A 106,825-nucleotide genomic window follows, 5' to 3' on the forward strand; every position below is an offset into this window, starting at 1 on the left:
CAAAGGATCCCGCCGCAGATCAATGTCACGAGACGGTTCTTCCATTTATGAGGCATTGCAATATCCTGAGTCGTCCACGTAGATACCGACGAGCGCCACTTCTGGATACTTGGAGAATCGGAGTCTGACGCACGCGTCCCGTCCTGCGGCCTCGGTGACCGCGTCCATGAGGCGGAAGCCATAGACCAGCATGACGGCTATGCATCCCAGGCCCACCGGCCACGCCGGCGCCAGATAACCACAGATCGCGACGGCCAAGCCCGTGGGGCCGCCGACTGCCAGGTTGACGTTGCGAGCCAGCCATTTCACCTGTGACTTGGTCAAATATAGCGAGCAGGTCCATGTGCTGCAGTTGTATTCAGCCGCCACGGGTCGCACTCCGGGAGTTGCCGGGGGTGCCTCGGTGGCGGGAGGCTGTTCTTCGCCTGGCGCGGGCTGAGGCTCCGCGGGTGGTTCATTGCCTGGGAGAACGGGTTCGGGCGCGCCGGGGACGGGAACGATCGGAGTGCCGTTGTAGGCCGGCGGGGCGGGGGGAATGTATGCACCACCGTTAGGGCCGCCGTTGCCGGACTGGCCGGGCAGAAGAGTGGGTGCGGGGGCGGTGGGCGCCGGAGCTGTCGAGGGCACCCCGGGATTCTGAGGTGGCGGCGGTGGCGGTGGTGGGCAGGACACTCCTGGTGAGGGGATGCAGAACGGTGGCTGCGCCAGGGCGGGAGCTGTTGTCATCGCATGCAACGACGCCGCGGCCATCGCGGTGACGAGCACGGCTGCTGTCGACATCGCCGACCATCTATGACTGGACCGAGATCCCTCCCTGAGCGGCGAGTGCCGGGCGGGTAGAGGTCCGTCATCAAGGGTGCCCGTATGTACTGTCATCGGTGACAGAGTCCTTTCCTCGTCATATCCCGTCGCCGCGGCGAGGGCTGGTAACGGAAGTGCGGGACAGCTACATTTGGCGCGAAATTTATTGCGGTAAGTCGGTTTTCAGAACCATTGCGGCTCCCCGTACACCGTGACCGTGTCGTCGCGGTTGGCGGTGGAGACGGTGAGCGAGGCTATCGATCGCATCGCAACCTGACCCATGCATGAATCCACGTGCAGTGCAACATCTTTCATCGCGAGGTCTGCGGTCGCGGCGGCCATCGGCTTGGATCCGAGTGCGACGGTGGTGATGGTGCCCGGGCGCAGGGTGACCTGAATACTGGGCGTGATCCCGGCGTTGAGACCGGCGTTGCCGCCGAGGGTTCCGGCCGGGTACTGGGAGGCTGTGCCCTGACCAAGGACGCCGAGGTTGGCGCCGAGGGTGCCGCTGAGCCCGGCGGTCAGGCCTGGGCTCACATCTGTGTTACAGCCAATCATCAACCCGACCGAGATCACGCCAGACCGGATCGGGGTGTGGCCCTTGCCGTTGATCGCGCCGTTGGCGGTGACCGAGACGAACGCTTCGCGGGAGAACGCGGCGGCGTTCAACGGTGGCCATCGATCGAGGTTCTCCTCGGTCTTGCCGATCGAAATCTCCCACCCGTCAGGGGTTTCCAGCGACCGGAACTTGTCAACGTTCGGGTCCGCGACGCCGACACCAGCGGTGAACACACCCAACAGCAGCACGACCACGGCCGGACACACCGTGCCAACGACCGGCGCGATGCCACGTCCACGTGGGGACACCCACGCCTCCCTTTCCACGCTTCATCTACCCGCGAGCCGATCCACCCACGGCAAAACCTCGGCAAACATAGCGGGCGATAGGCTGTGACCAGCGGTTTCGCCGATTCGACACGCCGGGTGAACGCGGATCCCCATGCCGGACGGCTGCCGATCTCCCTCCGGTTACGCGCTTGCACGACACGGACACGGCCGGGCCCGACCTGCGCACTCGGCGCCGTCTCTGGCGCTACTGTTCCGGCCTGGCCGCACATGCACGCCTCCCCACCGCGGCCCGTGCGGGCGGTTGCACCGATCACGGTGTCCTACACCGGCGGCCCCCGTAGTGCACGTCTCCTTTGATGGAATGCTGCCGGACGGCAAGACCGCGGACATCACTGTCCGGCAGCACCATCGGGGCCTTTGGGCGCGTGGTTGCCTATCCGCTGAGGGCGAGCCGGGAGCTCATGTTGAGCTTGACCTCGCCGTAGGGCAGTACGTGTGACCAGAACAGTGGAGTCAGGCCGCGTTCGTCCTCGGCGGTGAGCTCGACCGGGCAGTCGGGGTCGTCGAGGATGTCCTGGATCATAAAGACGTTGACGTAGACGAGCGCGGCTTGGCAGATCCGCAGGCACAGCACCGACAGCTCCTGTTCGTCACGCCTGTTGGACGCGATCTCGGCGGTCTTGCCGTAGTAGATGACCGAGTTCGCGCCGTTCCAGGACTCGACCACGTTCAGGCCGCTGTTGATCTCCCGCTGCAGTTCGCGACTGCGCAGGTAGCGGCATAGGAAGATGGTCTTCTGGACCCGGCCGAGTTCGATCATCGCCTGGTAGGTGGGGTGGGCGGCGTTGGCCTTCATAAACCGGCGCAGGATCGCCTCGGTGGAGGCGGTGCGGGTGCGGATCGCGGTGGCGTACTTCATCATCTGGTCGTACTGCTGGGCGATCAACTCCCACCGGATCGGTCGGGTCATGGCCGGTTTCAGCCCCGGCCACAGGTCGCCTTCTCCAGCGGCGGGCCGGTAGAGCTTGCATTTGTTGATGCGTTTGATCCGCGGCAGCAGATCGAATCCCAGGAGCTTGGTGACGCCGAATCCGATTTCGGATTGGCCGTGGGTATCGACATAGGAGGCTTCCACGTCCATGTCGGTGCCGTGGTGCATCGCGCCCTCGACCATGGCATGGACTTCGGAGGCCGAGCAGTTGAGCAGCTGGGAGTGGATGACCACCGAACCGTTGCGCTCGACACTCCAGTAGATGAGCACGCCGCGGCGGCCGTAGCGGGAGTGGTGCTCGGTGAAGATGTTCTGGTCGTAGGCCCCGAAATGTGTTGAGTCGCTGGCGATGGCGGTCGACGATTCGCCCCAGATCGAGGGTTTTCGGGCGGCGAAGGTGGCGTTGGCGATCTCGATCGCGATCCGCCGCGCTGCTTCGGCGTTGAGGTAGCGGCGGCGGGTGTAGCGGATGTCGTCTTCGCTGTGGCGGTCGGTGCCGCCGGCCACCGCCTTGATTCCGGTGTTGGTGCCATAGGCATAGATCGCCAGCAGAAGCCGTTCGGCCAGAACTACTTCGGGCAGATTGCCGCGGTCGGCAACCGAGGTGACCGTGCGCAGGCATCCGGTGCGCAGCACCGCTTCCTTGAGCATATCGATCAGCGGCACCACGCCCCACCGGGTTCCTACCTGGGCCTTCAGTTTCCGCAGATTGCGGGGTTCGGCGACGGGCGGCAGCGGTGCCAGTTTGATCGCACCGCGCTTGCGCTCCTTGATCTCCAACCAGGGACAGTGCGGCATGGCGGAGTGCAAGGCATCCAGTTCGGCGCGCATCTCGGTCCGGAGCCCGGTGATGAATTCGGTCGGGTCCAGGGGTTTGCCCAGCTTCTCGTAGTGCTCGATGCGGCGTTCCTCGAAGTCGACCGGCAGATCCTCGGCCGGGTTACGCCACTTCTCCGCACCCACGACCCAGATTTCCTTGCACCGCAGTTGATCCCGCAACGCCTGGAACGTCGCGATCTCATACACCATCCGCACCACCCGCCGGGTGCCGTGCTGGTCGTTCTGATACACCAGGTCCGCCCAGTCCCCGGACACACCTCGATGCACCGGCACCTCGTCGGCCGCCGGGTAGTAGCGCAGGCTCGTGCCCGCATACCGCCCGATCAGCTCGAGCGCGTCCAGCACCGGCCGATGGGTGGTGTTGTTGCTGTGGAACTCGAGCACCGACAGCAGCTTGATCAGCCCAGCCCGGTAGTGGTTGGTGTACGAGGAGCGCAGTGTGGCCTTCACGGTGCGCTGATAGGTCGGGCCCGAGGACTTGAACTCGGCCACCAGATCTCGCAACACGCCTTGCGGTGCGACTGGGAACACCGTGTCGCGCACCAATTCGTCGCCCGCGTCGACGGTAGCCTCGGCGACCTTGAACAGCAGATTCTCCTTACCTGTCACCCGTTTGAATTCCTTGATCAGCTCGTTGGTGACCCGGACCTCTGCGCGGGCATTGATCCGGTGCACCGTGGAATTGAGCAACTCGACCAGAGTGTCGGTGATCTCCCGGCAACGGCAGAACAGCAACGCCGCCAGCAGGGTCAGCTGCGTCTCGAGTGGATGATCACGCAGGTGGCTCGGCGATTCCACCGACGCGCGTCCGCGCCAGCCGGTCACGATCTTCGGCCCGATATCGGCGAATACATCAGCCGGAACCCCCATCGCGCGAACCGCTTCCAGCTTGGCGATCTCAGTGAGCATCGTGTTCAAGCTGACGTTGCCCGGATCCGACCGGATCGCCGCCAGCACCGCGCGCCCATCCTCCGTGTCACTCTCCGAGCTCTCCTCGTCGCCACTGCCGACAGGCGCGATCAGCGCCAACAGCCGAGCCCGGACCGGCTCCGGTAACCGGCCGCTGACCTGCGCAAACAGCAACTCTTCACCCCGGTGCAGTGCTGAGCGCAGCATCCGCTCGATCCGCCCGGCTGTGGGAGGCTCCACCTTCATCTCGCGCAGGCGCGCCAACAGGTGCTCACGCACCCGTTCGCCGCTGCGCTCACGCTGACTGATGTTCTCGACCAGCCATGCCACGGTCTCGTCGGCGTCGGTCGCGCTGCATTCCCGAAATCCCAGGGACTCCCGGATCTGGGCCCGGTGTGCCTTGCTGGTTCGGCCGGTGAAGTCGTAGAACGCGATCTCGGTCCGCTCCACACCCACCTGGCGTGCGATGTAATCGACCGCGGTGTCAGGGATTTCGGCCCGTCCGCGCGGAAACCGACCGCGCTCGGTATAGAACCGCAGCATCAGCCCGAATCCGAGCTTGGCCGCACCCCGCTTCGTCGCGACCAATTCCGGTTCCTTGCCCAGCAGCGTCCACCGGTCGATCAGCTCGTCCTGGTCCAGCTCCCTCATCACGCGCCGCAACCTACGCCCGCACCGACCAGCACCAACCCGCTTTTACAAGGGCTTCATGTACCAGGTGACACGATTCTTACCGGAACCCCGACATCTGGGCAGCAGAACTCGCCGCAGTGTCGGAGAGGGGAGGCCAGTAGCCCCGCGGTATCAGCGACTCGCGCATCTCATTCGGAAGTCGGTCCGGGTGGGGGGAGCTCCGGCCTGGACAGCAGCTACCCGCAGCGCGCGAACTCGCCACGCTTCTCGGCGTCAGTGTCACGACAGTCGTCAACGCCTACAGTGCACTGACGATTGTGCGCGACGGCCAGAATGTCGCAGATGCGCTGAAATCCTCGAGCATCAACCACAGACGGATTCTTCCGTATCACTGCTCGCACAGGTCAGACTTCCTCCGAGTGTCATGATCACGGACTTCCCCCCGCGTCGGCGTGGGTTTGAGCCGAGAGGCCCGGCTACCCATCTAAGATCACGTGACGAATCTATCGCTGTCAGGGTTTCACCAGACGGAGTCGCATCGGCTGTCCCTATACCATTTGCCCTCTTCGCGGACTAGCACGCATTTGCAGGAGTCTGCTCGCACATTCGGAAGGGGTCGCTATAACGAAACCCCGCGTTGTAGCTGGATCTTCGAATTGAAGACCTACTCTGACCTCCGATAACGTTCCCTTATCGGCGGTCAGAACCTCTTACTCAGCTCAACGACTCAAACCCTTTTCGTTTCGTTTGTTTCGTTCTACTTCACACGAAACAAACGAAACGAAAAGGGAACGGGTGCACGATCCAGCCCTTACCGCGACATCGTGTTCGGGGCTGCTACATGTACCGGCACCGACGACGACGTGCGCAACTGCCTCGGCGTCCCGAGGTTGGCGACCTGAAGGAAACGCTCGCTAATGGCATTCTGGATCCGTTTGCGACGCAACAGGGTTCGGTTCGATTTCGCCGAGTAGGCGCGGAGCGATCACGACCTCCGGGGTTTGCTGCACAGTGGTCGCCTTCCAGGCGTCGCACAACCGCCTGCGCCAACAGCGGTGGCAGCAGTGGCGAGTCGTTGGATTGGCCGTGGCCAGCACCGCCAAGCCCCCGGCCGTCGGCGTCGGTGGCCAGGTGGATCCTGGTGGTCAATCCCCTCGAGAACGCCCGATCACGTGATCGGCGGGAACACAGCCACTCACCTTCTCGTCGGCTGCACCCGGCAGCGTGCTGGCACCCGCACGATCGTCGAGCCAACCGAGACCTGGGTGGCAGTTCGACAGTTCAGATGGGCGGTCGAATCGCTGTGGGAGTGGGGTTCCTTCGACTGAGCCGGATGTGAAGAAGGATTCGAAGCTCTTCGGCCATCCTGCGCTAGAACCCCTTCGCGACGGATTCTTTTGAGAATCCCTCGATGAAAAGGCAGGGAGAGAAGGCCGAGCGCATTCGAAGCAGGGCCTTTGATGCTCACGGATCCAGTCTCGACAGATCATGTGTGTGCATCGCAAGACTTCCAGTCCAGCGTTCGGCCTGGGCGCGGAGCAGCATCTGGTCGTCGCGCTAAGTCTCATAGAGTCGCGCCGCAGGGTCATCGTCGCGTCCAACCCGGAAAGACTGTCAACTCCGGGAGAATCCCACGGGAAGCGACATCGGACGAAGGAATCTCTCGGCGCACCTCACCGTGACGCCGTTGAGTAGCTAACACCGTCATTTGACGGATGCCACGAGGGTCTCGCCCGATCCAGACTTCATTCAGGCGATCGCACCTGCTCAGCACCGATCGCCCCATCGGGCCGCCGACGCGGGGACCCCTTCGATCTCGTGGGCGAGACGCAGAGCAATCGGCACGCTGTACTCGCTGCTGAGCATTAGGAGGAGCAAATGAAATCGATTCGGGCCGCGCGGAACTCGTCCCGGTATGGGCTGCGCGCCGTGATTACTGGACTGGCGGCCATCGGTTTGACGGCAGTTATAGCGAGTCCGGCCTCAGCGACGCCCGCGGAGGGCGTCACCGGCACGGTTCTCGGCCAGATCAGCATTGGCGGCACCGACTATATTCTCCGCGAAATCACCATTGCACCAGGCGGATCCACGGGCTGGCATTACCACGACGGCCCTGTCTACGGAACGGTGCGCAGCGGCGTTCTGTCTCACTATCACTCCGATTGCACGCCCGACGGCGTCTACCATGCGGGCGAATCCTTGGCTGAGGCCCCCAGCGCCAGTTACATACACATCGGTCGCAATCTGGGATCCGAGCCCCTGGTGCTGGACGTGCTGTACGTCCTGCCCTCCCACAGCCCGCTGTCGGAGGATGTACCAGCCCCCACGTGCGCTTGATCAGAAGAGTCGCGGCGGCTCGGTGAACCTTCACAGCTCGTTTGCGGTCGCAAGATCGACTGGTCGTCGCGCGACGGTGGCCACAAGCTGCGATCGGCGAAGAAGGACCGTTCCCTGACCATGCTCGGCGAGCTGGCTACTCGGGTCGCTTAGAAAATGCGTTCGCCATCAGTTCAAGGACATCGTCATCGATCCACCCCTTGGCGAGCGGAATCCAGCAGTGCTCCCATACGAGTCGGTGTGCTACGACATCCGGGCATAGCCAGATGGCGATCAGCCGGAGTTTCAGGACCAGGATGTCGAACGTGATCTGCTTGGCCCCCAATCCATCGCAGATCTTTCGGAGCAGCGATCGCACCGCATGCTCGAGCACTTCGTCCGCGAGGTGCTGTTGGTCATCCCGTTGAGCGCGGCTCGGGCCTGGCGCAGTCCTGCCGTTAGGTGTTGCACCCCAATCGGTTTGGCGAGAGGCGCGGAATCGCTTCCACACTTCGTCGACCAGCCAATCAATAGCGCGATCCCGGAGCTTCTCGATGGCTCCTTCGGCCTCCTCGAGCGTCAGTACCAAGGCGCCGAGGACATCGCACCAGAAGTGGTCGGCGAGTCTGCGGTGTTGCGTCTTGCCTTGGAGCGTCCCGAGCATTTCGTCGGCCACCTCGGCGATCTGCCCGGCGAGGAACTTCGCTTCGAGCAATGCTGCTGGATTGTCGGCCAGCCACCGGACTGCGTCGTCGTCGGCAAGGCCGCGCGCAGCAGCGCGACCCATCTGGTTGGTGAATTTCGGTCGGCGATTAGCAGCCTCATTGCTCAAAGGGTCTGTAACGACCGTCTTCCACATTGTGCGTGCATCGCCAGCGCGCTGGCTTGCGACCCGCTCGTACCGCTGCACGTCCGCGGCACCGAGATCGCCGAACCCGATCGGCCGCTTCGGTGCTGGAAGGAGGGCATATGCCCAGTTCACGCGGCCCAAACCGTGGTTCGCTCCGCCGCATCCGCAGACGCACCCCTGCTTGTCGGCTATGCAACCCGCCTTGCCACTTCAGAATATCTGAGTTCGAAAGGCCACCAGCCTATTTCGGGTCTTCCGGCTGTCGTAAGGGATCCACTGCGGCTCAGCGGGGGCACAGCCGGCCAACCTACGATTTGGTCCATTCGTGATGGCGTTCTCGGGCTGTGGTGAGGAGCTGTTCGCGGAGTTGGTGCCGGGACCGTCCTCTGGTTTTGACGGCGTGGCAGTTGGGGCACAGGGCGATCATCTGGATCGGGTGGTCGCGACCACCCGTGGCGATATCGGCGATGTGGTCGACTTCGAGTACCGGGAGTCCGCAGTCGGTGACATCGGGCGCTCGGTTTCCGCAGCTGGGGTTTTCGCATTCCCCTTCGCTACGCAGGATGACCGCGCGTCGGGCGGCTGCGAGCCGGATCGGGTCGTGACTGGTTGTGGCCCTACGCTTTCCGTGGGTGGTCGATTCCATTGCTGAAACTGCGTCGACCAGGTCCTGGTAGACACGGTGAGGATCGGAAGAAGCGCTGGCAACGGAGGCCTCGGCGCCTGGTGGCGCGTCTGCGGCGATGAAGACACCATCCAGACCAACGTCGGCGATCAGGGAGGCGTGATCGATATCGTCGAAGAATTTGTCGACGACGGCAGCGATCACCTTGACCCTGGCGACACCGCTGGCGTGGAGCAACCGGTAGATGGATTCGGGAAGCCCGTTAGTTGGTTGTCGTTCCTCGAACCAGCGGCACAGGTCGGCGTCGCCGTGGGCGGATGGCACCGGATCGGTGGTGTCGAGGGTCCATAGACCCGCCTGACAGAGTGCGGCGATCGGATAATCGGGACGCGGATCGGACCGCTCGCCGTCTCTGCGGTACTGCGTCAGCAGCGATCCGAGCTCAGGCACAGGTCTGGTCCCAGCTCGTGAGCCGTGCTCCGCCGTGTTGCGCACGGCCGATAGCCCACAGCAGGACTACGCCTTGTTTGAGCATTGTCGCTTCCGGTGAGATTCTCGATCTGGCCGATAGCCCAAGTCCAGACAAGTCGGACGGAGCTGACTGGGCCCCGATGGCGGGTCCACCGGCTATGTGAGTTGTAGCTGTTGCTCGAACTCGGTCGGTGACCATTGCTGCCGGAATGCTTGCGGGGTAAGGAATCCCAGCGATCCGTGTGGCCGGTAACTGTTGTACTCGATGCGCCAGTCCTCGGCAAGGACCTGCGCTTCGGTCAGCGAATGAAACACCTCGCAAGCGAGGAATTCGTCACGGAAACGTCCGTTGAACGATTCACAGATCCCGTTCTGCCAGGGTGATCCCGGGTCGATGAAAGAGGCGTCGACGCCGGTGAACCGGCACCAGTCGGCCATCGCGTGCGCGGTCATCTCGGTGCCGTTGTCCATGCGGATATGCCTGGGTCTTCGACCTGTGTTGGCGATTATCTCGTCGAGGACGTCGACGAGCTGATCGGCGGTGCACGATCGGAAGGCCCTGGTGGCCAACGCTTCTCGCGTGAACTCGTCGACTATGTTGAGAAACCGGACCTGGCGGCCGTCGACGGTGACGTCGACTTGGAAGTCCAGTGCCCACATCTGATCCGGGAACGATGCCTTCATGCGTTGATTTCGCCCCGGCCCGATGCGGCGTTTCTTACGCACCCGGCTCGGTCTTTTCAATCCCTCCTCACGCCAGAGCCGTTGCGTCCGTTTATGGTTGGTGACCACGCCCTCGCCGCGGCACAGCGCATGGGCCTTGCGCCAGCCCCACCGCGGATGCTTGCGCGAGATCGCGCGCAACCGCGCCCGCAGCGCCCGCTCGATCTCGGCGACGGCCGGCGGTCGGCGTTGCACCGACCGCGACTGCCCAGCCACCCGGCAGGCACGCCGCTGCGACACCCGGAATCGTTGCTGCAGAACCACGACGGCCCTGCGGCGCCGGTCCGGGTTCAGTAGTTTCCCCGGTTCAGTTCCTTGAGCATGTCGATGTCGAGGGCCTGCTCGGCGACCATCTTCTTCAACCGCGCGTTCTCGCGTTCGAGCTCTTTGAGCCGTTTGGCGTCATCGGATTTCATGCCGCCGTACTGGGACTGCCAGCGATGCCAGGAGGCCTCGGAGATCTCGAGGTGTTTACACACCTCCTCGATCGAGAACTTCTCACCGAGCAGCTTCTCGCCCTCGCGGAGCTTGCGGATGATCTGCTCGGGGGTGTGTCGTCGTCGCGCCATGTCGTGATCTCGTCCTCCTGCACCCATTCTGGTGCATCAGAACTCTCACAACCGCTGGACCTGCTCAAAGGGCTCCAGTCAGAGCTGCGCCGAACAACTCGTCTGGCGGGCACAGACGGTGTCAGCCGCTGCGCAGTCGGGTCCGACAACACCAACAGAAACTGCACCCTCGTCGTCTATCGCCCGTGAGCGCCCACGTTCCAGGCGGCGGATGCTATGTAGCTGAATCCGGTTGATACGCCAGATCTTCGATAACCTCGGCGCCGGGCAGTCGCGTGAGCAGCGACCCCGGAAGGAGCAGCTTCGATCGCCTCAGGCCGGACCCGATGACAGCCACCTCGATAGTGGAAACACGACTGTCGACCAGGAGCCGCCACGATGTGGGCAGTCCGATCGGGGTGATACCGCCGAATTCCATGCCGCTCTCGCCGACGGCCCGATCCATCGGCATGAACGACGGGCGCCGGACGTCGAGGGTCTGCTTGACGATCTTGTTGACGTCGACTCGGGTGTCCGAACGGACCACGCAGGCTGCCACGCGTTCTTCGCCATCGCGTTTGCCCGCCACGAGAACGCAGTTCGCGCCCGCCGTCAGCGGCAGTGAGAATGCCTCCATCATCGCGGCGGTGTCGGCCAAAGACGGATCGATCTCGACAACGGCGAGGTGCTCGGCCTGCGGCCAAGCCGAAACCGCCTCGGCCACCGGGGGGGCCAGTAGATCCAGATGCTGGACGGCCGGCAATGACACCAGGCCATCGATCGTCGGCAGGCTCATGCGCTGATTCCTTTCGCGGTGACCACCGCTGGTAGCGGTGGGTATGAACTAAAGGTGTGACATGCATGAAGTTGCTGATGGAAGTCTCAGTGAAGCCTCGCCAAACCATACAGTGATGAAAAGTCTCTAGGGACTTCCGCTGGTGCGGGGGTAGGCCGCCACCAGAGTCAGCCCGCCCGCTCTTTCGCTTCACCTGGTAGCGAAATCTGCGACAACTCAACCGAACTCGGGGGCAGTTCCACGTCCTTGAGGCCCCAGTAGGCGTGGCGGGACGGGGTCATGCCGCACCCGGTGAGCTGGCCTGCCGGAACCGACTTCTTGCGGAGCACTTTCCGTACTCCCTTACTATCACGCGTCGAGCCTTTGGACCTTCCCAATCATGGGAGTCGAGGACTCACGTTGCGGCCGTGTCGGATTCGGTGAAGGCACGAACGCTCGTGCGAGCAATCCTGCGGCTTCGGAGGATCGCTAGACCAGGGGGAGATGGCAGACACCGGGTGCAGCCAAAATGACCGCGGCGATGGCCGCTGCGGCAGTGGTGACGATCGATCGAGGGGCCCAGGCACTGCTGAGGTTACCGACCAGCACGCCACCCACGGCACCAAGGTCATCGTTGCCACCAAACACGAAGGCGTGGTGTTTGACCTTGGCCACGATGCCGTGATCGCTTGGACCGCAGAGTATTACGGGCAGGCGGTCGAACAGATCGCCGGGAAGGCCGGCACGTCGATGACGAGGTACTGCGCACATTTCGCCTCAGCACGGCGAGAACATCAACTTCTTGGGCGCCGTCGAGGTCGACATCGACGCCGAACTCGGGCCGACCGGGGACCGGGTCAATGCGGGTCCGTGACACCCCATTTCTGATCAATGTTCGGGCGAGTCAGCTAGACCAGTATCACGTCTGGGTCGAGCCGCGTCATCGTGTGGGTGTCAACGAGTTGACTTCCATAGGACCGGCTGGATGGGGAGCGTTGCCGCCTATGGGGACAGCGGTCTCAGGCCATGCACTTAACTGTGGTTAGCGAAATGACGAACGCTGACCATGGAGTTGCGCCTCGTGAGCTGGTTGAACGACGATCTCATCAAATCTGTCGTAGCGATCTGGGGAGATCATCACCTCGACGTACTACCACCGGGACAGGTGTATCTTGGTCTGTCCGCGCCGACTCGCGAGTTCCTCACTACCGTGGGTCTGCCCACGGTGGAGGTCGGTAGTTTCACACCGCTGCCGGTCGGCGGTGTCCTCGGCTCCAAGTATGTGGGAGACCGGGAATACGTCCCGGTGATCAACGATGTTTGCGGAGACCTCCGTTTCGCCGTTGAGGTGCGCAGCGATCGCGTGTTTTGCCTCTTCGACAATTCGACCGAGGTGTACCTGGCCAACTCGAACCTTGGGCTGTTCGTCATGTTCGTCGGCAGGTTCTACCGAGAGTTGTGGGAGCTGGCCGAACCCAACGAGGAGAACTTGAGCTCGGCCGTGGGCTCGATCGTCGAGGGTCTGATGGCCTTCGACCCGCTCGCGCTGGATCGCGACGCCTGGTGGACGACATTTTTGGCCCAGGCATTGGAGATATGACCTTCCCAAAGTCGAAGACACGGGCTTCCTCGATTTCGAACCCGCGCCGCGGCAGGTGGCGCTCACCCCAGGTCGGAGGCCGCCGAATATGTCAAGGTTGCCGTGTACGCTTCAATGTCGACCTGTCGGGGGTTGAATGACGCTGCGCTTCAAGCGAATCGGTTACGGGCGGGTCTCCACCCGCGAAAAGCAGCCCTCAGCCAAAGTACTACGACGCGTTCACCGCAGGCGGCTGCGAACAGATCTTCATCGACAGGGCCTCCGGCAGGCTCGCCCCGCGGTCCGAGCTGACCACGGCGCTGCTGATCGCCAACCGGCCCCAAGGCCAGCTGGTGGTGACCAAGCTCGGTCGGCTGGGCGGACAGACATTCGAAACACCGACTCCCCGCCGGCTACTCGATTCGTCGATGGAGACGATCGCCTCCGATAATCCTTCGCTGGGCGTCTGGTCGCGCAAGCTCGTAGACGCGGCTGCACACCCGACACGACAATCGAAGTCACTGCCAGAGGGTGGGGGCACCGGGATCACCGAGGCATCAATCGAGCCGGTTCTGCGGATGGCTCACACGGATGCCTTGGCGTGCGGCTGGCAGCCTGCACTGTGTCGTCGGCTGCGTGTCGTCGGCTGATGCAGTGAATGTGTTGTTGCCAGCATCGGGAAGTGATACTGGCCGAGTCGGGTGATACTTCAGCGGTGAGCATCATTGTCGAGTTTTTCATCGCACCAGACGACCATGCTGCGGCCAGTGTGGTGGACGAAGGCCCTGACGGTGTGTTTCCCACCATGACCTGCGGTAACTTCCTTGCCGATATCGCCGTCACCGACTGGGAATCGATCTTGCTCGGCACTGACGCCGACGGTGCGAGCTCCGGCGGACCGCGGGTCGTTGCCATGCCCGATCTGGATTCGATCTTGCAAGTCTTCGCACTTTCCCCTCAACTCCAGACGGCGTTGGCCGATATCGATCGCGACGCGGTCGACACGGTCGCGCACCAGTGGATCGCCGAGTACGGTCAGAAATATCTGGGATTCGAGCCGGACAAGGCGTCCGAGATCCTGTGGGAGCTCACCGCGATGGCACGATCCGCAAACACACAGAAGCAGTCGCTCTACTGTTGGATAGGCTGACCCAGCCCTGATTCCGAATATCAGAGTCGATGATCGGTTGGCTCTCTTGAGTTTACACCCGCACCCGAACTCTCGGCGATGGCCACCTTGAGCCAGAGCACGTGGGTGGTCTTGTGCGACAAGGGAAACGGACTGACAGGGCTCGACTGATGGGTGTCTCCGTCTGTGGGAATGCTCTCGCCAGCTGCCGGCGAGCCGCACCGATACCGTCACGTGGTGGGAGAGTGCAGTACCGAGCAGGTATGCCGGATAGTTGAGTCAAATGTTGGGCTCGCGATCGAATTCTTTGACTTGTCAGACGTGATCGATGTTGGGCTGAGCAGGGAATCTCTCCAACGGGTTGAGGATGTGATCGAGCGGATACGCGCCGCACCAGGATGGGATCCCGAACCGGAAGTAGTTGCAGATCTCGCGTTACTGGTCGGCTCGTTGCTGGGAGAGTGCGTCGCCGTCGACGCCGTCGGCCAGTGGAGCCTCCGTGATAGCGGTGTGCTCGGCGTGGAACTGCCGAATGGGGAGTTTTTCGATCCGTTTCACGTGGCGCAGAAGGCAATACGCCAAGGTGTCGAGCATGGCGAGTCGATCGTGCGTTTCCACTGTGTGATGGTCGATCGTGGTTAGCGCCATTCGGGTCGCTCAGTGAATTGGTGGATCATGCAATTTGACCGACCTGGCTACCACGACCACCGCTGCACTCCGATCGTGCCCCTAGGTAGGAAATGACACGGGACACGATCCGCCACAGATGACAACGACCCCGCCGAGGCGCGACCTTTACAGGCCCTGACCATGAGCGGCGGCTAGGAGCCTGTGAGGGCTCCGCGCAGTGCACCTATGAGTGCATTGCTGAGAATCGATCCGCCTGTGCCGGAGCCGAAGTTGATCGAAGGGCCGGTGAACGACGAACCGCCGGTGGAGGATCCGGTGGTTGACGATCCTCCACTCGAGGATCCAGTCTGTGTTGAGTCGGTGGAGTTCGGGTTGGTTGGGGTGTCGCTCGGTGACGTCGTTGTACCGTCACCGGTGGGAGTGATCACAGGTACGTCAGCGGTAGCGGAGGTCGCCGGCAAGACGAGGGCGCCGACGGTTGCACCGGCGAGAATTCCCTTGCGGATCAGGTTCATTTTGATCATCGATAGGCCACCTTTATTGCATGTTCTGGTCTCGACATCGGGCGAGTCCGACTGTCGGCGTCTGCTTTTTCCAGCTCGATCTGTAGGTGTCACCACCGAGAGCACTGGCATGCCAACGAGGCGGCCAGCCGCTTCGGCGATCGCACTGCTCGCCGAAGCTTGACAGATACCGGAAAGATCAAGCTTCCCAACCCTGGGAAGACATCTCGGTGACTGGCACGACGGCCATCTGCAAATAAGCCTCAATCCGGCAACCATTCCCATCAATGGGAAGACCCGGGGTTTCAATCGCGACATATCATTTGGCCCGGATACATAGGATTGGATTGTGATGGAAGGCGCGCACTATGAAAACTGTCCGTAGTCTGGCTGCAATTTTCTTGGCCGGCTCAGCATTCTCGCTGATTCCCATGGGGGCTGCGCACGCTGCTTCAGCGGGCGATGCAGCACAAATATGCGGCTCAGGCTACTGGCCAATCGATCAGGTGACCCTGGCCGGCGCCGTCATTTATCTCTCGTATGACGGAGGAACCGACTGTGTGGTAACGATGAAAACCGCGTTTGTCGGGCAGCTGACGAAAACCGAGGCAGCCGTCAAGCTTGCGGGAACAAGCAGCGGAAAGAACGACACAGGCCAATACTATCAGTACGCCGGTCCGGTTCGTCTCTACGCACCGCATCAGTGCATTCAGTGGGGTGGAGCAGCATTGAATCCGGACGGGAGTATGGGAGGGGCATTGAGCCCCGCATCACATTGCGGATAGCAGCAACACTTATTTATTAGACGCCATAAACGATCACATCTGCGAATATCAGCAAGTCCAGTACACACCCGCCCCGGCTCCGAAACCCCGAGGCCGACTGACGAGCGGCTGCTGAAGATGAAAATGACGTGGTAACGACGTTACCGCGGCCGCGTCAGCTCCGCCCGCAACATCGCCAGGCAGGGGAGTACTGGAATTTGGTACGTCCACCACGTCTTCGGACACGAGCTGTCGAAGAATCAATTGCGCGGCGCGATCCGGTTACAGGTCAAGTCGACTGCTCCGGCGCCGCTGAAGCCTCGGCGATGAGCCTGTGTTCGCGTACAGTAGTTTCTGAAGGTCGTGTTCGGACATCCCTCCCCAGATTCCGTACGACTGTTTAGTAGCCAGCGCGTATGCGCGGCACTGATCCATTACCGGACACCGGTTGCAAATCTGCTTTGCACGACGTTCTCGGGCCACTCGAGCCCGGCCACGTTCGCCGTCAGGATGGAAGAACACCGCTGAATCCATACCTCGACAGGAACCGAACGATTGCCATGGTTCGTCATCTATCGTGGGATCGGCACTCCTGACCGTGGGCATGGACGCTCCTTGGAAACAATCAATTCATCTGAGGATAGAAGATCCCCATATTTGAGAACTCGCCCGAGGCGAACCGTGCGCCACACGTCACCCGCAGGACGTGAGGGCGTATTCGGAGCTTAACGCGAACGGTCAGCTCGGGGGACTGCCGTCGTAAGCCTGAGGTGTGCAACGAATCTACGCCGAGTTCACATCCTGGCAGGTTATGGACCATATCCCTGGCACGCGATGCTCGCCCGTGTGCCCCCCACCGACACTCTGCAGACTCGCGTGCTGTATTCCCACTGTCGGGAAGCGAGAGATTCTGCACCAGAATATCGCAATCGACCCGGCCACCAGGATATCCGGAGATGGATCATGGGCATCCCGGCGGCGGATGGAGCTGCGACGGGATGCCTCGAACAGCTCCCTCCAATGTCCAGCGCTCGATAACCATCGATTTGGAGGTCTACAAGTTGTCCGAAGTTGAGTTGGACCCACCCGCCTTAGAACGGCGGGAAACAGTCCTCCGGTCGATTGCGTTGAGTAGCCGTCAACTGCCGATCGGTCGCCATCCGATACGAAGACCACGCGTAGGGCATATAGAATTTTTGAACTGTTTGCCGCTGTCCTGGGGGCTGGGGAGAATTGGAAGTCATCTTCGGTTGCAGCTGACCGTCGCTTCCCCGGACCGCTTGAGCGAATCATTGGTCACAGGTCAGCTCGATATCAGCCCGATCAGCGCCTTCGAGTTTCTCCGACATGCCAGCGATCTGATCGCTCTATCCGGAATCGCGATAGGTTGTGATGGTCCGGTCATGTCCTGCCTCATCATCAGCACAGTCCCCTTGGAAGATCTGGGTGGTGCCACGGTCGCGCTCGGGAGTACCAGCCGCACATCGGTTCAGTTGGCCAGGCTTCTGCTCCGCGATGTTATCGGCGTCTCCTGCCACTACGTGACGTGGGCACCGGATCTGGAATCAATGCTGCGTGTCGGTTCGGCCGCGGTGATCATCGGCGATAGCGCGTTGAGGGCAGCCGACGCAGCGATTCGCCGGGGGTACTTCGTCTATGATCTGGGCCAGATGTGGCGAGATTGGACAGGGCTTCCCTTCGTCTTCGCCGTTTTCGCGGTACGGCGGTCATATCTGGATTGCAATGCCGAAATTGTTGACTCGGTCCATAATGACCTACTTGCCGCCCGTGATCTGGCGCTCGCGGAAATCGACGAGATCTGCCGCGAGGTAGCGATGTGGGACGCAGTGGACGAGACTACACTTCGGCAGTATTACACGTCGGCACTCGACTTCTCGTTCGATCAGCGACAACGTCAGGGTCTCATCGAGTTTGCTCATCGTGTCGCCGGCGCCGAGGCCGGCTTCGCGGCCGATCTGCCGTTCGATGTAGTCGAATCTGCGCTGCCGGAACCAACTGACCTGCGCTAGCTCCAGACTGGACGAAGCATGTCCGTCCGCCAAGGTCAGCCGCAGCACAGGAGATCGTCAATTGATCGCCCGCACTAGATTGCCAGCAGTGGCAATAGCGAGGCCGCTGCGCGCAAGTAGTTTGTAGAGGTCGCGGGTGGGATCTGATCCCATCTGCGTTGTCCGCCACGGTCGATCGTGTGGACATTAGCTCCGATCTTGAAGGGCTCGCACAATGAACCCGTTTGCCTTCCGAACTGTTGTCACTCGACCTCTCGCATGTGCAGCATTGGCGACAGCCGTTGCTGTCTCGCCCGTTCTGTTTGCAGAAACGGCGCTTGCGGACACCGCGTTCGATCCGCCCTCAGCGCAAGGCTCAGCGTCGGACCAAAATGGTGATTCATCTGTGGAGCAGGAGGATTGGGCAGATCCGGCAGGGATCTATTCGGGCTTTCACCGTGATCCCCCCTCGGGTACAGATGGTTGGAGAGGCTCGGTTCCGGCCTACCCCGGGTATCCAGGATGCGACCATTGGCCGCCTCGACACGGCCTCGTCCCGGGTCCTCCACCGCCCCAGCCGCCATTCCTATTGGCGCCGCCTGCGGGCGGCAGTAGCGGCAGTGCCACTATCGCTTGGTGGTAAGCCGGGATTCCGGGCAAGCGTGGCTCCAAATCATTTGGCAGCCACGGTCTGCACAAACTGGCCATGTTGAATCCGGTTCGGCCCTCTTGAACCTCCTGGAAGTGCCGATAGGCCGTCCGCGGTGTTGTCAACAGTCGTGCCGCGTGCCTGGTGGACTTCTGTTCCGACCAGTGGTTGGCCGGAACATCAATGGCCACATCACGATCCAAAGGACGAGGGATTGTCTTGGTCATAGGAGGTCGGAGCGCCGTTGGCTGACCTGGCGATTCTCCGTTGGCCCGCCTGATCTGACCTCCTATTCAGTTCTCGACAGTTGCCGATGTTGTACCGGGGTTGGCGACCGACATTGGCGAAGGCCTCAGTGGGGCTGCCGTCGCGTAACAGCGGCAGGGAGCGATCGAAATCCCACAACAGACCACCACCGCCAGAGGGGATCATCGTTGAATCAGCCACTGCGACAACAAAATACACGACTCCGGCGTCGCGCCAGGTCGGATCGACAACGGTGCCGTCCAGCGTCACGCACCACGCATGCTCAAGCGGCAGTCCACTGGCAACGCTAGGGGTCGCGAAGCCTTCGGCATACACCAGACCGCGCCCGCGCCGACGCGCACGGTGGCAGCTGCGTTCTCGTAACAGAACCGGTCGGGCATCTTGGTGATTCCAGCAAGCCGAGGAGCGGGAATGAAAACATCGGCCCCACTCCAGCAGGAGGCGGATCTGTATACCCGTCCGGGGTGTCCATGGCCGGCCGTCGTACTGACTTCGGCGACCATCCGAACATAGTTGAGGACAACCTTCTCGATCTCGCTGTCCTGATCAACATCTCGTGTGGTCACACAGCCTCCGGGTAGCACAGCACTTCGACTAGTCGGTCTGCCCGTGTCACGCAGGCCGACTTACAGTGTGTCACCTTGATCCGGCGGCAACTGTCGACCGAAGGACGCGACGTGCCGGCTTCCCGTCACGCCAGAACAAACGACCAGATCAGACCCAACCCCATTCCACCGGACTCATCAGCAACTCTGGGCCATTGACGAAACGGGATCAGTTTGTTTACAGGCACTCAGCCCTCAGATCCACGTCGTATGGTCCGAGTTCGGGTCTGCCGATGTTGGTCCGCGAGGCGAGCGAAACACTGCAACCACGACGCCAGCGCAGCTGAGGCCAGCTGCGGCTGTAATGCCGACGGAATTCCCAGCCGTGGGAACATGAGGCGACGTGGAGCCGATTATTGTTCCGAGCAAATGCGAAAATCCCTGAGCCAAAAGACAGGTATCCATCAATGTCTCTCGTTCAATCGACAACACGAGTTTTCGTCGCCGCAGCCGCCATCATCGCAGCCTCGCTGACGGTTGGGGCGAACGCCAACGCGGCATCCAGCCCCGAAGCGACCTGCGGCGCGGGTTACTACGAGATCGATCATCATGACCTCAACGATGTGGTGGTCCACCTGCTGTACAACGGGTCAACTGACTGCGTTGTCACCTGGAAAACCCAGAATTTGGGGACCAAAACCTGGGCCTCGGCCTACGTAGGTACTGCCGTACCTCCAGTGCCTGTTCCGCTAGGCCGGACTTCGACAGGCGATGCGGACTTCGGCTTGTATTCCTATTACGCTGGTCCAGTCTATTCCTATGCCCCTGGTAGGTGCATCTACTGGTCTGGGGCTGGAGGGGTTGGAGGTAACGACAGCTTCGTCGCCGGGCCCGATCACTGCGGGTGATCTTCGCGACCAGTTCATCGTGTACACGAGCTTCGTCTCCGGGAAACTCGCGGGAATCTTCGGGGGCGGGTGACTTGATGCCGACCAGCATCGAGGGAACCTTGTTCGAGCGCTTGCACAAAAATTTGGCAGCGGACGGAACTTCAGCACTTCGAGCTCCGCGGGTCACATTCACTGGTCCTGCTCTGACGTAACACGAGGTTTCGTTGTTCGACTGGGCCTCGAATATAAGGGAGGCCGTCTTTGCCCGGTATCGCCATCTGCGCGACACCGGGCGAACTGATCCCCAGGGTTGAGAATCGGCATTTCTTCTGGATCGCACGCATCGCGACGAGGTCCTGTCACGAGCGGACGCTCCGTCACTGGCGAAGGCGTATTTCGAGGCGTTCGACCTTAACCTCTTTCGACTCCATGGTCGCCGTGGCGGCCCAAGTGGTCAAAGACCTACGAGGCGCCACTCTCCGACCTGAGCTGGCTCCGTGAGAGGGTGCTCCGCAAGTAGTCGCCGGGAGTCGCCCGACAAACAAAGGGAGTCGACTCATCGGATAGCGGATTCAGCTCGACCGTAGCCGGGTTGACCGAATAGATCCGAGTGCTGGTTCCCCCGCGCCGACCGGCACTAACGCAATCAGGGCGTTGCGGATACGGGCGCGAGCGCACATCCGGGTGTGGTGAGCGGTGCCACTGCCTAAGTTCTAGATTGGTTGTGGCGTATGGGCGTCACGTAGAATCGGACCGATTGGAACTGTGTCGACTGCGTGTGGTGCTGGATCCGATCTCCCGCTGCGTCCTGGGCTGGTCGATCGCCCGCCAACTGCTGGTGGAGTCGTTCGGCGGCGCCCTCGAACATGGCCCGCTCGTGGCGACGCCGGGGCCAAAGGTCAGACTCGACAATGAATTTCAGGTCCAGACGTTCGGACAGGTCGGCATCGGCGGTCGGGATCGAGTGGCATGAATGTAGCGTCGGGGGAGTGGAGACGGCTGATTCTCATGCAGGGGTCCGCAGGGCAGAGGCTCGCGCGTCGCTGCAATCTCGCCCGAACCCGATTTGCCGAAACCCACGGCGGGCGTGGACCATTTGAATCTCCGGCTCGAGTGCTAACGAAGCAGATTTCCCAGCGCCAACAGGATTGCAACCAGCAGGTTGTTGCTAGCCATCGTCTTCCTCGACTTTCTGGCGGTAGTGGCGAGCGTCAGCTGGATGCGAGGCGCTCGGAGGAAGAGTAGCGATTCGCGGCACGACGGCCGAGGTCTCCTGCTTTCAAGGCTGGGAGGGAACCCACGCCAGCCGAGAGGCTGTCGCGCGCTGGGTCGCAGTCAGCGCGGGGAAATATGCTCCCAGTGCGTCCCGGAGGCGCGCACCTCGGCGATGCTCCTGCCGCGCCTGCGCTTGAACAATGCACGTAGAGTTCCGCGGTTCAGGTATCCGACCTTTATCGCGATCGCATCGATGGTGAGGGTCGTAGTTCTCAGCAACCGGCCCGCTCTGTCGAGGCGGATTTCGTCTACGAGGTCTCTGGGGGACATCCCGAGTTCGGCCTGGGTGGCGCGCTGCAAGCTTCGTGTTGTGGTGCCCAGTTCCCGGGCGATGTCAGATATGGCGAATTGTTCGGCGAGCCGATCTCGGACCGCCCGCTCGAACGCGGCAACCAGCTTGTCGCCGCGGGCCATGACCTCGGGGATCGCGTATTCGCCCTGGGTGACACGATCTCCGACCATCATGTATCGAGTAACGAGCTCGGCCAGCGTCGGACTTACAGGCGCGATAAAAGACAGAGCCAGGTCCAGGTGCGACAGAACGGCACCTGCCGTTGTCGCCCCAGTCGAGCGACACAGTGTCAAGCCCTCGCGTACATCCACATTCGGATATCGGCGGCGGAAAACGGGGCCGAGCCACCAACTCGTCGTCGCCTGACGACCATCGAGCACACCGGCCTCGGCCAGAAAGAACGTCCCGGTGCAAGCGGCCGCCAGGTGGACGGAATTCTGCTGCATCGCAGAGATTCGTTCAAGGAATGGCTGGTTGACGGGAGACGACACCATGTTGATGAGGCCTTTGGAGTCGAGGACCCCGACCGCCGGCATGATCATCACGTCAATCGCGTCGCCGATGGTGTCCAACGGCACCGTCGGCACCAGGTGGCCATGGCCGGTACGAATGTTGGATCCGAGTGCCACAGTTCGGACCCGCCACGGCTCAGGCGGATTTTCCAATTCGTCTAGCAGGGCGTTGGCCATGTTGAAGGTCTCAAGGACTGCGGTGAAACCGAAATCGGCGACTCCGTCGAGGACGAAGACTGCGATGTCCATGTCGTGGACAGTATCAAACATTGCTGATTGCGACAGAGGGTGAGCAGTGGTGACATGCCGGAGTTTAATGCATAGATATTGATATCTACAAATCATCGGTTCATTTGCAGATCCCCAGGAGTGACGAGTATCGGGCCGTTATTTAACGGTACGCTATCTGATGTAATCATTGAGATCGTCGTACGAGTCGCTGTCGGCCCGGAACGACAGGCAGCGAAACGGAGATATCGATGTTCGCGTCTGCAAAGTCACCTTCCCGCAGATCAAAACTCCACTGGCAAGCTCGCGCTCTATCGACGGCGGCCATCGCGCTGGGGGGGCTCATCCTCGCCGCCCCGACGCCGGCCACAGCAGACATGTCACACGCAGGATGCCTGTGGGCAGGCGCCAGTTTTCATCAGGGCGATACCGTCTGGGCTGGCGGCTGGGCCTTCACATGCGATATGAACGAAAGCGGTGCGCCACAATGGGTGCACAATGCAGCCGAGACGCACTTCGACACTGTGCTCAGCCCCGGTACCGGAAATCCGTACGGCCAGTTCAGCCCCGGCGCTCTACAGCCGGGTACCGACTACAACGACTATTGCGTCGGTAGCCAGTTGATCGAAGGCCCAGACGACCTCTATGAACTGGATCCCGCCGGGGGCGCACTACGCTGGCGATCGTTCGGACCGATCTCACGGTGGAAATTCAGCACTCCGGCGGCACGGCCGACGTCGACCTGGCGATCATCCAGTATGTGCATCGACGGCGTGTTGTCCTAACCGCCCGCGAAGCGTGACGGGGGAACCAGTCATGCAGCTTGACATAAGGTATCTTATCGGTACACCAATTATGTTGCTGCGCAACAGATTGCAATGGATCTACCGCCGTTTGGACATGCCGGCGATTCGGCTTGAGCAAAGGTTGGGCAGCGCGGTTTCGGTTGGCTTGGGGCTCTGTTCGATCCGCGCGCACCCATTCCGTGATTCATTCGTCCACCGCGAGTCTCAACTTTCGTCAAGTGACGAAATGGCGGGCAGTGCCGTGACCAAGCTTTGTCAGGTCGTAGATGGACTTCTCGCGGACCAGTGGTGCCCAGAGGACATTTGCGGCGGCGTGCGAGCGCGCCCGGCGTGGAAAAGCGGTCACGAAATCGGTTGCCGGGCGCGGCGTACGACCGGCACCCTCTGCAGGGATGGTCAACATCGGATCGTGCAGATTCGTTGACATGTAGCGCAAGTGGTAACGACAACAAACGGGGTGGGTCAGATGCGCACGGGGATGGCATGGGCTGGTGGGATCGTGATGGCAGGGGCCGCAGGGATGGCGGTGCGCTACGCACGCCGCGTCACCGCCCCCGACCCGTCCGCGCCGGCGACTAGCGCTACCACGCCTGCCGAGGGCAGCAGCGGCAGAACTGTGGTGGCCACGCCACCACAGCCGGAACGGCTCGACATTGATAGGGAGACCACCGATCGGATCGCGGCTCAGATGCACGGGCAGGCCTGTATACAACTGCAGATGATCATCGGGTGGGACCAGGCGGTCGATCATGGCCGCGGCGACGATGTCGTCGCCGAACACCAAGTTACTTGCCGCTCCTGGTGGCAATGCTTTGCTTGCGGATCTTGATACCGAGTTTATCGGCTTCGCGGCGGCGTTCCTCTGGTCCTTACGCTGTGCGGAGTCAGTTGCTCGACGCGCATGGTCTCCTGCGTCAACGCTCCCATCTCACGCTCGCAAAACAGCTGAAAGTCCCTCGTCGTCTTCAAGCCCCACGGCGCTGAGCCAACCGATAGCACCGCGCCCCTTCCGGACGCCCGCAGATGAACGGATGGGCGCGATACGGAAGGATCCGGGTGTGAGCGACGATGACGCCGACGACTACGGGTTCAGTGCGATTCCTCTGGCTGAGCAAGCGCTGGCGGAGCAGGGGATCGATCGTCTCACGGCTCGGGAGCGCGACACGATCGAGGCGTATGCGTGGAGTGGATTCGAACTGATCAATGCGGCCATGCGTGGATTGGCGCCCATGACGCCGGTCCTCGCACGACGGATCGAGGTCATTCGTAGCGGTCTGCGGAAATATCCGTTGCCGACGACGGTCCGTGTCAGCAGAGAGACCGAGGCCCGGCTGTACGGACTTGTCGACGAGGCCTCTGCTCACGATCTGGTCGGCGAAGTGTTCGATGAACCGGCCTTTCTCTCGACCAGCGCCGCCGCGAACCCTCCCCCGGCACCGGGACGTCACATCGACCCGGTGATCCTCGATCTCATAGTGCCGACGGGAACACCCGCCCTGCGCCTGGGAGAACTTGCGGCGTTTCCACTCGAGCAGGAGGTGCTGCTGATAGACGCGCGCAGTTACGTGGTCGTTGGCGTCGACCGGGACCCGGCGCGTAGCATTTGGCGAATCAGGGCTGTTGTCGAGCAGGAGGGTGAGCGGTGAGCGCACTGACGCAGGACACCCTGCATCCGATCAGGCGGAATTTGACGCCCGAGCAACGCGAAGCGCGTTTGCGAGAGGCCGAGAAGGTTCTGGGACGCAAGCTTCCGCGCAAGACCACCACAGGGACCAGCGCCAAATAGCTCGATTTCGCCTCGATCCGCGCCGCCTGCCCACCGCATGCGACGCGGATGTTGCTTTCGGGGGATGTCGTGCGGGGTGTTCCCGCGCCTCTCGTAGGAGGCTCCCAGAACGGGGAACACGCCGCCTGGCCGAGACGCAAGGACGGTGCTCGGCCTACTCGTCTCGATCCGGCAACAGCTCCGACAGCGGCGGCTCGTGCACGATCGCCAGACTCACCAGGTCCGGACGCGCCTGCACCAATGCCAGCGTGGCCACCGCGGGAACCGTACATCCTTGCCGGGCCGGGGCCCACACGCTCGATCAAAACCGTCAGTTCCGCCGCTCGCCGCCGCGGGGTCGAATTTGCAGCGGATCATCGAGCACGCTGCGCAGATGCCCCCGCGGATCAGTCGTGACCACGGTGTAATCGGCCGTGAGCAGCTGTGCCAGCGGTGTGAACGGACCGGCATTCATTGGCGCGCCGACCACGACCAGCGGACCGGAGTCTCGCACCGCGTAGTAGATGCCGCCGGTAACGGAGAGAGTCCCTTCGATCATGGGAATGGTCGAGATTGTGAGGCACGCTCCAGAATGGGGGACGTGGGATGCCGCTGCGAGGGTGGTTCGATGGCCAGGTGCGGGAGTCGGCGGTCGAGCCACCCGGGCATCCACCAGTTGGCTCGACCACAGAGGTACATCAAGGCCGGCACAAGCACCGGCCGCAGGACAAAGGCGTCCAGCGCCACGGCGGCGGCCAGCCCGACACCGAACTCGGCGATGTCACGCTTGCCGAGGTACACAAAGGCGATGAACACAGCGATCATGATCATCGCCGCAGCCGTGATCATGCGTGCGGTGTGGGTTACGCCGGCGACCACCGCCCGGGCGTTGTCGTGGCTATGTGACCATTCCTCGGCCATCCCGCTGACCAAGAACACCTGGTAGTCCATGGACAGGCCGAACAGGATGGCCAGCACCAGCTCCGGCAGATAGCCCTCGATAGGACTGGCTGCGCCCAGGCCGATCACTCCGGTTCCCCAGCCCCATTGAAAGAACGCGGTCAATACACCGAACGCGGCCGCAGCCGCGAGCAGGTTCAGCGCCGCTGTGAGCGCGGGGATGAGCAGGCTACGGAAGGCGAGGACGAGCAACACGAAACTGAAGCCCACAATTGTGGTCATCAGCCAGGGCAGCCTGGCACTTGTCACCGCCGCGAAGTCGTTCAACGTGGCCGTCCGGCCGCCCACATCGACCTGCAGCGTGGTGTCCTGCGTGTACTGCGGTATGACGGAGTTACGCAGTCGGGCGATCAGGTCGGAGGTGGCCGGAGCCTCGGGCGCCGTGGTGGGTAGGACCCGGATCACCTCGGCCACGTGTTCGGCCCCCGGTCCGGTCTCCGTCGGCACGGTCTGCGCGGCAGCCACCCCGGGAACAGTGATGAGCGCTCGGTCGAGCCGATCCAGCGCAGCGCGGTCAGCCGCGGACCTGGTCTGGGCGACCACCAGCAATGGTCCGTTGAAGCCCGGCCCGAACCCCTCGGCGAGCATCTCGTACGCCTGGTAGGTATGGCTCGACGGCGCGTCGTTCGACGCGTCGGCGGTTCCCAGTCTCAGGTGCAGTACAGGAGCGGACACGATGGCCATCACCGCCAGCCCCAGACAGGCGAGCACGGCGGGAAACCGGACCATGAACCGTGCCCAGCGCGCCCATCCGCCGCTGTTGTCCGCCCGGCTCGGCCCACTGTCCTGCAGCATTCGTCGCTGCCTGCGACTCAGGACACGCGCCCCGAGCACCCCGAACAGGGCGGGCGTCAGCGTGACAGCCGCGATCATGGTGCACACCACGGTGATTGCCGCCGGGACAGCCAGCCCATCGACGAACCCCAGGCCGATGGTGAGGAGCCCAAGCAGACCGATGCATACGGTTCCGCCGGCGACCAGAACCGCGCGGCCGGAGGTGCTGAGCGCTTGCACCGCTGCGTGCTCCGGATCCAGTCCGGCTTGCAGACCGCGACGGTGCCTGGTCACGATGAACAGGGCGTAGTCGATTCCGACGCCCAGCCCGATCAGTGCGGCGAGGATCGGCGCGATACCGCTGACAGACATCAGGTGGGTCAACAGGGCCGTCAGCATCAGCCCGCTACCTACCCCCGCCGCCGCCGTCACGATCGGCAGCGCCATCGCAAGCACTGAACCGAACACGATGAGCAGGATGACAGCGGCCGCACCGAGGCCGATCGCCGACGCGCTGGACGCTGTCGTCTGCTCGGCGCTCGAGATCGCCTCACCGCCGAGCTCGACTGCCAGGCCCGGCTCGCGGGAGCTGGTCGAGGTCGAGATCACCCGGTTGATATCGTCGCGGTCCGGGCTGGCCTTGGTGAAGTTCAGGATGGCGTAGGCGGTACGCCGGTCCTGGCTTATCTGGATGTTGCCGCTCGGTGTGTACGGGCTCGCGATCGATGCCACCTCCGGCAGATTTGACACCTGCGCGAGCATCGCCGACATTCGTTGTTCGATGGATGGATCGGTGACGCTGCCCTGGCTCACCTGCCAGACGATCTGGTCAGAGTCACCGGCGAGGTCCGGTGCCGATCGCAGCAGTAGTTGCTGGGCGCTGCCAGAGCCGGTGCCCGGCAGTGTCAGCGTGTTGTCGTAGGTCGCCTTCACCGCCTGCGACAACATCGCCAGGACGATGAGGGCACCGACCCAGGCGGTGACAACGACGAAACGGTGCCGGTAGCACCAGCGTGCCAGCGCAGACATGATCCACCATTCCTATTCAGCTAGCGGGGATTCGGAACCTGACCTGGCGGCCTCGTAGTCGTCGACGGTCATGGAGTCGAAGAGGCGTGTGCTCTTGGTTGTCAGGCGGACCAAAGCACGGCTGGGTCCTGGGGGTAGGGCGGAAACCAGGCGGGCGCCTTGAATCAGGCCTGATACCCCAAGTCGGGACGTAGGTACCAAGGTCCTCGCCGCGTTCAGCGCCACCTCGTGGCTGCCACGCACCCACTCCGCCATCGCACGCTCGTATGCGGGAAAGGCGCGCTTGTGGTCTCCGCCTGCTCGTGCCAGCTCCCCGGCGAGCACGTACGCGCCAACGACAGCCAGGCTGGTGCTGCCGCCGACCGCGGGGCCGGGACAGTAGCCGGAATCACCGACCAGCGCGACTCTTCCGCGCCACCATGTGTCCATCCGGACCTGGGCGATCGAGTCGAAATAGAACGCCGGGGTGCGGTCGAGCTCGTGCAGCCAGCGATCCACATCGGCGTCGAAGCCGCTGAAGGCGCCACGCAGCAGCTCCTTCTGCCGGGCCAGGTCGTGACGGTCGTAATCGAGCTCACGCTCGGTCCGGAACAGGAACAGCGCCCGCGCTTCACGAAGGTGCCGGGCACGATACATGCCGGCGGTGCGGCCGAGGCCGACATGGATATGGAGGTCGCCGTCGAGGTCGGCGGTGTCCGGCATGGTCAGCACCGCAAGGTAAGCCCCGATGAAGACGCTGAAACGAGATTCGTCGCCGAAGACGAGGCGGCGCACATTGGAATGCAGTCCGTCCGCGCCGACGACGAGGTCGAAACGCTGCGTCGCGGCGCGCTCGAACCGTACGTCGCCCTCAGGCGAGATCGCGGTGACCGAGTCACCGAAGAGGTATTCGACCTTGTCGCTCGCGGCGGTGTAGTAGATCTCGCTCAGGTCGTCGCGCATGATCTCGACGTGCCGGGCGGAGGTGGCACCGAGGAGTTTGGATAGGTCCACGCGGACAGAACGTCGTGCTCCCTCCCTGTGCAGAGTTACTCGGTTCGTACCGGTCGCCCGTTCTTCAAGGCGTGCGAGCACCCCCATCGCTTCCGAGATGTCCACCGCGGGCCGAAACAAATCCACTGCATGGCCGCCGGTCTTGCGTAGTGTCGGCGCCCGCTCGACGACGGTGACGGAGAAGCCATACCGAGTGAGCCAGTAGGCCAGGACCGGGCCGGCGACACTGGCGCCGGAAATGAGAACCCGCATGTCGACGTCTCCTTACTAAACGATAAGTAAGTGTAGCGCCTTACCGATCGGTTAGTAAGATAAGCTCGGCGGCATGCCTCGCCCCTCGGATACCAAACAGCGGATCTTGGAGATCGCCCGCGAGCTGTTCACACAACAGGGTGTGCAGCGGACCAGCTTGCAGGAGATCGCGGACCGGCTGGGCATCACCAAAGCAGCGCTCTACTACCACTTCTCGTCACGCGAGCAGCTCGTCCGCAGCATCGTGCAGCCGATCATCGACGAGGAAGAAGAGTTCCTCGCCGCTTGCGAGGCACTGGACCACGTCGAGCCTCGCGCCCTCTTGGAGGGCTACTTCGACTTCCACTACCGCAATCGCAAAGAGATTGTGCTCATGCTCGGCGAGCTGACCACACTCGCCGACCTAGGCCTGATCGACCTCGTCCTCGATTGGCGCAAGCGGCTGGTGAAGCTGCTCTACGGCCCCAATCCCACTTTGGAGCAGGCCGCTCGGGCCGTGATCGCCTTCGGCGGCCTCCAGGACTGCACGATCCAGTTCACCGATACACCACGGCATGAACTCCGCCGAGCGGCTATCGACGGCGCCTGCGCCGCACTGGGTATCGCAACTGGCGCGTCCAACCCGGCCTAGAGGTCGCCGTGGATGTCGGATTGAATTCCACCGCTGGTAACCAGAATCCGAGCCGCGGCGTGGGCCTCATCGACGCGAAAACTACCGGTCGGCCAGCGCAACGCCACCGACACTGCCCAGTGGCGCACTGAAATAGGGCCGGTCGGTGTCCTATTGAGACCGCAAGGCATTGAGTCGCCGGGCTGCTGATGGATCGTTGTAGCGCCTCGGTCGCCATCTTTCGGGAGACACCGCTATAGCCACCGCTGCTACTCTGACGCGCTTGGCGCGACTTGCCTTGAAATCAATGAGATTCGCTGCACCTGCAGCGTTTCGCGATGTTACGACGCCGGCGTTCACGGCAGAGCGTGTGGAACAGTAGCCGATCGTTTTCGACCCGCGGAGATGCGATCCCCTCGACTCGTTGACGTGGACGCTAACCGCGTCGCCGGTTCGAAGTACCCCTCCCCCATTGCCGAGACGCCGCTGAGGCGGGCGATTCGACACGTTTTCTACCGAGGGCCGACGAAGCGGGGTAACACCACCCGAGCAGGGCTTCACTATTTTGTCACTGTGATGAAATCTACGAAGGTCTGTCCTTTAGCGGCGAGTTCTGGGCAAAGCCCACCCTGCACCGGAACGCCCCGCAGCCCTGGCCAATCGACGCTCTACAGATCGAGTGATTGTCAACCCTGCCATGGAATTCATTCGACTGCATCAATGGACAAAGACCAGGCACACTTTCGCACAGGTGCCGAGGCAGATTTCTCTGCCATCATAACGTCTGCTGTGCCAATCCCACGGCCACCTGAACCCGTGATTGCAGGTTCAGTTTGGCCAGGATACTCGAGACATGTGATTGGATCGTTCGAGGCGACAGAAACATTCTTGTGGCGATCTCGGAGTTCGATCGGCCCTCGGCGAGCTGCTCGGCGACCTTTCGTTCGGTCGGAGTCAAGGCCTCCCAGCCGGTCTTGGGCCGATTCCTGGGGCCTCGACGACCGCGACGGATCCCAAGGTCCCGCAAGCGAGCCTCGGCTCGTGCTGTATCCCATGCCGCGTCGAGGCCGGTATAGAGCTCGATCGCTTTCGCCAGGGCGACACGCGCATCGTCCGGCCGATTTGTTTCGGCGAGCAGTACTGCGAGATTCTCGCTGGCCTGGCCCTCATACCAGGGCTGAGCGGCGTTGTTGTAGATCTCGATGGCTTGGCTGACAAGACCGGTGTCTGCATCCGCGAGGCCACGGCACAGTAAGGCACTCGCATGCCGGCTCGGAGTGTGGCAGATTGCTTCGAGTGCCTCCGCAGCCGCGGCGACTCTGTCAGAAATATCCTTTCTACCTGCAATGATCGCCAATCGGGCAAGGTCTGGGTACAGCGGGCAGATAACGACGGATGTCATTTTGTTGTCGAGTTGATCAATGACGTCCTTCATCGCTGCCAGCGCGTCATCAGGGCGGTTATGCGATTCGTAAACCAGTGCGCGCACCCAGGGACGCAGATGAAACGTGCTGCGGGTTCCCATTCGTCCATGCGGCTCAGGAAGCGACATGGGGTCGTCTGTGTAGGTGCCACGGCGCACGGCGATCAGTGCTGTGAAGCACTGGGCCGCAGCGGGATAGCCGAACACGTCGGGCCCGGATTGGATGGCGCGCACATCGGACAAGGCCTCGTCCCATCGGCCTTGCAGATAATGCGTGTGCGCCAGGTCGAGTCGGATCGACCCGAGATACATGCCGGAGGTGCTCTCGCTCAATCGGATTGCCAAGGTGAAGGAATGCTCCGCCTTCGCGAACTCGCCGAAATCGCGGTAGCAACGTCCGCTCAGCGAGTACGGGTCGATATTAGAAAGCCGACGGGAGCCGGTACGTACATAGTTCTGTACCAGGCTTTCACCGAGTTGCTGTGCTTCAGCAAGAAACCCCTGGTGATATCGCAACAATCCGAGTGTCACAGTCCCCAGGGCCCAGGCGACCGGATCCTCGAGGGCGTCCCCAGCTGAAATCGCCAGCGCAGCAGCGCGTTCCGCCATGTCACAGCGTCGCTGAAACAGATAGGACAGGGCGCAGAAACCAAGAAACTGGCCCCTCTGCAGACGGGTGAGATCGGACCATGTGAGGACGGACTCGGCGACCGCGACAGCATCGGCCACATTTCCTTGAGCGAAGCAGGCGTGCGCCAGGAGCCAGTGCAACAGGCTGACGTCAGCGGGATTCCTGTCCGCGACGGCGGCAACGTCGGACAAAGCCCGCCGAGCCGCCTGTTCGGCCTGTTCAGGACTTCCACTCCACAGTAGTGCCCTGACCTGCCACAGTCGCAGAGAATCGGAACGGGAGATGTCGAGCCCTTGGTTCTCGATCGCCCGAGCGAACAAGCTGACGGCCAGTCCCGGCGCGCGAACTGTCAATCTCTGGGCCGCCTCGATCAGCCAGTCCAGGCTGGCGCTCTCGAGCGGGACGTCGCCTGCCAACAGATAGGTAGCGATCCGCTCGACCGGCGCGTCCATAGACATCAGCACTCGCGCAGCCCGTAGTTGCAGGGTAATTCGAGTCGAGGGCGGGAGCTGTTCAGCAAATACCTGGCGAATCAGATCGTGCCTGAACACCAGATCGGTACCCACGCGAACGAGGATCCCCGCTTCTACTGCGACGCTGATAACATCCCAGACGTCGATCAGCGCGGCGCCGAGCACCGATGACAGCTCGATAGCTTCGACATCGGTGCCCAGCGCCGCTGCCATGGGCAGTATCTGTCGAGATCGAGCAGGGAGGAAATCCAGCCTCCGCACGATCACATCGGTGAGCGATTCCGGTAGCCGGATCTGTTCGGGGCTCGCGGACAGTTGCGAGTCTGGATCGGGCCTGATTTCACCGAGTTCGATCATTCCGGCCTGGGTCAGTCCGGTCACCAGTTCGATGATGTAGAGCGGGTTGCCGCCGGCTCCGGCCACTACGTCGGACAGGCGAGGTCCTGCCGGCGAACCGAATGACATCTCCACCAGCTCTGCTACTTCGGTGGGGCTCATGGGGCCCAGTCGCAGATGTTCTGCACCCCAGGTTTCGAATTGACTGATCAGGCTTGACAGATCGCCGTCGCGCGGCAGTGTCCGCAGGGCGATGACGACCAGGAGTGGAAGCGCGCTGGCGGATTCGCCGAGCCGTTGCAGCATGAGCAGGCTGGATGAATCCGCCCAGTGCGCGTCATCCATGATAACCATGAGGGGCGCGGAGGCGCAGCGGTCCTTGAATCCCCTGACCAGCGCTTCAACCCGCGCGATCTCGCGGCCGATGGCAGCATTTGTGAGGTCGTCATCGTCTCGGCCGATGGCGTCGGGGCGCTCCCATGATGCCGGCGCGAGCGATGTCGAGGCCGCGAAAGGCACTCGCTGCTCGAGCTCCTTTGCTTCACCACGCAGGACCCTTACCCCACTGGCGCTGGCCTGCCGCGCGGCGGCTACGAGTAGCGCGGTCTTCCCGATCCCCGGCTCGCCCTCGACGATCAAGATCCCGCCGTGCCCGGAAATCGATCGCTGGACAAGGGCTTGTATTCGATCGAGCTCGTCCTGTCGTCCAACGAGTTGGCCTATGAGCCCTTGCGGCCTAACTGGTATAGAACCTGCGTCGGAGTCCGCCTCCCCCGCGGATCCGACCGATGCCGTGGTCTCGGAGTGTTCTTTCATCATTCCTGCTGCCTGCATGTCCCTTACGGTTCCGGGGATACTGCGGTCGGGGATGTGGTCCGCAGTTCGGCTGACGTCACCGCGGCGAGATGAAATCTCATGGTGGAGAGGTTATTTCGTTGTAAGACCCGTACTTCCAGAAGCGTCGGGTACCCCACCTCTTCCTGATCGTCGACAGACACGACACTTGCGCGGCGCGATACCGATGCCCTCGAACACGTTGCCACTGGCTCACGACATTGGCGTGTCGTGGACGTTGCTCCGTGGCCCGATCGCGACACTATGACGGGTTGTGCCAGACCGGAAAGCACACATGTCGCTTCGAACCCGATGGAGGTAAGCTTATTTACCAGTAGGTCAGATTGTTGTCAGCATCGGCCCGATAGTCAAGGGGTAACCGACGATGAAGCGACGCCCCGCAGGCGGAGAAGGCCACACCCGCACCCAGATCCTCGACATCGCTGAGGGCTTGGTTCAGAGCCGTGGGTTCAACAACTTCAGCTACGCCGATATCGCGACCTCGCTGTCATTGTCCAAACCTGCACTGCACTACCACTTTCCAGGCAAGGCCGAGCTCGGACTGGCACTGGTCCAGCGATACGACCAGCGCTTTTTCGAGGCCTTGTCGAGTGTCGATGGGAAGGATGCGCTGGCGCGTCTGGAGTTCTTTGCCAGCCAATACGTGAGCGTGTTGCGTGAACAGCGAATGTGCCTGTGCGGCATGCTTGCAGCGGAGTTCAATACGTTGTCGGTGCCGATGAAGGAATCGGTGGTCGATTTCTTCGACCGGACCGCAGCGTGGCTGTCGGAGGTTCTCGCTCAAGGCAAGAGCGAGGGCGCCTTCGCCGTTGACGGGCCGCTGTCGACGAGAGCGTTCGTCATCGTAAGTTCTTTGGAGGGCGCGATGCTCGTGGCGCGGCTGTATGACGACATCAACATCCTCCAGACCACAGTAACCCACCTGCTCGATGGGCTGGCGGGCAGCTCACTCGATGTTGCCCCCAAATCAGCTGTGTGACTTCCGCACTGGCGGTAGCCTCCCGGCGCCACATCGACGCCAGCTCCACGACTACGTGTACCGCCCAACCCTCCCGACGTCATGGCAATCACAAAGCTATCGACGTTCGGCGCAATTCGGATCTAATCCGAGCTGGGCGTGAATCCAGCCTCGCGTCGCAAAATTGCTCGTTGTCGATAGCGCTGAGTGAATCCTGACATGTACGCAACGGGCATGATCGAGGACGATGAATGCTCGATTACCCCGTCGTCCGCAACGTAGAACACCGCTCTGCCGGCCGCGACCGCACCGGTCGGAACGGGTACGTATACCATCCAGCCGACCTCGATGCGGTCAGCGACCAACTCCCCCAGCGGGTATCCGGTGGTATCGTAGCGGCGCTTGAGGATGTATTGCCGCACATGGGCGATGGCCTGTGCGGCGGTGATCGGTTCTATCTGCGTTCGCACCAATCCCGCCAGGCCCAACTGGTACAGGGCACCGTCGATGTCGAAACGATCCGAGCTAGGGAAGACCGCGGTCAGCCCATCGCGAGTGATATCGCGCTCGTCCGCCGACCTCACCAACTCTTCAGCTGCGCTGTGCAATGTCGGATCTGCATGCCTATCGATCATGGCCGCGATAGTGGCAGCGACGGATCCAACGGTTCTCAGTTCGGGCATAGCTGTCGTGCAGTTCGCCGCAGGCGGTGACTCGCCCCGATACCATCGACCCGCTTCCCACCAGTAGCAGAACGAGAGCAGCCCGCTATGGGCCCGTTGGTTGAGTACTGGTTCTGCGATCCAATCCGGAGCGCCGGCATAGTAATTCGGCATCACGCCATCGTTGTTATAGGCCGCCTCGAGCTCTGGCGCCTTCCATACGCCACCAGACAGCACCGCTCTCCCACCCGGCAGAATACGGAGCGTCGAGCCGCAGCGGTTGGTTCCTTCGAACCAACCGAAGGCAGGCAATACGCGCGGGCCGTGCTCTGAACGCACCGCGACGAAGGAAGCGGCTAGGACAGCCCAGCGCGCCCACATCAAGGGCAGGTCGGGGAACTCGTTCTTCATCATTATCGGTCGGACGTTGGCCACCCGGTCTGCGCGGGCCTGCAGGGCGGCTGTGCGGGGTGTGCGCAGTTGCTGATCGGCGTGGCCAGAGTAGGCCGCCATCCATGCGGGCAGTCGGACACGTGGAAATTCTTGTAGGTCGGCCAGGTACAGTTCGGGTGGAAGTAGTTCTTCGAGTGGGGCGTCACCGAAGTCGTAGTCGATGTCGAGGCTGCCATCAGCGGTGAGATGCAGCCGCAGGGTCCACCATGGTCCACGTTCTGGGGTGGCCAATTCAGACCTGAGGTGGTGGATCGTCGTGCACATTGCTGGTGAGGGCTCGAAGGGTTGCCGCCGCTCATTGTCGAGGTTGTAGAAGATTCGACCGCGGACCAACCCGTCGGCAGCCATGAACTCGGCCTCCGTGGACTGATACTGGTGTGGAGCCGTTTCGATGAGCTCGCGTGCCAGTTGGGCCAGGAGCGCTTCGGCGGTCGCCGATCCTTTGTCGTTGAGGCGGCCTTGCCTGCCATCGTCGGCGGGTGCTGGCACCGAGTCCGCTGGGGCCGTTTCGAAGGGGATATAGGGTTCGGGTCTGCGACTGTTGATGTTTCGAGCAGCTGGATTCCGGTCTTCGCCACTGTGGGTCTGGGAACCGGCAGCAGTCGAGGGATTGTCTGCGGTGCTCATAGAAGGTCCCTCACACCCTGTCGCTGAAGGCGGGAATCAAGTAGTCGCCCGGACGTGCTGCCAGCACGGGTCAGGTCCAATCTCGGATAGGCAGTCCCCCACGGTTGATCTTGGGCAGCGCTAGTACACGGATCCGGTTTCATATGCACACCGCTGTTCATTCTGTGCTTCCCTTCCCGATCTTGGTCGTGATCACTTCCCAAGTGACCGTCCGATCGGCCAGATGACAGCGAGGCCGATCATCTCCAGGTCCGTCAGCATGCGGGGAATATCAAGAGCCGGAGCCACTTTGGCGTCAGACCTTCCTACTGCTGGCCGAGCCTCGCTAGAGGGTACGAACGAGGAACACGCGGAACATCCGCCAGCTCGCGGAGAGGCGAACTCGCTTGGCGCGCAATGAATATGCCTTTCGACGCACCGAATTCCCCTGCCCATCAACTGACCTCGTGGAACCGAACAGGTAGCTGGCGAACTTCTGATGGGCACCAAGCCGTGACGTGATACGTTCACAACAGTCGCTGCCCGCCCAGAGCAGCCCACGGATTCAGGCTTCCACTAGCGTGTTCGGGAGTGCGCCGTCTGCGAAGCTCTACACGACTGATGGCCACCGTCAGAGTCTGCACTTCCGCCCACCATGAGCCGAGTGCTGTTCGCAGTGATGAGGCGCAATACGTGTCGGGATCCCAAACTGACGTCCACCTCTCCACTACTCCCAGCGAGAGCTCGCGGAGTGCAGGGCTGTCATGTCATGGCTCTGTCGCAGCTTCAACCGGTTGCGCCGCTGGGTGTTGCTGACTGGCAGGGTCGCTACGGCGACCCATGATCAGGTGCATTCCTGTTACTGCTGGTATCTCCGGAGCCCTGCTCAGGTGGTGGGATGGCAGAGTGTTCGTCCGTCGGCGGGTTATCCTCGTCGGGCCGCGCAGCACCGGCGTTTCCCTGTGCCGGTTGATATCAGCGACGATCTTGCCGTTGCTGTCATAGGCAACGCCAGCCCAGATCATTCCCCGCGGTCCGATGCCCGCCTTGGCGAAGCCTCTGGCGAGGTCGTGGCACTGAGCCGAGACTGGGCAGTGACGGCAGGTCTGGATCGATCGCTGCCACTGGGCTGGTCCGCTCGCGTCGAGGTCCCAGTCGCTGGGATTGGCCGAACAGGGAACCCGAGGTTTCGTCGTGAGAGTGTTTTCGAAATCGCTCATGGCGGCCTCCTGCTCGCTTGGTCTTGTGTCAAACCTTGCCGCGAAGTTCGGAGGCGAACATCGGAGTAGTTACGCAGGTTTTCACAAACCGCAGCGCCGCCGAAGACCGGTCCATGGCGGGCATCAGTTGGCTCTCTCCGTGAAACGGCCGATCTATCACGCGGTCGGTTGACTCACAGGCCGCTCGCATGATGACGGCCAAGAGGAGAGACAGCTCTGGACTTTACTCAGTTCCGGTGCGACCACCACAGCTGGGAAGGCCACGCGACTGGCTAGCTGATTCGGTGCTCCTGCACCAAACTGGGGCCGCCCGTACAGTCATGCTCTTTCGCGGGGATGGCCGTTGTCGCACCGATCTGACCAGTGAGCCTGCGGGGCTAGGCCTCGCGCCCTGGGTGTTCGTTCGGTCGAACGGCCCCCGTGGGGGGGAGATGGTGGGATGTTGTGATTGTGTCGGAACATATTGTGCGGGTCGTAGATCGCTTTCAGTTCACGTAGGCGCTGATAGTCGGCTGGACTGTAAGCAGCCGGAGTGTGTACCGCAGCCCCGTTGCCGTTCATGAAATTGAGAGACCGGCCGGTGGTAACCCATCGATTGATGGCGTCGAGCACGCGCTTGTGCGCAGGCCTGATTTCGCTGATATCAGCTCGTTCCAGCCTCGATATGACGTTGATGACGTATCGGGCGTGGCGGTGTCCGACCGCGTTCGCCGTCGCGGGCAGACGGGCAAGCTGACCTCCGAGGTGCCGGATCTCGACGACGTGAGGAACCTGCGCATGGGGACCCGCGACCTCGAGTAGTGCATGTACTGCAGAGTTTCCACGTTCGCCCAGCATGGCGGTTTCGGCTTCGAAAGAGCCCGGCATGGCCGGGTCGTTGTGGACGGATCCGGCTTTGGTATACGGAATTGGCGCGACAGTGTCGATCAATGGTCCGAGCGCTCGCAGCGGTGCTACGAGGGATGTGCCCCTGTCGAGATTTCCCAGATACGCGATTCGGAGATGCACGATGTGTCTGCCGCGTAACTGCTCGGGTAGCGCGGGGGCATCGGGATACGAGATCAGGGCGATGGACGAGCTCATCTCGTCGGGCACTGTGGCTGTCCACTGGACGTAGGTCTCGAACACGGTGGCAGCCGATGTCGCCGGGAAGAACAGACCACCGCCATACAGACTGGTGACCGGCACCAGCCCGATTTCCATCGCGGTCACCACGCCGAAGTTGTCCCGGCCGCCTCGCAGAGCCCAGAACAAGTCCGGTTCGGTACTGCTCGTGACGCGCTGCAAGTTGCCGTCGGCAGTGACCACGTCGAGACTGCGAACATGGTCCGCGGCGTATCCGTAGCGCCTGGACAGCAAGCCCAGACCACCGCCGAGGGTGTATGGGACGGCGGCGATGTGCGGGGCGGAGCCCGACAATGGCGCCAAACCGACGGTCGCGGCGTCATCCAGGATCTGATCCCATCGCGTCCCTGCCGAGACCCATGCGGAGCTGGCATGTTCGTCCAGCCGGAACCCCTTCATGCGTGTGGTGTTGATCAGCATTCCATCGTGCGCCGCAACGGCCGCCGAAGCGTGCCCTGTTCCTTGCACGGCCACGGCGAGACCGCGATCGCGCGCGAAGGCAATCGCAGTCTGCACGTCGGGTGCCCCGGTCGCGCCCACGATGATCGCCGGCCGATGCATTCGAGCGGTCTGGTTCCCGGTGCGCTCGACATCGTATTGTTCGTCGTGTGGTGTCAGGGTGGGGCCGGTGATCTTCGTGGCCAGATCCTGCACGTCGTCGGCATCGAGTGTCGCAACATTGTCGAAGTTGGCTCGGGGGCGAGGCGACAGTGGGTCAGAGTGGTTCACGAGTTGCCTCTTTTCCTGTTGTCAGAAAGTGCGCGGTACCGCTGTCAGAAGGCGGCAAGTACGCGGTGGCGATCGGTCATGACTCGTCTGGCAGCTGCAGAATAGTGAGCGACACCTTCGAATCCGTGTGACACTCCCGGGTGGAGGTGAAACTCGACCGGCACGCCCGCTTGGCCCAGGCGCAATGCGTAGGTGAGGTTTTCGTCTCGAAAGATATCGAGCTGCCCTATCTCGATGTATGCCGGTGGGAGCTTGGTGAGGTCGGTGGCGCGGGCAGGGGCTGCATAGGCCGGCGTATCGGGTCCGCCTGCGCTAGAGCCAAGTAGCGATTGCCAACCGGTGCGGTTGTCGTCCCACGTCCAGACAACAAAGGGCGCCAGTAGGGGGTCGGGAGTCAGAGTACGGTCGTCCAGCATCGGCCTGATGAGTATTTGTCGCGCGATGGACGGCCCATTGCGGTCGCGAGCCAGGATCGACACCGCCGCGGCCAGACCCCCGCCTGCACTATCGCCGAATACCGCGATACGGGCCGGGTCGACATCGAGATCGTCGGCGTGTTCGTATAGCCAGGTCAGGCCCGCGTAGGCGTCTTCGAGCGGGGTCGGGTGCGGGTGCTCGGGGGCGAGCCGATAGTTCAGCGAAAGGATCGGTGTTCCAGAGGCGGAGACATAGCGGGCGACTAGTCCATCGAACATATCGATGTCGCCGGCGATCATTCCGCCCGCGTGCAGATAAAGGGCGGCTGGTCCGGGCTCTTCTGGATCCTCGCTTCGGGTATACCAGCGTCCTCGGATCGTCGCGCCATCCGACGTCGGAAGTTCGTAGTCGGCGACGATGATGTCATGTGGGAACGGCTGCGCGGAATCGCAATAGCGGAAGACGCTCTCGAGAATGGCGCGGCGGGCGCCGACATCCCCGACTACCGGCGGTTTGCCGTCAGGAGGCGGCGCAAAAGGCGCAAGGGCATCAGCGACCTCAGGATCAAGTGTGAAAGGCATGTGAGCTCCTGAATTCGGGGCGAAAATCGTCACAAGCTAGTTAGCCTGTGGATAGAGATGTGCTGTGCATTGATGATCAACGCACAGCTAGCCCGCTGAAAAGAAGGCACTCGAAGGTGCCTAACGCACCTAGGCCGCTGCGGATCTCTCGTGGGCTGGACCATACCGGGCCATCGTCGACATGACGGTGTCGTCTGGCTGCCGCGCTCCCGAGAGAGATCAACATTCCCACAACCGCGCACATGGCAGTGGCGGCAGATCGTTTCCAGAACCAGGCATTATTGATATCGTCACGCCTGTGCGACGGACTGCCTGTGCGAAGCGAGCAGCCACGCTGGGCTCCGCATGGTAGGTGAGGGGCGGGAAACCAGAAAAGGTTACGCAAACCCGACATTGGCCGTTGTGTATGGACATGTTGCTCGGTCCCATTGAATCGAACGCCCCGTCGTGCGCGTCGGAGCGCCTGTCGGTCCCATACGTCGAGTTATCCTCGACATCACCAGACTGCCGCCCGCGAGGGGGCGCGACATCAGCCGTGACACGGTATTCCAGAGAATGATCGACCCCGGGACGACGGTCTTGCCGCCGCGTCGGTAGGGCGTGTAGGAGTCACTCGGATCAATCGAGCCTCGCGCGCCAGAAACCGATCACTAACGCACCCCCGCTGCAGTGCATGCGGCTCCCACCGAGGATCCAGAAAACGCAACCGCTCACGGACCACCACAACACCCAGCTCTCCCCCAACCTCCAAAGATTCGCACCAGCCCCGCGAGTAGCGATCCGATGCCGCCCACCGCGGCGAGGGTGACGAAGGCTGCGGTTCGATCTTCGATACTCACCCAGGCCCATGATGTTCGCCAGCAGGCTCGGCTTCGGGTCAGACCTGGCTGTCGGCCTGTCCATAGGCGTCCTCGCTACCCGGCGGATTCCGCGACCAAGAGAACGGATCGCTCACGAATCCCCACTGAGGCGCATGCGGCTCCCACCGAGGATCCAGAAAACGCAACCGTTCACGACCCATCACCACACCCGGCTCCTGCCCCCTCAACATCCAAGGATTCGTATCAGTCCGCAACCCCGGATCGATTGCGAGGGGCCTCGAGTTCGACGCCTCTGTACGGATACCATCGGACCGATCGGACTTGAGGTTTACGACGGGCAGCGCGGGGATCCCTGGCGGACGACCATCACCATCCGCCACAACTGAACCGGCGTCTGGCAATAGGGCGTTGCCTGACGAATTCGGCGTCAGGCGTGCATGCGTCCCGGTGTCGCCCGGCACGGACAGAACGACGCCGCCGGTGTGTATGTCATCTAAATCGAAGCGGGGCTCGAGTAGCTCGTAGGCAGCTTCGAGTTCTGCGCTCGGCCATGGCTTAGCCGAGTATTTCGGGTTGTTCGGCTTGTGAAGGCCGCGGATTTCGCGAAGGCACGCTACTGCGATACTGCCCGGGTGGGTGGGCAAGCGTGGATCACCTGAGCGGTATCCGAAGTTCAGATAATCCTCGAATCCGACCGCTACCGACGCGACACTGATCGTGGCGTCCTCTGGGATCAGCCGTCGTTTATCGGCTTCCCGTGGGTTGCGCGCTTCTCTTAGAAATTCGAGCAGTCGGCGCATATGCGGCGGATGGCTGATAGCCAGGATATTCGATATTTCGCAGCCGAGGTCTTCAAGCAGAATGATTGATTTCTCGATGTTCTCTCGGGTGTTGGTTGCCTCCGACTCTTGGATGCAGTACTCGACATTGAGACCCGTCTTCTGTGCTTCGATCGCGAACCGCTCCGCTTCCCCCTGGTAGCCAGTGAAGACCACCCTGCGGGTCAACCCGTGGCTGCGGACCAAGTTCGCCACGAGCGAAGGGACGCCTTCATCGAGGCTGCCGCAGACGATTATGGCGCTGTACGTGCGGGTGGGGTCGAACCCATGTTCTCTGACGGGCTTGCCGTTCAGGTCGAGGATCGGCTCACCATTTTCGTTCCGCATGGCTAGGCTCACGTAGTCATAAGTCAGCTCCAATGCCTTCTTGACCTGGTCGCGTTCCTCCGGGGTCGAGGTCACGGCGTCCAACAAGGCAGCACATCGATCTTCGGCCGGGTCCGGCAGCCTTCCTCCGTCATCGATCAGCAGCTTGTCAGAGGTGCCTAACGAGTGCTTGGCAGGGGATTTCGACCATGCGGTTAGGCTCATCCGGCCGGGCATCGTCGAGTCGAATACGGTCGCCGCACCTTCGAGATCAATCAGGGTGACAATGCGTGAATCAGCCAGCAGGACTGCGCGTCGGCGCGCCCCTGTGACCATTTCGGTCAGGATTCGGTCCAGGTCTTCCACCGGCACCAACTCGCGGCCGATCATCTGGCGAACGCGCCGAAGATTGGTTTGGCGTATGCCTGGATCGGGAGCGACGAGGATATCGAGTTCGGCAAAGACCGTCGCGGCCTCTGCGAGCTCGTCGGCAACGTATGGCGGCCCAGATTGGCTTGCAACCGTGCCCTGCCCAGCTTCGGCCGAGTCCCTGGGAAGTTCATCGTTCTCGTCCAATGGCCGGCCGGTGGACGTTAGATCGAGGTTCCAGTAGTCGGGGACGCCGTCCGCGGTACCGGGCCTTCCGCCGGTGATGAACACCAGCATTTTTCCGTCCTTCGGTTTCCAGTAGTGGGCAGTGTCTATGCCTAGTTCCTCTCGGGGAGGCAAGTAGTACGGGCTGGTCGCAACCTCTGTCTGGTAGAACAAGGTCGGACCGTATGCGGCTAGCGCCGCTGTTGGATCGACCGGATGACCCAAAATTTCGGTCAGCTGTCGTGCCAACGGACGGATGAACTTCTCAGGCATGACGACGATGTGATGGGTACGTGCGATCGCTGCCTCAACCATTCGTGAGGATGGCTCCGAATGGGCGGCGCTGTCGGCTATCGTGAACGACGGTCGGAAAACGGGTTCGCCGAATCGGAATGATTCGGTGAAGGCGGGTGCGTTTTGCGGCGCGACACCCACCAGGTCGACGCCTGATCTCAATGCGGCAATGGTTCGGGCCGCCAGGTCATCCATGAGCGTGTTGGTGTCTGCGTCGAGAAACCGCTCGCTGTCCGGCTGTGCCACGGGCCTCGGCTGTTGAGTGAGAATCTTCCCTGCGATCGTGCCGGCGAATGATCCGTTTCCGATAGGGACGAATACGGTCCCGAATTCGCCTGGGTGCTCGATGATGTGCTGGATCAGGTGGTAGTGCATCGCGGCCTGCATCGAGACCGCTTCTTGATCGACGATCAAACCGGCGTTGTCGTAGGACCAAACCGTCTGGACATACTCGTGGCATTCGTTGTAGTCGCGCCCGATCTGATTCACCTCGATACCCAGATCTCTGAAGGCCTTCACCTTGACTGGGTGTGCGGTCTCCGGCATGAAGATGATGATCTTTCGCCTCACCTGCGTGGCCTTCAGAGCCAAGGCGTAGCCGAAATTGCCGGTCGTTATCGCGACGATCGGAATGTCACTGTTCTCGTCGGAGGCGAACTCCAACAGCTGCCGCGCCATCTCGTCTTTCACCGAATGGCTCGGCTCCGACAGATTTCCCAGCAGATATCGGACTTCGATTGTGTGGCCAAGGATTTCAGCGGTTGTGTCCACATATGGTAGCGGAGGTGGATTGGTTGCCTGGATCCGAAGGTGCCAGGCCAGTAGGGTCTGATGGTCATAGTCGCCGAAGTCGATGTTTTTTGCGCGCACTCTGCGAATTGCGGCTGGTACATTCGGGTCCTGTGCAACCCACGAAGTATCGCCGGTCGAACGGTGCTTCGGCCGGTCTCGCTCCTCGCGCTCGACTACTCGCCGCCTCTCACTATCGAGTTCCGCGACAAGCCGGTCGCGCGACATCCGAACGGCACCCTGATAAGTTGGAGGGGCGCCCGCACCTCGATCACCGCCGCCGAACTTCAAGTACGCGAGCACGGTGCGCCCTTGTCCCTCACCGTGCATGATGACATCGATCCGATCCGCATACATTCTCAGCGATTCGACCAGGAGCGGGATATCGGATTCCTCGTCACTTTGATCGCGGTACTGTATCAGCGCCGAGGGGTGCAGGCTGCCGACACTCCATGCTTCGATCGATGCGGTTCTCGGCTGCCAATCCAACGGGTCGGACTGCCCGAAGACGGGGGGCCACCAGTCCTGCGAGATGTGACTGGAGAGCAGATGATCAAAAAGGAGGGAGCCGGCGATCTGCGCGTCCTCGATTTCGCTCACGCCGACAGCGCCTTCCAACTCCTGCCTTAGAAATTGGGTGATCGCGGCGTGTGATCCCAGTGCCCCGACAGGTCGCGGCGCACTGATCTGCAACTGCTTCCGATCACCGATCTCGACGACCACGGTGTCATCGCCCATCGGCACCCGATCGGATTGGAACTCATCGAGGAAATGACGAGCAAGCACGACCATCAGCAGCAGCTCATGCAGGCGCCCGGTGAAGGTTTCTATCTCGGCAAAGGGGCCATATGGGTCTGCTATGAGACGGGCGCGGACGGTATCTAAATCATCCACCGACGTGTCTACTGATAGTGACAAGTTTCTACGCAGCTCCGCGTCGATGAGCTGATCGATAGCGGGCCTCAGGGTTGTCAGGTTCCCTCGGAGATTCTTCAGAGGATAATTCTCGTATCTATTCGAATTCGGGCGCGAGACCAATTCCAGCAGGTCGCTTGGGATGGGCCTGAAATTGGTTATCGACTCGAGTAGATGTAAACGCAAAGTTTGCCTCACCACTCGGGCTGCCTCGGTATGGTCGTCCAGTATCGCCGATCGCGAGGGAACATTCAGCCGACGATGTTCGATAAGCACCTTCCACTTTCGAAAGGCATTGTGCTGCTTCTTAGCCAATGCCTCGAGAAACCCTTCCTTCGACAATAAGAACGGATTGCCCAGCCCGGTAAGCCGCGCCAACCGATGGACCGCCCATTCCCGGTCGGTTTTACGGAGTATGCGAAGGCTTCTGGCTACTTTCAACTCGCCCTGTGAAGCATCGAGCCTGTCAAGTACGAGCCTGGTGAGGGCCATCCGCGTTACACGGTCGAGATCGGCATCGTGGAAGTTGAGATTTGATTGGAAATTCCGGGAAAGCACCCACCCCTCCGCGGGGTTCGCCAGTATCGTCGATCTAAAAGACGGCATGGGCACGCCATGAAATGGTGAAGATGCATGAAGATCTTCATCGAGCAACGCGTTGGCTACGGATCGCATTGCGCTGCGCAGTTCTGGGTTGTGTATCCCGTCGAACCCTATGGGTGACCTGAGCAATAAGGCTCCGGCCAGCGTCGGGTCGGGGTTTACCAGCACGCAGAGCGCGCGCAATTGCAGGCTGCGACTCGCTCGAAGAGCCATTGCCTTAAGCTGTGCTGAAGTCATACCGACCCACGCAAGTTCTTCTGGCTGATCTGGGATACCCAAGCCGTCTAGCAGGTCGTGCCAGCGCGCGGAGTCGAGCCGCTCCTCATTTGGAAGTATCATCCGCACGGCGGCCACGTCACCGGGATCGACGTTGAGTTCGAGCAGGGTCACCAGCTTACGGACGTGGAGGTCTCGCGTCTCTTCAGAACCCGGCCAACGAGTAGAACGAAGAGCAACTGCCGGTTGCGCAACTGAGTTTTTGGCCCGTCGTTGTAGAGCTACCGCCTGCGTTGTGAATCTATCAGCGAAATCCACCAAATGCTTGTCGGTAGCGTGCAGCATCTTGATCATATCGATCACAATGTTCGGTCGATAAGATAGAACCCGACCGATCAGTCGGATCTCGTCCTCTGAAACACGCGGCCCATTGCCCGATTCTATCTGGTTGATCCGGAAAGTCGGAAGCCCTGACCACCATTCCACAGCGACGGTCGATAGTTCATCTTGCAATCGCAGAGCCTGTAATCGGGCTCCGACAGCCCGTCTTGCCAGTAAGGATCCCTCCGCTGTCCGGCGTCCATGATTCGAATTGTCATTGAACGTCCAGGCCAGTTGCGCGAGTACATCGGTCTCGGCAGGCTGACGTGCAGGTCGAAGGCTCGTTCGATTCTGCGTCCGCGTGTTGGACTTTGGCGCGTCCATACGCTCGCGGAATTTGAGGAGATCGGCACTCAAATCTGCGATAGCGTCGGCGAGTTTCGCCTGAACATAGCTCTGAACCGCTTGGTGCGTCTGAAGATAGCTCTGAACCGCTGGATTCGTCTCACGAATCTTGGTTTTTCGTTGTTCAACGATATTTTTGGCCTGGCACGCCTTATCCCATGCTCTGACCTCGCGTGGCGAAATCTGGACTATTGCGTTCTCGACGTCCAAAACTCTCTGTGCAGACCAAGCCTCGCCCTGCTCGCCCAGCAGATGGGCGAGCTCGACTGGAGAGAGACCGCCGAACATGCGACGTGACATTAGTGCGAGAGCTCTTTCTGCTCTTTCGGGGTCAATCCGCCCCTCGAACCATTCGCGCTTCTCGCGCACCGAGTGAGCAATCCGGATCCACGTCAACCGGTCCAGGTCGTCCTGACTGGAGTGACGCATCAGTGCCCAGTCCGCAAGGAATGTCGGTTCCACTTCGATGGTCCCCTGCTCAACGGCAAGACGGCCAGCTTCGGGGATATCAGTGGTATCGCCTGACATTTTCAGGACTCTGAGCACCTCGGTGCGCCATCTGGTCAATTCATCGGTTAGCCCGCGCTGGTCGTCGCCAATCGAGAGTTGCGGTCGAGCGAGAACCGACATGACGTCTTTAGCAAGATCGTATCTGTCACATTGCTCACAGTACGGCAGGACCGATTCGAGGGACGCGGCTTCAACATCGCCCATCTGGTCCGGGTGCCATACCGTCGGCAGCTCGCCTTCTGCCTTACCCGCCGCCGTGCGGACCGTGTGCAAGATGAGCCGCGATACCGCTCCCGAGGTATCCCACACCCAGGGCCACGAGGCGGGCACGATCCAAATGCCGTCACGGCCTGTGGCACCGTCACCGTTGAAAACCAGTCGTATCTCGGCGACACGGCTATTGTTGTCCTGGGCGACAAGGCAATACGGGGCGGTTGAGAGTACGTCTCCGGCACGATCCAGTAGGGTGGCAGTGCTCGGTCCGCCACCAGGCCAAGCAAGGCATAGGCTGACCATTCCGCCGCCGGGGTACTCTGCCGAGGCGGTCATGGGCTTGCGGTCGATACGTGCGAGAGCCCTCAAACATGCGGTGGCTTCCTGGCCTCGCTCCCACGGAAGGTCGTACTGGCCGACGATATCGCTTATTGCTCGCAACACTCCGGCCCGCCCGACACGATCGGCCAGCTCGTCGATCCGTCGAATGACCTGTGCGACAACATCATCGTTTGCATGACGTGCCATTGCCGAACTCAAATCACACCATGCGAAGCGGCTGCCGGTCACCGCCATCTCTATGGCTCGTCTAGTCATCCCAAGGCGAGCGGCGAACTCATCGATACCGATATCCGCGCGGCGAACGAACGTTTCCACCAGCTCCCACGCCGTCGGCGATACTGCCGGAGCCGAGAAGGCGGCCAGCAATGCGTCATCAATCCGCTCCAATAGATAGTCCGCTGCGTCGACCAACCAGACTTTGCGCCTGTCCCCGCCTGGAGATTTCGGTCCGAAAACTAGGCGAATGTGCATTTCCCGGCGGCTCGGCCACGCCACGATCATGGTGTAGTTCGCTTGTTCCGCGGTTATCTCCCGTGCGGCAGTCTTCGCGAAGTCTGCCTCCCCCGCGACAGTCATGTCCACGGTGACGGCACCGTAACCCGTCACCGATACCTTGATGCGCGTCTTGGCGCGGGTATGGAGCCAGACCAATCCTTTTATCAGATCGGTCATTGTGGCCGCTGCGGTGAGTCCAACGTCGGGCCGGACCGCGGCGGCCCGCACTTGTTGCCGCAACCCGACCTGGAGCTTGTGCAACCCCGCGATATCGTTCGCGCCCAGTTCCACGACGACTACAGGCTCGCCGCTCGTCCGATGGAGGGCTGCCAGGTCGTCGAGGGACGGCATCGGATTGCCACCGGATTCGGTTTGCCAGCGGAATTCGTTAGTGCGCGGCAGATCGTCTGGCGCGCTTTCGGAGTTGGGGTGCCGCGGCCCTGGGTTAGCTCGCTGCCAGAGGATGCGGGCTCCGTATCCGGCACCGGCCAGTATGGCGGAGAGCGTGGGAATCCAGACACTGTGTTCGATGGTTCCGACCAGGCTGCCGAGCGCGATGGCGGCACTGGAAGTCGCGAATATTTCGGCACCCACACGGCCGGCTGCGTGCTCCGGAATCTCTTTTTGCTGATGAGAGAGTATCCGGCGGTTGAGATTGACCGATGACCAACCCAAGGCGAACAGCGTCGGCGTCATGAGCACAAGGCTGTCCGACACCGCGCTCGCTGTCGTCAATACTGCAGAGCCCAAAAGAGTCCACCAATAATACTTCCGAGGATCCGACTCGTCCAGGATTGCCTTCATCCAGTTCGGGCGGAACATGCCAGCAATTCCGCCTCCCGCATTCACCGCAAGTAGAAATCCTTTAGACCAGCCAGGAAGATGGCTGCCATACACTGCACTCTGGTAATACACACTGAGACCACCGAAGGCAATGTTACTGAGCACCGAGGCCCCTAAGTAACCTCGAAGAAATTCATCTTTCACCACTTCGCGATGACCTAAGACGATATCGTTCAAGAGCCGGCGCGGCAGTTCCTCCGCTCGTCGAGGTTGGATATTTCGCAAGGAACGCAACGCCATAAATTCTGCCCCCCATAAGAGAACATCCAATCCTGGCGGAAGCACGTGTGCGACCGTCGCCAAAGCGGGCGCGACAAGTGTGCCAGCGATCTTCCCTAAAGGCATTGCCTGGGCGCCATTTCCGGTGGACCGTTCTTCGGGTCTCAAGGAATCCCCAAATATCCTTTGAGCACCGAGTGCGATGCTGATGCCTGCGGTCGATTCAACGAGCATCGCGATAGGTAGCACCGCGTTGAGGTGCGGTGCGTGTAGAATAACCGCGCCGAAGGCACCAAGAGCTGCCGTCGCGCCGACCAGCGCGCCCCTTTTCATGACCCATTCCGGGCCGTGCGTATCTAGCGCAGGCCCTAGCAGCAATGCGCTCCCCTGCGATAGCCCGTCCCCGACGTTCATCCACCCTGCAATCTGTGGATTGGACGTAATTTCAGGTGCGGCAACGGGAAGGAGAGTCGCTCGGAAAGCATCCGTAACGTCGATTCCGTATGTGAGTGCGAATGTATGGTTTCGGTGAAGCAGACTCCATAGCGAGACATGGCCCTGCACGGCTTGTCCTGTATCCGATGAATCCCCGAGGGACCAGTTTCCTTCCGCATCCCGGGTGTACAGATGTGGGCTGCCAGGTGTCGCAGCCGGTGGAGCCTCGATGCCGCTATCGCAGGAACCGCGGTCGATCCGCGGAGTCCTGGACTTCCGTTTCGGAAAGAGATCCAGCGGACGCTTCGCCTTGAAGGCCTTACCGTGGTCGGCGTCATTGCCTGGTGGATTACGCGGCCATGAGAACGGGTCGCGCGAGAATCCCCACTGAGGCGCCTCGAGCTCCTCCCACCTGTCCTCCAGGAAACGGAGCCGGTCCCGAGGCTCGACAACAGCGCCCGGACCTAGGGCCTTGAACAGCCAGGGATTCGCGCCCCCGTGGCGGAGCTGGATGTTTGATTCAGGGCCTGTCACGCCGGGGCTTCCGGCCACTCGTTCTATTCGCGGTACTTCACGCAGGGCATCGGCGGAAGGCAAGTCGTCCGCGAGTGCCTGATCCGAAGTTGAATCGCCGGCGAGAAGCCGGGGCGGTTGCGTTGAGTCGTGCCGTTCCGTTGTGCCGGAGCCGGACGGCGATGGTGCACCGGGATCGATGGCCTCGGGCGCATCAGGGCGCGCGTCGTCGCCACGGTCACTCAAGACTTGGTCTATGAAGATACTGGCCTGGTAGCGAGCGACGCGGTCCAGCGACACTCTCCGTAGTCTGAGTTTTTCCTCGGTGAAGCCGCACCAGTCTGACATACGACTATCGAGAATGGCCTCGAGATCGATTAGGTAGGGCGAAGCCGTTCCGTTTCTTATGCGATGGCGGCAGTGATGCAACATCTCCGAAAGAGAACGCAAGGACTGGTCGAATTGATAGGCACACAGCGCTATCCGATTCGCGACATCGGGATTTTCCTCGATCTTACCTCTCATTTCGTCTACCTGCTCTTTGAGAGCCATGAGTAGACCGTAGGCGGATTCATAGAAGATAGTCGTTTGACTTTCTTCTACGGGTTCGTACAAGTCCTCAAGCTGCTCGGCACGTGCTCCCCAGATACTAACGAACTCGCCGATTGTAATCTGCGGATCCAGAGTATGCTCGAATATTTTCGTCTCTGTTATCCCGAACTTGACATCCTTACCGTATCGCCGTTCACGCTCCGGAAACTCTCGAAGAACACGTTCTCGCGCTCTGCACGCGATTTCATAAATGTTTTCGAAAGGCTCGGCCGCGCGCAAGTAAATGCCGGGCTTGATCCTGTCGCCACCACTGCCGTCAGTAACATCGTATCTGAAATCGAATCCGCATTCCTTTGCAGCTTTTTCGACCCTCGACGCCGATTCCAGCCCATCATGAACATTTCCGACCAGCCGATATGGAAACCCGTAATCTGCGCCGTGCCATGATTCGATTGTGCGATATCCGCGCAGGCCGATAGTCGCGAGAAATATGGAAGTCTCAGGGAATTCTGGGTCCTGATCCCACTCTATCTGACGAGGCCTGGTCTTGCGGGCCAAGTCCGGATATTTTGCGATCTGCTCGGGCGACGCAGTGCATCCTGGACGATGGTGTGCGCGCATAGCGCATTCGAAGTCGGTCATAGACCGTCCTTTATCGAGAGCTTCCTGCAATACCTCCTCTACTAATTTCTCAACCACTAGCACTTTATCGACATCCAATTCCAGGAGAACGTCGAGACCGATGTTTCGTGCTTCATGGGCGGTAGCCCACCATTCCATTAGAGTTGTCAGCGACGCGACCGATAGGCGCTCCCATGGATGTGTTGACGTGTATACCAGCGCCCATTCTGCATCGCGCGGCTCTGGTTCCACCGAAAAGAGCCACATCGTCGCACCTCCTGCGGACTTTCCGAGTGGTCGCAGCTTGCAGTACGACGGAAAGCGGGAGGTCAGCTGACCAGCGAATTCGATCAAATCGCGGTGCGAACGCACTCCGTCCGCCTGCTCCAACGCCGACGCGAGGTCGAATGGCCATGGATTGCGATCGGGCGACTTCGAGCGGCTTGATCGCGAGGCGGCACGAGATTCCAGCCGTCGATCAGCTGGTGGACGATGTGCAGATTCCTCTATCACCTGTTGTAACGCGGACGTCAGAGCAACCACTGACTCGTCATCGGCACTGATTGGCCCATCGAGACGGAAGACGCAATCGCGCTCAACGCTGCTCAACAGCTCGAGAGCATCATGCACCATAGTGGGATTCGCTGCACTCAGGAGGCTGTTGGTGCGTGAATGACGGGGGTCGACCCGTTCGTCGAATGCCTTCACCCACGCATGGCGGGCGGCGTCTTCGACCTGAAAGGTCGATAACGCGTAAGCCGCCAGTCTCGAAATCTCCGGCCGACTATGGAGCCCCCGGAACTTCGCAAGTGCGAACGTGTGGATGGTCGCAGCATCAATTAGTTCAATTCCCCAGTCCTGCGGGCTTCGCGCATATATCATCTGTCGGACTGCAGCGATATCGTCGTCATCGGGTTGCCAAGCAACCTGTGCGTTTTCGGAGCCAGGCTCCCGGCCTTCGGGAACTATGTACGATAGATATTCGCGCAGCTTTTCGTTAAAGACTGCGGAATCGGTCTCGTATATCAATCCGGGTTTTCGTCCTCTGGACATCGGGTGGTCTTCTGGCCACCAATCCACCCATGCGGCGGCGAGTTGAGAGCTGTCGATTAGTAATGATGCTTTTGGCGTGCCATTTTCCGGCTGTACTCGTACCTGAACAAGCGCCGTACATGCGTACGCACCTCGAGCCGCGTACCCGTCCACGACCACGACCACGAAGCTCGGTGCCAGGACGGTAGAGACCAGCAGCACAGGTCCGGCACCGAACTGACGCTGTGTCTCCACTCTCACCCTTTCGAGAGCATCGACCAACATATCGACCTCGACCGATCCCCGGCTCCACAACACCGAGAGGACTTCAGTTGCGAGTCCGTGTACCTGCCCGGCGGCCACGACCAACTGCTCCCGGACAGACAACGCCAGGTCTTCGAGCAGGGTTACGCGCCTGCTTACAGTCGCGAACTCAGCGATCCGACGCACCTGATCGGCGTCTGTTTCACCTATATCACCCGCTGCCGTCGGGTGATATACGAGCGACGCATCCAATCGCAGTGCGCCATCCTGTGGTGCTACGGACCATTCTTCTGCGCTCGCTGCAAGATTTGCGATAACCGTTTCCGGCACTCCGGATCTGGTGCCGGTGTGACGGGCGTGGCACAATGCGATCAATCGCAAATCACCGTTTTGGGCGAGCTCCAACCGCGCAGTCACCGGAGCCAGTTCGTCGATTACGGCGGCGACGGCACGGCCGGCTCTGCGGCGAGCATCGGTTTGCCACCACGGCGCCATCACCTCTATCGTGCGCTCGACTTCAACCGGCGACGTGCCCGCTGCCACGTTGACGGCGTCGGGGTCATCCCGCAGCTCAGGTTCATCCCCCTCCGCTGGTGACCTCAAGTACGGACCATTGCCACCGCCGTCTGACCCCCGCTCTCCCCCGTAGCCGACGAGGCCACCCGATGAGCTGCCCGGCCACGACATTGGATCCGTCTTTCTCCACTGGGGTGCCTCGTCCGGCTGCTCACCACCAGTTGATGAGTTCGTGGGCGGAACCTTCTCACTGATTCGCGGCGTATCGGACGGTCCGCCGTAGATGTCGCCCGTTTCCGGGAAGCCAGCAACGTCGAGCCCATGCGGTCCTGTGTTGATTCCGGTGTAGGGCTCTGAGTCCCCTCTCGACTCGCGCCCGCCAAGCAGCCTGCCGAGCGCGCGATCAGTCGCCTTGTCGTACTGCCAGTCCGCGGGAGTTTGTTCCGTCGCAGTCGGCACCTCGGCCGATCGTTCGGTTGGAGAGGACGCTCCTTCGTACCTCACTTGGAAATCCGGTTCGCTGCCGCTCACCGCAGCGCTGGACAGGTGGGTTACAGCCGAAGTGTGGTAACTGTGGCCAGCTCTCGCGACAGCGCCGGTTTTGCGGAGCTCGCTGATCAGTTCAGGCAAAGCGGCCAGGACGCTGGCGAACCTAGCATTTGCCTGGCCGCCTGATATCCAAGTTTCCACTTGGGCGACGAAGTGGTCTGTGGCGCGCTCGACCGTTTCCCGCCAGTCTTTTCCGGCTGCGCGCCTACTCGCGGCATGGTCAACAGCGTCGCGAAGTGCGCGCTGGCCTAGATTTGTCTCGGCCATTGCGCCAACGATTCGGGCGGCGACGTCGAGCGTGTCGCGCCGATAATTCGAGAACAAAGGTAACGACGGTAGCCACCCTGCGTTGTGGAAGAGCTCTGAGAGCCTTTCCGAGAAATAGTCGGTCTGAACGAAACCGGCGACTATGACCACGGTGTTCTCATTCTTGACCCGCAGTCCGGCGTCGAGTAGGAGCGCCGTGAGCTGGGCCCTGGCGTCGGCGCTGTTATCAGATTCGAGCTGTGCTGCGGCAATCAGCTGGCGAAGCTGAGCGGCATCGACCGCCCGGGTTTGGCGATATAAAGGTCCAAATCTCGGATCACAAGTGGCGGCAACGTATTTCAAGTTCTTGTCGAGGAACAATACTTGTGGGTCGAAGCCTGCCAACTCTAGGGCGGCAAGGTTTTCGACCATGTCGGCCATCTCGTTTACGGCGAACTGGGCGACTTCGAGGTTTCCATCATAGCGGCGACGCAACTCTCGTTTCCCTGACCGGCTAGTCACTTCGAGCCGGCTGCTCTCGGACTCCACTGCGGAGCGGCGGCGAACAACCTTGTCGCGCCGTCGGAGCAGAAGCAATCCAGTTGTGGCAGTAGTTCCGCCCATGAGGAACTCGATCAAATAGGCGACAGCCTCGGGGCCAAGATGGGCTAGCCCGACACCCGTGATCGCAGCCGCGGATGCCGACAAGAGGCTGAACGCGGCGAGCTGCAAACTGTTCACCCCGCCGAGATCATCTGGATGCACCGTCTTCGTTTGGATGGAATAAAGCTGAGTAGTCGCAGCGGCGGCCAATGCTCCAGTCAAGAACTGTCCCGCGAAGGTCGCGGGGAAGGCAGCCGACGCCGCGTCGAGCCCCATTGCGACTGTATAACCGCCGAGTAAGGCCAAGTTGAAGCGTGATCCTGCATCTGCGATTAGATGGTTGGCCCATTGCGGCCAGACGAAGCGTGTCATTGCGCCCAGCGCGGTTGCAGAGATCTCTAGCCCTTTGAGCAGGGGGGACGATCCGCCTTCGGACAACAGTTCCACCACACGGAGATTTTCTGCACCTGCGGCGAAGCGGGCGATGGAGGCGCTTACAGTCAGTTCGAGAAGTGGTGCGTTTCGCCCCAGCAGGGCCGCGCTTTCACGGATTCCTTGCAGGATATTGCGTTTGGGTTCATCGCCCGCGCTTCTACGGGAGGGCCCGGTTGGAAGATCTTTCCCGAGTGCCATGAGAATCGCGATATTGGCCGCGTATGATGCAGCATCAATCGCGAACGGAGCACCGGAGATCAACAATGCGGGCGCAATCGCCGAACCAATGAATTGGGCAATCGCTGGGGAGGTTGCATTGATTTGATTTCCTGCAACCTGCTCCGACGGGCCAAGGAGTCCTTGCGATACGGGTCGAAAGTTGGTTCCGATTACAGTGGTGAATATACCCTCGGCCCCCGCTGCCAGGGCCAATACCTCGGCCGCAAAGGGTGCATGCGATAGAACTTCGAGAAGAGCGATTGTAGTGGCGCCCGCAGCGCCTATATTCGCTATCAGCATCAGGTTCTTGGGATCCCGTTGTCTACCAATCTCTCCAGCAATAGGCGCAACGAGTCCAGCGAGCCAGGGCGAGACAGAAACGAAACCCGCAATCGACATGGAATGCGTCATTTCTTTGATCTCTAGCGGCAAAGCGGACCTCATAACCGCACTGCCGATGCCATTGGCGATTTGCCCCTCGATGAGCCATCTGTAATGCTTGTTTGACTTGAGTAGAGCGAGGTTGGATATCGACGGTATTGTGCGGATGACGTCCTCGTATACACCATCGCCAGGGAGGAGCAGACCGCGATGGGAGGAGTCGGGCGCGCTCGCTCCGGTGAAGACAAGGGGTACTCGTTCGCCCGCACGATAGACGTGGGGGATAACGTGATGGCCGTGCATCAAAAGGCGGTCCGATTCGGAACCTTCCGACGCAGACTCTCCCCCGTAGCCGGCGAAGCTGCCCGGTGGGTTGCGCGGCCACGACATTGGATCCGCCTTTCCCCACTGGGGTGCCTCGTCGGGTTGGGGAGTGGGCTCGAAGAAGCGGAGCCGTTCGTCAGTTTCCTCGGCGTCTCGTAAAGTGGGATTTTTCTGTTTGGATGCTCCGTGCGCGAATTCCCGGGATGACGATTCGGCCGCGGACTGATCAATCGCCTCAGCTCGACGCGATGCGACTTCCACACTCTTGGGACGATCGGTGTTTTCGGGTCGGGTCCACACGACATCGCCGTCGACCGTAACAACTGGCTCCGGCTCCCGTCTGCTGCCTATTCGACCGATAACCGGTCGCCAATCCTCACCATGCGCATTACGGACATCAAAGAGACCCCGGACATCTCGGGGTGCTTTCAGGAAGTCCAGCCCCTCGTTCACTCTGAACGAGGCGGCGGGCGCGATCGCTTGTGGTGGGACCCAGGGAGCATCGAGCGGATTTCGTACGCTCGCGGTAAGCGGCTGTCCAGAAGACCTGTTGGTGGTGTTGTCGGAGGTTGTATTCGACCGTTGCCAGGTCCATGTGCCGTCGTCGGCGACGATCGGCTCCTGAATACTGCTGGAGTTCGAGCTGATGCGCGGCGTCCACGGCTCGCCGGCCACCTCGCGAACGTCGAAGGATGGCCATTGATCTCTGGTTAGCCATCTCGTCGGCAACGAAGGCTTGGGAGGCTGGGACTCGGGGGTTGAGGCGATATCATCGTGGGCCCATTGTGAAGTAGACGCCGTTGGGTCGGGCTGGTCCCCAAGGTCGGGTTCAGCAGGACGCCAAAGCCCGTCGCCCGGGTCTGTGATCGAGCTGCTGCCTTGAGATATTTTAGGTTCCGGCGGCAGGGACGTGAGCGTGGTGTGTAAATCGGCGTTTTCACCTGCAGCCACAGGTCTTGCGGTCCGCCTCGGCTGTCCGGCTGTCGGCCTGGCCGCCGGGCTCTCGACCCCGCCGACGTCGAGGTCGTCGTGCGATGGAACCTGTCGATCCGAAGCGAGTGATACGGCTAACTGGTCCGGTTCTATTTCCAGAACGAGATTAGTGGTCGGACGATATTTGTGAGGAGAGGTGGCTCGTGCGGTGCGTATTGCTTCGTCCAGCGCCTCCCGGATTATCGACCGCACCTCGGCTGCGTCGAATTTTTCGGCTAGCCTCACGCAGCCTTCCAGAATTGCGTTGGTACGCTTCGGATCGTTCTCCGAGTCGAGCCGCAGGGTGATTGCCGTGTGGTAGGCAGATGATGGCGTCGTGGGGTTGTATTCGATCCAGACCAGAGGATCCTCTGTCGGAGTATCGGTCGGCTCCTCGGACTCGCGGCCGGATACGTCCCCTTTTAGGTTAGATCCCATTGCGCTCGTCGCACCGATCAGCCGTAGTGTGACAATTGGTCGGCCGGTCTCAGCGAGACCGTACAGGACCGTCCAAGCGAGTATGTCTGCTAACTCGATAGGCGTATCTGCTGCGGGCACATTCCGTCGTGTCAGCAGCTCGCGAATGTCGTCGACGATCGTGTCTGGCGGAGTTCCTTGCGCGTAGGACAGCGATTCTTCCCAGGGCGTCGGCTCGCCTGCGAGCGTCGATGAGTGCCCCGAGTTGTCGCCATTGCCGTTGTTGCTAGGCGACACGGTCGCCTGATCCGGGTCGTTACGTGTATCGCCGACGAGGCCAGCGGATTGTTCGGTTGATGTTGTAGTTCTGGGCCGATCCGGCATACCTTCTGGATCGGGGCCTGGGCCGCTGATAGTGGTGGATCCATCAGCCATGTTCAACTCGGGTTCGAATCTCGAACCATTGTTCGAGGTATCCGTGACTGTCGTTACGGTGGTTGTTCGAGGTAACGGCGGCCGACTGGAGGCGTGCGCCAATGATGGCTTGTCGACTCCATCGGCCGCCGACAGCGCCAGAGTGGTTGAGCCAGCGTTTGTCACCAATGGCGGCACGTGGGCCGCGGCATCTGCACTGTGACGCCCCGTAGTCGAAATGGGCTCGGAGCGTTGAACATTCGCCGTTACCGATGTGCCATCGGCAGCGGTGAGGGCGTCGCTGTTCGGTGAGCTGCCGATCGTCAGATCGTGCCCGGAATAGTCGGGTATCGACGACAGTCCAGCCGTACCCGGACGGACCGAATGGGTGACGACCCCTCTCTGATCGGATGCGTTCGCTGTGTCGATGTTTGCGGGGTCTGCCGTTTCGGATGGCGACGGTTCGTACTGAGTCCGCGGCTCGACATCGATATCGGTCTTCGCCCGAGTCGCCGGTTCCAGCGACTGGCGCTCAGCTGATGAATCTTCTGCCCGCGGCAATGGAACGACATCCGATTCCGTCGCTTGTCGGCTGCGGTCGTCCGCGGCTAAAAGACTGTTGATCTTGGCCATTTCAGAGAGGTCACCGCGGGACATCGCCGACTGGGCAACTTCTCGCAGTTTGGCCGCTCCTGCGGGCCTGGACGCAAGCTCGTCCAGTGTCTCGTTATAGGCAGCTGTATCATTTTTCGCCCGCGCATCATTGAGCATAACGAGCAGTTTTCCTACGCTGTAGTCGGACAGCTTTGTTGACTGTTCCGGTACGGCTACTTCAGGGTTTTGCGCGAGTCGGATCTCCAATGTGCGGGCAATATCGGCCGATCGGGCATGGTAGCGGGCAGACCGCATGAGCTGCCGTAAGCCATCGATGGATACGGCGTCGAGAGTTTGCTCATGGGGAGTCCATTCGTGCCGTAGTGCTTCGACAATCTCTTCATCACCACTGGCATATGCTGCTTCGAGGCGGTATGCAAAGGGCTTCGACGGGTCCATTGCGATATTTCGCAGCGCCCCAGGGTCGGAAGGAAGTCGATATCGGGATGCTTTCGGCGCCGCATCCCGTCTGCTGCTTGTTAGATTATCGACGAGCGTGCTATCGCCGAGTTTGTAGGCTGCGGCCAAACGTCTCCAGAAGTGCCCGCTGTTGTCTTCGGCTATTTCACGCAGCTGCTGGTCTGTGTCTGGCAGCGTGTATGCATCGCCGGCGCGTGTCTGCGCTGCGTGATGCACTGAGTCGATGACCGATTGGTCGCCGAGTTTGTAGGCAGCCGCGAGGCGTTCCCACAACTCCTTGCTGGTGTCGAGGGCGCGGATCCGGAGGTCCTCGGTCGTCTCTGGCAGCACGTCCGTGCCGGGCCGCTCTGGAGTCTCGTCGGATTTCTGCGTGCCCGAGTTCGCTCGGTTGTATTCGCGCGGAGTGTCGGACAGGTTCGCAGCGGGTGTGTTGTGTGGCGCCGAGTCAGCCTTCTCCCGCACTGAATCGATCAGATCTCTATCGCCGAGTCGCAGTGCTGCACCCAACCGCAACCCTGTTGGTTGTGCTGGGTCCTCGGCGAGTGCGCGCAATTCCTCGTCGGCGCTCGGCAGGGAATGTTGCCCCGGTGCATCCTGATACAGCAATGCATCTCGCACCGCCGCGAGCATTTCGCCATCGCGTTGCTCGTGTGCGACCTCGATAACCTCACGGTCGTCAGGATGAAGCTCGGCACCGCCGGTCTTGTCGGTGTGGGTGAGGATCCTTAGATCCTTGTAGATGCGGTCAGGGTCGTTGGGCGGATTGTCGTTCCCGGGGGGTGAATCAGCCCCGCCTGTGCGGCCGGTACCCTGCTGATGTTCGCCTGCTTCCGCGGGTGGGGTCGCACTGTGGTGGTGGCCCGCCTCGCTCACCTGGGTGTTGTGTCCGTTGGTGTTTTCGTGCTCGTTTCCAGGCGCACCGGCTCTGGCACCGAGACCAGTCGGTGGTATTTCGCTTTTCCCGGCAGCGAGTGCACTTTCATGAGCACGTGGGCCCGGAGTGGGTGGCCGGCTATCGGTTTGCGTTGATATGTCGGCAGTTCGGGCGGTCCGGCCCGATGGGGTAGCGCGTACCTCGTGCGGGACCCCACCTGCGTCACGTGGGGATGGTGATTCTGGATTGGTGGCGTAGGCCGTTCGGACATCCACCGGTGGGTGGGCTCCACCAGTCGAAGCGCTCTCGCTCGGACCAATAAGTCCGGCGGATGTACGAGTGTTCGTGCCAGCACCCGCGTCGATTCGACTTGTTACAGGCACCTGCGAGGCGCCCAGCGGCGCGATGGAGGAATCGGCTGCGTGGGTCGTTGTCGAATCCACCCAGGAGCCCCGTCCTGGCTCGTCATTGGCCCCAGACCCAGGGGAAACATACGCTGGTCCCGTCCCGTCGTGGGGCGCACCAGCTTCGAGCTGGCGGATTTCGGGCATTGTCCCGGTGCCTGACCAGTTCTCTGAATCGACGGTAGATTTTCCTGGGCTTGCCGGATCGTCTCGGTTGAATCGAGTTGGTTCGATCGTCTCCGCGGCGGATGAGACGTGGCCGACCCGGTAGGCCCCGCGGACACCGATCGCAACGCCGGGAGCCATGGCGCCCAACAGCATTCGTGGATCGAACTGCTGTCCAGTGAGCAGCGACATCGTTCCAATGTTCAATGGCGCGTGTATGGCGGTGATGGCGAGGCTTCGGCCGAGGGCGCCCCACGGAGATTTTGCGTCGCCCAAGGCCTTGGCGGCACCGGCACCCAGGAAGGACCCGACCGGAGAACTCAGGGCCATGATGGTTCCAGCCTTCAACGATTGCGCGACGTTCAGACCTGCGTGAGGATGATGCGCATATTCGTACAACTGGATTCCGAAGTCCTGCCCGGCCATATGACCGAGCTGTTTCAGGGCATCGAGTGTCATATCGGAGAGGACTTCTTTGACACTGAGGGACCCCAGCCAGGCGGCAAGACGTCGGTAGATGATACGGACAATCGATTGCCCGGTAGCTTCGATCACAGGTATGTAAGGGGCGGCCTCTGGAGACATGCGTGCGACGAGAACCGCCCTGACGACATCTCCCATTGCCAACAGGATGAAGATCTTGGTGGACTCGACCTGGTCAGCGGCGCTGTCCAGGTAGTCAGCGACGCTGACAAGACTGTTGCGAATCTGAGGCAGCGCCTCGATCAATGTCCTCGTGCGTACGCCGATTTCATCGGCATGGACACCCGACTCGCCGGAATTCAGCCGATCGAGCCCGTGCTGCAGGCCGTCATCCACCCCGCCTAAGTTGTCGGCTGCCTGTCGATATGTATCCGCTTTGCGGCGTAGTTCATCCTCGTTAGCTTCGGGCCAGGAATTGAAGGCAATCCAGCTGATCCAATCCCACTCGTGTGGGATTCCGATTGTCATTTGGCTCGCCCCCGCAACACGTCACCACAGGGGGTCTGTCGCGGCGCCCGGTATCTGCCGGGCTTGCTGTCCGGAGGTGTCGATCATGTGATCCAGGTCAGGCGCGCCGGCGACGATGTCGGATAGTTTCGGCAAGTGGAGATTATTCTGGAGCACTGGTTCCATCAGTTGCTGTCCACGGTGGGTGACGTCGGCGGCCGCACGTTGAGCGGCCTCGGTCACTGCCTCTGCGATCTCGTCGAATGTCAAATCTCCGATGTCGTCGCCGAATTCGGTTCGAATGGGCTGGCCATCAGCGTTTACTGTGATGTGCACGCGCCCGTCGCCGGCGGAGGCAGTGGCAGTCAGCAGACTCCGTCGGTGACGTAGGTCGTCCACGACTGACATCTGCCGGCGCGTTGTTTCCAGTAGCTCTGCCAGTTGCGCCTTTTCGGCGTCATTCACCAATTCGGTCCTCCGGGCCGAGCGCGGCACGGCTCAATCGATCCCCGGACGCTTGATCGCTGGCGGTCAGGATGTCGAGAGCTTCGTGTGTACCCTCGGCGGTCCCCAGGAGCCCGTCACGCAGTTGTCTGAGACCCTCGTACGCGCTATCACGTCCTGCGATGTAGCCGTCATAGCCGTGTTGACCATTGTCGATGTTCTGGCATACCTCGTCGTGTCCGCCCGGTGACGCACTCTCGAACCCCACGGCGTATTCCAGCGACGCCAGTACCTGGGCGACCTTGGCTCCTGCATCGCGCAACTTGTCCTCGACGTCGACCAGTATTGAAGGGTCGACCTCGACTTCGCCGCTCATCCTTGATCCTTCCCAGATCCTCGCGGAGATTCTGCATGCGATGGGCGGTACGAAGATCCGCCACTGTGCGTAGATTGACGGTCGAACCGTTGAGATCCGCACAATGGCGGATGTCGCCCTATCAGGGCGAGTGGGAGCCTCCCTTCGAGTTGGGCCAAATCGTTGGCGGCATCTACGGGCCGTCCGACCAAACTTGCTGTCAGGAGTCCAGGAGAATGCCCACTTCAACGGATTCTTCACCAGACCCGTCCTCATCGGTCGGCCCTGCGGCCCCGGCTGCTGGAGATCATCTCGACATCAGCCCAGCAGCATGGCAGGGGGTCTCGGCCCAGCTGAAAACCGGGCAGATCAAGCTTGACGGCGACGTGGCTGTGAAGCTCGGCCAGGCTTTGCAAACAGCGATCGGTCGTGTCCTGCTTGTTCAACAAGAGTCCGGACAAGCGACAACGGTGAACACGTTTTCCGGCCTGAATTCAGGCGAGCTACTCGCAAAGAAGCTGAGTCAAGTAGGCGCCGACTTCGGGTCGGTCACACTTGGATCGCATTTGAATATTCTCTACGCGATGAGCGACGCATTCAATTCAGCAATCAAAATGTACAACAAGGCCGAGTCGAGCTCCGCAACCAGCCTCAATATTTTGAGTATGCCATCCAGCGCGGATATCGACAAGACGGATAGCTCGGCAATGCTCGATCACGGCTTGAATCAACTCGACGGCTTTTCGCTCGTGCACGTCACCAATCCCGATGGTAGTGTCACCGACGTAACCCTACAATACCCGGATATCTACACCTTCCCGGGGGCCCGCGGTTTTACAAACCCGACCGACCCCACGTTCGCCCAGTCTCGATCCAGCATGAAACTCGAACCCTATTACCGGACTCCTAACTACGGCTGGAATGCCCTCACGGATACATGGGATGGATTGGAATCCGACAATACGACGTGGTCGACTCAACTCGGACCCGCCAAGAACATCTTGGGCCAAGGAATGCCTTGGGTCTACCATGACAATCCATGGGGTCCAGAATTACAAACCGTGAATGACTTTTACTGGAAGCTTTACGAGATGGTAGACCCCGACACGGTGGATCGCGCAGGTACCGCATGGAATGCAATGGCAGCCGAACTCGATATCGCGTTCAACGACCTGACCACCCAAATATACCAGCTGAAAAACAGCTGGACCGGGCAGGGCGCCGATACTGCCTTCAAGCGAACGAGTGACTACGCTGACAGCACGCAGACCCTGACCAATACGATGCGGACGATTGGCAGCCTTCTCTCCGACCCGACTCACGGACTGGCACAGTCATTGCGGACCACCAGATCCATCATGCCGAATGCTCCGATCCCTCCTGATATACCTGGCCTTAATTTTCCGAACAGTTCAGACCCCGGCGATGATCCCCGTGAAAAATACCGCACCGGAATGCAAGTGACGTACATGCCAGCTATCTCGTATACCGATGCACACATCCCGGTTTTTCCCGACCCAGCCACTGCGCCGTCCAGCTCTTCGAATCCGCCGACTACCGGATCCCTCGCCGATCTACTGGGTATGTTAGGCAGCCTACCGAACTATTCTGCGGGAAAGTTCAATGTTCTGGATTCACCTCCGAATTTGCCAGGATCAGCGATTCCGTCCGGACCTTCGACCGGTTCAAGAACATATCTGCCCAATAGGGGCAATGGGTCCGCTGAGGACCTCGCAAGCTTGAAACGAGAGCAAGCTGCTCTGAACAAGGCTTCGGAGGATCAAAAGGCGCAGTCGGCCGCCGAAGACCTCAGAATGAAGCAGGCCGACGATCAACAGCTTGCGGCCATGGCTTTGGCCGACAAGAAGCAGCAAGATGCCATCGCACAGCAACAGCAGGCTTCCGAGGCGGAGCAGAGGAGGGCGCAAGCTCAGTCCGAGCTCCAGCAGGCGAGCAACCAGGCTTTCGGGATAATGCAGCAGATCGGCCAGCAACTGGCGAGCGCGGCGCAGCAGGCTATTCCCCGTCCCAGCACCCCTGCGTTTCCCGATCCGACCTCGGTTCCGGACCAGCCTGCCTCTCCTGAAGACTCCCGGGCCATGCCGGTCGGTGGCGGGCCTCGAACCGGGCCCGGGATCTCGGCACCGTACGCACCGCTTGTCAACGATCCATCGTTGGCGGACAAGCTGTTCCCGCGCGCCGCCCTGGCAAGCCCGGATCCGACAGCGACGGGACGCGCTCAGCCTCCGAATCCCTTCAGTACAACGGGTATGCCGGGCAGCCCCGGCATGATGAGCCCCGCCGCCAGTGGCGCCGGAGCAAACCAGTCTCAAGATCGCAAGCGTTCGAAAAGCCTGCAATCCCAGAATCATCTGCTCGAGGCCTTCGGTACGTCCCCGCGAGTGACCCGGCCGGTGCTGGGTACAGAGTTGACTGCTGACGCCGAGCCGGCCAACGGGGCGACGAGCGAAGGTGCCGTCCACTCGCCCGGCGCTCAGCGGTTCCTCGGAGGTGACCTTCAACCAGCATCTCGCCGATCAGTGGGAGCTCCGCAACAGGCCCAGCTCAATCCATTGACCTTCGACGAATGAACAGGACCTGGTTTCTCAGCGACCTGGAATTCTTTGTGCTATGGCAGGATTGGGTCGGCGATCATCTTCCTGCGCCGCTGCTGTTCACCAGCCGTGCGGTGCGATGGGTAGAGTTCATGCGCGAGGTGTCGATCGCACGAGAGCGGCTGCACCACGAACTGGATGGGTCGTTCACCCAGGTACTCGAAACGATTGCCCGGCCTGAGTTGCGGATCGTCGTGCACGGTGTCGATGGCGAGAATCCGCAGAACCCGCAGCGCAGCATACGTATGCTTGTCGCGCGGTGTGGCGATCGCGGTTATCGGGTGGTGCAGGCTCCCGGCGAGACGATATGGCACAGCGGCGGTTTCGAGGTGACGGAACTCGGCGGAGAAGGCATCGCTCGAGCCGTAGTCGAGAGCCTGCCGCGGGTGCCTGCGGGCGCTCTAGGCGAGATCACGCTCCCAGATGAGCACGACCAAGCCGACGTGGACTATTCACTCCAGCGATCGATGGTGACCGCGAGCGCGTTCGGCGATTCCGCAGATCACCGCACTTCCACATTCTTGCGGGCACGAGCCGATACCGTCGGTGTCGTGAAAGTCACCCAGGGTAGATCGAAATTCGGTCCTCGCGGCTTGTCCACACAGATTGTGAGCTGGCGGGACCTGCATGGTGATGGCAGATACGTGATCAGCGCACGCAGGCCATCGATCGCTGTTGCCGCAGACAGCAACCGATTCCGCGCCATAGTCAACCTTGCGGTTCGCACTGTGTCGGATGCTGTCGAGGATGAACAGGATTGGCCCCGATCCCAATCGGCGCCCTGGTGAAAGACTCGACGCCACCTCGGCACGATGGCGGATGTCTCGAAACTGATCGCTGTCTACCTTTTGTGTGCGGCCGTCCGAGTCGAGCCATCCCTCCACACTGGATGACACAGCCCATCGCTGGGCTCGGATGCCGTTGTGGGCCGTCCCGCGCTTCTGCTCGGGAGATCGCGGGGCGGCCCCGCATTATCCGGTGAATGACACATTGTGGAGCTTCGATCTTTGTTCGACGTATCGATGCCGGGTACTGGTAGGCCTGACGTGTGCAGGGTCTCCGTGATCGGTCGTACAACACAGGTGGACTTGGCGTTACCGGCGTCGGTGCCGATCGCTGCGTTCATCGCACAGGTGGCGCGTCTGATAGAAGACCGCGACCCTGATCGGGACTCATACGATGAAACCACGACAGCCGGCGGCCGGCACTGGACGTTGGGTCGTCTCGGCACCGATCCGATTCCGTCCCACCACACTCTGATCGACGCCCAGGTTTTCGACGGCGAGCTGCTGGTGTTGAGTCCGGTTGCGATTCGTGAGGCCCCCGCACTTTTCGATGATGTCATCGATGCCGTTGCTCAGTTGTCCGAAACCGCGTTCCCCAGCTGGTCGATATCCGCGGCGCGCTGGGCCGGTATGGCGCTGGGATTGCTGTGTGTAGCGGTCGCGGATTGGGTTTTGCTCACTGTGGGTGACGAAGGACCGAAGACGTCAGCAGCCTTGCTCGCCGAATGCGTCGGTGCCGGGTCCGGGCTCGCCGCGTATGTTGCCGCCCGCCGGTTCGCCGAGGACGAAGTATCGGCGATGTTTTCGGTGTATTCGCTGCTGCTGATCTTCGTCGGGACAGCGCTGCTGGTACCGGGGCCCCTTGGCAGCCCGGGCGTCATGCTTGCTTGTGCGGTAACCCTTTTCGTCGCGGTCGCCGGCTATCGGCTGACCGGTGCGGGCGCGATGATATTCGCGGCCGCGGCCACGATGCTCACATTCGGGTTGTGTATAACCGCGGTAATGGTCTTGTGGGGTCTTGCACCCGCCAAAGCTGGAGTGTGCGTTGTGGTTTGCGCGCTGCTGGTCGTTTCGCTGGCTCCGCGGGTGGCAACGTCCTATGCGCGGCTGCCGATCCCGCCGGTACCGACCGCAGGCGCGGCAATCGATCCTTCCGACCACGAACCGCGCCCGACCCTTGAGGGCATCGGCGCAATCGGGGCGACAGTACTGCCGTCTGCGGCTCATCTCGCCGACCGTGTTCGTGAGGCCAATCAGATCCAATCCGGAGTGGTCGTGGGTGCCACTGCTGCCGTGGTCGCCGGAGCGATGGTGGCGACAGTGCCGGTCGGGGGTCCGCGGTGGACTAGTGCCGCACTTGCGGTAACCATCGGGCTGGTGCTGTGCCTGCGTGGCCGTACGTTCGCCGATCGCACCCAGGCGGGCACGCTGATCGTCGGTGGCTGCCTCACGCTGATCGGCCTGGCATGTGAGTACGCGCAAAGCTATGACCATGCGTTGATCCCCGCCGCTGCGATTCTGCTGGTAATCGCCATGGTCGCTATCGGTTTCGGTGTTGTCGGACCGTCGACGGAGATCTCGCCGGTGGCCCGGCGTGCGGGTGAACTGTTCGAGTACCTCCTGATCGTCGCGATCATTCCGCTCGCTTTCTGGAGCCTCGACATTTACGGTGCTGCCCGCGATCTATGAGTGTCATCCGATTCCGACAGTGGTTCCGCCTGCTGAGTGCAGCAGTCGGAGCGATTGCATTTGCTGCCAGTGGACTCGCGCCGTCGGCGTGGGCTGCTCCGGTGCTTCTCATCTCTCCGCCGGTGATCGATCCGGGCGTGCCAGTTCCGGTTGGTCCGGTTGGCCCGTTGATCGAGACCGAGCAGCACGCTCAATGCGCGCGCCCGATGTGGTCGGGTCCCGGATTGCGCGGTGCGCCGGAAGCACAACGAGTCCTTGATCTTCCGGCGGCGTGGCGTTTCAGCCGTGGTTCGGGTCAAACCGTGGCGATCATCGATACCGGCGTCAGCCCGCACCCTCGGCTGCCCACCGTCATTGCTGGTGGTGACTTCGTCTCGACCGGCGATGGCACCGACGATTGCGACGGCCACGGTAGCCTGGTCGCGGGAATCGTCGGTGCCCGGCCGAGCGCAACCGACGGTTTCTCCGGTGTCGCACCGGATGCCTCGATCATCGCCATCCGGCAGCTAAGTCTGGCTTTCGAGCCGAAGAATTCGGGCAATGGCCATCCGGCGGGTGCCATGAACTCCAGCGGCTACGGCAACACCGCCACCCTGGCGCGGGCGATCGTGCAAGCGGTGAAGATGCACGCAACGGTGATCGACATTGGGGAAGCTGCGTGCGTGCCGGCGGGCGAGGATGCAGCCGACGGTGCCGTGGGGGTCGCACTCGAGCTCGCCTACGACAGCAACGTGGTGGTGGTCGCGTCGGCAGGCAATCTGCAGACAGACGGTCCGTGTAAAGACCAGAATGACGGAATCGGGTGGGCAGCAGTGAAAACCGTATCCAGCCCGGCCTGGTATGCGCCGTTCGTACTGTCGGTCGCCTCGGTTGACGCGGACGGGTCACCTTCGGCGTTCTCGTTGAACGGGCCGTGGGTATCGGTCGCGGCACCGGGTCGCGGCATCGTTTCCCTCGACAGCGCACCGGGCAGCACAGGTCTGGTCAACAGTGTGCAGACAAGCAGTGGTCCCGGCACGATCGACGGCACCGCCTTCGCGGGCGCATACGTGGCCGGGCTCGCCGCCTTGGTTCGAGCTGAATTTCCTTCGCTGTCGGCGCGCGGTGTGATGGACCGGATCGTGGCAACAGCGCATCATCCGGGCAGCGGGCGTGATGATCGGGTCGGTGCCGGCACTATCGATCCGTTGGCTGCCTTGACTGCGCAGCTGCCCGGGCCAGCGCCGCAGTCGGCCGCCGAGCGGACTCTGGACGCGCCCCGTGCGCCTTCGAGTGTGGATCCACACCCGCGCCGGGTTGCGTTGACCGGTCTGCTGGGTTGCGCAGTGCTGGGTGCGGTCGCGCAGGTGCTCTCGATCGCCTACCGCCGCAATCGTCGCCGTCCGTTCGTCGAGGACGTGGATTACTGACCATGGTCACAGACGGATTCGTGCGCCTAGCCCGCATCGCGCCTCCGCGGCCACTCGGTGGTGAGGTGGTCTTGCACGCGCCGCCGGAGTTGACGCGGCCGATGCCGACGCCGTTATTGGTCAGGCTGATGCCGGTGGTGATGCTTGTCGCGGTCATCGGCATGTTGGCATTGTCCTTGTCATCGGGCCGCCAAGCGCTGTCCAACCCGTTCACGTTGATGTTCCCGCTGATGATGCTGATGTCGATGTTCGGCATGTATGCGGGGATGTCTCGCGGCGGAGGGAAGAAGGCCGCCGAGCTCAACGAGGAACGGAAGGACTATTTCCGATACTTGGCGCAGTTGCGCAAGGATGTTCGCGAAACTGCTGTGGCACAACGGAGTGCGCTGGTGTGGAATCATCCGCCGCCAGTGAATCTGGCGTCGATGATCGGAACTCGCCGAATGTGGGAGCGGCGTCCCAACGATCCTGATTTCGGGCATGCTCGGATCGGCGTCGGCAGCCACAGCCTTGCCACGAGGCTCGCTCGCCCGGAGACCGGTCCGGTCGAGGATCTCGAACCGGTTTCAACGGTCGCGCTGCGCCGTTTCGTTCGGACGCATTCGGTGGTTCACGATCTTCCGACGGCAATCTCACTACGCGTGTTCCCTGCCATCGGCATCGAAGGTGACCGTGACGAAGCCCGGATGGTGGTGCGCGCAATGCTGATGCAGCTGTGTGCATTCCACGGTCCGGATCATCTGGCTGTCGCCATCGTCTGCGCCGACCCTGACGGGCCCGTGTGGTCGTGGGCGAAATGGCTACCGCAACTGCAACATCCGAATGATCACGATGACATCGGTTCGCTCCGGATGATCTACTCCTCGCTGGCCGAGCTCGAGCAGGCATTGTCGGCCGAACTGCTGGAACGCGGCCGGTTCATGCGCAACGCCCAGCCGACCGCGGGCCGGGTCCAACTGATCGTCGTCCTCGATGACGGCCACTTCGACGGCACCGACCGGATTGTCGGCGAGTATGGACTCGACTCGGTGACCGTCCTGGATCTCAGCGGCTCATCGAATGCGTTGGTGATGCAGCGGGGGTTACGACTGGTGGTCACGGACGGCATGCTCGCCGCGCGATCCGCACGGGGGGTCGAGAAGTTCGCGGCCCCGGACTGGGTGAATCTGGCCGAGGCACAGGCCTTTGCTCGTCAGCTGGCCCGCTACCGTCTGACCACTACCACCAAAATCGTCAGTCTTGGTGAGGAAACCCGTGGTGACCCTGGTCTGATGGCGCTGCTGAAGATATCTGACGCCGCACATATCGACCCTCGGGAGGTGTGGCGGTCACGGTCCGGTCGCGAGCGGCTGCGGGTACCGATCGGCACAAATCCCGACGGCCTCCCGGTCGAGCTGGATCTGAAGGAGTCCGCAGAAGGTGGCATGGGTCCTCACGGTTTGTGTATAGGCGCCACCGGTTCGGGAAAGTCCGAGCTGCTGCGTACTCTCATCCTCTCGCTGGCCACCACGCACTCCCCCGATCAGCTGAACCTGGTGCTCGTCGATTTCAAAGGCGGCGCGACCTTTCTCGGTCTGGATCCGCTGCCACATGTCGCTGCAGTCATCACCAATCTCGAACAAGAGCTGACGATGGTCGACCGGATGCGCGACGCGCTGGCCGGCGAGCTGAACCGCAGGCAGGAGTTGCTGCGGGCGGCGGGAAATTTCGCGAATGTGACCGACTACGAGAAGGCCAGGGCGGCGGGTGCCCCGCTCGCCCCACTGCCCGCGTTGTTCATCGTGGTTGACGAGTTCTCCGAATTACTGTCGCAGAAGCCGGATTTCGCGGACCTGTTCGTGATGATCGGACGCTTGGGCAGGTCACTGCATGTCCATCTGCTGCTGGCATCACAGCGACTGGAGGAGAACCGGCTGCGGGGTCTGGACTCTCATCTGTCCTATCGCATCGGTCTGCGGACGTTCTCGGCCAGCGAATCACGGCAGGTACTCGGGATCACCGACGCCTACCACCTGCCTGCGGTTCCCGGTTCGGGTTTCCTCAAGAGTGATGCGACCGATCCTGTCCGATTCAACTCCACCTACGTCTCGGGCCCATATGTCCCGCCTCTGAGCGTTTCCCATCAGGATGGTGCTGGACCGGAGTTTCGCACGCCGACCTACTTCACCGCGCGGGCGGTCGAACTACCCGAACAGACTCAGCCCATGCATATTTCGTTACCGGATCTGGAGGCCTTGGAGCGGGAACCTGCGGTGGGATTCGAGCAGCGATCACTGTTGCAGGTCGTTGTTTCGCGCCTGGCAGGCCACGGCAGCCCGGCGCACGAAGTGTGGCTGCCACCGCTGGATATTTCTCCCACAGTCGACATGCTGCTACCGGACCCCGATTGGCGCTCGCCGCAGAACCGGTACGGGGGGTTGTGGATGCCGATCGGGCTCATCGATAAGCCGTATGAGCAGAAGCGTGAGGTACTAACGGTCGATTTGACCGGCGGCCAGGGCAGTATCGCGGTGGTCGGCGGGCCTCAATCGGGCAAGTCGACGACGTTGCGGACCATCATCTTGGCTGCCGCCGCCACTCATTCCCCTGATCAGGTCCAGTTCTATTGTCTGGACTTCGGCGGCGGCACACTGTCCACGATGGGTGCTATCCCCCATGTCGGTTCGACCGCGAATCGGATGGAGGCGGACCGAGTCCGTCGTACGATCGCGGAGATCACCGTCCTGCTGCGCCAGCGCGAGCAACGATTCCACATGCTCGGCGTCGACAGTATGCATGAATTCCGCAGACGCAAGCAGGAGTACCTTGCACTCCCTGAAGAGCAGCGAGCCGATCATCCGCTGGCGGCCGACCAGTTCGGTGACGTTTTCCTCGTGATCGATGGCTGGCTCGCTTTCCGTGAAGAGTTCGAGATGCTCGAGCCGGTGGTGAATGCCATTGCAGCGCAAGGCCTTTCCTACGGCGTGCATCTCATCGTGGCGGCGTCGCGGTGGGCCGAGATCCGGCCCGTTGTCAAAGATCAGCTCGGTACTCGGATCGAGCTGCGCCTGGGAGATCCGGCGGACTCGGAAATGAACCGGCGCCTGGCCGCGGCCGTGCCGATGGGCAGGCCCGGCCGCGGCCTGACGCCCACCGGGTTGCACATGTTGGTGGCGCTGCCTCGGCTCGACGGCATATCACAACCGAATAACCTGTCCGAATCGATAGTCCAAGCTGGCCAGCAGCTCACCGAGATCTTCGGCAAGCAGCAGGCACCGCCGGTGCGGATGCTCTCGCGCGAGATCACCCGAATCGAAGTCCTCGCAGGTGTCCGTGCCGCTGGCATCGAGCTGGCGCCTACCCGGATTCCGATCGGGCTCGGCGAGTCCGCGCTGCAGCCGATCGTTCTCGATTTCGACGTCCAACCGCACCTGTTGGTGTTCGCCGACGTAGGTTGCGGCAAGACGAACCTGTTGCGCAACATCGTTGTCGGCATCATCGAGCAATCGACGCCCGAGCAGGCGCGCATCGTGCTCATCGACTACCGGCGCACCCTGCTCGGCGTGGTCGACAACGAATTTCTCGCGGGCTATTCCACCTCCCCACACACCTCGGTGCCGACGATCGAGGAGCTTGCGACCTATTTGTCGACTCGTCTGCCGGAACCAGATATCACGCCGCAAAGGCTGCATGATCGCGATTGGTGGAGTGGACCGGAGATCTATGTCGTGGTCGACGACTACGACATGATCGCAGCCAAGAATCCGCTGCTGCCCCTGCTGGATTTCCTGCCTCAGGCGCGGGATATCGGCCTGCATCTAATCGTTGCACGCCGCGCGGGCGGCGCGTCGAGAGCGCTGTTCGATCCAGTGCTGGGTCCGTTGAAGGACCTCTCGGTCGATGCCGTCCTGATGAGTACTCCCAAGGACGAAGGTGTACTGCTGGGCGACGTTCGCCCCACCAAGCTCCCACCCGGGCGCGGCATCTTCGTATCGCGTACAGACGGCAACGAAATGATCCAGATCGCCGACCTGTCCACCCACTGACCGGAGCATTCGTCATGACTGATATCAGACAGGCACAACAGGTATTCGACGCGGGCATCCTGGCGCTCGGGTTACCGGTGGACGGGCAGCAGGCCACTGCTGATCTGGCATACGCGAAAAAGGCGTTCCGGCGCGCCACCGAACTCGATCCAGCGATGTGCGACGGCTGGCTCGGGCGTGCGGCTGCTGGAGATACCAGTCGTGAGGTGCTGTTCAACCTGCACAAGACGAGCACCACAACTCTGTACCGGGAATTGCGCCGTCTAGGATTGCCGCCACGATCGGTGGCCGGCCGGTTCCGGGTCGGCGAGTACATCGAATATCCACTGGCCGGGTTCGTCGAGATCTGGCTCGCGCAGATCACGCGATTGATCGACGAGCGCGAATTCGTCGAAGCCGAGCAGCTGCTCGACGAGCTCGGTCAGCGGCGCAACTCGCATATGACGAGCCCGGACAAGGCCATCGACGACCGGATCTGCGCGTATGTCCGGGGTTTGCTGCATTTCACGACGCAACGCTGGCCTGACGTGATGACGGTCCTGGCAGGTTCGGCCGACTGGCCCGACCCGTATCTTGCCGCGGGCGCGAATGTCATGGTCGGCACGGCGTGCGCCCAGTTGGGACTGTTCGGCGAAGCAATCCGCCGCATGGAGGTCGCCGAGAAGGGGCCGATTCCGGCCGCACGGACGACGGCGATGTTCATCCGCGGTATGTGCCTGCGTGACTTGGGCCAAGAGGAGGAGGCCCGTGCGTTGTTCGAGAACGTCTATTCGCAGGCACCGGATTTCGACGCCAACACCGAAGCGATGCGCGACCCCAATTACCGCATCGCTGTCACCACTGCGCAGAACATTCAAGCCCGAACCGATCCTTGGGATCCCGCATCGGCTCCGGCCCCTGACGCAGAGCACAAGAAACAGAGCGCCGACCGCGCCAAGCGCCTACTCGCCGACGCCGGATCCGAACTGGAAGGACAGATCGGGCTCACCGCGGTGAAGAATCAGGTCGCCAAATTGCAGACCTCGGCGCAGGTGGCGAAGGTTCGTGCCGAGAAGGGCCTGTCCAGTCGAGCCCGCGGCCAACACCTGGTGTTCACCGGGCCGCCCGGAACCGGGAAGACCACTATCGCCCGGATCATCGCCAAGATCTACTGCGGTATAGGTCTTTTGAAGACCGACAAGGTGGTGGAGGCCAAACGCGTCGATTTCGTCAGCCAGAATCTCGGCGGAACGGCCATCAAGACCGACAAGCTGATCGATTCTGCGATGGACGGCGTGCTGTTCATCGACGAGGCGTACACACTTATCCAGACTGGACTCGCTGGCGGCGACGCCTTCGGTCGCGAGGCTGTCGACACGTTGCTGGCACGGATGGAGAACGACCGGGATCGCCTGGTGGTGATCATCGCTGGATACGATAACGAGATCGAGCGGTTCCTCTCATCGAACGACGGCTTGGCCTCACGCTTTGCCAAACGCGTCCATTTCGACTCGTATCAGCCCCGCGAACTGGGCGACATCGGACAATACATTGCGGCCCAGCGCGATTCAGTGATCACCGACGACGCGCTGGAACTGCTGGTCGAAGCCTGCACCGCTCTCTACAACAAGGTCATCACCGACGATACCGGGCAACGTCGCCGCGGCATCGATGTCGCCGGCAACGGCCGTTTCGTCCGAAATATCGTCGAGGCGGCCGAAGAAGAACGTGAATTCCGGTTGGCCACCGACGAATCCGTCGCACTCGAACATCTCGACGAACAATCTCTGATGCGGATCGAGGCGGACGACATGCGCAATGCACTCGCCGACGTACTCGCAGGTCTTTCCTGAGGACGCTCATGACCAGTCTCTACGAATATTTTGCCGCTCCCGACGACCTTGCTGCGGCTGCAACCGTTCGGTCCGATGCGGTCTCGCTCGGCCTGCCGTCGCTGGGTTTGATCACCGGAATCGACCCGGCTGTCCAGATAGGTCGCGTCGAGTCACTGTTGCGGCGGATCGACTTCGACGAAGTGCTCTCCCAGCCCCGTTGGTGCGAGCTACTCACCTCGATCGGCCCCAATGCAGGTCCGTGGGTGGTCACCGTCACCGACACGCTGCTGCAGTCCTTGGCCGAGGCGGGCCAATCCGAGCTGGAACGAACCGCGGCGCTGTGGGCACGCAGCCACGAATTCAGCTGTAACGACATCCTTTGTCTGGCAGAGTCGTTGGCTACATTCCTTTTCGATCTCGCGGCCCTCGCACGCACCGCGAGGACCGAGTCCAGGCAGCTCTATTGCTGGATGTCGTCGTAGAGATGCAGCCTTCGACAATGCTCGCGGAGGCACAATGCCGTCGCTGCTGACCACCAGGGCGCAGGTGAACGGCTATCGGTTCCTCGTGCGCCGACTCGAGCACGCTATGGTTCGTCGCGATGTGCGGATGCTGCACGACCCGATGAGTTCGCAGTTGCGGTCACTGATCATCGGTCTGGTGCTTGCTGTTCTTGCGACGGCGGGGTGTGCGATTCTCGCGATTCTGCGGCCGCAGGGGACGCTGGGCGATGCCCATATTGTCGTTGGAAAGGACAGTGGCGCCCTGTATGTGGTGGTCGACAATGTCTTGCACCCAGCGCTGAACCTCGCGTCCGCGCGCCTCATCGTGGGAAGCGCCGAATCGCCTACCTCGGTGAAGGACGCCAAGTTGTCCGCCATGGCGCGCGGGCCGATTCTCGGGATCCCCGGTGCACCCGCGGCCCTTCCTCTCTCAGGGTCTTCCGATTCTCTTACGTGGGCTCTGTGCGACACGATCGACCCATCGCCGGACCCGGGAGAACAGTTGTCCACGACCGTACTTGCAGGAGCCGGGGCGGTGAACGATCACGCTCGTGAGATCTCTTCCTCGGAGGCGCTCCTCGCCGAACGAGACGGACAGACATTTCTGTTGTACAACGGACAGCGAGCGCACCTCGACCTTGGCAACGATGTCATCGTCCGCGCGCTACGGCTGCAGGGCGCGATCGCACGGCCGATCAGCTCCGGCCTGCTCGATGCCACAGTGGAAGTACCTGCCATCGCGCCACCCGCAATCCCACATGAGGGCGAGTCGGCCACTGGCCGATTGTCGAATTTGCGCGTTGGCACCGTGATAAAGGTCATCGGAGTCCAATCAACCGAGCTGTATGTCATTGTTTCCGATGGCGTACAACGGGTCTCAGCCTTTGCCGCCGATCTGATCCGGGCGGCGGATTCTCAGGGGATGTCCGAGATCACTGTGGTCCCACCCGATGCTCTCAAAGGTGTACCGGTCAGGGATGAACTGCCGATCGACACTTTTCCGACACAGCGGCCGACTATCATACCCGGCGCTGACGCACCCGTCGCCTGTATAGCCTGGTCGAAATTTGGTGCCGGGCCGGCAGTCCTGCACCTAATGGCTGGTTCGCGAGTGCCGCTTCCCGATTCGGCCAAACCTGTCACGATGGCCTCCAGCCCGGCCGACGACCACGCCGGCGCTGCCTATATCCCTGCATCGACGGGAGAATACGTCCAGGCCACCGGGATCGAACCGGACAGCACCCGTCGCGACAGCCTGTTCTACGTCGCCGACAACGGCATCCGCTACGGGATCCCCGACACCGGTACCGCGACGATGCTGGGATTGTCCAACCCACGTCCGGCACCCTGGCAGATCCTGAGCCAGTTCGTCGCGGGCCCCACTCTGACGCGTACCTCCGCGCTGACTGCTTATGATCGGTTGCCGCAGTGACGCGCCCTCTCGGCATCTCCCCAAGGCAGCGGAGCTTGGGCACCAGCGTATCGGCACGACTGATTAAGCACATCGTGTGTGTTCGGTGTACTCGCAGAGATCCGGGACCGGAGCCGTTGCGTCAGTCATTGGATCACGGTCGACAGACCAGGAAGGTGCTACTCACAAAGGTGGTCTGCCGATGGATGAGATAACGGTCTTCACTACCGCGACTGCGCAGACCAGAGACGGCAGCGTTGCGGTGACCTGCACGGAAATACCTCTGCCACAGGCGATTACACTCACACAGGATGCGTTGTTCCGCGCCCCGCAGGATCTCGCAAACGATATCCTGCGGCTGTGCAGGCAGGCCGCCGATCGCGCGAAGCTATTGCGGCGCGCGGAGCTAACCGAGTCCGGCGTCCCGGCTGAGGTTCTCGACCTACTCGGTCTGCCACGTGCAGAAGAGATTGCTCGCATGGAAGCCCTGTCAGAGCAGGAGTTCGACTACGAGCCACGAAGCTGGCTGAGCTACTTCGGTGACACCGGCGACGGCCTCGTCTGAGTGCCGGAAGCCGGACGTTCGGCGCTGGAGCCGATTACGCGTGAGGCTGCGCACCGAGCAATCTGCGGATCACAGTACTGACAATGATCCAGCCGTGAACTCAGAGACACGTGAGGACAGACGCACGAAGAAGGCCTCCAGTGGAAACTCATCGGGAGCCACCGAGGTGAGGCTGCCCGAGCCTTCGTCCCATCCAGAACCTCTGCGCGGCGGAACAAATCGCGAAACGAGGCGATGTCCCGCTGTCCACAGTGCGTGTCCCGAGTCTCCTCGACTGATCAGCGAGTCGATTTCGTAGGACAGATGCTCCACCGCGTCGGTGATGCTGTCGTCGATTCGCAGTTTCCCCCCGGTCCATCGCAGCGCTCGATGGTGCTGCAGAAACGCGAAAAGCAGCTGACCAGCCAGACTTTCGACGTTTCGTACTCGCCTGCCGAACAGTGGTGCCCGCAGCATCGTGTCCAGCAGAATAATGCCAGGGACCATGGATCCTATCGGATGTTCTTCATTCCTTAGATCGGCAGCCGCCAGGTACGCATTCACATCGACCCTGAGCTGGGCCAGTGCCGATATCCAGAACGGGCCGCGCTCGTCATCGGGGATCTCACCGAGCAACTGATCCGCGGTGGGGCGACTCCAATCCCTGAGCAGTCCGAGCAACAGGAATGCTTGCTGAGAGGAGTGCCCCTCGTGGAGCGGGAGTGCATAGTCTCGGGGCAATTGCATTTGCAATGACGACACCGCGGTGGAGCATACGGCCCGGAACCGGGCCGCCTCGCAGGCGAACAGATGCAGACTGTGATCAACATTGTCGGCCGCGGAGCGTGAGGCCGATATTGTATCGGGAAAGAAAGCGCCCGGCCGTGCCTCGTACCCACCGGTGAAATCGGCGAGCATCAGCGGCTTGTATGAATCCGCCGCGAAACGCGTTCGCTCGAGATCGTCCAGCCAATCCGGCCATGTCTCGCTTACCAGCATGGCTTCGAATCTGCATTCACCGCCACTGTTTCTAGCGTAAATCGGGAACAGAACGAGATGAGTGCGTCCGTCCTCCCTTATCCGAGTCGACTGGAAGGCATACATCGAGCTGGAGAAATCCGGTATATCGAATCCCGCACGCGCCCAGTTACGCAGATCATTCACGACAGCGTCCAGATACTCGCGGTCATAGGGGAAGTATCGGGCCATGGTCGCTACGGCATTCGCTATCCGCCAAACGAGTCGATGTGCAGCCACCGTCCGGTTGTTGTCGGCGTCGATGCCTCCGTCAGCGGTCTGGACGAGCTGCAATTTGTGAATACCGTCTTTCAGGTCGGCCCAGGCAGGATCGCGGGCCGCCTGAGTGAGAGGTGTCACTGACGATCCACGAAGCGATATCACAACCGTTCCTTCAGGGCGCTCGGGTTCAGATTTCCTCAAATAAGGCTTACAGCGCGGCGAGCGGTGAACATCCGCACGTCGGCCCAACTTCTTGGGCCAATTCGACTCGGCGGGAGGCACCAGCAAACTCAGCGTGACGGCGGATGTCTCTGCCGGGCTTGCGGCTCATCGTCAAAGAAGACAGCAGCAACGACGATGTACCGCGAACCGAGTTGAGATCGCCATGAACCACGAGATGGATAGGATCGAAACAGCCGCCCGGCGGCAAATGGACGACCTGAACAAGCTTGCTGACGCCATCGCCTCGATCCGCATCCGCGAGTCGTCACCCGACGGCGCGGTCACTGTGATGGTCGATGGTCGGGGTGCACTCGTCGAGCTTGTTCTGTCAGACTCCATCTCGAGGCTGTCGCCGCTCGAGTTCGAGAAGCTCGTTGTCGATACCTGCCAATCTGCAGCGCGAAGCGCCTTCGCTGAACATGGTTCGCTGATCAGCGATTTCAATCAGCAATCAGTCACGTACGGAACCTGAGCACTGCGACAAAGTCGTTCGAACGGTCCGCCCACTGATGCGAGATTGTGATTCCGGCACCCACCGACCAGCGGAGGACCTTCGAGCAGTCCGCAATCACCGCATTCCAGCGGATGTTGGCGGCATCGGATTTTCAGTAGAAAGAGTCGCCAGGCTTGGCGACCAACTAGCGACAAGATCATTGCCGCCGAATGCTACGCAAAGGATCCACACCATGGTACGAGTTCGGATGTCCTGTACTGTCGGAGCGGCCGCTGCAGGAATCCTGCTGGCCGGAATCGGTACCGCCTCGGCGGATACGGCTCTTCAGCCCCAGCCCTCTGCGACCCCGACTGCTGTTCCGGTCTGGGTTCGCCCCCCCGAGCCGCCCCCCTGCCCCATCCTCGGCTGCGGTTTCGACTCAGGTTCCGCCTCTTCCGGTTCGTCCATTCTCATGCAATCGCTCGCCATCGGCAGCGCCGTTCTGTAGCTGCTCATATCGACTGCTCCTGAATACCCGGGGGGAGGGACTGCTCAGCAAACTCAGCCCCTCCCCCGCAAACCCCTCCCGAACCTCCTCACCGGATTCAATTCTGTCGGCCCCGGGTGCGCGGCGGGGGTGTCGTCGGATGAGGCGACCGGTATTCCCGCGACGACCATTGCCGCTTGTTCCCATTCGAGGGAATGCTCATCCTCTGGCTCACAATTCGTGTGTGTCAGAAGACAAACATCCTCCGGTCTTCATATATCTGTCCACTATGGACTCTTTGTTCCCGATCGAGTTGTGCATCCCTCCGGGTTCGGAGGTTCCACTGGGGCGTGGCGTGGGAGCTCAACTGCCCGACGGTCTGGCGCTGGCCGGGGTGTCGAGGAAGCATGCGAGTGTCGGCATCGAGCACGACCGCAGTGTCTGGATCCGGGACGACGGGTCCAGATGCGGAACTCTGGTCAACGATGTTCGAATCGACGTTGGCGATAGAATCCCGCTTCGAGAGCACGACACAGTGCAGCTCGGCAGGTTCCAGCTCGCAGTCAATTTGATCTCGGATAGCAGACACGAAGTCTGACTCGACCGTCGAACGTTGCCTTCGTGGGGCTTTGAGGCCGTCAGCAGTGGGAGCTTGGCTCTCATGCGCGCAGTTCGCCGGCGTCAGGGACGAAATAGCAGTCCACAGCGTGTGCTCCAGCCGCTTATGTGAGCGGCGCTCCATTCGGTTGGTTCCTGGCCGATTGCCAGTTCGATTATCCGTTGTGCTCCGTGGTACTCGAAGGGATCTGCGTCCCAGGACTTCGGCCAGCCAGAGGGAGCGCGATGCACCCGCCTTCCGCGTGCACGCAGACGATCAGCAACATCGGACAAGATATCGCCGACATCGGTGGACAGGTTGGCAGCGTGGGTATGTCCAGCGATCGGGAAGGCCGGTTGACTGCCGTATCCGTCGATGACAATGAGCGTCGTTTCGGTCTGAGCGGCGACCTGGTCGACAACAACCGAGGCGGCCTCGCACAACATGATGTCTCCAGGTTGAACAACAATTTTTACGAGTAGGCAGTCCATAAATCTGGTTGTTTCGGACTGAGTTTGTGGTTCGAAGTAGGTCTCGCCTGATTGCTCAGGCGCGGCGGTGACCGTGTATCCGACCATACGAGAGTGGGTCGTATGAATCTGCACAGCGATCCTTTTCGGTCAGTTCGAAGGAGCTGACAATTCGAGATGGATCCCATCTGGGTCCATGAAGGACAAGATGCTGATGCCTATGGTCGTAAGCTCCGTAACCTCACCGTGTTCGATGCCGGCTTCGTCCAGACGCTTCGCGACGGCGATCAATTCGTCGACGGTCGAGACCGAGAAGCTCAAATGATCGAGCCCGACGCGCTCGGAGTCGAACCGATCCGAGGCAACCGCGACAGGCCGTAGGCCGAACAGCGTTCTACCGGTGCGCAGTACCACCCCGCCATAGAGTCGTGAGGGGTCGCTACGCACTTCGGGGTCTGCAGGATCGCCCGCCTGTTCGATGGCGACAGTGAGCCCCACGACGTTCTCGTAGAAGTCACGGGAGCGATCCAGGTCGGTCACAGTCAACCGCAAGTGATGGATACCGGTGATGTTCATGAAGGGCATGCGGACCTCCATATTCAGAACTGAAGGCGCAGCACGCCCGTCTAGGTATGGACAACCTCGTCAGCGTGTCGTCAGAGGTCGTATTGGAACGATACGAGTTCAACCGGCTGACCAACGGTGTCGTGCCGGACATCTTTGGCACTGCTTGCGACAAAGGTGTGGCAGCCCTCGTCGGTGCCGACGAAGACTGCCACACTTGAGATCTCAGCTGATCGTCCGTGTCTCCCGACGCCCGGTCGCGGATCTCACCGCTGCACAGACCACATCGAGCTGGGATCGATACGGTTATCGCTTCCTCACGGCATAGGTCAGGTGCGTCGCACGGTGTGACGACTCCACGTGAACCTGTTCGAGGCCCACTCGGCTTGCATCCACACCTTCGAAGAGTCGAACGCCGGCGCCGAACAGTACCGGTGAGAGCGCGATGGAGAACTCGTCCACCAGACCGGCGTTCAGGTACTGGAGGATCGTCTCGCCTCCGCCGGCAATTCGGACATCACGTTCGCCCGCGGCCTCACGAGCTTGATCGATGGCGGCCTCGATTCCATCGGTGACGAAGTGGAAGGTGGTGCCAATCCGCTCCCAGGGATCGCGCTTTTCATGTGTCACAACGAAGACGGGGGTGTGGAACGGCGCATCTTCAGGCCATGCCGTTTCGCCGGCTTCGAACATGCGCTTACCCATCACGCTCGCACCGGTGCGCTCGAAGGTCTCTCGTACGATGTCGTTGTCGCGGCCTTCCTCACCGCCCTCGCCGAGCTTCAGGTTCTCGCGAAAGAATCGCTGCGGGAATATCCATCCCTGCAGCTCCATCCACTGCTGCCCCATCAACTCGGAGGTGGACTCGGGTGCGATGAACCCATCCAGAGACATGGACACGCTGAAGAAGACTTTTCCGGCCATTAGCGCTTACCTTCCTTTCGAAGTATCTCAGTGACGTAGGTGGCCAGTTTGCTTATGGTTTGGTGGCCGCCCTCGGTGACGTGGAATTTCTTTACCGCTTCATCGCGCAACTCTTTGGTGGGGAAGACGGTGCGCATCTCGACGCGTGTTTCGCCACCTTCAGCCTCGAAGGTAAAGATCGATTCGAATGCGTTTGGGTCGTCGCGGGACTCGCCGTGCAGCAGGGCGATCCGTGCAGGCGGGACGATCTCGGTCCAGGAGATCCACTCCTGGTAATCCGTCCCGTCCGGTCCGTGCATGACGAAGTCCCATCTCCCACCGACGCGGAAGTCGAAGGCCCGGGTGGTGGTGGTGAATCCCGCGGGCCCCCACCATTTCGACAGGTGCCGGATGTCGGTGAACGCTTCGAAAACCAGATCTCGTGGGGCATGGATGACCCGGGAGATCAGGACCTCGCGATCGGTCGTCGGCGACGACGTCGGGGGTGTTACTGCCATCGCTCATTGCTCCCGTCGTGTTTGTTTGAGATCTTGCAGGTATTCGTCCAGTCGGTCGAAGGTGTCGTTCCAGAACTGCTCGAATCCGCCGGTCCATTCGTGGACTGGTCGCAAAGCGTTGGCATCAAGAGCATATAGACGTCGTTTACCTGCTTTGCGGTCGCGCACCAACCCGACTTCGCGGAGTACTCGCAGGTGTTTCGAGGTCCCGGGTTGGGTCAGCCCAAGTACCTGCGCCAGTTCGGTCACCGGCCGCTCCCCCGACCGCAACAGTACGAGGATCTCGCGGCGCTGTGGCTCAGCGATTGCGTTGAAGACGTCCGATGTGGTCGCTGCTCGTGCCATGGCTCCAACATATACCCATATCGGAATGTGTCAAGAGGTGAGACCGAGGGTCTTGCCGATGACGATCACGCTCCCCAGGTCGAGGGACGGGGCAGCCCACCCATCCCCCGACACCACACGGAGGAAGTGATGCCGAACGCATCGACACGTCACCGTGGCGCGTCTGGAGGGCCGACTATCGAACCCTCCAGGGGTAGGACGTCATTCGGGTCGCCTCGTCTCGCGGGCCTATGGTTCCGATTTATTGATTCGGCGACGATCGAGTGTTGCCTCCCGAAACAATTCCGCGTCGGCACGTTGGCGGATGTTTCGCACGTACACCCCATCTAGATTTGTGCTCACGGCATTCGATCCCGCGAGCACCCGACCACACCTGCCGCTCCGGATCCTCGATCGTAAGCCGTGGTGGGTCGCCCGCGAATACCCCTCAACATGGCGGGCGACCCACTCCCCCTGTGGAGCTGGAGCGCCGTTTCGTTGACCGACTTTTCGATTTCCGACGCAGATGGGACGGACAGCTGCAAGATTTCGGTTTGTCAGCGCGGTGACACGGGCGGAGCTGGTGCTGCCGATGTCGATTCCGATTTCCTCCTATCTCAAGCGGCTCGTGGAATCGATCAGGGCGCACAAAAGTACTCAGTCATGGTCGATCGATGGTTCTGTGGTCGACAACCATGAGTGGGCTTTGTAGCGCTTGTGATGACGGTCCTCGCTTTCGCGGCTGGCGCCATCACACCGATAGTTTTGTGGCAGATCAAACCGGGCAAGGTTGCGGAGGGCATTGTTCTTACTGCATTGATGGCGATTTCGATATCCGTGTGCATGCGCTCTTCGCCTGGTCTCTGACGTCCACACCATCGACCATCCTTCACGACTGCCTGGGTACAGCGCTGTCTCGTTGAATCTCGTTGCCGCGGCGACCCTTACAGCTGTCCTGGTTCGTCGCGGAGGACGGCACCGCTCCGGCGAGATTTGCCCGACTGACCCGACTGAGAGGAGGAGAAGTTTGATCGAGGTCTACGAGTACTTTGCCGCAACAGACGATATCGCCGCCGCGGCCGCCATAAGATGCGAAGCTGCATCCTTGGGCCTGCCGTCGATCGGTATGGTTGTCGGCATCGATCCGGTGCTGCAGTTGGCGCGATTGGAATCGCTGCTGCGCGGCGTCGACTTCGAAGTGGTGGTCGGCGGGCCCCGCTGGTGTGTGCCAATTGCCTCGCTCGAACGAAGCAGAGGGCCGTCGGTCGTGACAGTCACCGACTGCCTGCGTAATTCACTTGCGGCAGTGGATGATCCAACATTCAGGCGAACGGCGGAACTCTGGGCACGCGCTCGAAGGTCCGGCACCACTAACGTCGATTGCCGAGTGCCTGCTCTTGCAGGCTTCCTCTGTGACCTGGTCCGGCTCGCACGTGAGGCAGCGGCCTCCGATCGGCATCTGTACTGCTGGATGTCGCGATAGCGCGTATCTGCCTGGGCTGCGGAGGTGCCGGAGCTTGGCAGCGGCTCCAGGATCGAAACCGGAGGTCCGGACAGCGCGTCCGAGCCATTCGCACGGAACACATCATTGCCAACGTATTAACCTCAGGGAGTCCTCATACTCCCCCGATATGCCCTCCTATCCAGCCGAAGGGACCGTTACGCGGGGGTCGATGCCCGGATGTCGCCTTGGACCTTTGACCTTGGAAATCCTAGCCCGGCTGGGATTTCGGTTCCCAGCGCTGGTTCGAGCTCGTCGAGCCAGTATGCGTCCGGGTCGTATCGGGCGAAGAACTGCTGACCTACCAAGCCGGCGTCGCGTGCTTGTAAAAGTCGGAGAGAGAAGACTCGCTCGCCGCGGATGCGGGGGGCGCCGTCGATTACCACCTTGCCGACGTGAGCCGACATGACGGGTCCGCGTGCGGTTCGGGCCAGCCCGGATACGCGCGAGATCGCCTCGGTGTAAATGTCGAGTGCGCGAGCCAGCGGGACCTCGAAGAAGGTCTTGGCTCCGGTGTCGCGTTCGATGAACATGTAGTAGGGAATCACGCCGGCGACGACCAACTGCTGCCACAGCTGCGACCATGTCTTCGCGTCATCGTTGACATGTGCTGCCAGAGGTGCCTGGGCTCGGATGATCGCGCCTGTGCCGCGGATGCGTTCGATAGCCTTTTCGACTGTGGCAGTTTGTAGTTCGCGCGGGTGGGAGAAGTGAGCCATCACCGCCACGTGCCGGCCCTTGGCAATGCACTGCTCAAATAGCCGTAGCAGGTTGTCCGAGTCAGGGCCGACGGTGAAGCGAGCGGGCCAGTAAGACAGCGCCTTTGTTCCGAACCGCAGTGTTGTGACGTGATCGAGTGAGTCGGACAGGAGCGGTTCGACCCAACGGCGTATGACTTCGGTGCGCATGATCATCGGGTCCCCGCCGGTGAAAAGAATATCAGTGACTTCCGGGTGACTGTACAGATATTCGGTCATGATGGCTGGATCCGACAAGGCCTGACGGATCTCGCTGTCGACGAACTGCGCCCATCGAAAGCAGTATCCGCAATAGCTGTGGCAAGTCTGGCCCTGTGAAGGAAACACCAGAACTGTTTCATGGTACTTGTGCTGCAGCCCGAGTACTGGATGCCTATTCAACAGTGGAGTGTTGTCTTCGATCTGCCCGGCTGGATGGGGGTTCAGCGCTCGACGCACCTCAGCGGTGGCCTTGTTCAAGACGGTACGTGATGCGTTGACTCGAACGAGTTCCGCGATGGATTCGAAGTGGTTGCGGGGCAGCATGTCTCGATGGGGGAATGTGAGAAGGAAGATCGGATCGGCAGGGGCGGTGGACCAGTCGATGAGTTCGTCGACGACGTAATCGTTCACGCGGAAAGGCAGCACGCTGGCCACTACCCGGAGTTCATGTACGTAATCATCGGACAGACCACGTTGTCGAGCCAGTTCGGCGAGCCGTTCGCCAACGTAGAGCTTCACAATAATCACCCATTCTTCGTCTATTGACTTCTGACGCGCTCACCCGAATTGACCGTGGGTGCGGCAGCTGTGCATTCGAGGTCGAATCCGGCCAGCGTGGCGCGCAATGCGGCGAAGACCTGTGCTGACGAGCGGCCGCAGAATCGGAAGCTGGCGCCGACACCCGCGTAGCCCGTCTGCTCTGTTATGAGTTCCCCGACACGGGGGATCATGCTGTGGTACGGCTCGTGTTCGGGGGCCACCTCGAAGTGAACCGCGGTCACGGCGCAAGGAGGTCGGGCGGCTGGGCGTACGAGCAGTTGGCCTGCGACGTGCGCGACAGGCAGTGGACTGGCGTCTGGGCTGTATCCGAGCTGGATATCGAGTGCGGCGCCGACGAGGTCGTAGCGATAGACCTCGCTCCACAGATGTGTCGTTTCGGCTTCCGGAATGCGACATGCGATTTCGAGCAGTTGAAGGTCGGGGGCGCCGGCTGGGTCGAGAAAGAGTTCGAGGTGAAAAACGGTGGGTACGGATCGACTGAGTGTGGCCAGGACTGAGTGTGCAAAGTCTGCTAGGCGCACGTTCAGTTCGGTGTCGTCGATATCGACTGTGCCCCAGCTCCTTTCACTGTCTGCGAATCCCAGAAGGGTGTGGAAGGAACGTGCTGCCCGCCACGGACCGAGATCAGAGCCGGTCCAGACACCGTTGATCGAGGCTATTTCACCAGGACAAAACTGTTGCACGAGGAACGGTTCGGCATCCAGATCAGGTAGCTCGGCGACGTCCTCGGGGGACCACAAGGTACGAATGTCACGGCTTGTTGCGCCGAGTCGCGGCTTGACGATCAACGGGAAACTATGCCGTGCACCGAATTCGAGCACGGCAGCCGGGTCGGGCGCGGCGGAGAATGCCGGCACGGCGATACCTGTACCGGCGACTGACGTGTACATCAGCAGTTTGTCTCGAAACGGCAGAACGTGGTCGAGTCGATCACCGTCGATGTCGTAGATCTCACGTAGAGCTGCAGCGGTCAGCAGGTCAAGCTCATCGAGTGCGACGATTCGTTCAGGTAGACCGTGGCGGTTCGTGAGTTCGCGTGCCGCAATCGGAACGCCTTCCTCTGTTTGGAATGTGACGACTTCCGCCGCAGCACGGACTGGCACCCGATCACGAGCGTTTTCGGCACATATATAGGTGACAGCCTTCATATCGTGATCGATGTGGTCGAGGTAGGGAACCGCGGGCCCCCGGGTACGGTGGATCACGAGGATGTGGGGTCGCATTGGTTGGTCCTGTCCGATAGAGCATCGATGGCACGGTGGGGGGCCAGGGAAGTGAACCAGACTACCGGCGCTGTTATCGCGATAATTGCGCCAGCCAGGAAGAACACCGGCCGGGGATTGTCACCGGCAGCTCGGGTCAGCACGCCCGAGACCATGGCTCCGGCTGCCGAGGCGGCAAGTATCGCTGATCTCGCGGAACTGGTGACTCTGCCAAGCATTGTCCGAGGCACGATCGCCTGACGCACACTTCGTACGACGATCACCGCCGGTACCGACGCCGCTGACAGCAGAGCATAAGATACGGTTAGCCACCATAAATCGACCGCCGCACCGATCAAGGCCAGCGCGACAGCCATACCCAGCACACTCAGCGTGCACAACTCAATTGAACCGAATCGCGCCGCGACGATAGGTGAAATGACTGCACCGAGGACTCCGCCAATCCCAGCCCCAGCAATGACGATTCCCAAAAAATCTGCAGAGCCGCCGAGAACTTCTTTGGCGAAGTACGGAACCAGCGTTTCGGTACCTTCTGCGAAGGTCGTGATCACCTGTAATGTCACCAAGCCAGCGAGGACCGCCGTTGCCGCCACATACCGAAAACCCTCCGCCAGCTCAGCCAACGATTCGCGTACCGCCGCCCAACCACGACGACCACGACTACGAGAATCGGGCACTCGGTCGATGGTCGTGACGAGTGCGTCGATGCCGGAGGCAGCTCGCCATACCGTTGCGAGTGAGATCGCGAAGGTCGCCGCGTTGACCAGTAGCGCCGCCGCGATCCCAATGGTCGCTGCGAGCAAGCCGAGCGCGACAGGTCCGAGAATAAGTGAAAGTTGACGGGAGGTTTCCAGGAATGCGTTGGCGCGCAGCAATTGTTCGCCTTCGAAAAGATCGCGGGAGGCGACTGCGAGTGCGGTCTCGAAGAAGACGCCCGCGGCGCCGGCGAAGACGGCCAGTCCGAGCACAGCTGCCACGGGACATATGTGCAACATCATCGTTGCGGAAAGAAGAAGGAAGATCGTCATGCGCGAAAAGTCCGCGGCGATGAGAACTTTCCACGGGTTGGCTCGATCAACCAGTGGGCCAGCGGGGAGCCCCGCGATAAGGTAACCGAGTGCTCGCGGGGCGGAAGCAATACCAGCAAGTACGGGATTGTCGGTCAGTCGTAGCACGATCAAAGGCACAGCCAAAACTGCGAATCCGTCACCGACGAGCGATGCCGCTTGACCCAGTAGAAAGGTTCGGCTGCTATGCATCGTTGGCGACCGCCCACATGTGACCGGTCAGAGATTCGAGTCGACATCCGTGCCGAGTCTTCTCCGTCCATTTCAGGGTGCCGTAATCGATTCGTTCGATCCCGCGTTCCAGCGCCGCAGCGATCAGCACGTGAAAATTCATAACAAAGTACGCTCCGTATGCCTCGGAGGTCTGTCCGCCCCACAGTGGACGCAGCGTCCCGCCATGGCGTAGGGCCAGGGTGAATCCAACGACCTCGTGACCTCGACGAACGGCCGTCACGACTATGTCCTCGGCGGGGTAGTGGTCCATCATCCGGTCGAGCGTGGCAGACAGTGTGGCCCGATCGGCGTCGGAATGGTATTTGCGCAACAGTCCGAGCCGTAGTTCCAGTACTTCATCTCGGACGTCCCATAACTTCACCTCGGCCGCTGTCATTCCGTTATCGGCCAGTCTGCGGACGAGCCGTCGGAGTCCGGACCGGCGGCGCTGGGAGAGTTGTTGCTGGTATTCCGCGACCGAATCGAATGTGATCGGTAAAACGCAGGTGGGATACAGGTCGACAGGGAGTGCACCGAAGCCTGCGAGCGCCTCGCGCAGTAGCGCTTGGCGTTCGGGAACATAGAGGAACGACACCGACCGTGCACCTCTTGCTGCCGCCCAACCGTCAATCGCATTCAACGTCTCTCGCAACAGGGCGGGGTCGCTGGCCCCAGAACCCGCTGCGGCGCAGCAGTATCCGGGGAGCGTTACCAGAACCGTTGGGTAGAGGTCCTCTGTTGCCGGAACGTCCACAGGCGTCCGCCGCGGTTCGAGTGCAGGAATGGACCCCCGCAATACGGCGCCTATGTCGTAACGGGCTTCCGCCGGCGGTGATTCCAACCATCGAGCATGCAATCCGATGCGAGCCTGCCCGCCCGTTTTCGCCACCAACCACCATGGCTGCCCAGGGAGGAGCGGGCCCAGTGTCTCGAGCCAGCGGGTCGAGACACTGTAGTCGGCGACCTCGTCGGCGAGTTTTGCCCACTCGGGCGGGAGCGCGGATGTAGGACTCGAGACCAAACGCATTGCGACCCCGCGTGATCAGTCAAGCGGTATTCCGGACGGAGTGCCGCATTCATCGTACCGTTAAACAACGGTACGATGAATGAAGGCGTATGACAAGCTGTGGAGGCACGCGATGTCGGCGAACGCACCGCGGCATGCGCAAGATGTGGAGCGCCTCCGCCCGACGAGCTGCGCTAGCCCGCTGCCGTGACCAGCCGCAGGCCGGAGGAGAGGGGTCGCAGACGGCCCCCTCAATTTGTGATCGTGCAGTGCCGCACAGGCGTACAGGCGTACCACGTTCTCGGCGTCGTGGCGGATGTCTTCGGCTCTAGCGCCGGTGAGACTGTCGACGGTTGTGCAGGTCGAACGATCAGCAGAGACGATGATCTCCTTGGCAGACATGTCCGCTGGGGTTCGCGAGTCGAGAACGGAACATGCTCGATGGTCCAGGAGCTTTCGACACCGAGATTGTCAGTTGTTGTCCCAGTGCTCAACGAAGCTGACTTCATCGAACGTGCACTCGAGAGGCTGGTATCTCAGGAAGCTGTGACGGAGGTGATCGTCGTCGACAACGGCAGCACTGACGGCACCCCGGAGGTTGTGCGCTCCTTCGCTGCGACGCACGGGAAGGTCGAGTTGATCTTCGAACCCAGACGGGGTATCGCTCCAGCACGTAATGCTGGATTCGACAAGGCCCGTGGGGAACTCGTCGGACGCACCGACGCCGATACCCTGGTCGACGAAGACTGGGCGGCAACGATCGTGGACTTCTTCACCGCCCATCCCGACACCGGTGCATTGACCGGCTTGTGCACCTACTACGACTCGCCCATCGGCTTCCTACTCGTGTTCGGCCAAAGACTACTGATTCGATGTGGCAGGCTCGGTGGGCGGGTAGGCAATATGTACGGCCCGAACATGGCAATTCGCCGCAGCACGTGGCTGGAGGTTCGAGACGAGACCCGAGTCTGCGCTGATGTCGCCGAGGACCTGGATCTGGCGCTGTGCATCACCAAGCACGACATCCGAATCGATCAACTGACGAATTTGCGGGCACAGACGTCGGCAAGGCGACGACGTTCCAGCCCACGTAGCTTTTGGCGTTTCCAGATGATCGGCTTGCGCACGATCCGTGACCATGGCTTCCAGGTTCGACCAGCACACTGGACAGTGGTCCTGTTCGCCTGGTTGTCGCACACTCTGCAATGGCCTGTGTATCGTTTCTGGGACTTCAACACGCAGCGATTGAGCTTCCGCCCGGGTGCTGCGCGGATCTCGGCTGTCGGTTAGAGCATGTTTGTCCTGCACTTTCATGGTTTCTCATGTCCCGTGTGTCGGCGGATAGTTTCGCCGACACGGCAGGCCTAGGCTCCGTCTGGATCCCAGGAGCAACCTCGCGGTCCGTATCCATCTCGGAGCGTCGTTGCTGGGACCGTGATGGAGGAACCATGAGCAATGCCGAATTCGCCGATCGCCCAGAAGATCTCGGCACCTACTTCGTCGACCGACTGAACAATGGCGACCTGGAGGGCCTGGTCGCCCTGTACGAGCCCGACGCAACGATCATAATCGGGACCGAGCGACGCATCACCGGACGCGTCGCTATCCGTGAGGCGATGCGGAAGCTGCTGGCCCGCAGACCGATTTTCGTCGCTCGCCAACAGGAAGCGATTCGTCACGGCAGGCTCGCACTGACCTCCGCTCGCTTGGTCGACGGTCGCGCGACGTTCGAGGTGGCACGCTGTCAGCCGGACGGGACATGGCTGTGGTTGATAAATTGCCCACCGATACCCTGTCCCAGTTGAACAATCTCGATACCCTGGCCGATGTCTTCGCAGGTGCGGATTGTCACTGTTGATTGCATCATTCTTCGGTATCGGAGTGGACCGAGTTGTTGCGCCGATCCGAGAAATAGCCCATACGGGGATCGCGATAGAACGCAATCATCGGGAAGCTCTCATGACGAATAGATACGACACTCGGTGGACAATGGATACCTGGCGTGCGGCCGCCGTACCGGCCCGCCCGCCAGATGAACAGGTCAGAGTGACAACCGACGGTATAACTTCCTCTGCGACCCACCACCGTGCCCGACATGTCGGACACGGCCACTGGCGTGTGGACTACTTGGCCGGTCAGGATCTGTCGTATCAGCATGCCTATCGAGCGATTTGCATTGCTGCCGCTCTACATGACAAGGATGACGCCGAACTGAAGCGCATCTGGATGCGTGGGTTGGGCCTGTCGTTGCGCGCCGCGGTGAGTCTCGCCCTCACCGACTGGTCGGAGCGGGACCGCGGCAGCCTGGGCTGAGAGCTACGCAAGATTCTTACTAGCGCCCCCGCGCTTTTTTGGGGGGGTGCCGAGCGCCGAAACGAAGCCAACCGCACCCGCCGAGCGAGCGTGTGCAGGCTCATCGCCGGTCCGGCCCAGTCGCTGCTAGATCTGTCGAGTCGTTCACGGACCAGGCGTTTTCAACAGTCGAGTGATCCGGTCGAGCAACCGCGGTCCGCCCGTGCACGGCCGACCCGGACGTTGCCGATCTGCCAGCCCGGCAACGCACTCGGTGTCGAAGCGCTGGATCCAGTAAAGCACCGTGGACGGATGCACCTCGAGCCAGCGCGGCGATCGCCGTTGGCTCCTTCCCACCCAGCGACAACAGCACCATCACCGCCCGCAGCCCCTGCTTGCATGGACCCTCAACGTTCGGAGCAGCGCGACCGGATCCGCGCTGCTCCGCCCCTTGGCAAACACACTCGCCGGGCGCATGCTGACGCGACCTCGTCAGCGGATGGACCCTTCGACAAACCCGATCCAACCCCGGCAAGGTCCCCGCCGAAAGCCCTCCGGCACAGGCGATCTCACCCCGCAGTTACGGGTGGAACTTCCGTATAGGCGCTTAGCGGGCGATAGCCACTAGCGACTGGATGACTTCAGGTGATAGCACCGACTAGGACCGATGGCTTGGAAATTTTTCTGTTCACAACGCATAGAAGCATAAGATCATGCTCCCAGCAGTGGAGAAATGATCATCTAGCGAAAATTGGTACCGTAGTCATGGCCACACGGCCCACTCGCCGAGTTCTTTGATGGCAGTGAAGACACTCAAGGAGAGAGCACAATCATGGAACAGATCAGCTCCTTAAAGGATACTCCCCAGGTACGTCCGACCCCGATTACGATCCGCCTGTTGGACAAGAAGGAAACGACCGGCATGCCAAGCACTGGGAACGGTGCCTCATAAGTAAGTAGATCATCGCGCGTCACTTGCTCGCCACAGGGTATTGCCTCGGTGGAAGTGCTTATTTGCTGATATTCTCCAGCCCGCCCGCCTAGATTGGCTGGCGGCAGTGAAAATCCATGTAAAGAGCGTATTGATGAAGAAGATCAATAGCTCAATTCGTCCAGCAGTTGCGCGCCCGAGTCCGGCGACGATCTCGATTCGCCCGCCGGACAAGTAGGAGACCACGGGCATCCAGTGTAATAGCAACGGCGCCTAACAGATAACCAAACTATACTGGACGGTCCGTCACCTTTGGAAATGTTCGGGTCGGAGGCGGACCGTTCGCCGATTTTGGATTGCTTGATCGCATAATCGATTTCCCGGAGGCTCGATGACCAGCCGAATCCGCGTTCTAGATATGGCGAGGCCGCGGGTCAAGCCTGAACTGACGCCGTACGCCACGGTCGACGGCACCGTACGAATAGGGGCCACAGTATATGGGCTCGGGATGGAGATCGACGATCCGGATGGCAGGATCGAAACCCTCGTGGTTACTCTAGACGGAACAAGATCACCCGACGAGATAGTGTCGGCGGTTTCGACCCATCATGAGAAGGCATCGGCGCGAGAAATAGTCGATACCATGCAACAGCTACTCGATGCGGGCTTGCTGGAGGACTACGGCGCACCGGTGCCGGCCGAGCTGACCGACCGGGAGCGTGATCGATACTCACGCAGTATCCCGTTTCTACGCTGGATCGACAGATTGCCGCGTGCCAGTTCATGGGATGTCCAGATCAAGTTGCGGCGATCCAGAGTTCTATTGATTGGTCTCGGTGGCGTAGGTGGAGCTGTTGCGCAGGGGCTCGTTGCCTCCGGCGTGGGTTCGCTACACTGTATCGATGCGGATTTCGTCGAACTCTCGAATCTGAACAGGCAGGTTCTGTATCGGGAGGCCGACATTGGCCGGACGAAGGTCGATGCCGCGACGGAGCACTTGCGTGATCTCAATTCCGATGTGGAGATCTCCGGTGAGCAGCGATGGATAGTGAGCGAGGCTGATCTCAGCGCTCTGCTTGAGCCAAGTTATGATCTCGTGGCATTGTGCGCCGACAATCCGCGTGTGATCCGCCGCTGGGCCAACAGGGCCTTTTACCCGGCGGGTATAACCTGGGTGGTCGGTGGTTACCATGGTCCAATGGCATCGGCAAGTGTGCACGGACCCGAATCCGGCGCATGCTGGGAGTGCCTGCATGATCAGGCGGTCGATGCACCGGACATGCGTATGCCGCCGGGAATGTCCATCGACGATCTGAACCCGCGATTTCCATGGGAGCCGGTCAACATCGTGTCGGCGACCATTACGGGTGCTTTCCTGACACATTTCGCACTCGCCGTACTCACCGGTGCACCACCTATCGAACCAGGCTTCTCATACGAGGTGAATCTCGCGATCCCCGGCGAATCGACCCTGATTCGACACGCACGCCGGGCGGATTGCCCAACCTGCGGAGACTCACGGTGATCGACCCCGCACCCGCCACTGTTCTTCCGGAGAGCCGGGTTCGACTGCACAACATCGCGATTCGGCAGGAAGGCGATGGATGGATCGCCGGTAGACTCGAAACACGCTGCGTCGTGGCCATACCGCTGGCAGGTGTCGTCGCGATCGAACTCCTGCGGAACGGCCACACCATCGACGAAGCTGCGACACACATGGCGCACACCGAAGGTTGCGTGTTCGATGTGCTCTCGTTCACTCAGGACCTGGCGGCGCTCGGTTTCCTCGCTGCCGTCGATGGCCGCCCGATCGTCGTCGAGCCACCACTTCGCGCGTCTTTTCCTCGTATACGCCCCGAATACGTTCGATTCGCACTGAGCCCGGTGGTTCCCATTCTGTTCCTGGGTTTAATGTTGGCCGCGAGCGTCGCACTTGTGCAGCAGCCTTCCTTGATTCCCAGCTTCCACGAAATGCTGTGGAGCCCTCGAGGAAGTGCCGTGCTGGCGCTGAGCGCGGGGGCTGGATGGTCACTGGTGTATGTCCACGAGCTGGCTCACTTGATCACCGCACGGGCGGCAGGTGTGCACGCTCGGATCCGATTGAGCACACGGCTGCAGTTCTTGGTGGCCGAAACCGACATCAGCGGTATCGAATTCGCCCCCCGCAGACATAGGCTCACCGCGTATCTGGCAGGAATGGCGACGAATCTGACGGTCGCCGCGGTCGCGATCCTTATCCAGGCGACAACAAATTCGGCGACTGCCGCACACAGAGTCCTCGCCGCGATTACGGTGATCGCGCTGATGTCGCTGCCGTTCGAGTGCATGGTCTTCATGCGGACCGACGTGTATTACGTATTGCAGGACGTCCTGGCCTGCCGCAACTTGTACGGTGACGGCACCGCATATGTTCGCTACCTGGGGAACCGGGTGCGGCACTTCCTTTCCGGATCGACTACTAGGACCGTCGATCCCAGTTTCGGGTTACCAGATCACGAACGCCAGGCTGTGCGGATCTACAGCGTCGTCGTGATTGTCGGAACGGTGGCTTGTCTGGTTGCGATGGGCACATTTACAGTTCCCGCTGACCTGACGCTTATTTCACGCGTGGTGACTCATATCGGCGTGGATCACTCGATGATTACCAACCTCGACAGTGCTGTTGTCCTGCTGATCCTCGGCAGTGCACACGCTTTGTGGGGCCTCACCTGGTGGCGTCGCTACCGTAAGTCGATCGTCCGTTGGAACCAAGCATCGTAGCCTGCACGACCTGACAAACATTGTGGAGAAGTAGAAGGGCCCCGCCAGAGACGTCGGTTGGATAGTTCTGGCAGGGCTTCTTCATTGGGTAATCGGTCAGGTTCGCATCATTGATGGTGTGTTACCCAACCGCGGATACTGTACCCAACGAACGGTTCTAGTCGGTAACTTGCATCGGCGTTTCGGGTATCGTCCGCCTAGTCGTTCCTGGAGGGCACGAAGTCATGGGTGAGGGCATGATGCGGTCACCCATGGCGACTTGAGCTCGGGCGAGCGGCATGAGACTTCCGTGGCGGCGCATATCTTGCGGACGGATCAGCGTCGACTGTGCGCGTGGGTTCACTCTCTGACAGAAGACGGCTGCCGACCTAGGGCCCGACGTACTGGTTTGGCGTGCGGCTAAGACAGCGGTTGCCGGGGTCGATTCCAGCAGCGGAACAGGCTCCGCTCAGGGGAGATCCGAGACCATGGGTGGTCGGAACGAGGTTCTGGCAGGTCAGTGCAGGGGTGTTGAGCTGCATGTAGATGAAATTGGCATTTGGGGGGCGGCTGAGCGCAACGGTCTCTATCCACAGCCAGCGCCGAGCCTACTACAGGAATCTCTTCTAGGAAAAGAACTACATGAGGTTCATGTTTCCTGCGTGTCACCTGCGGAAATGATGGATGGGCGTCCGCAAGGTATGCGCAGAGCGTCCGCGAGGTATGCGTGCGTTCCTGGGAAAACGCCGAACCCATGTCCGCAAGGTATGCGTGGAGGGTCCGCCGGGTGGAGCCGATGCGCACAGTGCGATGTGGAAATCGTCCGCAAGATATGCGTGGATAACTTGCCCTTATCCACAGTCCGCATGATATGCGGCACTACTTGGAAAACCTGACATTGCCTCGTCTGTCCGGAAGGCACACAGACCGCACAAGAAACCCATGTGAACTGGCCCGAGGCCGTCCTGACTCCGACTCGCTCGATCGCTGTCGTGCGCATACCTTGCGGACACCAGTTATCCACTGTCCGCATGATATGCGTGGATAGCGCCGATGTGTCCGCAAGATATGCGCACGACAGGATTCGGTGTCCGCAACGTATGCGCACAGAGGCCCTGTTCTGTCCGCAAGATATGCGCGGCGCGGCTCCGGTCTGTCCGCAAGCTATGCGCACAGCGGCGATCGATCGGACTGGGTCGTTGCGTCCGCAAGGTATGCGTGGGTCGGTTCCGCCTGTCCGCAAGGTATGCGCGTCAGGATTCGAGCGGTGGAGGGCTGTCCGCAGGTTATGCGGGCGCAGCGGATTGTGATGCTGTCGAGCCGGCTCGACAGCCTTGCTTTTCGGCGTGCCCAGGATCCGGGCTTGTGCGGTCCAGCGCCGTGGTGCATCGTCTCGCCGGCGTGACCATTGTCATGATCAGGATGTCCGCAAGGTATGCGTACTGCCTGCGTCAGGTGCCGTTGGGCTCGCTACCTGCTGGTAGTGGCTGCAAGCGTCCGCAGGATATGCGTGTTTCGTCGGTTGCGGGATGCAGGTTGTCATCGACCGGAGGTTGGCAATGTCCGCCAGGTATGCGTGGGGCCGACCACGTCATGTCCGCGAAGTATGCGTATTCCCGGACACGGTAAGGCCAGAAACTGGCATTTTGCCAGCGACGTGCAATGCTAGGGGCCATGCCGCGCCCCAAACGCACTCCGCTGGACATCGTCCGTGCGGCGGCCGAAGTGTGGGATGGCGAGCAAGAAGTTGGTTACTTGGCTCGCATGTTTACCCAGACCTCGCTGCCATATCGCGACCCCGGAGACGTGCCTGCCTGGGGTCGACGCAACGGCGACTTGTCGCTGACGGTTCAGCCAGGCATGACGACCGACAGCGAAAACAACCCGGTATCGATCGGGTACCCCTACGGGACGATGCCACGGCTCATCCTGACCTTCCTCTCGACCGAGGCCGTGCGTACGGGGTCACCCGAAGTTGTTCTGGGAGACAGCCTCACGGACTTCATGGCCGCGATGGGTCTCGCTGCGACCGGTGGAAAGAATGGGTCGCTGACCAGGATGCGCAATCAGTCTCACAGGTTGTTCAACGCGACCCTCACCATCGAGTACAAGGGGGACGTCAACCGCAAGATTGGCGCGAAACTCTATGTCGCCAGTGCTTACAACATCTGGTGTGGCGCCGATTCGGAGGAGGGGCAACCGTCGTTGTTCACCTCTACAGTCCGGCTGAGCGAGGAGTTCTTCAACGAGGTCACCGCGCATCCGGTGCCTTTGGATATGAATGCCATCAAGGCGCTGGGCGGATCCGCGCTGCGACTGGACATCTACGCTTGGCTTACGTACCGAATGTTTTCGGTGAAGCGGGAGACTACTGTGCCTTGGGAGTCGCTGATGGTTCAATTCGGTTCGGCAGCAGACTCGTCCGACCGCCGTCGCCGGCACCAGTTCCGCCGAGACTTCACGCAGGCTCTCAAACAGGTTCTGGTGGTCTACCCGCAGGCGAACGTTGATACCAACGACTCTGGCGTGGTACTGCGTCCAGGGTTGCCACACATCCCGATGTCACCAGGATTTCGCAGTCTGGCTCACTAGCCGCAAACTACGGCTAGTGAGCCAGCGACTGTCCATCAGGACAAGGGAATCCTTCGGATATTTGTCACTGTGATGAAATCGGGTGCTGTTCCCCCGGCCCGGAGGCGGCGTGCGTCCACCGAAGGCAGTGTCCCCCGGTTGCCAAAGTACTTTGAAGTGCTGTCTACTCAGCGCTTTGAGCATCTCCCTCGATCGGCGCTTCAGCCGTCATCTCGGTGATCAGATCGGCGAGATACAGCTGCAGTGCTTCATCCACCAGCGCGCTGCGACTGCCCGCCTGCCATTCCACTACGAGATTGTCGAGTAGCTCGATGTCAGGTGCGATGATGCCTGCCAGTGGAATCTTGACCGGTGGCTCGGTGTGCCTGCGCCGCCGCGGTCGGGTCTGATCCACCCGGCGGAACAATCGGCCCGACGGCTTCGCATTGGCCAACTCCTGAAAATGTTGGCGTAGTTCGGTTTCGAACTCCTCGATAGCGTCGAGCACGACCTCGCCGTAGCTGCGGCCCTTGCCGCGCTGCTGTTTCTCACTGTGGGTGAGATGCCGCAATGCCTCGGCGACGCGCGCGGCCACGTGTGCCTCGGCGATGGACTGCACCGCTCGGGGCCGGCTTGCAGTCGCTCGGGTGCGTTTACCGGGTGTATCGGTTGTCGCTGCAACCGTTTTCGGTGTGCTCCTACGTGGTGCTTTGGGTGCGGGCGGGACTGGCTCGGCGGCGGTCGGCGGCTGCTGGATTGGCTGCGCGGCGGCAACCGCAGGCTGCGGGGGTGCGCTGGGAGATGCGAGAGCCGGCGGCGACGGCGGCAGCAGGTCGTCGATATCGTCGAGGTCGTCTTGTTTGAAAGCCCCTTTCCGAGCCATCTACGCGTTCTCCTTTGCGCGTTCGCCGGCACCGAGCCGGATGAGCACTTCTCTGGTCAACTGTTGATAGTCGGTCGCCAAGGGCTCGGTGTCACGGGACCATCGCTTGGCAGGTGTGTCATCGACCTCGCCGGAGCTGTTCGCTTTGGAGGGCGAGAAGGAGATGAGTTCCTCAGCAGTCAGATGAAACGCACGTGCGTCGAGCGCGGATGCCTTGTCCTGTCGGATGAAGCTACGGAATGGCTCGATGCCTGTTCCCTCAAGCAAATCCATGATCTTTCCGAGGGTGTCCTCATTGCGCCGGACCGCCCGGGGGTTGCAGTCGAACAGCACCATCCCCATGAGCTCGATCTGTGCGCCGTTCTTGCGTGCCCACAGATAGCGCCGAGCGAGCAGTTCAGCGCCGTCGATGCTTCCGTCGTCCTCCTTGGTAGGAACGATCAGCCAACTCACTACCTGCAGGAGCAGGTCCAACACGCCGCGGTCGCCGGGACCGGAGTCGATCAAAACCAGGTCGTATCCGGCGCTATCGACGAGTGTCTCGAGAGCGAGAAGCAGGTTTTGACGAGGGTCGATGCCGTGCTGCTCGGCGGTCGCGACCACAGCGCCGGCCATTGCCAATAGCTTTCCCCCGCAGACGACATCGAGGTTCGGGCGGACATCGCGTACGGGTTCGAGCGCGGACCCATACTGCAGCGTCATCGCCAGAGACCGCCCTTCGTCGGAGTCCTTGACACCGAGATCACGTATGGTGCAGTTGCCTTGCTGGTCGGCGTCGACTACAAGCACCCGCTTGCCCCGTCGGGCAACAGCGACAGCGATGGCCGCAACGATCGATGACTTCCCCACTCCCCCTTTTTGGTTGGCCACCAAAATCGTTCGCCTCACGGCGCGGACATCTGACAGCAAACGCGAACTTGTCACGGCCGCAACACTACCGGACATGCAACATGACAACCAACCACCTCGAGCGGGTGTGTCGTGAGCTCCCGAGCGGCAGTCGACTCAACTCGTCGAAGCATCAAAGTTGCGATCCTACAGCGAATCCGACGCCACCTCTGGACTTCGACGGTACCGCAGAGTCAATCGCTGGCCCCACGGTCCACGCTTGCTGTGGGTCGTTCCAATGTCTCTAACTTCGTCTAGATCATTGGCTTAAAAAGCAACCAACCAAAGCTACTGGAAGAGACCAACCAGTACACCAATGTCAGGGTCCTGATGTCAGTACAGACTCAGAACAGTGATTCGAGCTGCCGCAGGATACCTGTATCGGGTGCGGTCATGAGCTGGCATTTCCCCATGTAAATGCCGTTCGTGATGACTCGAACAAGTGTTGCTGACGAGCCATGGAGACATGCCATGTCAAGCGCAATGTCTAGGATAAGTAGGTGGTTACAACCTCCGACCATATATATCACCGCTATATGGGCGAATGAGTTGCCCATTCGCTTTGCCACGCGAAGCCTATGGGGCGGGGTCACTTGGGATGCGGGAAACACCACCGTAGAACTCACTGTACGAGCGACATCTAAGTGGATAAAACTGGAGACAGGTAGGTGTATCGCAGTCATGATCCAATCATAAGCATTTGTCGAAGCATCTGCACAAATCAATATGATGATCTGAATCATGGCCGATGGAAGGCCATTGAGATGCGGTGATGAACCGATCTTCAATGGGGGTAGTGACACCATCGGTCCAGTGGTCCATGCGCCTACCCTCGCATAGATCTTAATAATGACGCAATGAAGAGCTATGCAACCTGACTCAGCATAGGCAGTCCCCGAAATCTGTCCAATGCCCAAACTACGAATCCGAGCAACGGCGAATGAGTGGGTAAATGACTGGGCGATAACATAAGCAGGCTCAGGAGTAGGTTGAAGCGCCGCGTCGACCATCAATGAAGATGCCGGTCGATCGACTATGGGGTACCCACAACTCACTGCATCTGGTAGGTGCATGTAAAGGGTTGATCGTACTGCGGAACTACGGACGGCTTTGCCAGCCTCGCATACATCCGGCCATCGGAGGCATGAACTGGTAAGAGCATCGATCGGATGCATCACAGTGGACGCTGCTATCAGGCGACCCGTTGACACGATCACGTCTAACGTCTTATCGACCGTCGCATGATTCGTCGTAAGCTGGGTCTGATGATGGGTCGCATGAGTCGTCATGTAACGAGTCTTATGTAGGACCTTAGAGTGGCACGAAAGATTGATCCTGGCATACATCACCGTACTGGCTATACATAAAACACGCAGGTCAACGTCGCAATCTGCTCCCTTGATCTGGCCTTCGATCGTCCCCGGTATACCACTTCGTTCGCCGCCGTGTGCGCCGCGGGTCGGCGCAATCTGCGCTCGAATCCGAACTGGAGTACCGGCTAGGCAAGGCATCGTTTCCTCCTCCTCATCTGTGCGAGCGACGTATGGCGATCATGTGGAACTCATCGGACCCCTGTGAGTGTATCGGTCGAAGTCGATGAACTTCGCGATGTGGCGGCACAGCGGGGGACTGGGTGCAGGAAACACGTGCATCGGATCGCGGGCTGGTGGGCCTCCACATGTATGGTGCGAAGAAGGCGATAAGGATGTCGTCACGTTGGGATGATCGGTATCGCAGTAGGTGTCACAGGACCTCTTGACGGTCCACGGCCGAGGAGGGATTCCGTCCGGGGGCAACTCCTGATCACTTGAAGTCGCGCCTTCACATTCGCAATGGACTCGCCGCAGTCAGTTGCGACCTGCAAGGCGTAACGTACATCGCCACGATTCGTGGGCATGCTCCCCGAAATCTGTGCGACGATCCGTAAGAGGGCGCTGATTGGAAGGAGCTCTGATCGCCCACATTGCTGTCACGATCACGGCAGGACGTCGCTACGCGTCCCCTGATCACTGACCCCGTTGCAGACCGAGGGGAGAACATGCCCGCCCGTAGATCATGTGGGTAGTCCTTGGCATTGAGTATCGGGGGGAGTGCGGAGAATGGGGTGGCCTCCTAGGTGCCCAAGACGTATGACCAGACGTGGTGGAACAGGAGTGCCGGGGGTTCATCGGCCCGAATCTCCGAGCGTGTCGGGACCTGCGTAATGATCTGCTTTGACGATGTATTGCACGCACTGACGCGTTGAGCAAGCGACCACGGGCGAGGGCCTGCGGGCGAGTGGCAACGGGGCGTGTTGCAGAGTCCCGCGGGCTGTGTCGGAGTTCGACAGAGCGCCTAGAGCGGCTACAGACCTAAATCGTTCTGCCCGATAGATGCCTCGCAGTTCTGCCGGTGGTCACGAGTATCCAGGCGGTCAGGTATTGACCCGATTAGTCAGACATCGTGGACCACAGAAGACCCGGCTGGTTCGTCGACGACCTGGTTCGCGTAGCCGATTCCGTCATGTCCGACCAGTGCAATCACGGGCCGTTGAGTGCTCGATGGCTACGGCCGAGCCGAGGTCGCCTTTGAAGCTGATCGGGATCGGCTCGCTCGCCACACGAAGCAGTCGTTGACTCAACACATGATTTCCAGGTGTCGACCAGATGATCCACCCCCGAGGGGAGAAGTCTGTTGTCGCGGGTTCGATGGTTCGATAGCAAGGAGGCCCTCAGGCGATGGTTACTAAGCGTTTGCTCAAAATGTCCGAAATGTCCGAATGCTGACCTGCTTGCGGTGTGGCGTGGACCACCTCTGCGCAAAATGGTGTCCAGTTGCGCCATATGATCGCTCGGACCTCGATCTGGCACTTCGATACGAATTTCGCGCGAAAGTGCGTCAGCGTCGAATCTGGCCGCATATGCGCTCTGACCAGGGCAGAACCTGAACCACAAGGCGCCCGAGCCTCCGATCGATGTGACGGCCGCCTTCGTGGACCCGGGTGTCGGGTGTGTCGGCTGTGCCAAACTTCGAGGCATCGCGTGATTGGCCGGCGGGGCCCGTTTCCTGTGTTCAGCTGGCTGTCGTGAGCGGGGGTGTCACTGCCTGCGAGGCACTAGTTATGTTGATTCAAGCAATGGCGCACCCGCCTTCAGGAGGCGGAAATCCGCAGGTGAGGGCAGGATATCGTAGAATTTGGGGCGAGGTTCGGGTTGAGTTCTGACCGATGGTGAACCACGTCGAGTCGGTCTGGGTGAGGGGCGGGGCTTCGAGATTCGCGATTCGCCACGCAACTCACCCAACCATTTTTTGTTCTGGTTTCCCTTAGGGCTGGATATCGGAAACCCAATCAACTAATGCGCAGGTAAAGCGCACAATTCTGATACCGTACGTGACTATGAATACGGTGATCAGCGGCTTCTGGGTCGTCCTTTGTCGAGTAGATGATCAGGCGGTGGGGTGATTGGCGGCGAGGATCGAGTTGACCGCCGACGACCGGGCCCGGGTTTCATCACCACGCAGGGAGAAGGTCAGGTCGCCGGGTACAGTTGCTGGCTACGCGGTGTCGTGGCGGCGGTTTTCTGCTTGGTGCCATGAGCGGGGTGGGCCTCCGCTACCGTCAGATCCGGGGATGATGCCGTCCTACGAAGAGGGACTGGCAGCGTATCTGGCTGAAGCTGCCGACATGGTCAATGCGTCTGGGAAGCCTGCATATGCGGTAGCAACACTTCAGGCGTGGTGTACTGCTATCGCCTATCACTATTCCATCGCGGGGTTGCCCAACCCGGCCCGTTCGGTGGTTGTGTCCGACACGCTGGCCGATATCCGCGCTAAGCGGCTGCGTGCCGGTATCGAGGCGAACAAGGCTGGCCCGCTTTTGACTCCTATGGTGGCGCACATCGTGGAGAGCATCGACGAGCATGCGCATGGCTGGCGTGCACGCATTGCCGCACGACGAGACATTGCGTTGATTCTCGTCCAGTATGCCGCCGGTCTACGGCGGGGTGAACTCGTCGGGTTGTCTATCGCCGATGTGACTCGCCCCCCGGATTCCGCCGATCGATGCTTGCGTATTCGTGTCAGGGGCCGGGCGAGCGGTGATATCGAGGTCGTCCGGTTGGGTAAGGGCGCTGAACCCCGAATGTGCCCGTGCTGTGCGCTACTGAGATGGCTGGCGGTGCTGGCTGCATTCGATCGGGCAATCTCAGTCGGCGCTGGCGACCCGGCCGCCGCTGGGCAATTGGCTGTTCAGCGTGTGCTGCGGCGGAATACAGCCGATGAACTGCATATTTGTGAACGAGATTGGCCAAACGTCCGACGGGCGGGCAGTCCGCTATTTCGTCCGCTGGATCGCGACGGGCTGCCATATGGGCAGGCTCTGACCTCCCGTTCGGTGCCGAACATCCTGAAGCGCCGTGCTGCCCAGGCCGGATTCGAGCCCGAGGTAGTAGATCGCATGCGCGGAAGTTCGGCGCGGGCGGGTGCGATGGTCCAGGCCATGGCCAACGGGGCGGAGGCGTACGTGGTAGCCCGACATATGCGTCTCAGCGACGTTAGTGCTGTGGTGGGCGCCGGTAAGCGTGAGTCTGGGGGAAGATTCTCTGCATCGGATCATCTGGGTCTCTGAAAGGAACGTGTGTGAATGGAGCTCGGTGACGCCGAATTTCATTGCACCGCCGCACCGTTGGGCATGTCATCGCGTTATCGCAGAGATTGGCGCCACTTCGCGATCTGGTGTGCGGCTGCTGAGGTGCAGGCGTTGCCGGCAGCGCCTCTGACAGTGCTGGAATACCTCGCTGATCACCCCGGCCGCCCCGCTACCCAGGCTGGGCGGCTGGCGGCGATCAACAGTGCGCATCGGCTTACGGGACTACCTGTACCCGGCCGGGCCGAGGCGCTCAGGCAGGCATTGAATGATGCGCGCAGCGCGCGTGCCGCGCACTGGAGGCATCTGGTAAACCAACTGCTGCCGAGTATTCCAGCGTGGGGGTGGCCCGGCGGATTGGTCGGTCGACGCAATGCAGCAGTTTTGGTACTTGCCGCATCTGGCGTATCGTTCGCCGATATCGCACGAATGACCTGCAGTGATATACGTATCAACGCTGATTCTGTCCAGGTCGGTACGCATCCGCTCGCCACGATCGGCGCCACCGGAGACCCGGGCTGCTGCCCAGTGGCGGTCGTGCAGGCGTGGATGGACGTCCGTCCGGCCTTGCAACGCTACACTGGCCACACGCTGCTCAAGGCTGCACTCGAATCCGGCACGCTGGCAGGGATTCCGGGCGACATCGCGGCTGCCGACCAGCCACTTTTCGTCATGCTCGATCAGCACGGTTATGCACCCATGCCGCGGATTGATCGTTCGGGCGAGGCGCCAGTGCTTCCTGGCCTATCGCCGGGCGCCGTTGCGGCGGTAGTGAAGCGGCACTTACTGGGTGAGTTGCCGAAATACGTTATACGCCAACATGACTCGTTGGCAGCGCCTGGTTCACGGGTAGCGTCCGATGAGACTGCCTATGAACCGCCGGCGTTGAGTAGGGACTACTACGACAAGGGTGTCGCTGCACGGCGCCGCGATCATGAAACCCTCGCCGACATACCGGATCTGCTCGAAGATGCAGTCGCACGCATGGAGGAACTGCTCGAGCGAACCTCCGACATTCTCCGCGCTGCTCTGGATGAATAGCCGCAGGTATCCGCTCGATGGACACGCCTGGCCACCGGCTGGGCATGTCAATCCGTGGGAGCCGGGCCTGGCGGAACCATGTCTGGCTCCGTTAGCGCCAGTGGTGTTGGCAAAATTGAAGTCTGGCTGTTTCGAACTGAACGGACTCGCTTCAACAAGTCATCTCGACGGAGCCGGTCGATCGTGGCGACGGCCATGATCGCCGAGACCGCCGCGGCGAATATTGCCCAATGTGTGAGCTTGGCGGAGGTAAGAGACGACTGGTATAGCCCTGGTAGCGGATAGCTGCCGTTGCCTGCGAGCCATCGGATGCGCAGGCCTGCCTGTGTGCCGGCGTCCGTCGCCGGACCTGCCTTGAGCATGTGCTCGAGTTCACCGCATTTGCTGTTGAGGTAGATGAGCGTTGCCGAGGCAAATATCGCAGTGGCAGCCGCCAAGCCCGCTGTCACATACGAACGACCAACATTCAGGCCGCGCAGATCAGCCATGACGCTGCACAGGGTGCACATAGCGGCGAGTCCGGTCAGGATTCCCCATGCGCCCGAGATTGAAGCTCTGTGTGGGGGCGAACTCGACCACAGGGAAAGAAGCAAACTCGTGTAGTGGAGCGTTCCGAATGCATTGGACGTGGCCGTGCCGTCCGGGCCTTCAGCACTGATCCATGGCTGGAACAGCAGGATCACAAGCAGCGCAGATCCCATGCCGCAGATCAGATTTCCCAGCTTGATTCGAGGTCGTAGTGCAAGAAGGGCGACACTATGGTTTCCATTCAGGCGCTTCGAGATGTGGTCGAAAAGGCCGTGACTGGGCCCCGATGGCGGGTCCACCGGCTATGTGAGTTGTAGCTGTTGCTCGAACTCGGTCGGTGACCATTGCTGCCGGAATGCTTGCGGGGTAAGGAATCCCAGCGATCCGTGTGGCCGGTAACTGTTGTACTCGATGCGCCAGTCCTCGGCAAGGACCTGCGCTTCGGTCAGCGAATGAAACACCTCGCAAGCGAGGAATTCGTCACGGAAACGTCCGTTGAACGATTCACAGATCCCGTTCTGCCAGGGTGATCCCGGGTCGATGAAAGAGGCGTCGACGCCGGTGAACCGGCACCAGTCGGCCATCGCGTGCGCGGTCATCTCGGTGCCGTTGTCCATGCGGATATGCCTGGGTCTTCGACCTGTGTTGGCGATTATCTCGTCGAGGACGTCGACGAGCTGATCGGCGGTGCACGATCGGAAGGCCCTGGTGGCCAACGCTTCTCGCGTGAACTCGTCGACTATGTTGAGAAACCGGACCTGGCGGCCGTCGACGGTGACGTCGACTTGGAAGTCCAGTGCCCACATCTGATCCGGGAACGATGCCTTCATGCGTTGATTTCGCCCCGGCCCGATGCGGCGTTTCTTACGCACCCGGCTCGGTCTTTTCAATCCCTCCTCACGCCAGAGCCGTTGCGTCCGTTTATGGTTGGTGACCACGCCCTCGCCGCGGCACAGCGCATGGGCCTTGCGCCAGCCCCACCGCGGATGCTTGCGCGAGATCGCGCGCAACCGCGCCCGCAGCGCCCGCTCGATCTCGGCGACGGCCGGCGGTCGGCGTTGCACCGACCGCGACTGCCCAGCCACCCGGCAGGCACGCCGCTGCGACACCCGGAATCGTTGCTGCAGAACCACGACGGCCCTGCGGCGCCGGTCCGGGTTCAGTAGTTTCCCCGGTTCAGTTCCTTGAGCATGTCGATGTCGAGGGCCTGCTCGGCGACCATCTTCTTCAACCGCGCGTTCTCGCGTTCGAGCTCTTTGAGCCGTTTGGCGTCATCGGATTTCATGCCGCCGTACTGGGACTGCCAGCGATGCCAGGAGGCCTCGGAGATCTCGAGGTGTTTACACACCTCCTCGATCGAGAACTTCTCACCGAGCAGCTTCTCGCCCTCGCGGAGCTTGCGGATGATCTGCTCGGGGGTGTGTCGTCGTCGCGCCATGTCGTGATCTCGTCCTCCTGCACCCATTCTGGTGCATCAGAACTCTCACAACCGCTGGACCTGCTCAAAGGGCTCCAGTCAG

General features: G+C 61.2%; 73 protein-coding genes and 3 pseudogenes. 36 read left to right on the top strand and 40 right to left on the bottom strand.

Annotated elements, in window-relative coordinates:
- Nucleotides 1-45 precede the first annotated feature (45 nt).
- From VMT40_RS37350 to VMT40_RS37360, 3 genes are all read right to left on the bottom strand, one after another.
- A complete protein-coding gene (locus VMT40_RS37350; protein WP_326364390.1) occupies nt 46-369 on the bottom strand; it encodes a hypothetical protein in 324 nt (107 codons plus the stop codon).
- Between the two features lie 615 nt (nt 370-984).
- A complete protein-coding gene (locus VMT40_RS37355) occupies nt 985-1,614 on the bottom strand; it encodes an MspA family porin (RefSeq protein WP_326364391.1) in 630 nt (209 codons plus the stop codon).
- A gap of 469 nt (nt 1,615-2,083) precedes the next feature.
- Nucleotides 2,084-5,044, bottom strand: a complete 2,961-nt coding sequence (locus VMT40_RS37360) for a Tn3 family transposase (protein ID WP_326364392.1) — start codon at nt 5,042-5,044, stop codon at nt 2,084-2,086.
- Between the two features lie 164 nt (nt 5,045-5,208).
- Between VMT40_RS37360 and VMT40_RS39475 the strand changes: the two genes are divergently transcribed.
- Nucleotides 5,209-5,451, top strand: coding sequence for a GntR family transcriptional regulator (locus tag VMT40_RS39475; RefSeq protein ID WP_442790126.1), 243 nt, complete (start codon nt 5,209-5,211; stop codon nt 5,449-5,451).
- 1,450 nt (nt 5,452-6,901) lie between these two features.
- Entirely contained in the window at nt 6,902-7,360 is a 459-nt protein-coding gene (locus tag VMT40_RS37365) for a cupin (protein WP_326364393.1), read from the top strand.
- A gap of 136 nt (nt 7,361-7,496) precedes the next feature.
- On the opposite strand, the gene VMT40_RS37370 is transcribed toward VMT40_RS37365, so the two are convergent.
- The 6 genes from VMT40_RS37370 to VMT40_RS37395 form a co-directional block, all read right to left on the bottom strand.
- Nucleotides 7,497-8,321: a hypothetical protein gene (locus VMT40_RS37370; RefSeq protein ID WP_326364394.1), complete on the bottom strand. Its 825-nt coding sequence runs from the start codon at nt 8,319-8,321 to the stop codon at nt 7,497-7,499.
- A gap of 175 nt (nt 8,322-8,496) precedes the next feature.
- Nucleotides 8,497-9,264 (bottom strand): HNH endonuclease signature motif containing protein, encoded by a 768-nt coding sequence (locus VMT40_RS37375; RefSeq protein ID WP_326364395.1) that lies wholly within the window; start codon nt 9,262-9,264, stop codon nt 8,497-8,499.
- A 177-nt stretch (nt 9,265-9,441) separates the two neighbouring features.
- A protein-coding gene (locus VMT40_RS37380; RefSeq protein ID WP_326364396.1) for an IS3 family transposase occupies nt 9,442-10,577 on the bottom strand; the annotation gives its coding sequence in 2 pieces (ribosomal slippage) (nt 9,442-10,313 and nt 10,313-10,577; 1,137 coding nt in all).
- A 214-nt stretch (nt 10,578-10,791) separates the two neighbouring features.
- A complete protein-coding gene (locus VMT40_RS37385) occupies nt 10,792-11,352 on the bottom strand; it encodes a YbaK/EbsC family protein (RefSeq protein ID WP_326364397.1) in 561 nt (186 codons plus the stop codon).
- Nucleotides 11,353-11,519: 167 nt separating this feature from the next.
- On the bottom strand, nt 11,520-11,681 hold the full coding sequence (locus VMT40_RS37390; protein WP_326364398.1) for a hypothetical protein: 162 nt from the start codon (nt 11,679-11,681) through the stop codon (nt 11,520-11,522).
- Between the two features lie 139 nt (nt 11,682-11,820).
- Nucleotides 11,821-12,006, bottom strand: coding sequence for a hypothetical protein (locus VMT40_RS37395; RefSeq protein ID WP_326364463.1), 186 nt, complete (start codon nt 12,004-12,006; stop codon nt 11,821-11,823).
- Between VMT40_RS37395 and VMT40_RS39480 the strand changes: the two are divergent.
- From VMT40_RS39480 to VMT40_RS37425, 6 genes and pseudogenes are all read left to right on the top strand, one after another.
- Nucleotides 11,981-12,215: pseudogene (locus tag VMT40_RS39480) on the top strand (Tn3 family transposase); the annotation flags it as partial. The gene VMT40_RS37395 and the pseudogene VMT40_RS39480 sit on opposite strands and share 26 nt — an antisense overlap.
- A 206-nt stretch (nt 12,216-12,421) precedes the next feature.
- A complete protein-coding gene (locus VMT40_RS37405; RefSeq protein WP_326364399.1) occupies nt 12,422-12,931 on the top strand; it encodes an SUKH-4 family immunity protein in 510 nt (169 codons plus the stop codon).
- A 694-nt stretch (nt 12,932-13,625) separates the two neighbouring features.
- The gene (locus VMT40_RS37410) at nt 13,626-14,060 is read left to right on the top strand and encodes a hypothetical protein (protein WP_326364400.1); all 435 of its coding nucleotides are present in this window, start codon (nt 13,626-13,628) and stop codon (nt 14,058-14,060) included.
- Nucleotides 14,061-14,276: 216 nt separating this feature from the next.
- Nucleotides 14,277-14,681, top strand: coding sequence for a hypothetical protein (locus tag VMT40_RS37415; protein ID WP_326364401.1), 405 nt, complete (start codon nt 14,277-14,279; stop codon nt 14,679-14,681).
- 213 nt (nt 14,682-14,894) lie between these two features.
- Entirely contained in the window at nt 14,895-15,356 is a 462-nt protein-coding gene (locus VMT40_RS37420; protein WP_326364402.1) for a hypothetical protein, read from the top strand.
- A 184-nt stretch (nt 15,357-15,540) separates the two neighbouring features.
- Nucleotides 15,541-15,957 (top strand): hypothetical protein, encoded by a 417-nt coding sequence (locus VMT40_RS37425; protein WP_326364403.1) that lies wholly within the window; start codon nt 15,541-15,543, stop codon nt 15,955-15,957.
- A 261-nt stretch (nt 15,958-16,218) separates the two neighbouring features.
- Here VMT40_RS37425 and VMT40_RS37430 read toward each other — a convergent pair whose 3' ends face one another.
- Nucleotides 16,219-16,542 (bottom strand): WhiB family transcriptional regulator, encoded by a 324-nt coding sequence (locus VMT40_RS37430; protein ID WP_326364404.1) that lies wholly within the window; start codon nt 16,540-16,542, stop codon nt 16,219-16,221.
- A gap of 521 nt (nt 16,543-17,063) precedes the next feature.
- On the opposite strand from VMT40_RS37430, the gene VMT40_RS37435 reads away from it, so the two are divergent.
- Nucleotides 17,064-17,966 (top strand): menaquinone biosynthetic enzyme MqnA/MqnD family protein, encoded by a 903-nt coding sequence (locus VMT40_RS37435; protein WP_326364462.1) that lies wholly within the window; start codon nt 17,064-17,066, stop codon nt 17,964-17,966.
- 820 nt (nt 17,967-18,786) lie between these two features.
- Here the strand turns inward: VMT40_RS37435 and VMT40_RS37440 are convergent.
- Nucleotides 18,787-19,110 (bottom strand): hypothetical protein, encoded by a 324-nt coding sequence (locus VMT40_RS37440; RefSeq protein ID WP_326364405.1) that lies wholly within the window; start codon nt 19,108-19,110, stop codon nt 18,787-18,789.
- A gap of 1,967 nt (nt 19,111-21,077) precedes the next feature.
- Between VMT40_RS37440 and VMT40_RS37445 the strand changes: the two genes are divergently transcribed.
- On the top strand, nt 21,078-21,269 hold the full coding sequence (locus tag VMT40_RS37445; protein WP_326364406.1) for a hypothetical protein: 192 nt from the start codon (nt 21,078-21,080) through the stop codon (nt 21,267-21,269).
- 362 nt (nt 21,270-21,631) lie between these two features.
- Here the strand turns inward: VMT40_RS37445 and VMT40_RS37450 are convergent, their stop codons facing one another.
- A complete protein-coding gene (locus VMT40_RS37450) occupies nt 21,632-22,624 on the bottom strand; it encodes a GlxA family transcriptional regulator (RefSeq protein WP_326364407.1) in 993 nt (330 codons plus the stop codon).
- Between the two features lie 230 nt (nt 22,625-22,854).
- Between VMT40_RS37450 and VMT40_RS37455 the strand changes: the two genes are divergently transcribed.
- Nucleotides 22,855-23,388, top strand: coding sequence for a hypothetical protein (locus VMT40_RS37455; RefSeq protein ID WP_326364408.1), 534 nt, complete (start codon nt 22,855-22,857; stop codon nt 23,386-23,388).
- 235 nt (nt 23,389-23,623) lie between these two features.
- Here the strand turns inward: VMT40_RS37455 and VMT40_RS37460 are convergent, their stop codons facing one another.
- The gene (locus VMT40_RS37460; RefSeq protein WP_326364409.1) at nt 23,624-24,193 is read right to left on the bottom strand and encodes a hypothetical protein; all 570 of its coding nucleotides are present in this window, start codon (nt 24,191-24,193) and stop codon (nt 23,624-23,626) included.
- Nucleotides 24,194-24,467: 274 nt separating this feature from the next.
- On the opposite strand from VMT40_RS37460, the gene VMT40_RS37465 reads away from it, so the two are divergent.
- Nucleotides 24,468-25,055 (top strand): ADP-ribosyltransferase, encoded by a 588-nt coding sequence (locus VMT40_RS37465; RefSeq protein ID WP_326364410.1) that lies wholly within the window; start codon nt 24,468-24,470, stop codon nt 25,053-25,055.
- A complete protein-coding gene (locus VMT40_RS37470) occupies nt 25,052-25,195 on the top strand; it encodes a hypothetical protein (protein ID WP_326364411.1) in 144 nt (47 codons plus the stop codon). The genes VMT40_RS37465 and VMT40_RS37470 overlap by 4 nt, the downstream gene beginning before the upstream one ends.
- Before the next feature lie 310 nt (nt 25,196-25,505).
- On the opposite strand, the gene VMT40_RS37475 is transcribed toward VMT40_RS37470, so the two are convergent.
- The 3 genes from VMT40_RS37475 to VMT40_RS37485 are packed head-to-tail and all read right to left on the bottom strand — an operon-like array spanning nt 25,506 to nt 29,182.
- The gene (locus VMT40_RS37475) at nt 25,506-25,733 is read right to left on the bottom strand and encodes an alpha/beta fold hydrolase (RefSeq protein WP_326364412.1); all 228 of its coding nucleotides are present in this window, start codon (nt 25,731-25,733) and stop codon (nt 25,506-25,508) included.
- A complete protein-coding gene (locus tag VMT40_RS37480) occupies nt 25,730-27,937 on the bottom strand; it encodes an MMPL family transporter (RefSeq protein WP_326364413.1) in 2,208 nt (735 codons plus the stop codon). The genes VMT40_RS37475 and VMT40_RS37480 overlap by 4 nt, the downstream gene beginning before the upstream one ends.
- Nucleotides 27,938-27,949: 12 nt before the next feature.
- Complete coding sequence (locus VMT40_RS37485) at nt 27,950-29,182, bottom strand: FAD-dependent monooxygenase (RefSeq protein WP_326364414.1); 1,233 nt, start codon at nt 29,180-29,182, stop codon at nt 27,950-27,952.
- A gap of 73 nt (nt 29,183-29,255) precedes the next feature.
- Between VMT40_RS37485 and VMT40_RS37490 the strand changes: the two genes are divergently transcribed.
- Nucleotides 29,256-29,813 carry a TetR/AcrR family transcriptional regulator gene (locus tag VMT40_RS37490; protein WP_326364415.1) on the top strand — a complete coding sequence of 186 codons (558 nt, stop codon included), beginning with the start codon at nt 29,256-29,258 and terminating at the stop codon, nt 29,811-29,813.
- A gap of 754 nt (nt 29,814-30,567) precedes the next feature.
- Here the strand turns inward: VMT40_RS37490 and VMT40_RS37495 are convergent.
- A complete protein-coding gene (locus VMT40_RS37495) occupies nt 30,568-33,489 on the bottom strand; it encodes a helix-turn-helix transcriptional regulator (RefSeq protein WP_326364416.1) in 2,922 nt (973 codons plus the stop codon).
- 385 nt (nt 33,490-33,874) lie between these two features.
- Here VMT40_RS37495 and VMT40_RS37500 point away from each other — a divergent pair, with 385 nt between their 5' ends.
- Entirely contained in the window at nt 33,875-34,489 is a 615-nt protein-coding gene (locus VMT40_RS37500; protein ID WP_326364417.1) for a TetR/AcrR family transcriptional regulator, read from the top strand.
- Between the two features lie 122 nt (nt 34,490-34,611).
- On the opposite strand, the gene VMT40_RS37505 is transcribed toward VMT40_RS37500, so the two are convergent.
- From VMT40_RS37505 to VMT40_RS37540, 8 genes and pseudogenes are all read right to left on the bottom strand, one after another.
- A complete protein-coding gene (locus VMT40_RS37505) occupies nt 34,612-36,210 on the bottom strand; it encodes a hypothetical protein (RefSeq protein ID WP_326364418.1) in 1,599 nt (532 codons plus the stop codon).
- 746 nt (nt 36,211-36,956) lie between these two features.
- Entirely contained in the window at nt 36,957-37,409 is a 453-nt protein-coding gene (locus VMT40_RS37510; protein ID WP_326364419.1) for a hypothetical protein, read from the bottom strand.
- 318 nt (nt 37,410-37,727) lie between these two features.
- Complete coding sequence (locus VMT40_RS37515) at nt 37,728-39,263, bottom strand: FAD-binding oxidoreductase (protein ID WP_326364420.1); 1,536 nt, start codon at nt 39,261-39,263, stop codon at nt 37,728-37,730.
- A gap of 44 nt (nt 39,264-39,307) precedes the next feature.
- On the bottom strand, nt 39,308-40,261 hold the full coding sequence (locus VMT40_RS37520) for an alpha/beta hydrolase (RefSeq protein ID WP_326364421.1): 954 nt from the start codon (nt 40,259-40,261) through the stop codon (nt 39,308-39,310).
- Between the two features lie 877 nt (nt 40,262-41,138).
- Entirely contained in the window at nt 41,139-59,426 is an 18,288-nt protein-coding gene (locus tag VMT40_RS37525; protein ID WP_326364422.1) for a pyridoxal-phosphate dependent enzyme, read from the bottom strand.
- A 1,209-nt stretch (nt 59,427-60,635) separates the two neighbouring features.
- Nucleotides 60,636-60,947: pseudogene (locus tag VMT40_RS39485) on the bottom strand (WXG100 family type VII secretion target); the annotation flags it as partial.
- A 21-nt stretch (nt 60,948-60,968) separates the two neighbouring features.
- Nucleotides 60,969-61,391, bottom strand: coding sequence for a YbaB/EbfC family nucleoid-associated protein (locus VMT40_RS37535; RefSeq protein ID WP_326364424.1), 423 nt, complete (start codon nt 61,389-61,391; stop codon nt 60,969-60,971).
- Nucleotides 61,384-61,746: a hypothetical protein gene (locus VMT40_RS37540; RefSeq protein ID WP_326364425.1), complete on the bottom strand. Its 363-nt coding sequence runs from the start codon at nt 61,744-61,746 to the stop codon at nt 61,384-61,386. Before VMT40_RS37540 ends, VMT40_RS37535 begins: the two co-directional genes overlap by 8 nt.
- A gap of 215 nt (nt 61,747-61,961) precedes the next feature.
- On the opposite strand from VMT40_RS37540, the gene VMT40_RS37545 reads away from it, so the two are divergent.
- The 9 genes from VMT40_RS37545 to VMT40_RS37585 all read left to right on the top strand — a co-directional run bounded on the left by VMT40_RS37545 (nt 61,962) and on the right by VMT40_RS37585 (nt 76,541).
- Nucleotides 61,962-64,316, top strand: a complete 2,355-nt coding sequence (locus VMT40_RS37545) for a hypothetical protein (protein ID WP_326364426.1) — start codon at nt 61,962-61,964, stop codon at nt 64,314-64,316.
- Nucleotides 64,313-65,128, top strand: coding sequence for an ESX secretion-associated protein EspG (locus VMT40_RS37550; protein WP_326364427.1), 816 nt, complete (start codon nt 64,313-64,315; stop codon nt 65,126-65,128). Before VMT40_RS37545 ends, VMT40_RS37550 begins: the two co-directional genes overlap by 4 nt.
- 273 nt (nt 65,129-65,401) lie before the next feature.
- Nucleotides 65,402-66,814 carry a type VII secretion integral membrane protein EccD gene (gene eccD / locus VMT40_RS37555; RefSeq protein ID WP_326364428.1) on the top strand — a complete coding sequence of 471 codons (1,413 nt, stop codon included), beginning with the start codon at nt 65,402-65,404 and terminating at the stop codon, nt 66,812-66,814.
- The gene (mycP, locus tag VMT40_RS37560; RefSeq protein WP_326364429.1) at nt 66,811-68,223 is read left to right on the top strand and encodes a type VII secretion-associated serine protease mycosin; all 1,413 of its coding nucleotides are present in this window, start codon (nt 66,811-66,813) and stop codon (nt 68,221-68,223) included. The genes eccD and mycP overlap by 4 nt, the downstream gene beginning before the upstream one ends.
- 2 nt (nt 68,224-68,225) lie before the next feature.
- On the top strand, nt 68,226-72,248 hold the full coding sequence (eccCa, locus tag VMT40_RS37565) for a type VII secretion protein EccCa (RefSeq protein ID WP_326364430.1): 4,023 nt from the start codon (nt 68,226-68,228) through the stop codon (nt 72,246-72,248).
- A gap of 14 nt (nt 72,249-72,262) precedes the next feature.
- On the top strand, nt 72,263-74,080 hold the full coding sequence (gene eccA, locus VMT40_RS37570) for a type VII secretion AAA-ATPase EccA (RefSeq protein ID WP_326364431.1): 1,818 nt from the start codon (nt 72,263-72,265) through the stop codon (nt 74,078-74,080).
- Between the two features lie 8 nt (nt 74,081-74,088).
- Nucleotides 74,089-74,544: a hypothetical protein gene (locus tag VMT40_RS37575; protein WP_326364432.1), complete on the top strand. Its 456-nt coding sequence runs from the start codon at nt 74,089-74,091 to the stop codon at nt 74,542-74,544.
- Between the two features lie 34 nt (nt 74,545-74,578).
- On the top strand, nt 74,579-75,997 hold the full coding sequence (gene eccB / locus VMT40_RS37580; RefSeq protein WP_326364433.1) for a type VII secretion protein EccB: 1,419 nt from the start codon (nt 74,579-74,581) through the stop codon (nt 75,995-75,997).
- Between the two features lie 181 nt (nt 75,998-76,178).
- Nucleotides 76,179-76,541, top strand: a complete 363-nt coding sequence (locus VMT40_RS37585) for a hypothetical protein (RefSeq protein ID WP_326364434.1) — start codon at nt 76,179-76,181, stop codon at nt 76,539-76,541.
- Nucleotides 76,542-76,610: 69 nt separating this feature from the next.
- On the opposite strand, the gene VMT40_RS37590 is transcribed toward VMT40_RS37585, so the two are convergent.
- Complete coding sequence (locus VMT40_RS37590; protein ID WP_326364435.1) at nt 76,611-77,897, bottom strand: DUF6421 family protein; 1,287 nt, start codon at nt 77,895-77,897, stop codon at nt 76,611-76,613.
- Nucleotides 77,898-78,054: 157 nt separating this feature from the next.
- Between VMT40_RS37590 and VMT40_RS37595 the strand changes: the two genes are divergently transcribed.
- Together VMT40_RS37595 and VMT40_RS39490 are read left to right on the top strand one after the other, a co-directional pair.
- Nucleotides 78,055-78,453: a YbaB/EbfC family nucleoid-associated protein gene (locus tag VMT40_RS37595; protein WP_326364436.1), complete on the top strand. Its 399-nt coding sequence runs from the start codon at nt 78,055-78,057 to the stop codon at nt 78,451-78,453.
- Between the two features lie 737 nt (nt 78,454-79,190).
- Nucleotides 79,191-79,499 (top strand): FHA domain-containing protein, encoded by a 309-nt coding sequence (locus VMT40_RS39490; RefSeq protein WP_442790127.1) that lies wholly within the window; start codon nt 79,191-79,193, stop codon nt 79,497-79,499.
- An 83-nt stretch (nt 79,500-79,582) separates the two neighbouring features.
- Here VMT40_RS39490 and VMT40_RS37600 read toward each other — a convergent pair whose 3' ends face one another.
- Nucleotides 79,583-80,104 carry a hypothetical protein gene (locus VMT40_RS37600; RefSeq protein WP_326364437.1) on the bottom strand — a complete coding sequence of 174 codons (522 nt, stop codon included), beginning with the start codon at nt 80,102-80,104 and terminating at the stop codon, nt 79,583-79,585.
- 15 nt (nt 80,105-80,119) lie between these two features.
- On the bottom strand, nt 80,120-80,554 hold the full coding sequence (locus tag VMT40_RS37605) for a VOC family protein (RefSeq protein WP_326364438.1): 435 nt from the start codon (nt 80,552-80,554) through the stop codon (nt 80,120-80,122).
- 47 nt (nt 80,555-80,601) lie between these two features.
- Here VMT40_RS37605 and VMT40_RS37610 point away from each other — a divergent pair, with 47 nt between their 5' ends.
- The gene (locus VMT40_RS37610) at nt 80,602-80,754 is read left to right on the top strand and encodes a hypothetical protein (RefSeq protein WP_326364439.1); all 153 of its coding nucleotides are present in this window, start codon (nt 80,602-80,604) and stop codon (nt 80,752-80,754) included.
- An 85-nt stretch (nt 80,755-80,839) separates the two neighbouring features.
- On the opposite strand, the gene VMT40_RS37615 is transcribed toward VMT40_RS37610, so the two are convergent.
- The 3 genes from VMT40_RS37615 to VMT40_RS37625 are packed head-to-tail and all read right to left on the bottom strand — an operon-like array spanning nt 80,840 to nt 82,299.
- Entirely contained in the window at nt 80,840-81,457 is a 618-nt protein-coding gene (locus VMT40_RS37615) for a dihydrofolate reductase family protein (protein WP_326364440.1), read from the bottom strand.
- The gene (locus VMT40_RS37620) at nt 81,457-81,954 is read right to left on the bottom strand and encodes an SRPBCC family protein (RefSeq protein ID WP_326364441.1); all 498 of its coding nucleotides are present in this window, start codon (nt 81,952-81,954) and stop codon (nt 81,457-81,459) included. The genes VMT40_RS37615 and VMT40_RS37620 overlap by 1 nt, the downstream gene beginning before the upstream one ends.
- A gap of 3 nt (nt 81,955-81,957) precedes the next feature.
- On the bottom strand, nt 81,958-82,299 hold the full coding sequence (locus VMT40_RS37625; RefSeq protein ID WP_326364442.1) for an ArsR/SmtB family transcription factor: 342 nt from the start codon (nt 82,297-82,299) through the stop codon (nt 81,958-81,960).
- A 1,006-nt stretch (nt 82,300-83,305) separates the two neighbouring features.
- Between VMT40_RS37625 and VMT40_RS37630 the strand changes: the two genes are divergently transcribed.
- Nucleotides 83,306-83,761, top strand: coding sequence for a hypothetical protein (locus VMT40_RS37630; protein ID WP_326364443.1), 456 nt, complete (start codon nt 83,306-83,308; stop codon nt 83,759-83,761).
- Nucleotides 83,762-83,937: 176 nt separating this feature from the next.
- Here the strand turns inward: VMT40_RS37630 and VMT40_RS37635 are convergent, their stop codons facing one another.
- Genes VMT40_RS37635 through VMT40_RS37650 form a run of 4 tightly spaced genes read right to left on the bottom strand, consistent with a single transcriptional unit; the run spans nt 83,938 to nt 88,829 of the window.
- Entirely contained in the window at nt 83,938-85,257 is a 1,320-nt protein-coding gene (locus tag VMT40_RS37635) for a KamA family radical SAM protein (protein ID WP_326364444.1), read from the bottom strand.
- A gap of 20 nt (nt 85,258-85,277) precedes the next feature.
- On the bottom strand, nt 85,278-86,522 hold the full coding sequence (locus VMT40_RS37640; protein ID WP_326364464.1) for an ATP-grasp domain-containing protein: 1,245 nt from the start codon (nt 86,520-86,522) through the stop codon (nt 85,278-85,280).
- Entirely contained in the window at nt 86,501-87,781 is a 1,281-nt protein-coding gene (locus VMT40_RS37645; protein ID WP_326364445.1) for an MFS transporter, read from the bottom strand. The genes VMT40_RS37640 and VMT40_RS37645 overlap by 22 nt, the downstream gene beginning before the upstream one ends.
- Entirely contained in the window at nt 87,774-88,829 is a 1,056-nt protein-coding gene (locus tag VMT40_RS37650; RefSeq protein WP_326364446.1) for a GNAT family N-acetyltransferase, read from the bottom strand. The genes VMT40_RS37645 and VMT40_RS37650 overlap by 8 nt, the downstream gene beginning before the upstream one ends.
- A gap of 420 nt (nt 88,830-89,249) precedes the next feature.
- Here VMT40_RS37650 and VMT40_RS37655 point away from each other — a divergent pair, with 420 nt between their 5' ends.
- From VMT40_RS37655 to VMT40_RS37665, 3 genes are all read left to right on the top strand, one after another.
- Entirely contained in the window at nt 89,250-90,098 is an 849-nt protein-coding gene (locus VMT40_RS37655; protein ID WP_326364447.1) for a glycosyltransferase family 2 protein, read from the top strand.
- A 158-nt stretch (nt 90,099-90,256) separates the two neighbouring features.
- Nucleotides 90,257-90,613 (top strand): YybH family protein, encoded by a 357-nt coding sequence (locus tag VMT40_RS37660; protein WP_326364448.1) that lies wholly within the window; start codon nt 90,257-90,259, stop codon nt 90,611-90,613.
- A 313-nt stretch (nt 90,614-90,926) separates the two neighbouring features.
- Nucleotides 90,927-91,121, top strand: a complete 195-nt coding sequence (locus VMT40_RS37665) for a hypothetical protein (RefSeq protein WP_326364449.1) — start codon at nt 90,927-90,929, stop codon at nt 91,119-91,121.
- Here VMT40_RS37665 and VMT40_RS37670 read toward each other — a convergent pair.
- Nucleotides 91,103-91,577 (bottom strand): annotated as a pseudogene (locus VMT40_RS37670) (helix-turn-helix domain-containing protein); the annotation flags it as partial. The gene VMT40_RS37665 and the pseudogene VMT40_RS37670 sit on opposite strands and share 19 nt — an antisense overlap.
- A gap of 845 nt (nt 91,578-92,422) precedes the next feature.
- Between VMT40_RS37670 and VMT40_RS37675 the strand changes: the two are divergent.
- The 3 genes from VMT40_RS37675 (at nt 92,423) to VMT40_RS37685 (ending at nt 97,362) form a co-directional block, all read left to right on the top strand.
- Entirely contained in the window at nt 92,423-93,556 is a 1,134-nt protein-coding gene (locus VMT40_RS37675; RefSeq protein ID WP_326364450.1) for a HesA/MoeB/ThiF family protein, read from the top strand.
- The gene (locus VMT40_RS37680) at nt 93,553-94,791 is read left to right on the top strand and encodes a hypothetical protein (protein WP_326364451.1); all 1,239 of its coding nucleotides are present in this window, start codon (nt 93,553-93,555) and stop codon (nt 94,789-94,791) included. The genes VMT40_RS37675 and VMT40_RS37680 overlap by 4 nt, the downstream gene beginning before the upstream one ends.
- Before the next feature lie 1,653 nt (nt 94,792-96,444).
- Nucleotides 96,445-97,362, top strand: a complete 918-nt coding sequence (locus VMT40_RS37685) for a replication protein RepA (protein ID WP_326364452.1) — start codon at nt 96,445-96,447, stop codon at nt 97,360-97,362.
- Nucleotides 97,363-97,525: 163 nt separating this feature from the next.
- Here the strand turns inward: VMT40_RS37685 and VMT40_RS37690 are convergent, their stop codons facing one another.
- Both VMT40_RS37690 and VMT40_RS37695 read right to left on the bottom strand, forming a co-directional pair.
- A complete protein-coding gene (locus VMT40_RS37690; RefSeq protein WP_326364453.1) occupies nt 97,526-98,224 on the bottom strand; it encodes a hypothetical protein in 699 nt (232 codons plus the stop codon).
- Entirely contained in the window at nt 98,225-99,148 is a 924-nt protein-coding gene (locus tag VMT40_RS37695; RefSeq protein ID WP_326364454.1) for a ParA family protein, read from the bottom strand.
- A 3,574-nt stretch (nt 99,149-102,722) separates the two neighbouring features.
- On the opposite strand from VMT40_RS37695, the gene VMT40_RS37700 reads away from it, so the two are divergent.
- The gene (locus tag VMT40_RS37700; protein WP_326364455.1) at nt 102,723-103,718 is read left to right on the top strand and encodes a hypothetical protein; all 996 of its coding nucleotides are present in this window, start codon (nt 102,723-102,725) and stop codon (nt 103,716-103,718) included.
- A gap of 15 nt (nt 103,719-103,733) precedes the next feature.
- Complete coding sequence (locus tag VMT40_RS37705; protein ID WP_326364456.1) at nt 103,734-104,777, top strand: hypothetical protein; 1,044 nt, start codon at nt 103,734-103,736, stop codon at nt 104,775-104,777.
- A 47-nt stretch (nt 104,778-104,824) separates the two neighbouring features.
- On the opposite strand, the gene VMT40_RS37710 is transcribed toward VMT40_RS37705, so the two are convergent.
- Nucleotides 104,825-105,478 (bottom strand): hypothetical protein, encoded by a 654-nt coding sequence (locus VMT40_RS37710; RefSeq protein ID WP_326364457.1) that lies wholly within the window; start codon nt 105,476-105,478, stop codon nt 104,825-104,827.
- 129 nt (nt 105,479-105,607) lie between these two features.
- Nucleotides 105,608-106,743 (bottom strand): IS3 family transposase gene (locus VMT40_RS37715; RefSeq protein ID WP_326364396.1). Its coding sequence is split into 2 segments (ribosomal slippage): nt 105,608-106,479 and nt 106,479-106,743, totalling 1,137 coding nucleotides; the frame shifts between segments, so codons are not numbered across the junction.
- Nucleotides 106,744-106,825: the final 82 nt, after the last annotated feature.

The sequence above is a fragment of the Nocardia sp. CDC160 genome (genome assembly GCF_035818795.1).
Taxonomy (GTDB): domain Bacteria; phylum Actinomycetota; class Actinomycetes; order Mycobacteriales; family Mycobacteriaceae; genus Nocardia.

Coding starts and splice junctions, on each gene's coding strand:
- VMT40_RS37365 (WP_326364393.1), top strand. CDS start 6,902: ATGAAATCGATTCGGGCCGCGCGGAACTCGTCCCGGTATGGGCTGCGC.
- VMT40_RS37385 (WP_326364397.1), bottom strand. CDS start 11,352: ATGAGCCTGCCGACGATCGATGGCCTGGTGTCATTGCCGGCCGTCCAG.
- VMT40_RS37420 (WP_326364402.1), top strand. CDS start 14,895: ATGAGTGCATTGCTGAGAATCGATCCGCCTGTGCCGGAGCCGAAGTTG.
- VMT40_RS37425 (WP_326364403.1), top strand. CDS start 15,541: ATGAAAACTGTCCGTAGTCTGGCTGCAATTTTCTTGGCCGGCTCAGCA.
- VMT40_RS37430 (WP_326364404.1), bottom strand. CDS start 16,542: ATGCCCACGGTCAGGAGTGCCGATCCCACGATAGATGACGAACCATGG.
- VMT40_RS37450 (WP_326364407.1), bottom strand. CDS start 22,624: ATGGACATCGCAGTCTTCGTCCTCGACGGAGTCGCCGATTTCGGTTTC.
- VMT40_RS37455 (WP_326364408.1), top strand. CDS start 22,855: ATGTTCGCGTCTGCAAAGTCACCTTCCCGCAGATCAAAACTCCACTGG.
- VMT40_RS37475 (WP_326364412.1), bottom strand. CDS start 25,733: ATGATCGAAGGGACTCTCTCCGTTACCGGCGGCATCTACTACGCGGTG.
- VMT40_RS37480 (WP_326364413.1), bottom strand. CDS start 27,937: ATGTCTGCGCTGGCACGCTGGTGCTACCGGCACCGTTTCGTCGTTGTC.
- VMT40_RS37485 (WP_326364414.1), bottom strand. CDS start 29,182: ATGCGGGTTCTCATTTCCGGCGCCAGTGTCGCCGGCCCGGTCCTGGCC.
- VMT40_RS37490 (WP_326364415.1), top strand. CDS start 29,256: ATGCCTCGCCCCTCGGATACCAAACAGCGGATCTTGGAGATCGCCCGC.
- VMT40_RS37495 (WP_326364416.1), bottom strand. CDS start 33,489: ATGCAGGCAGCAGGAATGATGAAAGAACACTCCGAGACCACGGCATCG.
- VMT40_RS37500 (WP_326364417.1), top strand. CDS start 33,875: ATGAAGCGACGCCCCGCAGGCGGAGAAGGCCACACCCGCACCCAGATC.
- VMT40_RS37505 (WP_326364418.1), bottom strand. CDS start 36,210: ATGAGCACCGCAGACAATCCCTCGACTGCTGCCGGTTCCCAGACCCAC.
- VMT40_RS37510 (WP_326364419.1), bottom strand. CDS start 37,409: ATGAGCGATTTCGAAAACACTCTCACGACGAAACCTCGGGTTCCCTGT.
- VMT40_RS37520 (WP_326364421.1), bottom strand. CDS start 40,261: ATGCCTTTCACACTTGATCCTGAGGTCGCTGATGCCCTTGCGCCTTTT.
- VMT40_RS37540 (WP_326364425.1), bottom strand. CDS start 61,746: ATGAGCGGCGAAGTCGAGGTCGACCCTTCAATACTGGTCGACGTCGAG.
- VMT40_RS37545 (WP_326364426.1), top strand. CDS start 61,962: ATGCCCACTTCAACGGATTCTTCACCAGACCCGTCCTCATCGGTCGGC.
- VMT40_RS37550 (WP_326364427.1), top strand. CDS start 64,313: ATGAACAGGACCTGGTTTCTCAGCGACCTGGAATTCTTTGTGCTATGG.
- mycP (WP_326364429.1), top strand. CDS start 66,811: ATGAGTGTCATCCGATTCCGACAGTGGTTCCGCCTGCTGAGTGCAGCA.
- eccCa (WP_326364430.1), top strand. CDS start 68,226: ATGGTCACAGACGGATTCGTGCGCCTAGCCCGCATCGCGCCTCCGCGG.
- eccA (WP_326364431.1), top strand. CDS start 72,263: ATGACTGATATCAGACAGGCACAACAGGTATTCGACGCGGGCATCCTG.
- VMT40_RS37575 (WP_326364432.1), top strand. CDS start 74,089: ATGACCAGTCTCTACGAATATTTTGCCGCTCCCGACGACCTTGCTGCG.
- eccB (WP_326364433.1), top strand. CDS start 74,579: ATGCCGTCGCTGCTGACCACCAGGGCGCAGGTGAACGGCTATCGGTTC.
- VMT40_RS37585 (WP_326364434.1), top strand. CDS start 76,179: ATGGATGAGATAACGGTCTTCACTACCGCGACTGCGCAGACCAGAGAC.
- VMT40_RS39490 (WP_442790127.1), top strand. CDS start 79,191: ATGGACTCTTTGTTCCCGATCGAGTTGTGCATCCCTCCGGGTTCGGAG.
- VMT40_RS37605 (WP_326364438.1), bottom strand. CDS start 80,554: ATGCCCTTCATGAACATCACCGGTATCCATCACTTGCGGTTGACTGTG.
- VMT40_RS37610 (WP_326364439.1), top strand. CDS start 80,602: ATGGACAACCTCGTCAGCGTGTCGTCAGAGGTCGTATTGGAACGATAC.
- VMT40_RS37615 (WP_326364440.1), bottom strand. CDS start 81,457: ATGGCCGGAAAAGTCTTCTTCAGCGTGTCCATGTCTCTGGATGGGTTC.
- VMT40_RS37620 (WP_326364441.1), bottom strand. CDS start 81,954: ATGGCAGTAACACCCCCGACGTCGTCGCCGACGACCGATCGCGAGGTC.
- VMT40_RS37625 (WP_326364442.1), bottom strand. CDS start 82,299: ATGGCACGAGCAGCGACCACATCGGACGTCTTCAACGCAATCGCTGAG.
- VMT40_RS37640 (WP_326364464.1), bottom strand. CDS start 86,522: ATGCGACCCCACATCCTCGTGATCCACCGTACCCGGGGGCCCGCGGTT.
- VMT40_RS37645 (WP_326364445.1), bottom strand. CDS start 87,781: ATGCATAGCAGCCGAACCTTTCTACTGGGTCAAGCGGCATCGCTCGTC.
- VMT40_RS37650 (WP_326364446.1), bottom strand. CDS start 88,829: ATGCGTTTGGTCTCGAGTCCTACATCCGCGCTCCCGCCCGAGTGGGCA.
- VMT40_RS37655 (WP_326364447.1), top strand. CDS start 89,250: ATGGTCCAGGAGCTTTCGACACCGAGATTGTCAGTTGTTGTCCCAGTG.
- VMT40_RS37660 (WP_326364448.1), top strand. CDS start 90,257: ATGAGCAATGCCGAATTCGCCGATCGCCCAGAAGATCTCGGCACCTAC.
- VMT40_RS37675 (WP_326364450.1), top strand. CDS start 92,423: ATGACCAGCCGAATCCGCGTTCTAGATATGGCGAGGCCGCGGGTCAAG.
- VMT40_RS37685 (WP_326364452.1), top strand. CDS start 96,445: ATGCCGCGCCCCAAACGCACTCCGCTGGACATCGTCCGTGCGGCGGCC.
- VMT40_RS37690 (WP_326364453.1), bottom strand. CDS start 98,224: ATGGCTCGGAAAGGGGCTTTCAAACAAGACGACCTCGACGATATCGAC.
- VMT40_RS37700 (WP_326364455.1), top strand. CDS start 102,723: ATGATGCCGTCCTACGAAGAGGGACTGGCAGCGTATCTGGCTGAAGCT.
- VMT40_RS37705 (WP_326364456.1), top strand. CDS start 103,734: ATGGAGCTCGGTGACGCCGAATTTCATTGCACCGCCGCACCGTTGGGC.
- VMT40_RS37710 (WP_326364457.1), bottom strand. CDS start 105,478: ATGGGATCTGCGCTGCTTGTGATCCTGCTGTTCCAGCCATGGATCAGT.